Annotated in this window: 105 protein-coding genes and 3 pseudogenes (1 of these 108 running past the window's edge); 41 read left to right on the forward strand and 67 right to left on the reverse strand. The window is 70.6% G+C overall.

Annotated features, from left to right (window positions below):
• Positions 1–110: 110 nt before the first annotated feature.
• The 5 genes from BS80_RS43355 to BS80_RS00520 all read right to left on the reverse strand — a co-directional run bounded on the left by BS80_RS43355 (position 111) and on the right by BS80_RS00520 (position 5942).
• Positions 111–242, reverse strand: a complete 132-nt coding sequence (locus BS80_RS43355) for a hypothetical protein (protein WP_269676081.1) — start codon at positions 240–242, stop codon at positions 111–113.
• Positions 243–274: 32 nt separating this feature from the next.
• A complete protein-coding gene (locus BS80_RS00505; protein WP_051965541.1) occupies positions 275–2587 on the reverse strand; it encodes a DEAD/DEAH box helicase in 2313 nt (770 codons plus the stop codon).
• Positions 2588–2708: 121 nt separating this feature from the next.
• Positions 2709–3410 carry a hypothetical protein gene (locus BS80_RS00510; RefSeq protein WP_035791401.1) on the reverse strand — a complete coding sequence of 234 codons (702 nt, stop codon included), beginning with the start codon at positions 3408–3410 and terminating at the stop codon, positions 2709–2711.
• Positions 3407–5605 carry a hypothetical protein gene (locus BS80_RS00515; protein ID WP_035791403.1) on the reverse strand — a complete coding sequence of 733 codons (2199 nt, stop codon included), beginning with the start codon at positions 5603–5605 and terminating at the stop codon, positions 3407–3409. The genes BS80_RS00510 and BS80_RS00515 overlap by 4 nt, the downstream gene beginning before the upstream one ends.
• Positions 5606–5612: 7 nt before the next feature.
• Positions 5613–5942, reverse strand: a complete 330-nt coding sequence (locus tag BS80_RS00520; RefSeq protein ID WP_035791404.1) for a helix-turn-helix transcriptional regulator — start codon at positions 5940–5942, stop codon at positions 5613–5615.
• 751 nt (positions 5943–6693) lie between these two features.
• Here BS80_RS00520 and BS80_RS00525 point away from each other — a divergent pair.
• The 5 genes and pseudogenes from BS80_RS00525 to BS80_RS40200 all read left to right on the forward strand — a co-directional run bounded on the left by BS80_RS00525 (position 6694) and on the right by BS80_RS40200 (position 10583).
• Positions 6694–7947, forward strand: coding sequence for a hypothetical protein (locus BS80_RS00525; protein ID WP_198045387.1), 1254 nt, complete (start codon positions 6694–6696; stop codon positions 7945–7947).
• Positions 7948–8835: 888 nt separating this feature from the next.
• Positions 8836–9447: a cyclase gene (locus BS80_RS00530; protein ID WP_198045388.1), complete on the forward strand. Its 612-nt coding sequence runs from the start codon at positions 8836–8838 to the stop codon at positions 9445–9447.
• A 211-nt stretch (positions 9448–9658) separates the two neighbouring features.
• Positions 9659–9979: a GYD domain-containing protein gene (locus BS80_RS00535; protein ID WP_035791406.1), complete on the forward strand. Its 321-nt coding sequence runs from the start codon at positions 9659–9661 to the stop codon at positions 9977–9979.
• Positions 9980–10240: 261 nt separating this feature from the next.
• A pseudogene (locus BS80_RS38830) lies at positions 10241–10366 on the forward strand (hypothetical protein); the annotation flags it as partial.
• Between the two features lie 52 nt (positions 10367–10418).
• Positions 10419–10583 carry a DUF4158 domain-containing protein gene (locus BS80_RS40200; protein WP_157535710.1) on the forward strand — a complete coding sequence of 55 codons (165 nt, stop codon included), beginning with the start codon at positions 10419–10421 and terminating at the stop codon, positions 10581–10583.
• A gap of 882 nt (positions 10584–11465) precedes the next feature.
• Here the strand turns inward: BS80_RS40200 and BS80_RS00545 are convergent.
• The 8 genes and pseudogenes from BS80_RS00545 to BS80_RS00570 form a co-directional block, all read right to left on the reverse strand.
• On the reverse strand, positions 11466–11804 hold the full coding sequence (locus tag BS80_RS00545; protein WP_035791407.1) for a hypothetical protein: 339 nt from the start codon (positions 11802–11804) through the stop codon (positions 11466–11468).
• A gap of 42 nt (positions 11805–11846) precedes the next feature.
• Entirely contained in the window at positions 11847–13523 is a 1677-nt protein-coding gene (locus tag BS80_RS00550) for a hypothetical protein (RefSeq protein ID WP_035791409.1), read from the reverse strand.
• A gap of 902 nt (positions 13524–14425) precedes the next feature.
• Positions 14426–14980: a phosphoribosyltransferase gene (locus BS80_RS41450; protein ID WP_198045421.1), complete on the reverse strand. Its 555-nt coding sequence runs from the start codon at positions 14978–14980 to the stop codon at positions 14426–14428.
• Positions 14981–15061: 81 nt separating this feature from the next.
• Positions 15062–16927 (reverse strand): annotated as a pseudogene (locus BS80_RS00555) (MFS transporter); the annotation flags it as partial.
• Positions 16928–17218: 291 nt separating this feature from the next.
• Positions 17219–17821 (reverse strand): hypothetical protein, encoded by a 603-nt coding sequence (locus BS80_RS00560; RefSeq protein ID WP_035791410.1) that lies wholly within the window; start codon positions 17819–17821, stop codon positions 17219–17221.
• Between the two features lie 244 nt (positions 17822–18065).
• Positions 18066–18194 (reverse strand): hypothetical protein, encoded by a 129-nt coding sequence (locus BS80_RS43360; RefSeq protein ID WP_269676082.1) that lies wholly within the window; start codon positions 18192–18194, stop codon positions 18066–18068.
• An 82-nt stretch (positions 18195–18276) separates the two neighbouring features.
• Entirely contained in the window at positions 18277–18753 is a 477-nt protein-coding gene (locus BS80_RS43975) for a transposase (RefSeq protein WP_083974004.1), read from the reverse strand.
• Positions 18737–18928 (reverse strand): hypothetical protein, encoded by a 192-nt coding sequence (locus BS80_RS00570; protein WP_035791412.1) that lies wholly within the window; start codon positions 18926–18928, stop codon positions 18737–18739. Before BS80_RS00570 ends, BS80_RS43975 begins: the two co-directional genes overlap by 17 nt.
• Positions 18929–19205: 277 nt before the next feature.
• Here BS80_RS00570 and BS80_RS00575 point away from each other — a divergent pair, with 277 nt between their 5' ends.
• On the forward strand, positions 19206–19532 hold the full coding sequence (locus tag BS80_RS00575; protein WP_035791413.1) for a hypothetical protein: 327 nt from the start codon (positions 19206–19208) through the stop codon (positions 19530–19532).
• Positions 19533–19757: 225 nt separating this feature from the next.
• On the opposite strand, the gene BS80_RS00580 is transcribed toward BS80_RS00575, so the two are convergent.
• The 3 genes from BS80_RS00580 to BS80_RS00590 form a co-directional block, all read right to left on the reverse strand.
• Entirely contained in the window at positions 19758–20519 is a 762-nt protein-coding gene (locus BS80_RS00580; RefSeq protein WP_035791414.1) for an SDR family NAD(P)-dependent oxidoreductase, read from the reverse strand.
• Positions 20520–20552: 33 nt separating this feature from the next.
• Positions 20553–21365 carry a transporter substrate-binding domain-containing protein gene (locus tag BS80_RS00585; protein WP_035791416.1) on the reverse strand — a complete coding sequence of 271 codons (813 nt, stop codon included), beginning with the start codon at positions 21363–21365 and terminating at the stop codon, positions 20553–20555.
• A gap of 197 nt (positions 21366–21562) precedes the next feature.
• Positions 21563–22573 carry a hypothetical protein gene (locus tag BS80_RS00590; protein ID WP_035791418.1) on the reverse strand — a complete coding sequence of 337 codons (1011 nt, stop codon included), beginning with the start codon at positions 22571–22573 and terminating at the stop codon, positions 21563–21565.
• 942 nt (positions 22574–23515) lie between these two features.
• On the opposite strand from BS80_RS00590, the gene BS80_RS00600 reads away from it, so the two are divergent.
• On the forward strand, positions 23516–24364 hold the full coding sequence (locus tag BS80_RS00600; RefSeq protein ID WP_035791421.1) for a hypothetical protein: 849 nt from the start codon (positions 23516–23518) through the stop codon (positions 24362–24364).
• Positions 24365–24528: 164 nt separating this feature from the next.
• Here BS80_RS00600 and BS80_RS00605 read toward each other — a convergent pair whose 3' ends face one another.
• The 6 genes from BS80_RS00605 to BS80_RS00630 all read right to left on the reverse strand — a co-directional run bounded on the left by BS80_RS00605 (position 24529) and on the right by BS80_RS00630 (position 29650).
• Entirely contained in the window at positions 24529–25578 is a 1050-nt protein-coding gene (locus tag BS80_RS00605; protein WP_035791423.1) for a hypothetical protein, read from the reverse strand.
• Between the two features lie 121 nt (positions 25579–25699).
• Positions 25700–26089 carry a hypothetical protein gene (locus BS80_RS00610; protein ID WP_035791425.1) on the reverse strand — a complete coding sequence of 130 codons (390 nt, stop codon included), beginning with the start codon at positions 26087–26089 and terminating at the stop codon, positions 25700–25702.
• Positions 26090–26148: 59 nt separating this feature from the next.
• Complete coding sequence (locus BS80_RS00615) at positions 26149–26754, reverse strand: hypothetical protein (protein ID WP_035791427.1); 606 nt, start codon at positions 26752–26754, stop codon at positions 26149–26151.
• 413 nt (positions 26755–27167) lie between these two features.
• On the reverse strand, positions 27168–27740 hold the full coding sequence (locus tag BS80_RS00620; protein ID WP_157535712.1) for a hypothetical protein: 573 nt from the start codon (positions 27738–27740) through the stop codon (positions 27168–27170).
• 203 nt (positions 27741–27943) lie between these two features.
• Positions 27944–28177, reverse strand: a complete 234-nt coding sequence (locus BS80_RS00625; protein WP_157535714.1) for a hypothetical protein — start codon at positions 28175–28177, stop codon at positions 27944–27946.
• A gap of 120 nt (positions 28178–28297) precedes the next feature.
• Positions 28298–29650 carry a phosphomannomutase/phosphoglucomutase gene (locus BS80_RS00630; RefSeq protein ID WP_035791433.1) on the reverse strand — a complete coding sequence of 451 codons (1353 nt, stop codon included), beginning with the start codon at positions 29648–29650 and terminating at the stop codon, positions 28298–28300.
• A 370-nt stretch (positions 29651–30020) separates the two neighbouring features.
• On the opposite strand from BS80_RS00630, the gene BS80_RS00635 reads away from it, so the two are divergent.
• The 9 genes from BS80_RS00635 to BS80_RS00675 all read left to right on the forward strand — a co-directional run bounded on the left by BS80_RS00635 (position 30021) and on the right by BS80_RS00675 (position 39003).
• Positions 30021–31220 (forward strand): zinc-dependent alcohol dehydrogenase, encoded by a 1200-nt coding sequence (locus BS80_RS00635; protein WP_051965543.1) that lies wholly within the window; start codon positions 30021–30023, stop codon positions 31218–31220.
• A gap of 116 nt (positions 31221–31336) precedes the next feature.
• Complete coding sequence (locus BS80_RS00640) at positions 31337–32371, forward strand: glycosyltransferase family 4 protein (protein ID WP_198045389.1); 1035 nt, start codon at positions 31337–31339, stop codon at positions 32369–32371.
• Positions 32368–33324, forward strand: coding sequence for a UDP-glucose 4-epimerase GalE (gene galE, locus BS80_RS00645; protein ID WP_035791441.1), 957 nt, complete (start codon positions 32368–32370; stop codon positions 33322–33324). The genes BS80_RS00640 and galE overlap by 4 nt, the downstream gene beginning before the upstream one ends.
• 39 nt (positions 33325–33363) lie before the next feature.
• Entirely contained in the window at positions 33364–34680 is a 1317-nt protein-coding gene (locus BS80_RS00650) for an MGH1-like glycoside hydrolase domain-containing protein (protein ID WP_035791443.1), read from the forward strand.
• Positions 34681–34712: 32 nt separating this feature from the next.
• On the forward strand, positions 34713–35675 hold the full coding sequence (locus tag BS80_RS37340; RefSeq protein ID WP_051965545.1) for a Gfo/Idh/MocA family protein: 963 nt from the start codon (positions 34713–34715) through the stop codon (positions 35673–35675).
• A gap of 17 nt (positions 35676–35692) precedes the next feature.
• Positions 35693–36589, forward strand: a complete 897-nt coding sequence (locus BS80_RS00660; protein ID WP_035791445.1) for a UTP--glucose-1-phosphate uridylyltransferase — start codon at positions 35693–35695, stop codon at positions 36587–36589.
• Between the two features lie 19 nt (positions 36590–36608).
• The gene (locus BS80_RS00665) at positions 36609–36926 is read left to right on the forward strand and encodes a SemiSWEET family sugar transporter (RefSeq protein ID WP_051965548.1); all 318 of its coding nucleotides are present in this window, start codon (positions 36609–36611) and stop codon (positions 36924–36926) included.
• A complete protein-coding gene (locus tag BS80_RS00670; RefSeq protein ID WP_083974006.1) occupies positions 36919–37917 on the forward strand; it encodes an ROK family protein in 999 nt (332 codons plus the stop codon). The genes BS80_RS00665 and BS80_RS00670 overlap by 8 nt, the downstream gene beginning before the upstream one ends.
• A gap of 249 nt (positions 37918–38166) precedes the next feature.
• Positions 38167–39003, forward strand: a complete 837-nt coding sequence (locus BS80_RS00675) for a hypothetical protein (RefSeq protein ID WP_035791447.1) — start codon at positions 38167–38169, stop codon at positions 39001–39003.
• 330 nt (positions 39004–39333) lie between these two features.
• On the opposite strand, the gene BS80_RS00680 is transcribed toward BS80_RS00675, so the two are convergent.
• Positions 39334–39657: a hypothetical protein gene (locus BS80_RS00680; RefSeq protein WP_035791449.1), complete on the reverse strand. Its 324-nt coding sequence runs from the start codon at positions 39655–39657 to the stop codon at positions 39334–39336.
• Positions 39658–39720: 63 nt separating this feature from the next.
• A complete protein-coding gene (locus BS80_RS00685) occupies positions 39721–41130 on the reverse strand; it encodes an amino acid permease (protein WP_035791451.1) in 1410 nt (469 codons plus the stop codon).
• 358 nt (positions 41131–41488) lie between these two features.
• On the opposite strand from BS80_RS00685, the gene rarD reads away from it, so the two are divergent.
• The gene (gene rarD, locus BS80_RS00690; RefSeq protein ID WP_035792723.1) at positions 41489–42439 is read left to right on the forward strand and encodes an EamA family transporter RarD; all 951 of its coding nucleotides are present in this window, start codon (positions 41489–41491) and stop codon (positions 42437–42439) included.
• Positions 42440–42492: 53 nt separating this feature from the next.
• Here rarD and BS80_RS00695 read toward each other — a convergent pair whose 3' ends face one another.
• The 10 genes from BS80_RS00695 to BS80_RS00740 form a co-directional block, all read right to left on the reverse strand.
• Positions 42493–44130, reverse strand: coding sequence for a hypothetical protein (locus BS80_RS00695; RefSeq protein WP_035791453.1), 1638 nt, complete (start codon positions 44128–44130; stop codon positions 42493–42495).
• A gap of 187 nt (positions 44131–44317) precedes the next feature.
• Positions 44318–44845: a chromate transporter gene (locus BS80_RS00700; protein ID WP_035791455.1), complete on the reverse strand. Its 528-nt coding sequence runs from the start codon at positions 44843–44845 to the stop codon at positions 44318–44320.
• On the reverse strand, positions 44842–45426 hold the full coding sequence (locus BS80_RS00705) for a chromate transporter (protein ID WP_035791457.1): 585 nt from the start codon (positions 45424–45426) through the stop codon (positions 44842–44844). Before BS80_RS00705 ends, BS80_RS00700 begins: the two co-directional genes overlap by 4 nt.
• Positions 45427–45552: 126 nt before the next feature.
• Entirely contained in the window at positions 45553–46836 is a 1284-nt protein-coding gene (locus tag BS80_RS40205; protein ID WP_035791463.1) for an F-box protein, read from the reverse strand.
• Positions 46829–47809 carry an asparaginase domain-containing protein gene (locus BS80_RS00715; protein ID WP_051965550.1) on the reverse strand — a complete coding sequence of 327 codons (981 nt, stop codon included), beginning with the start codon at positions 47807–47809 and terminating at the stop codon, positions 46829–46831. The genes BS80_RS40205 and BS80_RS00715 overlap by 8 nt, the downstream gene beginning before the upstream one ends.
• Entirely contained in the window at positions 47806–48321 is a 516-nt protein-coding gene (locus BS80_RS00720) for a hypothetical protein (RefSeq protein ID WP_035791467.1), read from the reverse strand. The genes BS80_RS00715 and BS80_RS00720 overlap by 4 nt, the downstream gene beginning before the upstream one ends.
• Before the next feature lie 78 nt (positions 48322–48399).
• Positions 48400–49233 carry a hypothetical protein gene (locus BS80_RS00725; protein ID WP_035791469.1) on the reverse strand — a complete coding sequence of 278 codons (834 nt, stop codon included), beginning with the start codon at positions 49231–49233 and terminating at the stop codon, positions 48400–48402.
• A gap of 62 nt (positions 49234–49295) precedes the next feature.
• Positions 49296–49901 carry a hypothetical protein gene (locus BS80_RS00730; RefSeq protein WP_035791472.1) on the reverse strand — a complete coding sequence of 202 codons (606 nt, stop codon included), beginning with the start codon at positions 49899–49901 and terminating at the stop codon, positions 49296–49298.
• 237 nt (positions 49902–50138) lie between these two features.
• Positions 50139–50441 (reverse strand): hypothetical protein, encoded by a 303-nt coding sequence (locus BS80_RS00735; protein WP_157535716.1) that lies wholly within the window; start codon positions 50439–50441, stop codon positions 50139–50141.
• 23 nt (positions 50442–50464) lie between these two features.
• Positions 50465–51736 (reverse strand): MFS transporter, encoded by a 1272-nt coding sequence (locus BS80_RS00740; protein ID WP_157535718.1) that lies wholly within the window; start codon positions 51734–51736, stop codon positions 50465–50467.
• Positions 51737–51913: 177 nt separating this feature from the next.
• Between BS80_RS00740 and BS80_RS00745 the strand changes: the two genes are divergently transcribed.
• The gene (locus BS80_RS00745) at positions 51914–53335 is read left to right on the forward strand and encodes a putative adhesin (protein WP_035791474.1); all 1422 of its coding nucleotides are present in this window, start codon (positions 51914–51916) and stop codon (positions 53333–53335) included.
• A 4-nt stretch (positions 53336–53339) separates the two neighbouring features.
• Here BS80_RS00745 and BS80_RS00750 read toward each other — a convergent pair whose 3' ends face one another.
• From BS80_RS00750 to BS80_RS00760, 3 genes are all read right to left on the reverse strand, one after another.
• Positions 53340–53957, reverse strand: coding sequence for an isochorismatase family protein (locus BS80_RS00750; RefSeq protein WP_051965554.1), 618 nt, complete (start codon positions 53955–53957; stop codon positions 53340–53342).
• A gap of 42 nt (positions 53958–53999) precedes the next feature.
• Entirely contained in the window at positions 54000–54629 is a 630-nt protein-coding gene (locus BS80_RS00755) for a chorismate mutase (RefSeq protein ID WP_035791478.1), read from the reverse strand.
• A gap of 96 nt (positions 54630–54725) precedes the next feature.
• A complete protein-coding gene (locus tag BS80_RS00760; protein WP_035791480.1) occupies positions 54726–55475 on the reverse strand; it encodes a protein phosphatase 2C domain-containing protein in 750 nt (249 codons plus the stop codon).
• A gap of 163 nt (positions 55476–55638) precedes the next feature.
• Between BS80_RS00760 and BS80_RS00765 the strand changes: the two genes are divergently transcribed.
• The 3 genes from BS80_RS00765 to BS80_RS00775 all read left to right on the forward strand — a co-directional run bounded on the left by BS80_RS00765 (position 55639) and on the right by BS80_RS00775 (position 58048).
• Positions 55639–56778, forward strand: a complete 1140-nt coding sequence (locus tag BS80_RS00765; RefSeq protein WP_035791482.1) for an EstA family serine hydrolase — start codon at positions 55639–55641, stop codon at positions 56776–56778.
• A 42-nt stretch (positions 56779–56820) separates the two neighbouring features.
• The gene (locus BS80_RS00770; protein ID WP_035791484.1) at positions 56821–57249 is read left to right on the forward strand and encodes a hypothetical protein; all 429 of its coding nucleotides are present in this window, start codon (positions 56821–56823) and stop codon (positions 57247–57249) included.
• 562 nt (positions 57250–57811) lie between these two features.
• On the forward strand, positions 57812–58048 hold the full coding sequence (locus BS80_RS00775) for a hypothetical protein (protein WP_035791486.1): 237 nt from the start codon (positions 57812–57814) through the stop codon (positions 58046–58048).
• A gap of 217 nt (positions 58049–58265) precedes the next feature.
• Here BS80_RS00775 and BS80_RS00780 read toward each other — a convergent pair whose 3' ends face one another.
• On the reverse strand, positions 58266–58514 hold the full coding sequence (locus tag BS80_RS00780; RefSeq protein WP_035791487.1) for a cold shock domain-containing protein: 249 nt from the start codon (positions 58512–58514) through the stop codon (positions 58266–58268).
• Between the two features lie 110 nt (positions 58515–58624).
• Positions 58625–59818 (reverse strand): amidohydrolase family protein, encoded by a 1194-nt coding sequence (locus BS80_RS00785; protein ID WP_232246298.1) that lies wholly within the window; start codon positions 59816–59818, stop codon positions 58625–58627.
• A 189-nt stretch (positions 59819–60007) separates the two neighbouring features.
• Between BS80_RS00785 and BS80_RS00790 the strand changes: the two genes are divergently transcribed.
• Complete coding sequence (locus BS80_RS00790; protein WP_083974014.1) at positions 60008–60475, forward strand: YbhB/YbcL family Raf kinase inhibitor-like protein; 468 nt, start codon at positions 60008–60010, stop codon at positions 60473–60475.
• A 31-nt stretch (positions 60476–60506) separates the two neighbouring features.
• Here BS80_RS00790 and BS80_RS00795 read toward each other — a convergent pair whose 3' ends face one another.
• The 8 genes from BS80_RS00795 to BS80_RS37350 all read right to left on the reverse strand — a co-directional run bounded on the left by BS80_RS00795 (position 60507) and on the right by BS80_RS37350 (position 69047).
• Positions 60507–62144, reverse strand: a complete 1638-nt coding sequence (locus BS80_RS00795; RefSeq protein WP_035791491.1) for a hypothetical protein — start codon at positions 62142–62144, stop codon at positions 60507–60509.
• Between the two features lie 129 nt (positions 62145–62273).
• A complete protein-coding gene (locus BS80_RS00800; protein ID WP_035791493.1) occupies positions 62274–63701 on the reverse strand; it encodes an MFS transporter in 1428 nt (475 codons plus the stop codon).
• A gap of 172 nt (positions 63702–63873) precedes the next feature.
• Positions 63874–64887, reverse strand: coding sequence for an aromatic acid exporter family protein (locus BS80_RS00805; protein WP_035791496.1), 1014 nt, complete (start codon positions 64885–64887; stop codon positions 63874–63876).
• Between the two features lie 231 nt (positions 64888–65118).
• On the reverse strand, positions 65119–65340 hold the full coding sequence (locus BS80_RS00810; RefSeq protein ID WP_035791499.1) for a hypothetical protein: 222 nt from the start codon (positions 65338–65340) through the stop codon (positions 65119–65121).
• A 249-nt stretch (positions 65341–65589) separates the two neighbouring features.
• Positions 65590–66234 carry a class F sortase gene (locus tag BS80_RS00815; protein ID WP_232246299.1) on the reverse strand — a complete coding sequence of 215 codons (645 nt, stop codon included), beginning with the start codon at positions 66232–66234 and terminating at the stop codon, positions 65590–65592.
• A 12-nt stretch (positions 66235–66246) separates the two neighbouring features.
• A complete protein-coding gene (locus BS80_RS40210) occupies positions 66247–67116 on the reverse strand; it encodes a hypothetical protein (protein ID WP_157535720.1) in 870 nt (289 codons plus the stop codon).
• Between the two features lie 181 nt (positions 67117–67297).
• Positions 67298–67708 carry a hypothetical protein gene (locus BS80_RS00825; protein ID WP_035791502.1) on the reverse strand — a complete coding sequence of 137 codons (411 nt, stop codon included), beginning with the start codon at positions 67706–67708 and terminating at the stop codon, positions 67298–67300.
• 115 nt (positions 67709–67823) lie between these two features.
• Positions 67824–69047: a hypothetical protein gene (locus BS80_RS37350; protein WP_051965558.1), complete on the reverse strand. Its 1224-nt coding sequence runs from the start codon at positions 69045–69047 to the stop codon at positions 67824–67826.
• Positions 69048–69580: 533 nt separating this feature from the next.
• On the opposite strand from BS80_RS37350, the gene BS80_RS00835 reads away from it, so the two are divergent.
• The 5 genes from BS80_RS00835 (at position 69581) to BS80_RS00855 (ending at position 77707) form a co-directional block, all read left to right on the forward strand.
• Positions 69581–70693 (forward strand): alkaline phosphatase family protein, encoded by a 1113-nt coding sequence (locus BS80_RS00835; protein ID WP_035791504.1) that lies wholly within the window; start codon positions 69581–69583, stop codon positions 70691–70693.
• Positions 70694–70753: 60 nt separating this feature from the next.
• Positions 70754–73270 (forward strand): alkaline phosphatase family protein, encoded by a 2517-nt coding sequence (locus BS80_RS43365; protein ID WP_035791508.1) that lies wholly within the window; start codon positions 70754–70756, stop codon positions 73268–73270.
• 592 nt (positions 73271–73862) lie between these two features.
• The gene (locus BS80_RS37355; RefSeq protein WP_051965560.1) at positions 73863–75959 is read left to right on the forward strand and encodes an aminotransferase class I/II-fold pyridoxal phosphate-dependent enzyme; all 2097 of its coding nucleotides are present in this window, start codon (positions 73863–73865) and stop codon (positions 75957–75959) included.
• A 38-nt stretch (positions 75960–75997) separates the two neighbouring features.
• Positions 75998–76792, forward strand: coding sequence for an SDR family NAD(P)-dependent oxidoreductase (locus BS80_RS00850; RefSeq protein WP_035791511.1), 795 nt, complete (start codon positions 75998–76000; stop codon positions 76790–76792).
• A gap of 507 nt (positions 76793–77299) precedes the next feature.
• Positions 77300–77707: an aggregation-promoting factor C-terminal-like domain-containing protein gene (locus tag BS80_RS00855; protein ID WP_035791513.1), complete on the forward strand. Its 408-nt coding sequence runs from the start codon at positions 77300–77302 to the stop codon at positions 77705–77707.
• A gap of 90 nt (positions 77708–77797) precedes the next feature.
• Here BS80_RS00855 and BS80_RS00860 read toward each other — a convergent pair whose 3' ends face one another.
• From BS80_RS00860 to BS80_RS00880, 5 genes are all read right to left on the reverse strand, one after another.
• Positions 77798–79306 carry an MFS transporter gene (locus BS80_RS00860; RefSeq protein ID WP_083974017.1) on the reverse strand — a complete coding sequence of 503 codons (1509 nt, stop codon included), beginning with the start codon at positions 79304–79306 and terminating at the stop codon, positions 77798–77800.
• A gap of 28 nt (positions 79307–79334) precedes the next feature.
• Positions 79335–80024, reverse strand: coding sequence for an alpha/beta hydrolase (locus tag BS80_RS00865; protein ID WP_051965563.1), 690 nt, complete (start codon positions 80022–80024; stop codon positions 79335–79337).
• Between the two features lie 199 nt (positions 80025–80223).
• On the reverse strand, positions 80224–81435 hold the full coding sequence (locus tag BS80_RS00870; RefSeq protein ID WP_035791521.1) for a putative adhesin: 1212 nt from the start codon (positions 81433–81435) through the stop codon (positions 80224–80226).
• A 225-nt stretch (positions 81436–81660) separates the two neighbouring features.
• Positions 81661–82377, reverse strand: coding sequence for a TetR/AcrR family transcriptional regulator C-terminal domain-containing protein (locus BS80_RS00875; RefSeq protein ID WP_051965565.1), 717 nt, complete (start codon positions 82375–82377; stop codon positions 81661–81663).
• A 316-nt stretch (positions 82378–82693) separates the two neighbouring features.
• On the reverse strand, positions 82694–84133 hold the full coding sequence (locus BS80_RS00880; protein WP_198045390.1) for a sensor histidine kinase: 1440 nt from the start codon (positions 84131–84133) through the stop codon (positions 82694–82696).
• Positions 84134–84427: 294 nt separating this feature from the next.
• Here BS80_RS00880 and BS80_RS41455 point away from each other — a divergent pair, with 294 nt between their 5' ends.
• From BS80_RS41455 to BS80_RS00895, 3 genes are all read left to right on the forward strand, one after another.
• Entirely contained in the window at positions 84428–84727 is a 300-nt protein-coding gene (locus tag BS80_RS41455; RefSeq protein WP_198045391.1) for a WhiB family transcriptional regulator, read from the forward strand.
• Positions 84728–85076: 349 nt separating this feature from the next.
• On the forward strand, positions 85077–86264 hold the full coding sequence (locus tag BS80_RS00890) for an IS701 family transposase (protein WP_198045392.1): 1188 nt from the start codon (positions 85077–85079) through the stop codon (positions 86262–86264).
• 420 nt (positions 86265–86684) lie between these two features.
• A complete protein-coding gene (locus tag BS80_RS00895) occupies positions 86685–88070 on the forward strand; it encodes an amino acid permease (RefSeq protein WP_035792755.1) in 1386 nt (461 codons plus the stop codon).
• A 14-nt stretch (positions 88071–88084) separates the two neighbouring features.
• Here BS80_RS00895 and BS80_RS00900 read toward each other — a convergent pair whose 3' ends face one another.
• Positions 88085–89494 carry an MFS transporter gene (locus tag BS80_RS00900; protein ID WP_232246300.1) on the reverse strand — a complete coding sequence of 470 codons (1410 nt, stop codon included), beginning with the start codon at positions 89492–89494 and terminating at the stop codon, positions 88085–88087.
• A 146-nt stretch (positions 89495–89640) separates the two neighbouring features.
• Complete coding sequence (locus tag BS80_RS00905; protein WP_051965575.1) at positions 89641–90741, reverse strand: beta-propeller fold lactonase family protein; 1101 nt, start codon at positions 90739–90741, stop codon at positions 89641–89643.
• 484 nt (positions 90742–91225) lie between these two features.
• Here BS80_RS00905 and BS80_RS00910 point away from each other — a divergent pair, with 484 nt between their 5' ends.
• The 3 genes from BS80_RS00910 to BS80_RS43370 all read left to right on the forward strand — a co-directional run bounded on the left by BS80_RS00910 (position 91226) and on the right by BS80_RS43370 (position 96189).
• Positions 91226–92941 carry a hypothetical protein gene (locus BS80_RS00910; RefSeq protein ID WP_157535724.1) on the forward strand — a complete coding sequence of 572 codons (1716 nt, stop codon included), beginning with the start codon at positions 91226–91228 and terminating at the stop codon, positions 92939–92941.
• Positions 92942–93175: 234 nt separating this feature from the next.
• The gene (locus BS80_RS00915) at positions 93176–95950 is read left to right on the forward strand and encodes an AAA family ATPase (RefSeq protein WP_035791526.1); all 2775 of its coding nucleotides are present in this window, start codon (positions 93176–93178) and stop codon (positions 95948–95950) included.
• Between the two features lie 107 nt (positions 95951–96057).
• Positions 96058–96189, forward strand: coding sequence for a hypothetical protein (locus BS80_RS43370; protein ID WP_269676083.1), 132 nt, complete (start codon positions 96058–96060; stop codon positions 96187–96189).
• A 168-nt stretch (positions 96190–96357) separates the two neighbouring features.
• On the opposite strand, the gene BS80_RS00920 is transcribed toward BS80_RS43370, so the two are convergent.
• From BS80_RS00920 to BS80_RS00945, 6 genes are all read right to left on the reverse strand, one after another.
• The gene (locus tag BS80_RS00920; RefSeq protein WP_035791528.1) at positions 96358–96618 is read right to left on the reverse strand and encodes a hypothetical protein; all 261 of its coding nucleotides are present in this window, start codon (positions 96616–96618) and stop codon (positions 96358–96360) included.
• Between the two features lie 40 nt (positions 96619–96658).
• Complete coding sequence (locus tag BS80_RS00925) at positions 96659–97084, reverse strand: hypothetical protein (RefSeq protein ID WP_035791530.1); 426 nt, start codon at positions 97082–97084, stop codon at positions 96659–96661.
• A gap of 62 nt (positions 97085–97146) precedes the next feature.
• A complete protein-coding gene (locus BS80_RS00930) occupies positions 97147–97611 on the reverse strand; it encodes an ATP-binding protein (RefSeq protein WP_083974029.1) in 465 nt (154 codons plus the stop codon).
• Between the two features lie 160 nt (positions 97612–97771).
• Complete coding sequence (locus BS80_RS00935; protein WP_051965577.1) at positions 97772–98917, reverse strand: DUF5925 domain-containing protein; 1146 nt, start codon at positions 98915–98917, stop codon at positions 97772–97774.
• The gene (locus BS80_RS43375; protein ID WP_051965578.1) at positions 98914–99252 is read right to left on the reverse strand and encodes an acyl carrier protein; all 339 of its coding nucleotides are present in this window, start codon (positions 99250–99252) and stop codon (positions 98914–98916) included. Before BS80_RS43375 ends, BS80_RS00935 begins: the two co-directional genes overlap by 4 nt.
• Before the next feature lie 67 nt (positions 99253–99319).
• The gene (locus BS80_RS00945) at positions 99320–99715 is read right to left on the reverse strand and encodes a hypothetical protein (protein ID WP_035791532.1); all 396 of its coding nucleotides are present in this window, start codon (positions 99713–99715) and stop codon (positions 99320–99322) included.
• A 329-nt stretch (positions 99716–100044) separates the two neighbouring features.
• Here BS80_RS00945 and BS80_RS00950 point away from each other — a divergent pair.
• The 6 genes and pseudogenes from BS80_RS00950 to BS80_RS37360 all read left to right on the forward strand — a co-directional run.
• Positions 100045–100266: pseudogene (locus tag BS80_RS00950) on the forward strand (cold-shock protein); the annotation flags it as partial.
• A gap of 107 nt (positions 100267–100373) precedes the next feature.
• Positions 100374–100559, forward strand: coding sequence for a hypothetical protein (locus tag BS80_RS00955; RefSeq protein WP_035791534.1), 186 nt, complete (start codon positions 100374–100376; stop codon positions 100557–100559).
• A 48-nt stretch (positions 100560–100607) separates the two neighbouring features.
• Entirely contained in the window at positions 100608–100754 is a 147-nt protein-coding gene (locus BS80_RS40215; RefSeq protein ID WP_157535726.1) for a hypothetical protein, read from the forward strand.
• Between the two features lie 120 nt (positions 100755–100874).
• Positions 100875–103505: a CARDB domain-containing protein gene (locus BS80_RS00960; RefSeq protein WP_157535728.1), complete on the forward strand. Its 2631-nt coding sequence runs from the start codon at positions 100875–100877 to the stop codon at positions 103503–103505.
• 213 nt (positions 103506–103718) lie between these two features.
• Positions 103719–105188, forward strand: a complete 1470-nt coding sequence (locus BS80_RS00965) for a sugar porter family MFS transporter (protein ID WP_083974033.1) — start codon at positions 103719–103721, stop codon at positions 105186–105188.
• 328 nt (positions 105189–105516) lie between these two features.
• A complete protein-coding gene (locus tag BS80_RS37360; RefSeq protein ID WP_083974035.1) occupies positions 105517–106374 on the forward strand; it encodes a C40 family peptidase in 858 nt (285 codons plus the stop codon).
• 22 nt (positions 106375–106396) lie between these two features.
• On the opposite strand, the gene BS80_RS00975 is transcribed toward BS80_RS37360, so the two are convergent.
• The 6 genes from BS80_RS00975 to BS80_RS01000 form a co-directional block, all read right to left on the reverse strand.
• Positions 106397–107794 carry a sensor histidine kinase gene (locus BS80_RS00975; RefSeq protein WP_051965582.1) on the reverse strand — a complete coding sequence of 466 codons (1398 nt, stop codon included), beginning with the start codon at positions 107792–107794 and terminating at the stop codon, positions 106397–106399.
• Positions 107795–107856: 62 nt separating this feature from the next.
• Complete coding sequence (gene lepB, locus BS80_RS00980) at positions 107857–108804, reverse strand: signal peptidase I (protein ID WP_083974036.1); 948 nt, start codon at positions 108802–108804, stop codon at positions 107857–107859.
• Positions 108805–109145: 341 nt separating this feature from the next.
• On the reverse strand, positions 109146–109763 hold the full coding sequence (locus BS80_RS43380) for a LysM peptidoglycan-binding domain-containing protein (protein WP_051965585.1): 618 nt from the start codon (positions 109761–109763) through the stop codon (positions 109146–109148).
• Positions 109764–110102: 339 nt separating this feature from the next.
• The gene (locus tag BS80_RS00990) at positions 110103–111401 is read right to left on the reverse strand and encodes a HAMP domain-containing protein (RefSeq protein WP_035791540.1); all 1299 of its coding nucleotides are present in this window, start codon (positions 111399–111401) and stop codon (positions 110103–110105) included.
• Complete coding sequence (locus tag BS80_RS00995) at positions 111398–112081, reverse strand: response regulator transcription factor (RefSeq protein WP_035791542.1); 684 nt, start codon at positions 112079–112081, stop codon at positions 111398–111400. The genes BS80_RS00990 and BS80_RS00995 overlap by 4 nt, the downstream gene beginning before the upstream one ends.
• A gap of 15 nt (positions 112082–112096) precedes the next feature.
• Entirely contained in the window at positions 112097–113479 is a 1383-nt protein-coding gene (locus BS80_RS01000; RefSeq protein ID WP_035791543.1) for a COG1470 family protein, read from the reverse strand.
• A 128-nt stretch (positions 113480–113607) separates the two neighbouring features.
• Between BS80_RS01000 and BS80_RS01005 the strand changes: the two genes are divergently transcribed.
• Complete coding sequence (locus BS80_RS01005) at positions 113608–114027, forward strand: hypothetical protein (protein WP_035791546.1); 420 nt, start codon at positions 113608–113610, stop codon at positions 114025–114027.
• A gap of 54 nt (positions 114028–114081) precedes the next feature.
• On the opposite strand, the gene BS80_RS01010 is transcribed toward BS80_RS01005, so the two are convergent.
• Positions 114082–114708: a response regulator transcription factor gene (locus tag BS80_RS01010; protein WP_035791548.1), complete on the reverse strand. Its 627-nt coding sequence runs from the start codon at positions 114706–114708 to the stop codon at positions 114082–114084.
• A gap of 548 nt (positions 114709–115256) precedes the next feature.
• Here BS80_RS01010 and BS80_RS01015 point away from each other — a divergent pair.
• On the forward strand, positions 115257–115343 hold the 5' end (the start) of the coding sequence (locus BS80_RS01015; RefSeq protein ID WP_035791551.1) for a hypothetical protein. The gene runs 393 nt beyond the window's last position; the window shows 87 of its 480 coding nt (coding positions 1–87); the start codon lies at positions 115257–115259; the stop codon falls past the right edge of the window.

Consider the following 115343-nt stretch of genomic DNA (forward strand, 5'->3'; position numbering starts at 1 on the left):
CGGGACACTGCGCGTGATCGCGGGTGGCGCTCTCGCACCTGCCGCAGGCCCTGGCCGCGCCACTGCCGCGGTGGAGACCCGGAATGCGGGCCTCCCAGGAGCCGGTGGTGCTACTGGGCGATGGCGCAGTCGTGGTCGACCTCGTAGGCGTCGCAGCCGTCCCGGCAGGAGGCGCAGTGCCACTGCGCGCTCCAGGTGACCTGGGCGGTCGGCGGGCGGGGGCTGGACGTCGTCAGGGTCATGGGCTCGTTCCCTTCGGTGTGCCGGCGGGTGATCAGGCGCCCGGGGCGTGGGTGTGCAGGGCGTCCAGGAGTGCGCTCTGCTGCTCGGTGAGCTTCCCCTCGGTGCGGGCCCCCGCCTGCTTGCGCAGCCATGTCCCGGGCCGGAAGGTCGGGTCCGCGTCGCCGCCGGTGCGGTTGGCGGGGCCGGTGAGGGTGCCGCCGGCCGTGAGGTAGGCGAGCAGGCGGCGGTAGGAGCGGTTCCAGTCCGGGTCCAGGCGCCACAGCTCGTCCAGGGCGTCGAGCTTCGCCGTCTGGCCGGGGGTGAGGCCGGCGGCCTTGCGCTGGCGGCGCATCCATTGCCCCACCGCGTAGTCGTCGAGCTTCGCGGTCGCCGGGATCGCGAGGTGGCCGTGCTGGCGGTGGAACGCGGTCGCGTAGGCGGCCCCGCGCTCCCAGGCGTTGGCGTTCTTCGACCAGATCATGCCGAGCGCGTCCAGCTCCGAGACGCGGACGGCATCGAGCAGGCCCTGGCCGTTGAGGTGGCGCTGGCGGGCGAGCCAGGAGATCAGCTCCGCGTGCGTGGCCTTGTCGGTCGGGTCGAGGTGGCCGTGCTCGATGTGGAACCGGGTTGCCAGGCCGTGCATCCGCTGCCACTCCGTGGCGCGCGGGTTGAACGCCCGCAGCTTCACCGCCTGGAGGATCGCGCCCGCGTGGTGGCGGGCGTTGATCTTCAGCCAGTCGACCGCAGACTCGGGCGCGGCCGACTGCTCGCCCTCGGCGGGGCCGGCCTCGGATGCCTTCGTGGTCGTGGTGGTGTGCGCGGCGGGCTGGGAGCGGCTGCCGCGCAGCTCGGTGATCCGGCCCACCACCCGGGCGTCGTGCGCCGCGAGGGCGCGCAGGACGCGCCAGATGGTGCGGAAGGAGCTGGCCTCGATCTCGGTGTCGGCCTCCGCCTTCACGGCCTCGCCGGCGTCGTGGACCTCGGCCGGGTCAGCGGCGGCGGTGTCGTCGCCGACCTCGGGCGTCGGGAGGTAGACGGGGATGATGACCCAGGAGACCTTGCCCTGCTGGTAGGACTGGCGCAGCGCGCGGCCGACGGCCTGGACGACGTCGATGACCGAGGATTTGGGGTCCGCGAAGCAGATGGCGTCCACGGCTCGGACGTCGATTCCTTCGGACAGGAGGCGGGCGTTGCAGAGGATGCCGCACTCCTCGCCGTCGTCGCCGGTGTGGGCCTTGAACTCGGTGAAGGCCTGCTTGCGGTGCTTGAGCTTGTCGGTGCCGGCGACCGCCTTCGCCCAGATCCGCTCGGGCCGGTCCTGGTCGGGGAGCAGTCCGGCGGTTTCCTGCAGCGTGGCGGCGAACTCGCGTGCGGCGGTGACGCGGGAGTGGAAGGTGATGACCCGGCGCAGGCCGAGGTCGGCGACAGCGCGCAGCACCGCGATCTGCAGGGCCAGCCTGAGGAGGTCCTCGTTGGAGCGCTGGGAGCGGAGGTCGGCGACGGCGGGCAGGTTGAGGAGTTCGCGCAGGTCCTCGTCGGTGACGACCGGGACCAGGACGCGGTAGTCGGCGAGGTAGCCGTGCTCGATGCCCTGGCCGAGCGACCACCGAAAAACGGTCTTGCCGTAGATCTCCTCGGAGTCCATGGAGCACAGGACGGGCAGCTCCTGGCCGTCGGCGGTGAGGTCGGCCAGGCCGGCTTTCGCCGTGCGGTCGTCCGCGATCCGCGGGGTCGCGGTGAAATACAGTCGGCGCTTCGCCGGGATCTTCGCGTCGTCGTGGACGGCCGCCCACGCCTTCCCCTCGGCGCCTGCCGTGCGGTGGGCCTCGTCGATCACCACGAGGTCCCAGGCGGGAAGGCCGTGCAGCTGGTGTGCGGCGGTGATCCGCTCCATGGACGCGTAGGTGGCGTACACAGTCACCGGCTCACCGGGCGTCACCATCGCGACCAGGTCCGCGATCTGCGGGGCCTGGGTGGTGACGGCCGCCTCGACGCGGCCGCCGGCCTCCGCGCTCTCCAGCGCCTCCTGGCGCGAGCACACCGCCACCGCCATGCCCCGGCGACCGCCCAGCAGCGACCAGGACTCGGCGGTCTGCTCCAGCAGCTCGATCGTCGGCACCAGGACCAGCGTCCGGCCGCGCGCGGCAAGGCGGCGGGCGCAGTTCGCGGCGATCAGCGTCTTGCCGGAGCCGGTGGCCAGGACCAGCGTCGCCCGCCCGCCGTCCTTCACCTCCCGCACCGCCGCCGCGACCGCGTCCTTCTGGAACCAGTGCAGCGTCACAGGCGCCACCGTGGGCACGGGAAGCTCCGGGGTCGGGCGCTGCCCGGCCGGCACGTGGGCCTGGGTGGCGGTGGTGGTCTCCACGGGCTTCGGTGCTCCTTCGGATGGTGAGACGGCGGGGCCGGTGCGGGCGGTGCTGTGGGAAGGTCGGTGCGGGCGGCCTCTGGCCGGGGCCAGGTCATGGATGGGCAGAGGCCGACCGGAACTACTGCTCGGGGATCCAGCCGCGGACCTCCAGGTAGGCGATGTCGGCATCCTCGACCGCGCGGCCGGTCTCCACCAGCCACTCCCTCATCGCCTCGGTGACGTCACCGTGGTGCTCGGCGACGCGCTGGGACCACTCGGCGGCGTCGAACCCGCCGGTCGAGCTGGAGCCGTAGGTGCGCTCCTCGGTGCCGTCCGCACGCGGGATGAACCCGCGGCGCAGGCCCGGCGAGTCGTCCGCCGACCCGGCCGAGTGGGCGTACTGGTCGGCCTTCATCCGGACCGTGAACGCGAGCTTCCCGCCGGCCTGGCCGGTCTCGTGCACCACCGGGGCCAGGTGCCCGGCGCCGGACTTGATGGCCTGGCGCCCGGCGCGGCCGGCCATGCTGCCGCCCGCCTCGCCCACGGTGTCCTTGCCGCGCACTCGTGCCCTCTGCCCGGTCTTCGTCCGGCGACGGGTGGTGTTCGCCTCCGCGATCCCGGACAGTGCCTCGGCGTCGCGCTCGCCGCCGCGCACCGCCCGCACCAACTGGCGCAGCGCGCCGACCATGGAAGCGCCCTTGCCCTTGGTGAAGAACTGCGACACGAGGGAGGCGTCGCGGCCGAGAATCTTGGCGACCTGGCGCTTGGTGTAGCCCTGGTCGATGAGCTGCTGGGTCAGCCTCGCGGCCTCGTTCGGGTTGTTCGGGTCGGCCGGGCTCACTGGTCAGCTCCCTTCTCAACGGCGGCGGCGAGTTCGGCGCGGCCCAGGCCGCGCAGCTTCAGGTACTGCTCCTGACTGGCCGGGTGCTCGACCGGGCCGGTCAGGTGGCCCTTGAGGAGGTAGTCCCCCACCTCGCCCCGGTAGGGCCAGGGCTGGCGCTCGGTCAGCGCGATGCCGTCCGTGCCGAAGTACACGACCGTGCCGGGCTTGGCGTGTAGGGCCCCGGCGTGGCCGATGACCTCCTTGCCCTGGCGGTACTTCATGTCCAGCAGCGCGGCGCGGGCCCCGGACCATACGTACGCGGCCCACTCGGGGTGGGCGTACGGGTCGCGGGAGAACCCGGCCTGCCGCTGCCACGTGGTGACGGTCTCGTCCTGGCCGAGGATCTCCACCCCGGCCGGCAGCGCCTCACCGATCGGGGTGGTGCCGGAGACCAGGCGCGGACGCTGCGCGAAGCCGCCCAGCCCGAACAGCAGCACCGACCGGACCGCGCGGGAGGCAAGGTAGGCCGCCTGCCTGTGCCGCTCGTCGCCGTGCAGCTTCGAGAGGTTGGTCAGATCCGCCCACGCCGACTTCAGGCGCTTGCCCCACTCGTCCAGCGGCTTGCCGTCCTCGAAGAGGAGACCACTGATGATCTCGATCTTCCACGGCATCAGGTGGTTGGCCAGCGCCAGGTGGACCTCGGCTCCGCCCGCCCACGTCGTGAACGTGGCGCCGGGCTCGGAGGGGTAGACCCAGGCGCGGTCACCGGTCACTGGGGCGGGCAGCAAGCCGACGTGGTTCCAGCCGGCCGGGACGGTCACGCGCACGTTCCAGTGCGAGCAGGACATCAGCGCCTTGGTCTGCTCCTGCTCGGTCATCGCGGCGAACGCGGCGGCAGTGATCCGGCGCGGGGTGCCGACCGGGGACTTCCACAGGTGCTTGGCGTAGGCGAACGTGCGGTCGTACTCCACCAGCGCGGGCAGCTGCTCCGGCACGCGGGGCGGCAGGATCAGCTCGGTGCGGCCCTGGCCGCCGGTCGCGTGCAGCAGACCCCGCAGCTCCTCGGACAGCACCGGGTAGCCCCCGGCCCACTTTCCGGTGGTGGGAATGGTGCGCGACCACAGGTCCCGGCCGGTCTGCGACGGCGAGCCCATCAGCACCGCGTCCTCCCAGTGCCGGCGCAGCGCCTGCCACAGCAGCCGGAACGCGTCCCGGCAGGTGATGACGTCGGCGCCGTCCGGGTCGAACCACTCCCCCATGGACCGGATCTCGGTGGCGCCGCTGTCCGGGGCCGCGGCCGGTGCGTAGCGGCCGACCGGCTGACGCTGGTGGACGAAGTGCCCGGCCAGCTTGTCCCGACCCGAGCCGACAGCGGTGGTCCACCGCTCCGACGGGGTGTTCAGCCAGGCCGCCACGGCGTCCTTCAGCGTGGAGTAGCGCTCGGCACCGTCGTGCCACGGGGCGCCCGCAGTAACGTAGATCCGCTCCGTGCCCGGCGCGGTCGCCAGGACCGCGTCCAGGATCTCGCCCGGGGAGCGGGCGCCGAGGTCGAGCCGCACGACCTGGTCGCGCACCGCCAGCATCCCGGCCGCCGCGTCCAGGAACACCGTGGAGCGGGCCTGCTGGGTGAACCGCGGCCGGGTGGAGACCAGGCCCGTGGTGACGGCCTCGAACCGCGCACCAGCCGGACCCGCCGGGAGAGCGGGCAGCCCACGCGGCCCGACCGCGACCGGAGTTGTCGGGACGACCGGCGCAGCGGCGACGGGCGCGGCCGGGGCGGCCGGGGCGGGCTGCTCGACGACGGCCTGGTCCTCGACCTCGGCCGGCGCCGGCTGCTCGACGACGGGGGCGGGACGGGTCAGCGCCGGGGCCACCGCGGCGAAGGGCTCGGCGACCGGCGCGGCCTCGGCTACCGGAGCGGGCGCGGCGGCGACGGCCTGGTCTTGCGTCGTGGCGCCACGGACGGCTGCCGGGGTCGGGTCCAGCAGCGGGGCGATCCGCACCACGTCGGCCAGCGTCAGCCCGGAGGCCTTCGCGATGGCCGGCGCCTGGGCGCCCTCGTACCCGGCGAGCCCGGCAACCCGGCGCGAACGCCGGTCGGTGAGCTTGTCCAGCTCCTTCCGCGCGGCCGCGACCGTCTTCTCGGCCGCCGTGATCTCGGTACGCAGCTCGCGCAGAGAGGCCAGCTCGGCGGTGTACGTCTTGCGGTCCATCAGGGTGTCACTTCCCTTCCGTCGCGCCGGTGTCGGCGCCGAGGGGGCGGGCCCGGCGGGCGAGGGTGAGCCAGCCGTCCGGGCCCTGGGTGCCGTGGATGTCGGCCAGGCCCGCGAGCAGGAAGGCGTAGGCACCGCGCTTGGGGGCCCGCGGCTGTGCGGTCCCGTTCTCCCACTTGGCGAAGGTCTCCCGACGGGTCTTCAGAGCCTCGGCCACCTCGACCTGGGTCAGGCCGGCAGCCTTGCGCAACCGCTCCCGCTCGGCCGGTTCCGGCAGGTCACCGCCGTCCCGGGCCTTGGCCAGCAGCGCGTCCACCGCCGCGAAGATCTCAGACATCACATACCTCCTATTCAGGAAGGTATCACAGAGCATCGCTTTCTACGCAACATTTTTCGCCACATGTAAGCCTCATTATGACCGCAAATTCGACGGCGGCCCCACGCCCAGGCCTGCGCGGCAAGGTTTGGTCAGGGGTCGGGAAGCCGGTATGAAACGGGCCACCCGCCATGACGTCGGAAAGACCGTCAAACGCGAACCCACACTCCAAGCCCACCTCGCCGCGCGAGGTTAAAGATCAAGCCGAGCCCCCACTGGCGCCGGCCGCGCGCCCGCGATCGATCTCTGTCTCTTCCATGGAAGCAACCTCCGTCTGGGGCGGAACGGCAGCCCCCGCACACCCCGGGGCTCGACCTCCCCATCCTCCGAGCCGGGCCGACCGCCACTCCCACCCCACCGGGCTGCCCTTCGCGCACCTGTCAACCCGCCGACACACGATCCGGTGCACTGGCGTGAATCCCGACGGCGGCGGTGAAGGCCTGCTGGGTGTCGTCCGACACAGGTGCCTGACACTGAAACGCCATGGCGGCATCACCCTCGGCGTGCGCATGGGCGCGTGCCGGGAGGCTGCCGGTGGACCTTAGGTGAGTCTGTGGGCGGCGTGAGCGACTTCTTAGGCGGTCCTGGATCGCGGGGGCGGGCCGGCGCCGCGTGCCTACGATCAGTGAGTCGGCAAGAGCGTTCTGCTGGCGCCGAGTTGGCCACCTGTGCGGTGGGCCTGCTGCTCCTTTCTGATGTGAGGGATCCGTCCATGACAGTCACGTCTCGCAACGGTCGTCATCGTTCTCGTTGGCAGCGGATGCGTCGTCGTCAGCGCTTCGCCTTGGGGGTGGCGGGGGGAACGCTGCTGGCCGGTGGCGTGGTTGCTGCCTCCTTTGCCGCCGTCCCGCCCACCGCGGGGCCCGCAGCGGGCGGGACGGGCACTCCCGCTGTCCCCGACCCGAACTGCACGCTCAACGTGCCGGCCGACCCACTCGGATCGAAGGGGTTGGCGACCGCCTATGTGCTGTCCGCGACCGACCCGGCCCAGGGTCCCTGCCGGGAGGCGAACGCCGCGCAGTCGGCGTTCGTCCAGGCCACTGTGGTCGACACCGACACGGGTGCGATCTCGATCTACAACCCCCTGGTCATCGACCAGGGCAGCGCTCCGGCCATCGCGCCGGTTGTTCCCGTGCTGCCGCGACACGCGGTGGTGGGCATCTGGTTCGGCTTCAACGGCGACACCCTCACTCTCGCGGGCAACACCGCCACCGGCCGCTGCGTCAACGGCAGCCCCGGCTCGACGTTCGGTCAGTTCGCCTACTGCAACGCCCCCGCCTTCTTCACCGCGGCGAACACCGCCATCCAGCAACACCAACTCACCGTGCCGCCCCTGGGCCGAGCACGCGACGGCGCGACCTGCCCCAGCACACGCGACTTCAGCGTCGTCGACCAGGACCAGAGCGACAACGTCACCACCGACTACCTCGCCGACACCCACGGCCGCACCGCCCAGAAGACCACCGCCAACTCCGCCACTCTCACCAACTCCACCGACCTCCTCAACGGCAGCGACAACCTCCTTCTGGACGCCTTCATCGACCCAGCTCTGGGGTGCTCGCCGTGGACGGCGCCCGACCTCGCCGACCCGGGTCACGCCGCCACCTCACTCGCGCTGGACGAACTCCAGGCCGCCGCCCGCCAACCGGCCCCTGTCGCGCTCGTCCCGCTGAACGACCCGATGGTCCTGATCGACAACCAGCCCAACCAGAGCAAGACCGACCTCTACCGCGCCGGCGTCGACCAGATACCCGCGGGCGGCGCGGCGGACGGCAACCCGGCGAAGTACTGCACCAACCTGAGCACCGTCGGTGCTTCACGGATCGCCCGGGACAGGCAGTTCACCGCGACCGCCTCGTCCCCGCAGCAGGGGCAGAGCCTCTACGACTTCCTCACCCATCGCCTGACCGCCTCGCTCTCGACCCTGGGCTGCCAGCAGACATCCCCCGCCCGCCCCACGCCCTGATCGTGGCGACAGCCGCGCGGCACGTCGCGGCATCCTGGAGAACATCCGGCACACCGGACTGATCCGTCGGAGCCGAAGCGGCAGACTGGACGCCGCGCACGGCACCCCATCCGCCACCGGCCGGGACACCCAAGCCGTCGCCGCGCCAGGCCGTGTGCGAGGTGGTGGCGCCGTGGCGCCGACGCCGGAAACGCTCGGCTCAGTGGCAGGCGGGGAAGTCGGGATGGAGCCGATCGCACGGCCCAGATCCACCTCACTCGCCCCGTCGGGCAGCACCGTCCGCGTCACTCCCCTCCCCTTTCACCGCGACCGTTCCTCGCCGGGCGAGAGCCGCCGACGGGACAGTCCACCCCATCCGACACTCCCGATCGGCCGGCGTCGGGCGGTGGGTAGTTGAGCACCCTACGGAGGAGGGCCTGTCGTGGATATGGAGTTTTTCGGTTCTCCTTGCCCGGCTTGTTCGGGGCGACGGAGGAGTTCACGGTCCGCCGCGCAGGGATGGGCGGTAGTGCCGTGACGGGCGACGTTCCCACCGTCACCAGCGGCAGCGGGATCGTCGCGGCGCAGTGAGGGACAGAGACGACAACCAGCCGATTGGCATGAGCATGGGATGTCTGCTTTGCGGCGGGCGTGGCCGCGCCGGATCGAGAGGTGTGCCAGTGTTCCGATTCGCACAGTCGAGCACGATCCTGCGAAGCGCCCGGCCCCAGACGCGCGGCACGCCCGCACCCGCCACGGCGCGGCTCGGCGCTCCGCCGTCGCCCGGCTCCGCAGCACATTCCATGCCTGGTCCGCCGGGTTGCCAGACGCGCCCGACGTGACGTCTCGCAGGCACTTCGTCCGATCGAAAGGGTGATCATGCGCTCGTTGCTGTCCTCGACTCGATTCGTGAGCCTCCTCGCCACCGGGGTCCTGCTCGGCCTGCTCGCCGCGAACCCGGCGGCCGCCCAGGACGCGCCGCTCCCGCTGCAGTGCCAGGCCTCGCCGCCGATCATCGCCGCCCAGACGTTCTCCCTCGACGAGGGCGTCACCGCGAACGCTCCCTCCAGCGTGACGGCCGGCAGCACGTTCGCCGTGTCGATCGCACCGGATGCGCTGACGGTGCCCGTCTCGGTCAGCGGCTACACCGTCAACTCCATCAGCGGTCTCACGCTCACCATGCCCATCCCCACCAACGCCACCCTGAACGGCGTGACGCTCTCCGGAGGCTCCGGACTCGGCAGCGGCACGCCGAACGTGAGTGAGAACGGGACCACCATCGTCCTCAACGTGCCCGGCCCCATCGCCGGCGGCAGCTCCTTCACCCTGCCCAAGGTCACCCTCGACCTCACCGCCGGCGCGTCCGGCACCACGATCGACACCCGGCTGGCCGGCAGCAGCTACGCCGATCCCGGACTCACCTTCACCGCAAGCGTCCCGTTCTGGTTGTTCACCCTCAGCGTCCCCACCGCTTGCTACCCGTCGCCCAACCCCGTCCTCAGCTCCACGACCGTGCAATAGCCGAACGGCACGAGAAGAGTACGGGGCCCGTGACCGTGTCGCCCGACGCCGAGTCGGCGGCACGATCACGTTGAACGGCAGGGGGCGCGGCCAGGGACACCCGTCGGGTCGGTCGATCATCCGTCGGACTGCCCGGCCTGCCGATCCGTGTGACAGTAGAGCCTGTGGGCGGTTCGCCCCGGACCGCTCGACGCGGACATCGGAGTGCGAGATGCCGAAGTATCTTGTGCGTGGCAGTTATACCGCCGAGGGCCTCCAAGGTGTCCTCCGCGATGGCGGCAGTGGGCGCCTTGCCGCCGTGGAACACGTCGTGACGTCGTGCGGCGGATCGCTCGAAGCGATGTACTTCGCCTACGGAGACGACGACTTCTACTGCATTCTGGACTTCCCGGACCACCTCACCATGGCGGCCGTGGCGATGACCGTGAAGGCAACGGGAGCCGTGCGGTCGTCCGCCGTCCCCCTTCTCACCGCAGACGAAGTCGATACGGCCGCCCGACGCTCGGTCGACTTCGCGCCACCCGGTGCCTGAGCCGGCCCTGCGCTCGCACAGCTACGGCGAAGTGACAAGTAGCTCTCTGTAGCCGATGTGACGGCGTGTTGTCCTGGGTTGGGTGTTCCCGTCCCGGTACGGCCGATCGTCGGCATCTTGATCACGCCGGAGTGGTCGATGTCGAATGGAAGGGCCTGGTCGTGCAGTAGGAGTGGGAGCCGGAGGAGCTGATCTCCGTCTGGACACTGCTGGAAGAGGACATGAAGCGGCTGCGGCACAAGTCCGGGGCGAACCGGCTGGGCTTTGCTGCTGAAGTTCTTCGAGGTCCAGGCCCGGTTCCTGGAAGGCCCGGCGGAGGTGCCAGCAGCCGCAGTGGAGTACGTGGCCCAGCAGGTGAAGGTGCCGGCCCAGGAGTGGGCCTCCTAAAAGTGGGCCAGCCGATCGATCAAACGGCACCGGGGGAAGATCCGTGCCGTGTATGGGTTTCCGGGAGACCACCGAGGACGACCAGGCCAAGCTGACGCAGTGGCTGGCGGAGGCGGTGGTGGTGGCCCGGTGCCGTAACGAACGGATCGAGCCGCCGACGCCGGGCCAGGTGCGGCGGCTGGTGGCGAGCGCGGTGAGGGTGAGAGCCTGTTTCTGAACCCTGAATGCGCAGGTCAGGGGAGCAATACCCGAAAAGCGTTCGCCCAACGGTCGCAGAGACCGTTGGGCGAACGGAACCACTGGGGCGCGATAGGACGAGGACACGCGTGGCGTTCTCTGTGAGCTGACCACAGCCCCCGCCAGCGCTCACTACGCCCTGCACGCGGTCGGCCGATCAGTCACCCATGAGCGTGGCAATGCCATTGTTTCCTTTACCACGCTCTGTCTGGGAATATCGTGCAGTGGATACGAATGGTGAAGCTTCCATTGCTGTGATTCCAGCTTGTGTAGGTATTCCAGCCTGACTGCCAAATTCCTGTATGTTTTGTGCCTTGCGCGGGGGGCGGGAGCTGAGCGGTGTTGTATCCACTCCATCCGGTTTGGTCCATGGAAAAATCCATGCCATCGGAATTGGCTACTATTTCGAATCCTGGGACAACTCGCCAGCCTGTATTGGTATTGTACTTCTGGGTTTTGAGATAGGTCTGGTGGCCCTGGTATACGGGGCAGTTAACTGCGGGGATGCCACCCCCAAGATCGAACCCTATCCCGGACACCGAGGCATCGGCAGTGACGTCATCAGAGTCTTGCACTACAGCTGGCGTGGACGAGCCCGCCGTGAGCTTCACGAACCGTCCGTTCGCGGAATACCGGGCCATAGATCCGGAAGGCAACTGGTTCGACCTCTCTGCACACGGCTTCGGCGGCGGGTCAGGAGGTGGATGGAGGGGAAGAGGTGAGGGGTGAGGGGGTGAGGGCAGGTAACGGGCGGGCTTGGGGTGATCAACTGATCACCAACGCCGCTGAGGTGTCGGTGCACGTCGCGCCACCCACATGTGCCACCGCCGAGATGACCGCGGATCGCGACCACGAACAGGGCTTAGCCGGGCTGCTCGTCAACGGGATCGGCCAGCGCATCGATCGGCACACCGATGACCTTCTCGATGTCAGCAACGGTGACATGAGGAGCAGCGTCGATGGTGCTCTTCGCCCAGTCGGCCCATTTGCTGTCCTCTACGAGCCCCGCCGACGTCGCGACCATGGTCGCGACGGACTGGATCTCCTTCTTGACGTCGACGCCGACAGCGGCAAGACCGTTGAGCAGCTCAAGTGTTTCACCGTACAGGGCAGCCGCTCCACTGTAATCCGCAGCGGAATAGGCCCGGTCAGCGGCGACCGCCTTCTCCATGATCTTCCTGAACGTCTCTTCAGCGGACATGATTTCTCTTCCCTGCTAGTTTCCCGTACAGCCTGAGGCGGTTCAGAAGTTGTAGTCGACCGGAGGTTCTTCCCGAACCGGTGGCACGATTTCCAGTACGCCGGGCGGTGTCACGTCCGCCAGTTGGTTCTGCACGTCGGTCAACTGCTTGATCAGCTTGCTCTTCTTCGCCAGCCGTTCACTCTTCTCCGTGGGAGTCTCGCTTGCGGTGCCGGTATTAACCCTTTTCAGCTCGTCATAGATTTCATGCGTGGCTTCCTGCTTGATATAGAACGAATCAGGGGTGTGGAACTGGATCTCGGCGAAGACCGGCTTGGCGAACACGAGGGCCCCGAAAGCGAGCCTGTCCTTCTCAGAGAGTTCCTTGATCTCGTCCTCGGACAGCACGAACCACCACTGGGAGTTGATCCCTCGATATCCGGTCGGCGAGGGCTTTATCCACAGGTTGTCGAACTTCAGCGACTGCCAGCCGAGCCCCTGGAACTTCTCGATATATTTGGTGACAGCCGCGGCGTAGTTGTTCGCACCGATCTGGATGGTCATCCGAATGGAGTCACGGGTCTTCTGCACCGCCGCGCGCTCGTTTCCCCCCACCTCCTCCAGATCGTTCAAGGCCTTGATCATGCTGGATTCGTAGGTCTTCAGCAGGAAATCCAGGCCGACGTTGGTCGCGACCTGGGTCGTAGCCTGGCCGATGAGACCGGCCATCTGGCGAAGCAGGTCCGGCGCGGACAATGTTCCGCCGTTCTTCGCCGCTTGCGCCGCCGCCCGGAACTTGGCCGCCACCGCATCGGCCGCTCGCTCGTTCTCCTTGCGCTTCTCATCGTCCGGCAGGAAGACGGACGGAGTGGGAAATGCGAACGTCTTCCGCTCCAGCATGTCGAGCACGACTGACCTCTTCACTTCCGCAAGGTCGTGCAGGACCTTTCTCTGAAGCGCCTGCAGCTGGAGTGTCTTGACCTCGACATCCGCAGAAATTGCTTCTGTGACGGTCCTCGCTTCCGGCGAGTGTGCGGCCGGCCGCTGATACTCTACGCCCGGCTGCGGTTCCGGCAAGCCAAGAATGGCACGCTGCCGCCTTTTGGTGTCGTCCGCGTACATGATGAAGATCTGTTGCCGGAACCTGAGGTACAGGAGCTCGTACTTCTCGATCTCGTCGCACAGGAGTCCGGAATAGAGTTCCATTCCAAGATTCAGTTCCAGCGCCTTGCCGAGCAGGCCGGCCAGCTTCGGCGCGGCTGCGCTCCCGTCGACCGCAAGGTACTCGATGAGCCCGTCGATCCACTTCCTGTCCGGCTCGTGGTGAAGGTTGGCCAGAAGATTCGGAAGGTAGTAGTAGGTGGGCCAGCCATACGGGTACTCGTTGAGAAAGTAGGCGCGTTGGTTGCGACATTCCCAATCCGTCTCCTCGCCAACATCCCAGCTGGTCGATGTCAGATAGAATTCGGCGACATCCAGCACCGCCTCCCTCTGCCCGACAGTGAGCCCATCACTGATGACGAGCTCGGCAAGCTCCTTATCCTCCGTCGGAACGACGATATCGCCCCCGAGCTGGGGAGTGAGATCATGGTGATCGCCGGCGCCGACCGCCGTAACGGTGACCTCGATCTCCCTGCGGTCCTCCGTTGCCCTGGTGCGCGGGGTCGGAGCGATGTCGAAATACGTCTCGGCAGGCTGGGTCACAGTGACGTTAAAGCCGGGGTGCTTGCGTGGCTCCATAGGTGGTCACCAGTTCCTTTGAGATCTTTTGGCGAGAGGGGTGTGCGGCAGCCGTGCTGCTCATATCGCGCGCGGGCGGAGGGGTGTACGGCCTGTGGCACGAGACGCGGAGGCGCTGCACCCCGGAAATGACCGCACGACGCCGCGACGAGCCCGGCACAGAACGTTTTGAATCATGAGCCTTTTCTTCTGCCGCAGCAGACCTGCACGCAGTGGGTCACCGCGCGGGGCCGGCGGCGCTCTCCTAACTCGACGATGCCACCGGGCCGATGGCGGACCGCCGCGCCCTGGCATGCCCCCTCCAGGAGCTCCCACCACCATGCCCCGGCCCGTGCACCGTTCCACTCCTCCATGCGGCGGACTGATGCACTGGGGTGCACCTCCACCGACCGGAGGACTGCGCCGGTGGCGATGAGCTGATCGCAGCACTGTCGACGTGAGGGAGCAGCTGTGACCTGCGATGCGGGCCGGATGTGTTGATCACCCGGGTGAGCCGGGGCCGAACAGCTCGCCGGTCGCCGGCGCGGGGAGGCCGGCGGATCGGATTCGAGCTGACCGAAACCCTGCTGCCCCGCGGAATGCGCCGAAGCCTCTGCTGGAATGCCGACCGGGAGGCCGACCACCGTTCGCCGGCATTGGTGAGCAGGCAGGAGCCGAGCAGAGCAGTGATCCCGTCCGCATCCAAACCCACTGCGGTGAAGCTCAGTTGCCGCACCCGTTCGCCGTACTCCTCCACCGCGAGGTTGGCGACGGCAGCGTCGCAGGCGAGCATCCGGTCAGGGCGGCCGACGAGCCAGAAGTGTCCGCGGCCGAGCCGGTCGAGCCGCCTCGTACAGGCGACCGGGGTGCAGCGGGCGGCGGGGCGCAGGTGGCGCGGCATCGCCGGCCCGGCACGCCGTCGTTCAGTCCGGGGCGAGGACCTCACCCGGTGGCCGCAGCGCCTGGCCACCGCGCCTGACGACCGGTGGTTCCGTCGACCACGGGAAGTTGATCCAGTCGTCGGTCCGCTTCCATACGTACTCGCACTTCACCAAGGAGTGCGACTTCTCGTAGAGGACGGCGGACCGCACCTCGGCGACGTGGCTGAGGCAGAAGTTGTGCACCAGCTCCAGCGTCTTTCCCGTGTCGGCGACGTCGTCGGCGATCAGCACCTTCTTGTTGGAGAAGTCGATCGCCTGAGGCAGGGGCGCCAGCATGACGGGCATGTCGAGTGTGGCGCCCACGCCCGTATAGAACTCGACGTTGACGAGGTGGATGTTCTTGCAGTCCAGCGCGTACGCCAGACCGCCGGCCACGAAGACGCCGCCACGCGCGATGCTCAGGATGAGATCGGGCTCGTACCCGTCGTCGGCGATCGTCTGCGCGAGTTCGCGCACCGCCCGTCCGAATGCCTGGTAGTCCAGGGTCTCGCGCTCGTCAGTCACATCGTTCAGTCTCAGGGGCGGCTCGGCGCGCATCAAGTACCGGGGCACCGATCGGTCGGGACGCCAGGAACCGATCGCGGCCTTCGGCGTGCTGGTCTGTGCGGTGTGGGCGAGGTCGAGGCCGGTGGTTTCGGGGGCGAGTCGGTGGGAGACAAGCGCTCCGACGGCGAGTACGGCCGCACCGATCAGCATGGTGGGTCCCGCTCCGGCGTGTTGGAGGATGACCGGCAGGAGGAAGGTCCCAACGGCTGCGCCGATTCGGCTCATCGCGGTGGCGAAGCCCACTCCGGTCGTGCGGAGCAGGGTCGGGAAAACCTCCAGGGGGTACACCGCGGTGAGCGTCGAGGAGGCGGCGTTGAGCAGTGCGAAGGCGAGGAAGCAGGTGAGGACGACGGAGATCGGGGCGGTGGGCCACAGGCCCAGGACGGCGAGGGCGGCCGCGGTGATCCACAGGGGCGGTATGAGGAGCTTGCGGCGGCCGATGCGTTCCACCAACAGGCAGCCGATGGTGACGCCTACGACAGCGACGGCGTTGGCGGCCAGGGAGCCGGCCAGCGCTTCGGAGCGCAGTCCCAGCGAGGCGAGGACCTGCGGTGAGAAGGTGTTGATGGCGAAGTAGGGCAGCACCAGGGCGCTCCAGAAGGTGCTGACGAAGATCGTGGCTCGCCGGTACTCGGAGTTGAACAGCGCCCGGATGCCGCCGCGGGCGGCGTCGGCCGTGGCGGCGGCGTGCTCGGCGTCGGTGTCGATCTCCACTCCGTAGCGGCGGATGAGTTCCTCCGCCTCGGTGCGTCGGCCGCGACTGAGCAGCCAGCGGGCGGACTCGGGAAGGTTCTTGCGCAGAGCGACGCAGATCAGAGCGATGAAGGCACTGCTGCCCAGGGTCCAGCGCCAGCCGCCGGCGACCCCCGCGAGCAGGTAGCCGACGGTGAACGCCGCCATGTAGCCCACGTACCAGCTCACTTCGAGGCTCGCGAGCAGCCTGCCGCGGTTGCGGGCGGGGGCGTACTCCGACAACAGCGGTGCACCGACCGCGTATTCGCCGCCGATCGCGATGCCCATGAGCAGACGGACCGCGAACAACTGCCAGGCGCCGTCAACGAAGAACTGGAGGACGGAGCCGGTGAGAAAGAGCAGGATGTCCGCGAGGAAGACCGGTCGGCGGCCGAAGCGGTCGGCACACCAGCCGAACAGCGGCCCGCCGACGAAGATGCCGATCAGGGCCGAGGCGCCAACCAGCCCGGCCCACCAGGCAGGCATGGCCAGATCCCGTGAGATGGCCGGCAGGGCCGCCCCGAGGCCGCCGAGCACATAGCCGTCGATGCCCTGGCCGATCTGGGTGGTGAGTCTCAGACGGGACCGCAGCTGCCGGCCTCGGTGATCACGCTGCGCGGCGACGTCCCCGTGTGCGAGGGCTGGTGGGGCTGCCATGTCTGTCCTGCCTGTCCTGTCTTGTCCTGTCGGCGACCCGACCGCAGCGGCAGCCGGGTCTCGGGCAACCGCCGAGCGTCGCCGGTTCGCCGCTGCGCCGCCGCGTCGTGACAGGGTCCCGACGGGCCGTGCCCCACTGCCGGTCCAGCCTGCCGCGGCGGTGGGGCTGTCCGGACCACCCGATCGGTCCACCGGGCAGATGATCCTCAGTCGGGGCAGCGGCCGGGCCCGACCGGCGTATGCCACCACGATCGGCCCGGCCGCCCTGTCGACTCCCGGCGTGGGGATTACCGCCGGGAAACCACGACATCCGTGACATCGGAGCCGTTGCCGGAGCCGATACGGTTGGTGCAGCTGTAATCGGCGGCCTGAGGAGCGGAAATCCCGCACGAGGGCGCGGCCTCCGTGGACCCCCCTGGGAGACCGCAGGCTCTCGCCCCTCCCCTTCACCTCCATGTTCCGGAACTGCATCTGATCGAACAGCACGGCCGAATCGAAAAGGCGGTGGAAGGATTTACCAAGATCGGTGTCTATGCTGTAGATTTCCATGTCATCCGCAGCCGCGGATACCAGCTCCCCATACTGGCCGTACCCGGAGTAGTGTTCTTTGTAGATTTCCACGCCTATCTCCTTGGGAACGAGGACGGGTGGATCGAGAACAGTTCCGAACTTCCGACGAGCTGCACGATGGGGAAGAAGAACGGGCACCTTCGAGTAGGCCCGCCCACTGGTGGGGATCGGTGCTGCGCGGCGCCGGCGCCGATGTGACAGCACCGCGCGAAGTCCGCCGTGCCGGAAATCAGCAGGATCCGGGGTGGACTCGTGTGTGCCGCGACGGGGTCACCAGTTCTTCCCGAAGGCCTTGAGCACCAGCTCACCGAGGCCGTTCACGAGGATCCCTGCGTTTTCCATGAGACTGCTGAAGGCCCGCCTGTGGGCATCCAGGGCAGCCGATGCCGTCCGGATCAATTGATCTTCCATGCCGAACAGTTCGTCATGCCTTCGCAGATATACCGCAGAACTGTAGGCGTCCTCGAAGTCTTCGAGGCTATCCGCCATTTCCTCGTTCACAACAGTCAGTTCGGCTGCGTACCATTGCGCAAAGCCTTCGACGGACCGCCGCACCGCCTCCTCTGCACCTTCTTCACCGAGAGTCGTGACAAGGTGCATTAAATCGGCATGGTCCACGCGGATCGCCAAGGATTCCGGCGTCAGGTAGAGGTTGAGACTGCCGAGGGTGTCCCGCCATCGTGCGACGGCCTCCCTCATCCTCTCCCCCACCTCGGCGGCGTCGAACTGGTCGTCGGCCTGAACGGTCCTTGTCAGTTTTTCGAAATTGTCAACCTGCCCCAACAGTGCGTCCGCGACCGCCACAACCTCGGCCTGGTCGGTGACATCCACCGTGGCAATGGTTCGATATTCGTGTGCGGCATAGTCTTCCATGTGTCAGCTCCAGACGACTCGACAGAATCTCACAAGGCTGACCGAGCGGTTCGGCTCTCCCGGCCTGTCATGTCGCCGGTCAGAAGTTCCTACTGCAGTTCATCTTCGAGCAGGCCGAGGCGGTCGAGTGGCACCACTAGGTCAATCAGGCAGACGAGGGCATGCACGCCAGGCCTGCCTTTTCGCCCCTTGACCCGGGATGAAAACCGATGCGGCTCGGATGGCAGCACCACCTTCGCACCCGCTACCGGGTGTTGCGCAGGAGGATCTTGAGGACGTCGCGTGTGTCGCGTCGGCGTTCGAAGGTGGGGGCGGTGACAGCGGCTACGACGGTGATGGCGACCGCGTACCAGGCCGTGAAGACGCCGGCCATCCGGACGGTGTCGAAAGGGTGGCGATCGAGGCGGACACGGCGGTCCTCCTCCTCTGCTGCGGGGCGGACAGGCGGACGGTGGTCAGCGGTGGCCGGTGAAGGCGGCGAGCGTGTCCACCAGACGCTGGTCGGGGCGGGCGGCGATGCCGTCGCCGGCGCGGAAGTCGACCTGCTCGACCGCGAGGTGGAGGTCGACATCGCGGCTGTCGGGACTGCGCCCGGCGGGGGCCGTGCGCCGATCAGGGTGAGCAGGGCCGGGCAGTCGTCGAGGTCGGGAAAGCTCTTGGTCCACGTCCTCGCGCAGTCGGCGGTTCTCCCGCCGCAGCCTGGCCAGTTCCTCGCGCTCGTCGCTGGTCAGGCCGTCGCGCTCGCCGGCGTCGACCTCGGCCTGCTTCACCCAGTCGCGCACCGCGGTCTCGGTCAGGTCGAAATCCTTGGCGACCTGACCGACCGAGCGGTCACCTCGACGGCACAGCTCGACGATCTCGGCCTTGCACTCCGGCGTGAACGAGCGACGAGGGCGCGGCTTCTCTTCCCCATGATCAGAGGTGTCCGTCAAAGCGGATCAAGCCCACCGGTGACCAACTTGCCGTCGGGCAGCCGAACTTGTGCAGGTCGGCCATGACCATGTGTCCCTTGCGAGGCATCGCGACGACGGCCTGGGCGATCTGCTCCCCCGGGAAGATCCGACCGGCGATCACCATGTCCTCGGTACGGATCTTGCCGGGAATCACCTGGTGGCCGGGATGCCGAGGCGACCGCCCCCATCGACGCCGAGTCCGACAGAAGGAGGTAGAAGCATCCCGCTGTCCCGAAGGGGAGGTTTTTCGGACATCGCAGAATTCACATCCGGCTTTCCTTATACGCGTGGGACCGCGGGCAAGGATCTCGTACTCTGGGGTTGAGGACACTCCGGAATGGCTACTCGAAAGGCCTCCCCCGGCATTCTCGACTTAACTCGCGCGCCACTTTCGTGGCACCCCCGGACGCATTCTCGACAAGGAGAAACCAATGCCTGCTGACCCGAACGACGCGCAGACGTGCATGAACTACGAAAGTACGTGCGATGCGAACCTTTCTGGCCCGTTCGACAATTTCTGGTTGCTGGCAGGTGAGGTCAGTCTCGATAGCTTGATAACCGCGACGCGCTGGTACACCGCGTTCACTGAGGAGTACAACTCGGTACTCGATCAAATGGCGGTGGATCCGTTTTCTGCGGCGAATCAGCTTCCCGACCTGTACGGGGCCCGCAAGAGAATGCAGGACGAGGTGATCGTCATTCATCAAAATATCGCGCTGATTGAGAACGAAATCAAGGAGACCATTGGACTCTTCTAATGGTGAGGTGCGAACTTCAGGTCTGGCGGGGCAGGGCTGATCCAATGTCCTGGTGACCCCACGACGTTGCAGTTCACGACGGGTTCCCGGCGGTTGTGGGCAACCGTTGCGAATATATCGAGGCTCCGATTGACGGGCGACTTCAATCGTCGCTCTGGATCGGAGCCTCGATGTCGTTGCAGGCTGTCAGCTTCACCGTCGGCCGATCCGCTCGCAGGGCGCCGATCAGGTCGCGGTGTAGCCGCCGTCGATCACGAGTTCGGTGCCCGTGACGTACCGGGCCTCGTCCGATGCGAGGTAGAGCACACCGTTGGCCACGTCCCTAGGCGATCCTCGGCGCCCCATGGGCGTGGCTTCGAGCCAGCGCCGCGAACTGTCCACGGCATCACCGGAGGAACTGTCGGACAGTGCACTGCTCATCGGAGTCTCGATGGACCCCGGGTGCACCGAGTTCACGCGGATTCCGTGCCTGGCGTAGGTCACCGCGTCCGCCTTGCTCATGAGCCGCACAGCGCCCTTTGTCGCATGGTAGAGGGGGATCGTGGAGCCACCGACCATGCCGTTCACCGATGACATGTTCACGATGCTTCCGGCGCCACTGCGGAGCATGTGCGGCACGGTGTATTTGGTGCTCAGCCACACGCCTCTGACATTGACCGCGAAGAGGTGGTCGAACTCCTCTTCGGTCGTCTCGTGCGAGGGCTTCACCGGGCCGAGGACTCCAGCACTGTTGACCAGGATGTCGATCGAACCGAAATCCCGGGCGATCTCGTCGAGACCGATCTTCACCGCGCGCCCGTCGGTGATGTCGATGCGCAGGTAGCGGTGCGGGAGCTCCTTGGCGTGCTCCTCGTCCGCCTCGTTGCCGTCCACGATGTCGACTGCGGTGACCAGGGCTCCCTCTGCCAGCAGCAGCCGGCAGATCTCCCGTCCGATTCCGCCCGCTCCCCCGGTGACGACGGCGACCTTGCCGTCCACTCTCCCCATGGCTCGCTCCTGCGGTAGAAGGTGCGTGGGCTCCTAGGCTGACGGCGTGCTGATCCAGCGGTCGTAAGCCCGCTGGAACGTGCCGTTCTGCAAGGCGCGCGCCAGCCACGTGTCGGCCTTGCCGGTCAGCTTGCTGCCCTTGGGAAGCATGTAGGCCTTCTCCGCCGTGGTGAACGGCTTGTCGGGATGGACGGCAACCAGGCCGGGGTGCTGGGCGGCTTCGTACTTCGCCTCGATCGCGTCGGTGATCATGACATCGGCGTGGCCCTGGAGGATCTGGTCGAAGATCGTGTTGTTGTCCGGCCAGGTGATCACGGTGGCGTTCGGAAGGTACTGCTTGACGAAGTCGGCGTTGGTTCCGCCGGGGTTGACGATGACGCGGACGTTCTTGTTGTCGATCTGCTGGATGGTCTGGAAACGGGCGGCGTTCGCGGTGGTGGTGATCGGCGTCTTGCCGTCCATGAGGTACGGCTGAGTGAAGTCGGCCTGCTGTTGGCGCTGCGGCGTGATGGAGATCCCGCCCACCGCGATGTCGCACTTGCCGGGTGTGGCGATGTCGTTCATCAGGGTGGGCCAGGACGTCGGCACGAACTCCGGCTTCTCCTTCAGGTAGTGGGCGAAGTTGCGGGCCATGGAAACATCGATCCCGCTGTACTTCCCGCTCGAAGGGTCGCGATACGTGAGCGGCTTGTAGTCGCCGGTGGTGCACACCTTCAGCGTCTTCTCTCGCGTCGGTCGGGTCTTTTCGACCGCGGCAGCGGCCGGCGTGCTGGAGGCGACCAACGGCGCCGCAACGGCGGCGCAGGCAAGGAGACTCAGTGTGATCTTCCGCGGGGTGGTGAACATACCTTCTGGCCTTTCATGATCCGACAGTCGCTCTCCCACGCTATGGGCCCGCCGACCAGGCGGTTGTCATCCGATCGGGGGGACGGGGGGCGGCTTGCCCTTCCCGACCCGTGTGCGCGGGCTGCCGGCACGAGGGCGCGGACAATCACCCCGAGCACGGCAGCGAGCACGCGTGCGCTCACGGGAGAGAGTGGAACCTAGAAGCAGTCGTGGATGGCGGCGCCGTGGTTGTGGATGGTGATGTAGGGCGAGTAGCGGTGGATGAGCCCGTTGCTGGCGGTGATGGTGGTCTGGTCGTAGGCGTGGATGATGCCGCCGGTGACGTTTCCGATGACGGCTCGGCCGGTGGCGGTGATGGTGCCGCCAGTGACGTTGTTGACCGTGGCACTCTCGCGGACGGTGATGGTGCCGTCGTGGATGGTGTCGGCGGTGGCATGGCCGTAGATCTCGACGGTGCCGTTGTTGATGGTGGTGACAGTGGTGTTGTGCCGGATGGTGACACGGCCGTTGTGGACGGTGGTGGCCGTGGCCCGGTCGAAGAGGTCGACTTCGCCGTTGTCGACGGTGTCGGTGGTGGATTCGCCGCACAGGCTGACGGTGCCGTTGGTGACGGTGGTGATGTGAGCGTGGTTGTAAAGGGAGGCGTAGCCGTCGTGGATGGTGTCGGCGGTGGCGTGGTCGCCGAAGATGCTCCAGCCGCCCGCGATGGTCGTGACGCTTGCGTGGTCGCGGACGTTGATGTGGCCGCCGCGGATGGTGCCGGCGGAGGCGTTGTCGTGGAGGTCGACGGTGCCGTCGTGGACGAGGGCCACGGCGGCGTGGTCGTGCAGGATGACGGTGCCGCCGTTGACGGCGGCAACAGTGGAGTGATTGTGGAGGTGGGTGGTGCCGCCGTTGACGGTGGTGATGACGGCCCGGTCGAGGGCTTGGAGGTGTCCGGCGTCGACGGCGTACAGGGGGTGGGGGCCGTGGACCTGGCTCCATCCTGCTGCGGGCGTGTGGTTGATGGTGAGTTGGCTGCCGTCGGCTGGGGCGAAGATGACCACGGTGGGGCCGGCGAGAGACCAGTCGAGTTCTTCCTGCGTCGAGATGCTCCGGGCCTGGCCCGCGACCTGCTGCTGCCATCCTCGGCTGACCTGCGCGAAGGAGTTCGGCAGGTGCTTCGCGACCTGGGTCAGCTCGTCCGTGTTCAGCTGGCGGGGTTCCATGGGTGTGCCTTTCGCGCGGCCGGAGGGCGGGGCTGGGCCCCGGGGTGTCTGTCGGGGACTGCGGTGCTCAGCCTGATCCCTGGGCGTCCGCCCTGGCCTGTGTTCTACGGGTATCCGTTCGGGAAGCGGGATTGCCTGTCCGGGCCGAGTCGGCCCCGGCTCCAGTGAGCATCCGGACCCGATGACCAGTGGCGCCTCCGGCATCCGGCTGCGCTCCCGTCGGCGTCCCGGGACTCGCCGGGTTCCCCGTTGCGTTGAGTGACCGTGACTACGGATGGCCGTGACTACGGATGGCGTCCTGGGCAGCGGCCGCGGGGACCGCATGCTCGCGGACGGCGCGCCGGCCGGCGACCGCGCCTCCTTGCCCGAAGGGATGCCCCTCGGTGCAGCTGACCTACTGTCAGATTTCTGTAGATTGCTGATCGGGGCTCCACGGCCCACCCGACTGCCGGCCGAAGCGAGGGACGTCGCGAGGGACGAGCGCTGAGGACCCTGCAGCATGACGCGCTGACCCACCGGCACCGGCTTCCCGGCCGGGCACGGCTGCGAGCGTTGGCGTCGGCTGTCCCCGGTGGTCGGCCCCGACACTGAACGGGTGGCGTCATCGTGACGGTCCGACGATCGATACCTCGCTGCCCCGGGTCGGCCGACGGCTCGGCGCCCGATCGAACAGGCAGCCGCCCGGGGAAGGGCCGACGGGCAGCCGACACGACATACCGTCACCGCGAAAGGCATTTCATGGACATCCCGGCGAACGATCCCTCGCCCTCGGCGGGACCCGAGCGCGAGAACTCCTCCAGCCTCGCCAGGAGGGACCCGCGAAGCGCGCCGGACCGGCCGGTCGCGGGCTCCCCCGAGCCCGGTCCGCACAACGGTGTTCGGCGACGCACCTCCGGCGAGAGGCAGGCCCAGGACGCGCCCCACCCCAGCGGTGTTCCCCGCGTGGCGCGGGAGCACTCTGCCGAGCTCGGCCCGGAGCCCCTCGCCGTCTACACGCAGCGGGGCCTGGAGGCAGCCCTCCGTCTCCCGTCCGGCGGCGATGCCGATGCCCGGGAGATCCGCCTCTATCACCGTCAAGGTGCCGAATTCGTCGTCGACGGCCACGCAGGACGGCCGATTCGTGCGATGGGAGAGTCCGACGTCACGGTCAGGAACGGCGGCCGCATCACGGTCGACGAGTCGGCCACGGTCAGGGCCGAGAACTCGACGGTCGACTGCGTCGGCGGTTACGTCATGATGGTCGGCGGATCCGCCAGGGTCTCCGGCGGGACGGTCTCCGCGTTCAATCCCGTCAGGCCGCTGATCTGCACCGGCGGAAAGACCTACGGCTGGGGGACCTTCACCGCCGTCGTCAGCGGGGGTACGTTCCACTCCCGGGAAAACGGCACCGTCCACGCCAGCGGCCAGGCGGTCGTCGTCGCCACGGACGGGACAGTGCGGGCGAACGGCGGAACCGTCTACGCGTGGGGGCCGGCCTCGGTCTACATCGTGGCGGGAACGGTCCATGGGCATGAAGAAGCCCGAATCGACGCGACGGGCCACGGAGTGACCGGAGCGGGGGCCGGAGACAGCCGGGCCACGGTGGTGGGCCGCGGCTGCTGGATCAAGGCCGGCGGCACCGCCCATGTCACGGCTCTCGCAGGAAGCACGGTCATCGCCACGGACAGCGCCACCGTGGACGCCGACGAGACCTGCACCGTCTATACCGTCGGCGGCGATGTCCGCGTGCTGAACACGGTGCCGACCCCGGTCGCCATCGCCGGCATGGAATCGGTGAAGTTCCCCCGTTGATCGGGGGCGCCCGGTCAACGTCGAGAGCGCAAACGCGGGCGCGATCCGAGGGGCCCGCTTTGTGAGGGCTCCTGCGGGCCCGGGACAGGTCTCGCCCCTGCAGGAGCCCTCACAAGCGTCTGGCTGGCCCCGATGGTCAGATGACCACCATCCAGCGGATCAGCTCAGAGCACAGTGAAGTTCTGGTAAGGGAGGAGGCGCGACTCCTCGTCCACAACGTAGAGCTGCTCGTACTCGTCCTGCAGGCGCTGGGCCTTGCCTGCGTTCCCCGGTCGCGCACCATCGTCGTACGTTTCCATTTCGAAGGTCTGGACCGGTTGCACCAAACTCCGATCCCGCTCCGTGAGCAGCTCTGGCGCCTCATTCACCGGGTAGCCCTTTTCCTCCGAGAAGGCCTCCGCGATCTTGAGGTTCCGCTGCGCATTTGCAACAGCTTCCCCATCGGACTCGAATTGACTGACGTCGTAGTATTTGCAGGCCGACTTGAAGTTGCCGGAGTACTCGATTCTACCGTTCGCATAGACCTTGATGGTGATAGTTTCGGACATCGAGGTCTGCGTGATGTTAAACCGCTCCTCCCAGCCGATCTTGAATGCCCACCACTCGCTACCTATTTCATTGTCATCCTTACCGGTCTCAAAGTCACCAGTAATGGACAGCGTGGTTCCGGATCCCGACTTTGCTGCCACGAGTTCCATTGACGGATTTTCAAGTGCCACGAAATCAAGCGTATATTCGGCACTCGGCTCCGCCGGCTCAGCACCCTTATCCTTGCCCTTCTTGTCCCCGCCGAACTTCAGTGAGTACTTCTTGACCTCATAGCGAAGCTTGATCTGTGCAGTGCTTGAAGCGCTGAGGGTTCCGTCCCCCCAGGAGATGATCTTCCCATCTTTCGACGCAAAGAAGTATCCCTTGGGATCATACTCGCTCGCGAACCCGAATACAGCCTCCCGCGCCCTCAAGTGGACCGGGGGCAAGGAACTCTTCAGTGCATCTTCGGCACCCTTTCCGAGGTGCATCAGCGTGCTCTTGTCCTTGGCAGCCGCCATCTTGACCCCGGCACCGCTTGTTTTGTAGATGTACTGCGCCACGGCCCCGAAGGTCTTCACGCCGGTGCTGGCGAATTTGATCCCCATGAGAACGTTAGCGGCCTGGGTGAAACGGAGCATGGGGCCGTAACCATAGTCGACCGCCTTGCTGCTCGGCTCTGACATCCGATTCCTCACATTCTTGACGATGAATTATGCACATGACAGCCGCATTCTCCGCAGTCACGCAGAAGCGGCATGGAGTGTGACGTCCGTCAATCACTCCATAACAACGGACTCCAGGGCCTCAATTGGCCCAGCTGATGCTTCCGACCATCACGGTGTTGTACATCTTCGTCAGCTCGAGGTCGACCCGATCGGTCAGCATGCCATCGCCGTCCAGGAGTTCTGCGAAGGGAATCTCGGTGGCGCCCTTCGGCACCCGACCCCGGTCGGTCTCCACGAACACCAGCTCCCCCGCCGGTCCTGCGCCGGCCTGGGTCTTTGTCAGCTCTGCTGTCGCCTTGGCGGCGACTACCGAGATTTTGGAGGCCAGCCATCCCTGGACAGCGGCCTCCGACCCCAGGGATTTGCCCAGGTCTGCTATCGCTTTCTTCCCTGCGGTCGTCTGGGCCTGCTCGTGGGCCAGGAAGGCGAGGGCTCCTGGAGCCCACTTGACCAGCTCGTCGTCTGCCATGATGCAAATCCTCTCCTGCGTCGCTCTATGATTTGGACTCTAGATTTCGAAATTCTGTGTCACAATTTCGAAATCGCTTTCGCCGTCATTTCCGCCAGTTGGTCCGGAGTGAAATCCCGAGCCTGCTCCGGGTACTTGTTCTTGAAGCTCTCCACGGTGGCGACCGCCAGCGCGACCACTCCGGCGGTACTCACGTCCTGAGTGGCGGGCATACTGCCCTGCTCGGCCACCTTCTTGGCAGGGGACCCGGCGGGCAACTCGGAGGTGTTCCCGTACCCGCCCTTGTCGCCGCCGCCGTTCTCCTGCTCGCCGCCGCCGTAGTCCTCGGCACTCGGAATCAGTATCCATTCAGCCGTCGGATACGCGACCGAGTACCACTGCCCCTCGTCGTCCTGGACCTTGAAGACCTTGTCCACGTCGTCGAAGTAGGTGGTCAGCGCGAAAACAAGCGCCTGGACGACGACCTCCTCATCTTCCGGGAAAGCCTCTACGCAACGAGCCTTCAGCCGGTTGAACTCGGGCATCTGTTCGTCGGCTGTCAGCGCGCCCGTCGCAGCGGTGACGGCTGCGTCGAGCGTGGTGATGTTCGAGAAGACATAGGGTTGAACCGCGCCGATAACGGTCCCGTAGTCGATCACCCAATCGATCGTACTGAGGTCAGTCACTGGATCTCCTTCGCTGGGGAACTCTCATAGGAAATCGGAGCCTCTTCCGGCCGCCGACCGGCGCCGAGGGTCGTACTTCCGTCTGGGGATGAGATTAGAAGCATCCGTCTCGCGTCGGCAGGCCGCCCCGGGAAGCCGATGAGCCATCTGTCCCGACCCGGTTCGGGCAGATACGGGTGCATCCGGGAGGACCTCCGGTTCCACCCGCCGGGCGGCGCTCGAAAAACACAGGCGCTCGAAAAACACAACAGGGCTCCCGACCGCGCCTCGGCGCAGTCGGGAGCCCATGGCTCCAGCACGGCGTGGTCCTCTCCTTCGAGGCCGCACGCCGATAGTGCCGGCCCCCTCCTCAGGATCAACCCGCTGATGTCGTGCGGGATGTCCGCCGGAGAATGCCGACGATAAAGTCCCTCCTACTGCAGTGTCAGGAAATAGACGATTTCGGCAGCGACGCAAATCCCCGCCCAGATCTGCTCGCCGCTCCACCCGGACAAGTTCCACTGGAAGGCGGCGACGGCTTCGTTCAGGCGGGCCGTGGCTTCCTCCACGACGGCCGCATAGTCGTCCGCAACTGATTGCATGACTTCTTCGGGTTTCGCAGCGTATCCATGGCCATGCGTCGCGTTCAGCTGGGACTGCCGTTCCACGAATGCGTTGGCAAGACCGGTTTCGAGAGCAACTCCGGCCGCAGCGACCTCGGCGGCCCAGGCATCGAGAGCGGTGTTGAGGCTCTCAACACATGCGCTGACCCTCCGATGGTCGATCACGTCATGAAGGTAGGGCGTGATTCTCCGGTCGATCAGTTCCTTGACCGCGGCGACGTCCTGCCTCTCGGCCGCCTGGCGCTCCTCGAAGCTCAGGCCCGAGAAATTCTCAAAATCTGGCAGCACAGTCGATCTCCTCGTTGTCTGGTTGACCTGACGACATGGGACACCGACCCGGGCCGGCCGTCGGTAACGAGGCCGGAAGCGGTCGATGACATCCACGCGCGGTCCATCCTCGACACTGAGCCGACCAGGGCATATGCCGCAAAGGGCATCCGTTCGGGCCATTGCCCGCCAGGCGCGCGAGGGCCTTCAGCCGATGGGCTTGAGAGGTCGAATGCGGGGTCGGGGTGTGACCGGTCGTGATCGACTACCGCGGGGCGGGTGTGCGTGCCGGGGTGCGCGCCGTCCTCCGGCGGCCGCACTCACCGGGTGATGTAGGCCGTGCCATTGGCGTCGACGTTGCAGGTCGCAGGGGAGGAGACCGTGCAACTGCTCGCAGTCCCGGAGACGTTGACGCCGATGGAGTAGGTGGCGTTGCCCCCACCGACGTAGGCGACGGTGCCGGGCCCCCCGTCCCCCGTGCTGACAGTCGCGACAGCTCCGGCGGCGATGGTCTTCGGGCACTTGAAGCCGGACGTGCAGGAACTCACAGTCACGGGGGCTGCGGGCAACGGCCGGTATCCACCGATCGGGCACCGTGGAGGGCCCTGTAGCAGTGAGGCACCGGGTGGGCCCGGAGCGACCAGGTGTTCCGGGCCCGCCGTCCTGACGCAACCTCAGCGGATGAGGGCGAGGACCTCATCGCGCAGGGCCGCCATGGCGGCCTCGTCCGGGGCTTCGACGTTGAGCCGCAACAAGGGCTCGGTGTTGGAGGGGCGGAGGTTGAACCAGCGGCCGTCGCCCAGGTCGACGGTCAGGCCGTCGAGCCGGTCGGTGGTGACGCGGTCGTGGCGCCGATAGGCGGCCTCGACGGCGTCCAGGGTGCCGGGAACGTCGGCGACCTGGGAGTTGATCTCCCCGGAGGCCACGTAGCGGGAGTATGCGGCGACCAGCTCGGACAGGGTGGACTCCTCTTGCTCTCCGAGGGCGGCCAGGACGTGCAGGGCGGTGAGCATGCCGGTGTCGGCGCGCCAGAAGTCGCGGAAGTAGTAGTGGCCGGAGTGCTCGCCGCCGAAGACCGCGTTGTGCTCGGCCATCAGGGCCTTCATGAAGGAGTGGCCGACGCGGGAGCGAACGGGGGTGCCGCCGTGCTCGCGGATGACCTCCACGGCGGCGGCCGAGGTGATGACGTTGTGGATGATCGCCGAGCCGGGGTCCTTGGCGAGCTCGCGGGCGGCGACCAGGCCGACGATCGCGGAAGGGGCGACGGCCCGGCCCTTCTCGTCGATGAAGAAGCACCGGTCGGCATCGCCGTCGAAGGCCAGTCCGATGTCCGCTCCGGACTTCTTGACCAGGTCCTGAAGGTCGATCAGGTTCTTCGGGTCCAGCGGGTTGGCCTCGTGGTGCGGGAAGGTGCCGTCCAGCTCGAAGTAGAGGGGCACCAGCTCGATCGGCAGGCCGGCCAGGACGGCCGGGACGGTGTGGCCGGCCATGCCGTTGCCGGCGTCGGCGGCGACCTTCAGGCGGCGGATGCCCGACAGGTCGACCAGCGAGTTGAGGTGGGCCGCGTAGTCGGCGAGCATCTCGCGCCGGGTGACCGTGCCATGGACGGGAGCCGGTTCGGGGATGTCGCCGGTCTCCAGCCAGGTGCGGATCCGGGCCAGGCCGGTGTCCTCGCCGATCGGGGCGGCCCCGGCGCGGCAGAGCTTGATGCCGTTGTCCCGGGCGGGGTTGTGGCTGGCGGTGATCATCACACCGGGCAGATCCAGGCTGCCCGAGCAGTAGTACAGGTAGTCGGTGGAGCCGAGTCCGGCGTCGATGACATCGGCACCGGCGCTGGTTGCCCCGGCTGCGAACGCCTCGGCCAGCTCAGGAGAGGTGGAGCGCATGTCGTGGGCGATGACGATCCGCTCCGCCTGGGTGAGGCGGACGAACAGGGCGCCGACCTTGCGGGCGAGGTCGGCGTTCAGCTGCCGGGGGACCTCGCCGCGGATGTCGTAGGCCTTCACGAGGTGGGAGTAGTCGGGCATGAGCTGCCTTCCGGGGTTGCGGTTTCGGAGCGTTGGGAGATGGCAGGGCGAACGCCTGCCGGGTCCAGCGTGCCTCGTTCCGCAGCAGGTCGCGGTGGCTGCTGAGCAGACCGGGCCAAGGTAGCCGGGGCGCACAGCCGCCGGCGTCCCCCGATCGGGGGACGGCTCGGATGCTGCGGCGCCCCCCGGGCGGCTGGGCCGCCCGGAACCCCTCCACGTCCGGACGGCTGCCGTCCCGTGGGCTGGGGCTCGCCCATGCTGGAGGAGCGGACCGAAAGGGCACTTCGCGAGAAAGACCCTCGCTAGGATCCCGCGCTTATGCCGAGATCGCCCCAGCCCACCGTCAAAGCCCATGAAGGATTAGCGGCTCATGTACACATACGAAATGGCACGGCCCGGTTCACTTCGTATCAAGGAATCCGCGGTGCCCTCGTGCGGAGCGGACGAAGCCCTGCTGCAGACGGAGGCGGTCTCCATCTGTTCGACGGACGTCTCCTACCACCGCGGACACCTCTCCTCGTCGGTGTGGCCGCTGACCCCCGGACACGAATACGTGGGGCGGGTCGTCGAGGTCGGCTCCCGGCTGAACTCCCGGGTGCACGTGGGCGACCGGATGTCCTACTGGGGGCAGACGGACTTCGGGGGGATGGCGGAATACCGCGCCATCCGTCCGATTCTTCCCGGGCACACCGAGGAGACGGGCTGGTTCACCGACCGCGGTTTCATGGACGCGGACCAGGCGGCAGCCATCATCATCCCCCCGGACCTCCCTTCGGAGCTGGCCACCGCGGTGGAGCCGCTGACCTCGGTCCTGCGCTCGCTGCTCCTCAACCCCCCACGCCCCGGCGACCGCTGCGCCGTTCTGGGCGCCGGCCCGAGCGCCATTCTCGCCCTGCAGGTGCTGCGTAAGGTCATGGGCGCCGAGGTGATGGTCCTCGACCGCAACACCGACCGGCTGCTGGTCGCGGCCCGTTACGGTGCGGCCCGGGTGTTCGACCCGATCGGCCAGGCGGACGAGCTGGTGGAGATGGCCGCCCGTGAGCACGGCCAGGTCGTGGACTACGTGTTCGACGCCCTCCCCTGCATCGAGTCGGGCAACGGACCGGACGTGCGGGAGCTGGCGATGGGCCTGCTGCGGCCGGCCGGAACCTATGTGGTCTACGGCGCCAGCGCGATACCCCAGCGGATCAACACCTGGTCGATCCTCGCCAAGGGCCTGACCCTGCGCGCGACCCCCTTCGACGTCAGCTCGTTTCCGATGGCGCGCTCGGCCCGTGTCCTGGAGATCGCCCTCCACTACATGACCAGCGGACTCGTCGACGTTTCGCCGGTGTTCAGCGAGGCGATCGACCTCCAGGACGAAGCGGCCGTGATCAGGGCTTTCGAGCAGTACGGCGCGGCCTCGTCGATGAAGACGTCCATGCTCGCGGGCGATGCCCGCCGGGCGCTCGTCCCCAGCACCCCCGCCGCCGACCAGGCCGGGAGCCCGGTCCGCGAGCGTGTCCTCGCTCCACTCGGAGCGGTCGGCCACCACCGGTTGTCCGACGGCGTGCTCAACCCGGCCGGCTGATCGCCGCGCGGCGCGCGGGGACGGTCCGGCCGGGTGCCGAACTTCCTCACCATGGCAGGAACACCATGTACGAACCTCCGATTTTCCTGATCGTCCGACGATTCACGGTGGGTGGCTTGGAACGAGTCGTCCTCACCCTGGCGAACGCGATCGCCGAGCGCGGCCGCGAGGTGCACGTCGTCGTCCTTGAGCCCGTCGGCATGAGCGCGATGATCACCGAACTGCACGAGGACGTCCGGCTCCACGTCCTGACCGGTGGCCAGAGGTCCAGGCTGGCGCAGCTGCGCCGCCTCACCCGCCACGGGATCGTCCACCTGCACCTCGCCGAGGGTGTGCTCCCGGCCGTGCGCTGGGCGCTGCGTGGGAACCCCGCCGTGTTCGTCAGCTACCACAGCGACTACGGACCGGTTCGCGGACCGGCGAAGAACCTCCTGGACCGTGTCATCACCCGTCGCAGCCACGGCGTGATCGCCGTGTCGGAGGCGGTCCGGGACTTCTGCGTCGACCAGGTGCGGCTGCCCCCGGATCTGGTGACGGTCATCGAGAACGCCGTCCCCGAGCCCGCCGACGGCGGGGTCCGGGTCGACCGGACCGGGGCCCTGACGTTGGTGGCGCTGGCAACGGTCAATCCCCACAAGAACTACCCGGGCCTCATCGAGGGCTTCGCCCTGGCACGGCGTCGAGGCCACGCCGTCCGGCTGCGCATCATCGGCGACGGCCCCAGACTGGCGGAGGCCTTCGACACCGCACAGCGCCTGTCGGTGAACGGGGACATCGAATGGTACGGGTCCCTGTGGCAGGCCTCGGTGGTCAACGCCCTGCTCGGCTCGAGCGACGTCTTCGTGTCGGCCAGCCGCAACGAGGGGCTGCCGATGTCCGTCCTGGAAGGCCTGCAGCACGGGCTGCCGATGATCCTCTCCGACATCGCGCCCCATCGCGAGGCCGCGGGCGAGGCCGCCGTGTACTTCGACTCCGAGGTGCCCGAGCAGTTCGCCGCACGGGTGGAGGAGCTGATGGAGCGAGACGCCCGGCAGCGCCGCGCGGAGTCGGCCCGCGGGCGGGCCGCACGGTTCGCCGCGTCGGCCTTCGTCGACCGTCATCTGGACCTGTACGGGAGCTTCCCGTCGACTACGAGTGAGGACTCGCGATGAGACTGCTGGTCACCGGCGGTGCCGGTTATGTGGGCAGTGTGGTGACTGCCCGTCTGCTGGAGGCAGGACACTACGTCGTCGTGCTCGACGACCTCTCCACGGGTCACGCGGACGCCGTCCCGGCCGGGGCGGACCTCGTGGTCGGCTCGCTGCGCTCGACGGCCGCCGAGGTGCTGGCGAAGGGCGCGTTCGACGCGGTCCTGCACTTCGCCGCCAAGTCCGTGACAGGTGAGTCGGTCGAGAAGCCCGGATACTACTGGGATCAGAACCTCGGTGAATCCCTGGCCCTGTTCGACGCCATGCGCTGCGCCGGTGTACGGCGGATCGTCTTCTCCTCGACCGCGGCCACCTACGGGAACCCCGACCGCACACCGATCGTCGAGTCGGCGCCGACCCGCCCGGTCAGTCCGTACGGTGCCACCAAGCTGGCCATCGACACCGCGCTCGCGTCCTATGCGGACCTGCACGGATTCGGCGCGGTCAGCCTGCGCTACTTCAATGTGGCGGGCGCCTACCAGGGGCAGGGCGAGCGGCACGCGCCCGAGACCCACCTCATCGCCAACGTCCTGGCGGTGGCGCTCGGCACGGCGGACAGCGTGACCGTGTACGGGACCGACTACCCGACCCCCGACGGCACCTGCGTGCGCGACTACATCCATGTCGCCGATCTTGCCGACGCCCACGCCCTCGCCCTGCAGGCCTGCGAGGAAGGCACCCACCAGATCTTCAACCTGGGCCGCGGGAGCGGGCATTCCGTGCTCGACGTCATCGCGGCCTGCCGCGATGTCAGCGGGCATCCGATCCCCGTCACGCTGCACGAGCGCCGCCCCGGGGACCCCGCGGTCCTGGTGGCCTCCTCCGAGAAGGCCCGCCGCCAGTTGGCGTGGGAGCCGCGACAGGACCTGCACGCCATGGTGTCCGACGCATGGCGGTTCGCCAGGCGAGTCGTCTGACCCGGCCGAGCCCCGCCCGCCCTCCACGAACGGAACGACATGTCCACCACCCCGGACGCCAACGAAGCCGCCACCGATGTCGCGATCGCGACACTGACGCGCAACCGCCGCACCGGCACCGACGCCGGCTTCTCCTACGACTTCACCTGCCCGTCGCCCACCAGCTATCCGTTCCAGTGGGCCTGGGACAGCTGCTTCGAGGCGATCGCCCTGGCCCGCATCGACCTCCCCCGGGCGTGCGCCGAGATCGAGTCACTGCTGCACGGCATCGACGGTGACGGGTTCCTGCCGCACATGCTCCTGTGGCAGCAGGAACTGCGCCCGCAGGCCACCGCTGACTTCCGGATCGCCCTGTGGGAGGGCTGGAAGTCCGTCACCCTGGCGCCTCCCGTGCTGGCCCGGGCCATCGAGCACATCTTCGCGATCTCGGGGGACGAGCAGTGGCTCGCCCGCGTCCTGCCCAGGGCCTGCCGGTTCTACGACTGGCTGCACGCCACCCGGCGCACGGCCGGCGACCTGCTGGCCATCTACCAGCCCGACGAGTCGGGGCTGGACATGAGCCCGAAGTACGACCGCGCCCTGGGCGTGCAGAGCGGCCACGACCCGCGGGTCGCGCGCAGCTGGCACGCCCGGATGAGGGAACTGCTCGACGGCTACGGCACCGACCGCCGCCCTGACAGCCTGCTGGGCGCGCAGCGCCGGTTCCACTGGGCCGACGTCCTGTTCAACACCATCTACGCCGACGGTCTGACCCGGCTGGGCCGGCTGGTCGGCGAGCGCAGGGACCCGGGGTACGGCGATGCGGGACGCTTCGCGCGTCGGGCCGCACGGGTCTCGACCGCGCTGATGCGCGAGTGCTGGGACGAGCAGAGGGGCGTGTTCGACGACCTCGACCTGGTCGCCGGACGCCGGGACCACACGGTCACGATCAGCTCGCTGTTCCCGCTCATCCTCGAGTCCGTCCCCGACGCCGCCGCACGACGCGTGATCGACGAACACCTGACGAACCCGGACGAGTTCTGGCTTCCGTACCCGCTGCCGAGCGTCGCGGCGAACGAGCCCTCCTTCGACCCCGACTTCGCGACCGAGGGGATCTTCCGGGGCTCCAGCTGGGTCAATCTGAACTGGTACCTGTACTGGGGCCTGCGCGACCGCGGGGAGCACCGGACGGCCGGCGCCCTGGCCGAGCGCACGATCGCGGCCGTCGCCGCCTCCAGCACCCGAGAGTGCTACGGACCCTACGACGCGGCCGGCCACGGCGCCCTCTCCTTCGGCTGGAGCACCCTGGTCCTGGACCTGGTCGACGCCGAATCAGGCAGGGACCGCTCCCTCGCCCGCACGCCCGCGTTCTTCTAGGAACTGCGGCCTCCAGCATCAGGGATGAAGAAATGATCAACTGGGGATTCATCGGAGCCGGTTCGATCGCCCGCACCAGCCTCGCTCCCGCAGTACACCGCAGCGAGGGCTCGAAGCTCCACATCGCCGCCGCCCGCGACGCCGACCGCGCCGCCGCCCTCGAGCCGCGCAAGGCCTCCTCGCACTACGCGCAGGTCATCGAGGACCCCGACGTCGACATCGTCTACGTCTGCCTGCACAACGCCGCACACCGCACGTGGGTGCTGCGCGCCCTCGAGGCGGGCAAGCACGTGCTCTGCGAGAAGCCGCTCGGCCTGAACGCGGACGAGACCCTGGAGATGGCCGGCGCCGCGGCCCGCCACCAGCGGCTACTGGTCGAGGCGGCCTGGAACCGCTGGCACCCGCTGACCCGGGGTCTGGAGAGGATTCTCGCCCACGGCGGGATCGGCACCGTGCACAGCGCGGCGGCCTCCTTCGACTGGACCAGCCCCGGGGTGCACAACTACCGCAACTCCGCCGCACTGGGCGGCGGGGCGCTGCTCGACCTCGGTTGCTACACCGCCGCCGCGGTCCTGGGCGCCTTCGACTGGCAGGCGCCGACGGGCGTCGTCGCGAGTGCCACGTCAGCCTCCCCCCCGGAGGCCGATCTGCACACCGAGGCCGAGCTGTGGTTCCCCCAGGGCCGGGCCCAGCTGAGTGTCGGGTTCACCGGAGCCATGACGCAGAGCCTCGACATCAGGGGGTCCGCAGGGCGGATCCGGGTGGATTATGACGCCTTCACGCCGAGCGCCAACCCCGCACAGGCGTACGCCAGCACGCCGGAGGGGGTCGAAGAGCTCAGCTACCCGCCCGTCGACGCCTACCAGCTCATGGTCACGGACGTCGCGAAGGCCGTGGCCGGCGAGCCCGCCTTCACCGTGCCGCTCGACCAGTCGATCGCCGTGGCCAGCACGCTGGACCGCATCCGCAACGCCGCTCACCGCACCACGCGCTAACAGTTCCAGGAGTCACCATGCCCAACGCATTCCACACCGTCGTCGTCCCGGCAGCAGGAACGGGCACCCGCATGCTCCCCGCCACCAAAGCCGTCCCCAAGGAGCTCCTGCCGATCCTGGACACCCCGGCCATCGAGCTGACGGCCGCCGAGGCCGCCGCCGCCGGCGCCGAGCGGATGATCATCGTGTCCGCCCCCGGCAAGGACATGATCGCCCGGCACTTCCAGCCCAACGCCGTGCTGGAGCAGCGGCTCGAGGACAAGGGGAAGTCCGAGCTGCTGGCCGCCGTCCGGCATGCCGAGAGCCTGCTGCGCGTCGAGATCGCGACCCAGCAGGAGCCCCTGGGCCTGGGGCATGCCATCGCCTGCGCCGAGCCGTACTTCACCGACCGGGACGAGGCCGTCGCGGTCATGCTGCCCGACGACCTGATCCTGCCCGCGGGCATCCTCCCGCGGATGGCCGCCGTGCGGCAGCAGTACGGGGGCACCGTGCTGTGCGCCTTCGAGGCACCGCGTGAGGCCCTGTCCGCCTACGGGGTGTACGACCTGGTCGACACCGCCGACCCGCACGTCAAGCGCGTGCGGCACATGGTGGAGAAGCCGGATCCGCAGGACGCGCCGTCCACCTTTGCCAGTGCCGGGCGCTACCTGCTGGACCGCGCCGTCTTCGAGCCGCTGAAGCACGTCAAGCCCGGTGCTCGCGGCGAGATCGACCTCACGGACGCGCTCGTCGAACTCATCCGCCAGGGCCACCCGGTGCACGTGGTCGTCCACACCGGCAAGCGGCACGACATCGGGAACCCCGCGGGGATGCTGCAGGCCGCCGTCGACTTCGCCCTCGACGACCCCACCCGCGGCCCGGACCTGCGCAGCTGGCTGGAGACGCGACTGCCCGTCGGCGCCGGCAGCCGCTGACCGGGAAGGAGACAACGGCATGATCGTCATCGGACTCGTGGCGGGTTGGCTCGTCACCGCATGCTGGCTGCCCCAGCTGTACAAGTTCTGGCGCACCCGCTCGGCCAAGGACTTCTCCTGGGGCTACCTCGCCGCCTTCAGCACCGGGATCGCCCTGTGGCTGCTCTACGGCTTCCTGACCCACGACATCGCCCTCGTCGTCAGCAACAGCCTCACCCTCACCCTCACCCTGGCGGTCATCGGGCTCAAGCTGTGGCTGGAGACCGGCGGCGCGAACGGGAACACCACCGTCCAGCCCACCGCGGCAGCCTCGACCGCCGGAGCACGAGATGACTGACACGACCTGCACCAGGACAGCACCGCGCCACCGGCGGACCGCGACCCCGACGGACCACCGCACCACCACGACGGTCGCCGCACTGGACATCGGCGGGACGAAGATGGCCGGAGCCATCATCGACAGCGCCGGCCGCCGCCTGGCAAGGGCGCAGCGTGCCACCCCCGCCGACGGATCGTCGGCGCAGCTCGGCGCAGCCCTCGCCGACCTGGTCGGCGAACTGCGGGCGTCCTCCTGGTGGGACGACGTGACGGCCGTCGGGATCGGCAGCACCGGTCCCGTCGACACGGCCGGCGGGACCATCACACCCGTCAACATCCCCGGCTGGCAGGCCTATCCGATCGCCGACGAGGTCAGCCGCATGGCCGCGGGGCTGCCGGCCCGTCTCGCGGGCGACGCCATCGCCATGGCCCAGGGGGAGCAGTGGCTCGGCGCTGCCCGCGGCTGCGCCAACGCGCTGTGCATGGTGGTGTCCACCGGGGTGGGGGGCGGACTCATCCTCGACCACCGGGTCCGCACCGGGGACACCGGGAACGCGGGGCACATCGGCCACATCAGCGTCGACATGAACGGCGAGCGGTGCGTGTGCGGCGCCCGCGGCTGCGTCGAGACGATGGCCAGCGGGCCCGCGATCCTGCGGTACGCGCTGGCGCACGGCTGGTCCCCGCCGGCGGACACCGCCGCGACCACCCAGGGCGTCGCCGAGGCCGCGGGCCGGGGGGACACCGTGGCCCTGGCCGCCTTCGACCGGGCGGGTCAGGCCCTGGCCGCGGGCATCGCGGCCACGTCCCACCTGGCCGAACTGCGACTGGCGGTCATCGGCGGCGGCGTGGCCAAGGCCGGGCCCATCCTGTTCGAGCCCATCCGAGCCCACCTGGCCGACTACGCCACCCTGGCGTTCGCCTCCTCGCTGCAGATCCGCCCGGCGCTGCTGGAGGAGGACGCCGGCCTGGTGGGGGCGGCCGCTGCCGCATTCGAGCTCCACGGGTGAAGCGGCCCGGGCGGCGCCGTGGCGCCATGAGGTCCCGGGCTGGGCACGAGGGCTGACGCGGCTTCAGGAGTGTGCCAAGCGTCGGGTCCTTGTCCGCGCCACCGACGTGCCCGCGCGGATGCCCCATGACGCATAGGCCGGGACAGCCCGCAGGAGCCAGAGTGAGGGACATCAGATCCCGCCCGGTCGCACAGTGACCACTTCCGGGGGCCCTGCGGCATGCCGGCCCCCGCTGCGAAAGGCACACTCATGGAACCCGCACTCGCGCTTGCCCCGGTCACCGTCTCCAGCCAGCCGGAGCTCACGACCCTCCTCGACGGCAACGCCCCGCTGGCCTTCATCCCGGGCGTCGACGGCCTCGCCATCACGCGCGGGGAAGGCCGAATCGAACTGCACAGCGGCGGCGTCCCCCTCCACAGCATCACCTTCGGAACCCTCGAGGCGGTCGGCAACGCGGCCATCACCACCATCGGCGGCGGCACCGTCACCCTCCACGACCAGGCCACCGCCATCACCATCGACGGCGGTTTCGTCAAGCTCGAGGACCAGGCCGGCGTCGGCACCATCAACGGCGGTGACTTCGTCCTGGAGGGCCGGGCCGGCGCCGCCACCATCACCGGTGGCAACGGCACGTTGGACCACCAGGCCGGCGCCACCGCCGTTACCGGCGGCAACATCTCCTTCTACGGCAATGGCAGCGCTGCCACGGTCTTCGACGGCAACCTCTGGTTCTACGGCAGCTCCACCGTCACCACCATCGCCGGTGGCACCGTCAACCTCGAGAACCTGGCCGCCGTCGAGTCCGTCCACGGCGGCGAGGTCCACGCCTGGGACGACGCCAAGCTCGCGCAGGTCACCGGCGGAACTGTCGCGATCCACGACCGCGCCGTCATCGAGAGCGCCAGCGGCGGCCACATCACCGTGCTCGCGGACGGCGCCGTCACCGCGGCCTCGGGCGACGTCGTCGTCGACGCCAAGGACCGCGCCGTCATCAACGTCTACGGCGGCACCGTTCGGGTGCACGGCGCCGACGTCACCATCAAGGACGAGAGCCACGGCGCCGCCGAGATCACGCTTCTCTATTAGTCCACGGGACGGGTTCCCCCTTGAAGCCCCCGTCAGGTCCCCGCGGTTCGGGGCTTGGCGGGGGCTTCCGGGTGGGGAGGAGCCCGGTCAGCCGGCGACGGCGACACTGGGCGCGCCGGAGACGACGCCCTCCCGCTCCATCTGCGCGGCGATCTTCAGCGCCTCCGCGCGTCCACAAGACGATCACCGCCTCCGCCATTCCGAGGGACCGTGACCAGAGCGGGGCAAGGGGATGATATGGCCATGGCCGAGATCGACCGCGCCCACGAAATCGTCCACCAGGAGGCCGACGAGGGATAGGCGGGCCGGTTCCGCGCTCAGCACCGGGGGTCACTCGCCGCCACGGCTTGAGTACCCACCGGCCTTCCTGGCTTCCACCTGGTGGTCGGCGGTGGCCAGGACACTGCTGATCACGGCATCCACGTTCGCTGTGGCGGGAGTGATCGCCGCGACGCCGAAGACGATCCCGGTGCCGCGCCTGGTCGGGTCCTCGGGGTGTTTCAGGTGGGGGATCGCGCTGAGTCCGTGTGCCTCGACGTACTGCTGGACGGCCTTCTGAGCCGAGGTCAGTGCTGCCTCTACGGTGCCGGACGTGACGCCGCGTCCGACGATGACGAAGCTGAACTCGTCTCCGCCGCGTGAAGATTTCGACACGCCCAGAGCCTCCGAGTCCTGGGGGAAGCCGACCGCTGACCGAGCGGGTCGGCCAGGTCCCGATCAGACGCCCAGGCGTCGCTGGTGCCGCCACCCGCACAGGGCGAGCACGGCCAGGAGCACACCGGCGGCATAGAGCTGGGCGCGGTTGCCGGGGGTGGTGGTCATCAGCGCCAGGATGGCGACCACACCCGCCAGTGCGACCCAGGACAGGTAGGGGAAAGCCCACATCCGCACGGTCAGCAGCTCGGGCGCCTCGCGCTCCAGGCGTCGGCGCATCCGCAGCTGGGAGACGGCGATGAAGATCCAGACCACCAGGATGCCGACGCCGGTCGTGTTCATCAGCCAGGTGAACACGGTGTCCGGCCACCAGTAGCCGGCCAGCACGGCGACGAAGCCGAACCCGCAGGAGGCCAGCACCGCGCGCCGCGGCACTCCGCCGCTCAGCTTCCCCAGCACGCGCGGCCCCTGGCGGCGGGTGACCAGGGAGTGCGCCATCCGGGAGGCTCCGTACATGTTGGCGTTCACCGCGCTGAGCAGGGCGAGGAACACCACGAGCTTCATGATGGCCGCGGCGGCGGGCACTCCCAGCACCTGCAGGACGGTCACATACGGGCCCTGCTGGACGATCCCGGCGTCGTTCCACGGCACCAGGGTCACGACCAGGGCCATCGAGCCGATGTAGAACACGGCGATGCGCCACATGGCGGTACGCACCGCCTTGGCCACGTTGCGCCGCGGATCCGCGGACTCCGCGGCGGCAATGGTGACCATCTCCAGCCCGGCGTAGGCGAAGACCGATCCGAGCAGGGCGGTGATCAGGCCGTGCGTCCCGTTCGGCAGGAAGCCGCTGTGGCCGGTCAGGTTGCCGGCCCCCGGGGCGCCGTGGCCGAGGACTCCGCTCACCCCGAGCACACCGAGGACCAGGAAGACCACGATCGCGAGGACCTTGATCACCGCGAACCAGAACTCGAACTCCCCGAAGTTCTTCACCGACGTCATGTTGCTGGCGCAGAAGAAGGCCATGAAGACGGCCACCCAGCACCACCCCGGGACCACCGGGATCCACGAGTTCATGATCGTTCCCGCGGCGGTGGCCTCGGTGGCGACACCGCAGCAGAAGACCGCCCAGTACATCCACCCCGCCGTCACCCCGGCCCAGATGCCCAGCTCGCGTTCGGCGTAGACGGAGAACGAGCCGGAGGCCGGATGGGCCGCGGACATCTCGCCGAGCATCCGCATGACGAGCATGACCAGCAGGCCCGCGACCGCGAAGGCGACGATGACGGCCGGGCCGGCCGCGGCGATGCCCGCGCCGGAGCCGACGAAGAGCCCGGCGCCGATCACGCCGCCGAGCGCGATCATCGACAGGTGGCGCGACTTGAGGGCGTGGGTGAGACCGCTCTCCTCAGCCGGATCGCTCGTGCCGTGCGCGGGTGCGCAGGGCGTGGGGGGAGACGAGGGCTTGGTCATGGCGTTGCATCCGAACTGTCGACAGCAGGGCCGGCGGCTGCGGGGCGCGGCCTCTCGTCGAGCGCAGCGCCGCCGCACGACGTCGTCCGCCCGCGGGGAGGGGGCCGCCGTGCGTCGTGCCGGAGGATTCATCCTCACCGGTGACCGCCGCGCGCCTCCTCCACCGATCGGTGGAACGTGCGTACTTCCGGGCGGGCCGGGCCGGCGGAAGCTGCGATCGGCGGTTGCGGGCGGGCCGGCCGGCGTGCCCATCGGCGGTCCGGACCTCCGCCGGGCGTACCCCCGATCGGTGGACGGCTCGAACCCTGGCCGCCAGCAAGGCTGGAGTGGGAATGCCACGCCAGGAGAGAGGTCCACCATGCCTGCCCAGGAGAAGGGCGCACCCGGACGCCCCCGCGCGACGCGCGACGGCTTCCTCTACGGCACGGCGGCCTACGGCATGTGGGGCATGCTCGCGATGTTCTGGCCGCTCCTGGGGTCCAGCAACCCGACCGAGATCCTGGCCCACCGCATGGTCTGGTCGCTGCCCGTGGCCCTGATCATCCTCATCCTGCGGCGGCGCTGGTCCTGGCTGCGCCCGCTGCTACGCGCGCCCCGGCGGCTGGCCCTGTCCGCAGCGGCGGCCGTGACGATCTCGGTCAACTGGGGCCTGTACATCTGGGGTGTGAACTCCGACCACGTGGTCGAGGCGAGCCTGGGGTCCTTCATCACCCCGCTGGCCGTCATCGCCGCCGGCGTCGTCGTCTACAAGGAACGGCTGCGCCGCGGACAGTGGGCCGCCGTCGGGGTCGGCACGGCCGCGGTCGTCGTCCTGTCCTTCTGCTGCGGACGGCTGCCCTGGCTGGCGCTCGCGCTGGCCCTGGCCGTCACCTTCGCGGCCTACGGCGTGCTGAAGAAGAAGGCCGGACTCGACGGCATCGAGAGCTTCGCCGTGGAGAGCGCCTTCCTCTTCCCCGTCGCCCTGGGCTACCTGATCTACCTACAGTGCACCGGCCACGGCACGTTCGGCCACGGCACCGGCCACTCCGCACTCCTCGCCCTCAGCGGCCTGGTCACAGCCATACCGATGCTCTGCTTCGGTGCCGCGGCGATCCGCCTGCCGCTGTCGAGCATCGGCCTTCTCCAGTACCTGGCGCCGGTGATGGAGTTCGTGCTCGGCGTCGCCTACTTCCGCGAGCCGATGCGGCCGGCCCAGTGGGGAGGCTTCGTCCTGGTCTGGGGGGCACTGACCCTGCTGACCTGGGAGGCGCTGCGCCAGACGCGGACGCGAAGCCTGGTCCGGGTGTCCGCTGCGGAGGCGAAACCGTGAGAAGGCCCGGCCCGGCCGGCTGCCCGTAGACCTGCCGGCCGGGCCGGTCGCGGCTATCCGGCCTTCTCCGTCCCGGCGTCGTCCTCGTCCCCGTCCTCGTCGTCCGTGCCGTGTTCCGTGTCGCTGTCGTCGGCGTCGCTGTCGGTGTCCGTGTCGTCGTCCGACGGGCTCCCGAACCGGCCGAGGACACCGGTGAGGTCCGCGAGCTTCTTGAGGGAAGCCACCTCGTCCTCGACCTCGTCCTGCGGGCAGGCTCCGGCGTGGGTGACGCAGTGGTCCCTGAGGTCCTGTCGGCCTTCGTTCAGGTGCGCGTGGACCGTGAGGGGGGAGTTCTCCCCCAGGTCAGCGTGGCAGGAGGCGCATACGGCTCCCTCCCAGCCCTGGTCCAGCGTCTCGACCTTCGACACCCTGGCGGCGGCGCACGGGCACACGGCCACGCGGGAGTCCTGCTTCAGGCCGATCCTCGTCAGCCGGTTCGCGAGTGGAGGGTGCGACCACACCGTCTGCCGCTCCGCCGTGCCGAGGCGTACGTAGGACTCCCTCAGATACGCCAGGATGCCGGTCCTGCGGATCGTGACGGAGGCGTTCGCACAGACGGACACCGTGAACCCGCCGCCCCACGAGTTGCGCAGCAGCGCACCGGTCGACAGTCCGTAGGATTCCAGCGCGGCGAGCGCGGCCTCGTCGGTCATGGTTCCGGCCTGCCAGTCGCGGTGGACGCGCCCGGCGAACTCCTCGGCGGACTCCATGACTTCCAGTTCGCCGTCGCGGTCATAGGCCGGCCGGGTGGTGACCTCGGAGGGGTTGTCGCCCTCCGCCAGGCAGGCCAGGATCATGATCGTCCCGACGTGCTTCCCGAGGATCCCGTCGCAGCTGTGGCCCTCGTACTGGTGCATGCAGACCGTGGGCGTGGTGCAGAGGTTCGTTGACTGCCCGCTGAAGCTGACGTTCGGCGGGAGCTGGGCCCCAGCGGGGCGCGTCCCGAGGACAATGATCTTCTCGGCGTTCCCGTTGAGGGAGTTCAGGCACTTGACGTCGTCGTCCACCTCGCGCGCTGAGTGCGGGCCGAAGCGGTAGTTGGCGATGTCCCCCGTCGTCTCGTCGGCCTCGAAGTACGCGTCGAGGGACGCCGCCGTGAGCGCGGCAAGTCCCGCGCCACCGGCCAGACTGCGGCCCGCCTGCGACGCGAAGGCGAGCGTCGTGCCGTGCGGAACGCGGGTGAAACCGTCGGATTCCTTCAGGAACGTTCCGTGCCCGACCAGGAACGAGGCGCCGGCGAGCCCGTTGCGCGGCGCCGCGGGCTGCACGGGCCTCCGGGGCACCCAGGCGGCCCCGCCGCCCACGGCCGGCAGGTAGTCGAGATCCGTGATCACGTGGACGCTCACGACTCCTTGCCCCGCGAGGCCCGCGAGCGCGCCGACGTAGGCGAGCGCGGCGGAGAGGTCGTGCGGCGAGAAGCCGCCCGCACCGTGCTGCAGCAGGACCGAGCCCGGCTCCGTGTCCAGCATCCCTCCGATGTCGCCCGCGAAGAACTCCCACGTCTCGTAGTTCAGGAGGACGTCGTTCGCGCCGAACAGCTGCCGGGTCGGACCGCGCACCTCGACGATCTCCATACCCGCCGGAACCACCAGCTGGGCAGGCGCGTTGGCGGTCGTCAGTCGCAGACCGAGATAGAGGTAGATGTGTGTCATGCAGCTGCGCTCCGAATTCCGCGGCGGATGGCTTGTGTGCAAACTATCCACACCCCGGGGTGCGCTTCCTGCCTCAACGGGACAGCGACCGGCCGCACCTCTCGGCACCCACGGCCCGCCCGTCCCGAGCGAGAGAGGGCGGAGCGCGTTCGCGGGGAAGTCCAGCGGGGGCCGGTGCGGCGGCGGGTCAGATCACGGTGACCAGGAGGCCGCACGCCGCGCCCGTGCCGAGGAGGGCCAGCGGGTGGAACCGCCTGGTCAGGGCGAGTGCGGTGGCGGCGACCACGATCACCGTTCCCGTGGTGGTGGCAGCCGAGGTCCGTACCGCGAAGAGCGCACCGGCGGCGACCAGACCGGCGCTGACGGGGGTGAGGGCCGCCTGGACGCGCTGCTGCCAGGGCCGCTCCCGCAGGCCGTGCCACAGCCGGGTGGCGACGACGGCGAGGAGGGCGGACGGGCCGATCATGGCGAGCGTGGCGACCAGCGCGCCGAGCAGGCCGGCGACGTGCCATCCCACGAGTGTGACGATCATCAGGTTCGGCCCGGGAGCCGCCTGCGAGAGGCCGAACAGCGTGTGGAACTGGTCCGGGGTGGCCCAGGAGTTCACGCCCACGACCTGCCGCTGCAACTCGGGCAGAATCGCATTGCCCCCGCCGAACGACAGGACCGACAGCTGGGAGAACACACCCGCGAGCCGGGTGAGGAGCGAGATCATCGCGAGGCCTTCCGGTTGAGCAGCAGACTCACGGCGACCATGATCGGCAGGACCACCAGCAGCGGGCAGTGCAGCACGGCCACGGCCGCGCAGCAGACCGCCGCCACGGTGAGCGGCGCCCACCTGCGGGGCAGCGCCCGGATGATCTTGGCGGACGTGGCGGCCAGCAGGCCGGTCGCCACGGCGGCCAGACCGAGGACCGCGCCGCGCACCTCGGTGTTCCCCTCCCAGGCCTGGTAACAGACGCCGAGCGCGATCACAATGACCGCGGGGAGCGCAAGGAGGCCGGCCAACGCCGCCACGGAGCCGCGAGCCCCCCGGAACCGGGCGCCCAAGGCGGCGGCGAGATTGAGGATGTTGCCCCCGGGGAGGAACTGGCACACCGCGAGCAGGTCGGCGAACTCCGTCGCCGTCAGCCAGCGCCGCTGCTCCACGATCATGCGCCGGGCCAGCGGGAGGACCCCGCCGAAGCCGGTGAGGCCGAGCCACAGGAAGCCGCGGAACAGCTCGACGACGGTCGGATCGCGACCGTCCCGTCGACTGGTCGCCCCTGCTGCGGCCTTCGCGAGCTCGGCAGCCACGATGGACCTCCTGGTTCCGGATGGCGGACTGGACACGCCTCCCAAGATATCTTGATGTCGAGATACCTTGGGAGGCCGAACGGAGGACGTACCGGTGGACCCGCTGTCCCCCTGCCGAACACGGCCTCAGGCGGAGTACGTGACGTCGGCGCCGTCGTTGGCGACCGTGACGGCGTCGGAGTGGACGACCACGCTGCCTCCGCTGGCCACGACGACGGCCGCGTCATAGGCGTGGACGATGACACCGTCGGCGTTCGCGGCAACGCCGACCCTGGCGTTCCGCCGGACGGTGATGCGGGCGTCGCCGCTCGCCTCGGCCAGCGCGCAGTTGCCCTCCAGGGTGATGTCACCACCGGATGCGGCGTCGATCGCGACGTCGCCCGTTGCCCACAGCGTGCCACCGGTCACGACGGCGACGGTGGCCCGGTCGTAGGCCTCGACGGTTCCGCCGTGGACGGCGACGAGGGCTTGGTCGTGCGCGCTGACGTGGACCCCGTCGGCGTTCGGACAGACCGCCACCCGGGCTTCCTGGCGTGCGCTGATCCGGGCGTCGCCATAGGCGGCGACGATGGTCGCATCACCGTACGCGGAGATCTCGCCTCCGCCGGCGGAGGCGATGACGGCGTCCCCGTGCACGGTGACCTCTCCGGCGTCCACGGTGTCGATGACGGCCTGGTCCCCGGCATCGACCCGTCCCCCGGCCACGGTCGTGAGCGTGGCCTGCCCACGCATGGTGACGACGCCTCCGGTCACCGTGGTGATGGCCGCCCCTCCCCTGGCCCTGGCCCGCCCGGCGGCCACCGTGCCGATGGAGGCCCCTCCCCTGGCATCGACCTGCCCGCCGACCACCGTGCCGATGCGGGCCTGGTGGTAGGCGGAGACGTCCCCGCCGGTCACGGAGATGATCAGGGCATCGCCGACAGCGCTGACGTCCCCGCCGGTCACGGCCTTCAGGGTTCCGGGGCCGTGCACGTGGATGTACTCGTGGTTCGACCGGCCGATGCTCAGGTCACTGTCCGCGCCGGGAGTGAAGACCAGTTTCCCCGGGTCGTCCAGGGAGGCGTCGAGCTCGCTCTGGGTGTAGACGGTGCGCACGAAGTCCGGCGCACCGTAGGTGGCCGGGTCCAGCGCGCTGCGGCGGGCGCCTTTGACCACTGCGTACAGCCGACGGTCGACCTCGGCGAGACGCGCCTGGTCCTCCAGCGGCAGGCAGCCAAGGATCTCGTGCCACATGTCCTCGGGGAGGGCGCCCGAGTCGTGCGGGTCACCGTCGTCCGTGGGCCACGCCTGGAGCTGCTGGTGGAGCGCCGGCAGGAGGTCGGGGCGCAGCCGCTGGACCGCGGGCGCCATCAGCGCCCACAGCGCTGCCGCCGCCGAGCTCAACCAGCCGCCGTTCGCGGGCTCAGTCATCGTTGTCCGTCCGTCCTTCTGCGATACCGGTGTGTGCAGCGTCCGTCGCTCGCGGACCGCTGCTCTGCTGGTGACTGTCGATGAACGCGACCGGGCCGCGCCGATGCAGCTGCTCGGATCGGAAGGCCTCGGCGATGGCCGCACGCTGCGCCCCGGTGGAGAGCAACAGGCGCAGCAGGGTTCGCGCCCGGGCGGGGTGGAGGCCTCGCGCGCCGATCAGGCCAGGGCCGGGCGCGGACCACGGCTCGGGCGACAGTTCCGGATCGGTGGCGAGGACGACCGGGATCCTGTCGGCCAGTGCGTCCAGCGATGCGGCGAGGGCCGGCGGCAGCCGATTGGCGCCGGCTCCGACGAGGACCAGCCCGTCGAGGTTCTCGGCCAGGGCGAGCAGCCGGCCGGGAGCGTCGTCGTCCCCGCCGAGGGTGTGCAGGCCGACCCGGGCCGGCGCGCAGCGCGCAAGGGGCAGCGGGCCCGGGCGCGACGGCGCCGTCACCACGTGGACCTGGTCGTCGGCCACCAGGCCGACGGGCCCGCTCCGCGGCGACCCGAAGGACGCCGTGCCCGTGCCGCCCGCACTGCTCAGCGCACGCGCACCGTGGATCTCGTCGTCGAGGACCACCAGCACGCCCAGCCCCCGGGCGGCGGGCGAGGCCGCGACGAGGGAGGCGGTGCGCAGGTTCGCCGACTCGTCCGGGCCGGTGCCGGTCAGCACCAGGGGCTCCTCATGGGGCCAGACGAGGTCCAGCAGGTAGGCGGCCCCCTCCAGGGCGTCGAGTCCCTGGGTGACGATCACACCGTCCGCGCCCGTGCGGACCGCTTCGGATGCCTCCAGCGCCAGGTCCAGGGTCTGATCGAAGGTCATGGCGTGCGGGAGGTCGTGGAGATCCGCGACGTCGAGCTGGATCCCCGACTCCCGCAGGTGCGGGACGAGGGTCGAGCGGATCGTGGCGTTCATCGGTCCGGTCTGTGTCATCGGTGTGCCTCCGCGCTGGTTCGAGTCGGCCCGTCCGGGTCGAGCGGCCCAGACTCCGCACCGGGTCGGGGACGGACGGGAAGGCCGCGCGCCGTGTGCCGCAGGTCCGCCGGTGGCGGCGCCGCCGGCGGAGCGACGTGTCGCGGACCGACGGCCGCGGTCAGCAGCCTGCGCTGCCAGCGGCCGTCGGCGAACCACTGGTAGGCGCCGGTATCACGGTCGTAGCGCAGCGGGAGCCCGTGGCCGTCGGTCCCGTCGACGAAGCGCAGGGCGTCCGCGAAACCCCGCAGCCACCGCAGGCGGAGCTCCGGGTCGGCGCCGGCTGCGTCGAGCTCCGCGAGCCGCTTCGCGTCGTCCTTCAGGTACTCCCGTTCAAGGTCCTCGACCTCCCCCTCCCGGCCGTTCCATCCCGGTCCCTTCCCCAGGTAGCGACCGATCCTGTCCAGCGGTTCCGCCGTCCGCGCGTCCGCCGCGACGGCGTCCTTCAACCAGTGCACGTACTCGACTGCCACTGTGCCTCCCATGTGGACCGGCCGGCCCGCGCACGGGCGGGCCGGCCGGTCACTCGCTTCCCAGGGCCCGAACGCGGGTCACCGGTGCTTCGGCGGGTCCTGCCGGAAGTTCTTGCTCGTGTCCCCGGACGGGAAGAGGAGCGTCGGCAGGCCCTGCGGGTCGAGCGTGAGGTTCATGAAGCCGTGCTTCTCCCCCTGCATCGTGAACAACCCGCGGCCGTCGGTCTGGAAGGTCCAGGTGAACCGGATGTACGGGCGGCCGGACTCAGCCTCCAGGACCTCTGCCGCGAAGCCGAGCTTGAGACCCTGGCTCCACATGTTCCTGCTGTGCCCGTCGCCCTTGGCGATCCTGCAGCCCTTGATGCCCAGGGGGCGTGTGTCCTCGGTGCCGGGCTTGGGGGCCGGCCCGATCCGGACCACGGTGAACTCGATCTGCAGGGGGACCACGAGCTTCTCGAGCTTCTTGCCCCGCGGCCCCTTCGCATCCACGATGCCCGAATTGCTGTGGTACTGAAGGGGGATCTCGTAGACGCCGATCGTGGTCGCGGCCGTACCCACCTTGTAGGTGGATAGCGCCGGGCCCAGGGTGAGGGCGAGGTTGCCGCCCTTTCCGATCACCGCTTCGGCGACCTCGATGAGCGCCTTGATCGCCGTCTCGGCCTCTTTGGGGATGACCGCGCCGGGTATCGCCCCTTCGACCACGGTCGTCGCGTCGACCACCGCGTCGGTGAGCTGCTTGCCCAGGATGTCGGCGCCGGGTACCGGCAGCTTGCTGATCGGCAGAGTGGCGTGGGTGCCGTCGCTGGTGGCGTCCGGGTTGGCAGGCGACGTCTGCGGCGCCGTGTGCTCGGTGTCAACCGGCCCGTCGGTCACCGGAGTTGTCGACTCGTCGACCTCGGATGTGATTTCCATGACTGATCCTCAGGTTCGTGTGGGGGGTGGGTGGCTCGCGCCGAACGGGAGGCGGCAGCCGGCTAGTCGAAGGTGACGGTGATCCGGTGGAGCAGACCGTGCTCCTCGTACGCCGCATAGATGTCGTCGCCGCTGCCGGTCTCCCAGACCTCGGCGAGGTATGTCTCCACCGTTTCGTCGTCATCGCCCTGCTGCCCGGTGCGCCCCGGGGCCGTGTCCTGAGCGGGCGAGGTCTCCGCGATGGGAAGCCACCGCGCCCCCTCCTCGTCCCACCGGAAGTAGCCGTCCTCCGAGTGGAGTTCGGCGGATTCTGCACTCCCACCCGGGGCGGGGACGTGGGAGTGGTGGGTGCCGTCCGCCCAGTCGGCGCCCTGCCCGTCGTCAGCGAAGCCGTGCTCCTCGGACGCCGCCGCCGCGCTCTGGACCGCCTCCGTCTCGAAGCGGTACTCGGCGAACAGGCGGCAGACCTGCACCCTCTCGGTCCCGGGCAGGAGCTCCAGCGCGTCCGCGACGGCGCTGGACCCGTGGCCGTTGGTCCGCAGGGCCGCGATGATCACGTCCGGGGACTCCTCCCACCAGGTGCGCGCCTCGACCGCGTCGATCTCCAGCCTGTTCGCGTCCGCACAGTAGTAGGACCACGGTTCGGTTCCTGCAATGGTGAACAACACAGATGGGCCAGCCCTTTCGTGCCGATGGACCCGGCCGGTGGCGGTGTCCGCTTCCGGCCCGCCTCGATGATCGTGCCGACCGCCGAGACGGCACAGGGCACCTTCGTGCAGACGCTCGGGCAGGCCGCCGACCCCGGTGAGCAGGCCGAACCGGTCGCGGCACCCCACAGAACGCCGAAGGCCGCCCCTCCTGAGGGGCGGCCTTCGGCGTTCTTCCTAGAGGGGTGGATGTGCTGGTCAGAACGGCGACACTGAGGCCACGACCCGGGCCGCCGCATAGGCGTGCGGGTCGCCGGCGCGGACCTCGATGTGTTCGACCGAGTCCTGCGCGTAGGGGAAGAAGGTCCGGTCGAGGTCTTCAGTGCTGGTGATCGCGACATCACCGCCGAAGAGGAACGAGCCGACGGTGTCGTCGTCGGGGTAGAAGAGGAAGTAGTGCTCTCCGGCCACGTGGTGCGGGTCTTCGATCACCTTCAGACCGTCGATCGGGCCGAGCATGCCGAATTCCTGAACCCATTGCAGGTTTACGAGGTTTGCCATGCCTCAAATCGTAGGAACCGTGATCATGTGGGATCAGGACCGCTCGGGCGGACGATCGGGAACTCGCCGGGCGTCGCATTGCTCGGTCGTCCGCCCCTGCCGGCCGGTGATCCCAGGTGATTGAGCAGCGCGGCGATGACGGCGGAAACAGACGCGGCGATCAGCAGCGTCGGGTAGCCGTAGCTGTGGAGGACCGGGCCGCCGAGGAATCCGGCAAGCGAGAGGCCGATGAACAGCGCACTGTTGTTCCACGAGAGCATGGTGGTCGCGTCGGCCGGGAACCGGTCCACGAGCTGGCGCTGCTGGGCCGGGAACATCGCGTAGGCGACCAGGGCGAAGGGTGCCAGGGTCGCGATCAGGGCCGGGGTGGCGGGGAAGGCCACGGCGACCAGGACCTCGAGGACGGCCGTGCCCAGCAGGGTGGCGGTCACCACGTGTCGCGGACCCAGCCTGTCCGCGGCGCGGCCACCGGTCAGGCCGCCGATGACGGCTCCCACGCCGTAGGCGACCAGCAGGAGCGGCACAGCGCCACCGTGTCCGCGCAGGTCGCACGCCACGGCGAGGAAGGTGTAGAGGGCGTACACGGCCAGGGCCCAGCACATGGTCACCGCGACCGCGAGGAGGATGGGGCCCAGCGTGGCCGCACGGGGGGCGTGCCCGTGGTCGGGCGCCGGGCGTGCGGTGGTGTCCACCGGTCCCCACGACCGCAGGTGCGGCACCGTCAGCACGGCCGTGCAGCAGGCCAGGATCACGAACACCTGGCGCCAACCGACGTGCGTACCCAGCAGCGCGCCCAGCGGTGCCCCCACCCACAGGGCCGTGAGCAGGCCGGAGCCGACGATGGCCAACACCTGTCCGCGGTGTTCGGGACGGGCCCGCAGGCTGGTGAGGGCGTAGACGGTGGGTCCGGTGGCAGCGCCCGCGACACCGGCGATCACGCGCATCACGATCAGCGTGGCGAAATCGGGCGCCAGGGCGGTTCCGATGTTCGCCGCCGAGAACAGCACGAGGGCCGCCACCAGGACCAGCCGCCGGTCGGTGCGGTCGGCGACCCGCCCGAGCAGGGGCGCCGCGACGACGTACGCGAGCGAGAAGCCGGTGACGGTCAGGCCGATCTGCGAGAACGAGACGTGGAAACCGCGTGCGAGCTCCGGCAGCAGCGGCGAGACGACGAAGAGGTCCGTGCCGACCAGGAACTGGGTCACCCAGGCGAGGGCGATCTGACCCGCGGTGATGTCGCCGGTGCCCGACGGCAGATCGCCCGACTCCCTGGGGTTTGGGGTGGTTTGCGGCATGGTCTCCACAGTAGTTCCACCGGGCGCAGAAGCGGTTCACCTGAGCCCGGTGCCCGAAAGGACGCACGCTGGGCCGCTTCTTCGGATCCGCGCGCAGGGCGGCGGCGGCGCATGCTCGATGGGGTCGGCCACACCGTCGGCGAACTCCCCCGGCATCCAGGAAGCGGAAGGCCAGCCATGAACGGCATCTCGTACATCTCCGCCCATGGAGGCCTGGTCCCCTTCTCCGGAGAGACGTTCGTCCCCCGGGGAAAGACCGTCAGGTTCATCTGCGAGGACGGATCCGCCGCCTACACGATCAGCTCGCTGGCCGTGATCAACGGAGCCGACTTCATCACCACGGACGACTACGAGGCGGGATCCCTGATCCCCAACTACAGCCTGTACGGCCACTCCATGGAGGAAGTGCAGAGCGTCCTGGCGTCCGTGTCCTCCGTGACCGACGGAGAAGTCCGGATCCCGGGATTCGACGGGCTTCCGGACCGGATGTCCCTGTGTACCGGCGCCGGCTGGATCGGCACCTCCTGCACACCGGAGGCCGGCCACCACTGCGAGGGCGTCCTGGCGGAGAAGTGGGGGTTCGGCGACACCCTCGTGCTGCTCTGCTGCCGCACCCACGTCCTCACGCAGATCATGACCACGCTGTGCGGGACCCAGTTCGACACCGACGTCGGACAGTCGGGCGAGGAGTACACCCGGTTCCACCGGCTGACCGACGAGTGGGTGCGCTGGCTGACCCGGACGGACATCGACGACCGGAACGTCATCCTCACGTTCCTGGACTTCCCGCAGGGCACCCGTGCACTGCTCATGACCTACCCCAGAGTCGCCGAGCGCGTCGACGCGGCCTGGAACACCGTCACCGACCATCCGTTCGACATCCGGCACAGTCAACTCCCCCTGCTGGAGCAGGAGATCCGGAAGTACCGCGCGGCGGTGGCCGGCCACCTCGACCAGCGCCTCGCCTTCGCCACTCCAGGTGCCGGATACACCCGGGCGACCACGGAGCCGACTCCCGAGCTGACCAACCGGGGCGAGCCCACCGGCGGCGGCCTGCTGCGATGGCTCACCAGCCAAGCGCGGTACCAGGACATCAGGATCCACTACGCGAGGGAGCTGCTCCCGAAGGCTCCCGACGGAGGGGGATTCTCCGCCTGTCTCGAATTCCTGGGAGAGGTCATCTCCACGACGTCCCCCTCCGACTACGAGAACCTGGCGGAGCGCCAGCCGGACCTCCTGCCGGCAGGAAACGCGTATGCGGTGAACCTCAACGCGGCCTTCTCGGCGCTCTGCCGGCTCTACGGCGAGTGCTGCGAGCGGCGCCAGGACGTCGAACACCGGACCCGGCTGAAGTGGAAGGAGGGGGAGCCGGACCCGGAGAGGGCGCGCAGGAACCTGGTGGAGGACCGGAAGATCTTCTCGGCGACGGTCCGCAGGCTGTGCGACAACGACCGGGCGTGCCAGGAGTCCGCCGCGGAGATCCGCGAGGCGCTGGACGACTTCGAGACCGTGCTCAGCGGCTACCTGGACGTGCACCTCCACGCCGTCTACAGGCGCCACTACCTCGGTGCCCATCCGGACGAGTTCCAGATCGACTGACTCCTCACGGCAGGTCGTCGACGGCGAGGACCCGCCCGCTCATGGTGCTGATCAGGTCCAGCGCCGCGGCATGGCGGTACGCGGTGTAGTCGGCTGTGGCGTCGTAGAGGACGAAGGCCTGGATGTCGCGGGCGACGGCGTCCAGGCTCGTCGCCAGGATCCCATGGCCGGCGAAGACCCCGGCCATGACCAGCTGGTCACGGCCCAGGCGGCGCAGCTCCGTCTCCAGATCGCCGGCGTAGAAGGCGCTGTAGCTGCGTTTGGCGATGCGGGTGACGTCGGCGGCGGCCAGCCTGGGCAGGGCGGTCTGCGCGGCCTCTTCCGGGGACAGCCCCATCCCCCAGCAGCTGCCCAGCAGTCCGCGCTGGATCAGCCGGGACGCCGGCCGCGGTCCGCTGGCGAGGACGGGCAGCCCGAGGCCGTCGGCCCAGGCGAGCACACGTTCCACCCGGGAGAGCAGGAGCCGGCGGGAGGGCGCCGAGAGCACGTCGAGGTAGTGCGGCTGCAGGTCGTGGACCAGCAGCGCCGCCCGCGCGCCGGCGATGTCCCAGGCCGGGCCGCCGCAGTGGTCGCGCAGGCCGGTCACGTCGTAGTCCTGGGCCTGGACGGAGAAGGTCGTCATGGCTGCCTCACGGTCGTCCCCCCGCTGGACGGGCGGTGCCGGCTATCCGGCCTGACAGGTGTGGGCCAGGGCCTGGGTGAGACCGTCCGTGTGGATGGCGTCCAGGCCCATGGTGCGCGCGGTCGCCGCCTTCGCCTGCTCCAGCACCGCACCGCACCCGGGCTGCGACAGCATGGGCTGCGCCTGCTTGATGGCCGTGAGCAACAGGCCGTCCAGGCTGTCCAGCAACGGGCGCACCTCGGTGGCCAGGTCGGGGCGCACGGTGGGCCGCTTGGCGGGCTGTGCCTGCCACAGCGCGAAGAGTGCCCGCTGGACGGTCTTGTTGGCCGTGATCTGGTCCTCGAAGATCCGCTGGACGGCGTTCGGGTCGACCCCGGACTTCGCCGCCTGCGCGGCCGCGTTGTCCAGGACCGCCTTCTCCCGGACCGGGTCGTCGATGGACTGGGTGGTGTCCCACTTCGACGCCGCCACCGTGTCCGCGGTCAGCACGCGCTCCGCGGCGAGGCGTACCAGCCTTGCCAGTTCGGTCCCGGACGCGGCGCCGCCCGCCGTCACCGGGCCGGCCGGTGCCGAGCCGGTGCGCGCGCCCCGGGGAGCGGCGCACGACCCGAGGGCAATCGCTGCGATGCAGCCGAGGGCTACCAGGACGGTCCGCGTTCTGAACGTACTCATGACCTCCACTCTCCTGCTCCGCGGGCTCGGGGGCAGTACACCGATCGGCCGACGTGCGGGAGGAAGCGCAGGGTGACACGCCGTGTCGGATACGGCCTACGGCCGCGGCGTGCAGAGGACCACGGTGGCGTCGTCATGGCGTTTGCCGCGGAAGGAGCCGGTGGGCATGGCCCGCTCGGCCGCGCGGACGGCCTGGAGGATCTGGGCCGGTCCGCCGTCCTGGAGGGTGTCGAGAAGGCGGTGCCACGTCCAGCCGAACTGCTCGGCGAGTCGCGAGGCGCCGTCGCTCATGACGGCGAAGCGGCGCACTCCGCTCCACGCGACGGTACCGGTGAGGGCGTGGCTGGCCGCTTCGGGGCGGGCGCCGGCCACCCAGTAGCCGTCGGGCTGATTGCGGAACGCACTGTTGGGGACGCCCGGGCGGTCGGGCAGCTGGTGGTTGCGGCGGTCCAGGACCTCGATGATGCGCCCGTCATGGCCTTCGACGACCAGGGGTGAGTCGGCCAGGGCCAGGTAGTCCAGATGGCGGCCGCGGCGGCGTACGACGGTGACGGTGGTCGAAGGGCTGTCGGGGTTGTCCAGATCGCAGGTGCCCCCGTGCAGCGCGCACACCGCGGTGATCGCCCGGTGCAGTGCCTCGGCCGGCGGGAGGTCCGGCTCACCGACGAGCAGTGCGGCGAGCCGGGCGGCCAGGTTCCTGGTGAGCCAGCGGACGTCGTGGCTGCAGCCGGTCGGGCCCGGGCCGGCGGTCACACCGTCCATCACGACCACGAGGCCGTCCGCGGTGAACACGAAGTCCTCGTTGAGGCGCCCGGGTGCCGCCTCGGACAGGTGGGCGATCTCCATGCGCTTCCTCCTGGCCGTGCCCGGCCGACACGCCGTTCTCAGATGAACTCCGCGCTCTGCCCGGAAGGTTGCTCGATCGCGCCGGCTTCGCCTCGCACACCTTGAGTGATCATGTGACTCATCATCAGGCAGCGTTTCGAACCGAGCAGGGAGAGCCTTGACCATGCAGACTACAGCCGGACACTGTGCCAGCGCCTTCGGAGCCGTGCGGGACGTCCTCGAGGAGAACCTGTCGACCGGCGAGGAACTGGGAGCCGGCCTGGTCGTCGACATCGACGGCGAGCGCGTGATCGATCTCTGGGGCGGATTCCGGGACGTCGAACGCCGTGTCCCGTGGACGGAGGACACACTGACCAACGTGTGGTCGACGACCAAGACCGTCACCAGCCTCGCGGCACTGGTCCTGGTCGAGCGCGGCGTCCTGGACGTCAACGCCCCCGTGGCCACGTACTGGCCGGAGTTCGCCCTCAACGGCAAGGACCACGTCCTGGTCCGACACCTGCTGTCCCACACCTCGGGGGTGTCCGGGTGGGAGCAGCCGATCGTGCTGCAGGACATCTACGACCGGGCCGAGTCGACCGACCGCCTGGCACGGCAGGCCCCCTGGTGGGCGCCGGGCACCGCCTCGGGCTACCACGGACAGAACATGGGCCACCTCGTCGGCGAGTTGGTCCGCCGGACCACGGGTGTACCGCTCAGGGAGTTCGTGGCGGCCGAACTCGCGGGCCCGCTGGGAGCCGACTTCCAGATCGGTGTCAGGCAGGCCGATCTGGGGCGGGTCGCCGACATCGTCCCCCCGCCGCCGCACCCGTACGACGTCACCGCGCTCGATCCCGCCGGACCCATGTACAAGACGTTCACCGGGCCGCCGCTGGACGCCTCGGCGGCCAACTCGCCCGAGTGGCGGAACGCCGACCTGGGTGCGCTCAACGGACACGGCACCGCACGTTCGATCGCGCGCCTGCTGTCGGCGATCACCCTCGGCGGCTCGGTCGACGGGACGCGCCTGCTCTCGCCCGCCACGATCGACCTCGTCTTCCAGGAGCAGGCCGCCGGCATCGACCTGGTCATCGGCGAGCCGCTGCGCTGGGGAATCGGCTACGCGCTGCCCCAGCGGGAGACGTTCCCCTACATCCCGGACGGGCGGGTCTGCTTCTGGGGCGGCTGGGGAGGTTCGATCGTGGTCATGGACCTCGACCGCCGGATGACCGCCTGCTACGTCATGAACAAGATGGGTCCCGGCGTCCTGGGCTCGCCGCGCACCGAGTCCTATCTCCGTGCGATCTACGGCGCGGTCCGCTGATCCGGCACCAGGAGCAGCAGTCAACCGTGGGAGGGACACCCCGTGGACGACGCCACGCGCAAGGCCGTACAAGCCCTGGTCAGGCTGCACCAGACCACCGAGGCATGCCTGAGCGATCCGCAGACACCGGGAATCGAGCAGCTGCTGGCCGGCTCTGCCGCCGAGGCCCAACAGGCCCTGCATGAAGCCGGCTTACTCGATGCACCGGGTGAGACGATCACCGCCCTGGTGCGGGAGCTCTACCCGGGCCTGCGGCCTCACAGCGACGACGGCCGGCCACTGGCCGCCCACCTGGTGCCGATCGGCCCGGGTCAGCGCGAGATCGTGCTGCGCGGAGTCCTCGTCAGCCGGGTCGGGATGCTCGGCTCCTGGGACGACCGGATGGTCGCCGAGCTGGCCGCAACGCTCGACTGGGCCCAACTGGCCGCCGTCACGGCCTGGATCGAACGCGCCGGCCGGCGCGCACGGTGAGACGGAGCCGGCGCACCGGACACCGCACCCCTCGAAGCACCAGCACGGCCCGCCGGCAGAAGCCGACGGGCCGTCAGGCTGAACGGGATCAGAACCAGTGGGTGATCGCGTAGCCGACCCACTGCAGAACCTGTCCGACGATCTGCTCCCAGGACATGGCAATCTCCTTGCTGTAGCGGATGTGTTCTTGACGAACCATCAACGCCCCCACTGCTTTGTATCGTTACCGGTGAGTAGACGTCAACGTGACCCACGCCACCCGGGAACCCCCCGCCGGCCCCGGGAGCCCGGGCCGACAGGGCCCGACCGAGCGGACCACGACTGGCCCCCGCGCCGACTTGACGTTGCACGGGAATGGCGGCGAATAGCCCGGAAACAACCCGGCAGACTGTAAAGCGGTCCCGACATGGCTTCCACAGTCGATATGGCGCATCGTCAGCTCCCCGTAGCAGACTGTCCTTCGACGGCAACGCCGTCCGCTCGTCTCCGAGGGAAGAATCCCGGAGTGCGACACTTTCCCAGAAAATCCCGCCTTCGGCACCCCTAGAGAAATGACAAAACCATGCCTTTCATCGACCAGAAGTCCTACCTCACCCTCAATGACACGCACCTCGTCGACGCCCCGCACGGCACGCACCAGATCCAGGCGGTCCACGCCAATGTCTGGGTCACCGTGGACCAGGAGGACGACTCCCAGGCCTTCTACCACGTGATCGCCATCGGCACGACGGACGGCGAGGGGCACGGCACCCACACCGACGTGGACGGCTGGATCCCGGCCGCCGACCTGGACAACTGATTCCGCCACCGCGAAGCGGTGCGACCGGGGGGGGGAGCGGTGGCCAGGAGCACGCACAACGGCCCTGACCACCGCTCCCCCGGAGATGAGCATGGGTGGGCTGCCCCTCTCGGGGCAGCCCACCCATGCTCATCATGTTCCCGAATTCCCTGGAAACAGCGAGGCTCCGGTCCGGGAGCGACGGAAACGTCGCTCCCGGACCGGAGCCTCAATGGGTTCAGGCGCGCCGCGTGTCGGGGCCCATGCGGCGGACGTCGACAGCCTGCGGACCCTTGGGGCCGGCCTCGACAATGAAGTCGACCTGCTCGCCTTCGAGCAGCTCCTTGTAGCCCGTCCCCTGGACCGCGCTGTAGTGGACGAAGACGTCAGGCGGGGGGGTCTTACCGGTAACGGCGGCCCGGGCGATGAAACCGAAGCCCTTCTCTCCGTTGAACCACTTGACGACGCCTGCTTCTCGTACTGCCATACTGTTCTCCGAGCTATCCGCAAGGGTTCTTTCCCTTGGCTGCTTTCCATCGAAGCCGATACCGCCATGTAATTCACGCCCGAAGGGGAAGATAACCGGGAATCCCGTGCTCACCAGCTGAGCAGACCGACGGGGTCGATATCGCAACCGGCCCGGTAAACGGAACGGACGTCGCGCAGGGCGGCGAGGTCGTGCAGCGGGTCGCGGCCGACGACCAGGACGTCGGCGTCGGCCCCCGGCTTCAGGACGCCCTTGACGCCGGCGAGTCCGCAGGCGTCGGCGGCCACCGACGTGACGGCGGCCAGTGCCTCACCGGGAGTCATGCCGATCGGCCCGGCGAGGTCCTGGACCGCGTACGGGAGCACGTCGTGGGGCTTGGCACGGTTGATACCGGCGTCGGTGCCCGCCGTGATCGCCGCACCCGCGCCGTGCAGTCGGGCCCAGGCGGGATAGAGCCGGCCCAGCATCTGGGCGATCCGGCCGGCAGCGGGTTCGTCCGGCAGCCTGCCGACCGTGAGGCTCAGTGTCGCGCCATGGCCGGCGATCCGGTCCACGAGGGCGGGGTCGGGGTCGGGGCCGTGGTCGGTGAAGAACGTCAGGTGTTCGAGGGTGTCGAAACCGGCGTCGAGGGTCTGGACGATCGCCTCGGAGGAGTGCACGTGAGCGGCGGTCGTCATGCCCAGGCGGTGGGCCTCCTCCACGACGGCTCGCAGGTCCTGCGCCTGGTACTGGGGCAGATGCATCGAGGTGCCCGGGGTCATCGCGCCACCGCTGGCCATCACCTTGACGACCTCGCAGCCGCGTTCGTGGCGTTCGCGGACCGCGGCGATCAACGCCTCGCGCCCCCACACCTCCGTGCCCAGGAAATGGCAGTGGCCGCCCGGGCTGGTGATCGGCGGGCCCGCTGCGACGATATGGGGCTGCACGTGCGGCCAGGACGCCGCCTCCTCGCGCAGTCTCAGCGCGAGATAGCCCCGGTCGCCCAGGTCCCGGACCGTGGTGACCCCGGCTTCCAGCGCCCGACCGGCCGCCCGGCGCATCCCGGCCAGCACGTCGTCGTCGGCGGCGCCCTCGAGGCCGGCGACCGGGTCGCCACTGGCGTCGAACGCCAGGTGGACATGCGTGTCGATCAGTCCGGGCAGGATCCAGGCTTCCGCACCGTAGTCGACGACCTCGGCGCCCTCCGGTGGCTGAGCGCCGGTCGTGTCGACGTCCTTGATCCGGCCGTCCTCGACCAGCACCATGGACGGGCCGAAGGCCGTGGTGCCGTCGAACAGCCCGCCAGCGCGCAACGCCTTGATCACTGCGTGTCCTCTCGTCGCCCCCGGTCGGCGGCCGCGCCCACGCGCCGCACGCCGTCCGGGCGGTTTCATCCCCCTCACCTCCAGGGAACTGCCGCGCCCTGCGGGCCCCCCTCCACCGATCGGTCGACACCGGGTACGACAGGCAGCCCGCTGGACGCGCGCGAGCGCGGGCGCCCTGCGGGAGGGACCATGGATGCTGTGAAGATCGAGAGCCCTTCCTTCCGGGACGGCGGCTGGATCCCCGCCGAGCACACCGCCGACGGCGTCGAATCCCCCGTGCCGCTGGAATTCGACGGGGTGCCCGCCGATGCGGTGAGCCTGGCCCTGGTGGTGCACGATCCGGACGTGTCGCGCGAGAGCCGGCCGGACGGTGTCTTCGACCACTGGGTGGTGTGGAACATCCCGGCCGAACAGCGCCGGCTGTCCGCACACGACGCCCACGTGGGTGTGGTGGGCCGCAACACCAGCGGGGACAACGCCTGGACCGGGCCGGCGCCCCCGGCCGGGGACGCGCCGCACCGCTACGTCTTCGCGCTCTACGCCCTGGACGCCGTGCTCGAACTCTCCGACTCGGCCGGCCGCCACGAACTGGAGTCAGCGATGGCCGGCCACGTGCTGGAGGAAGCGGTCATGACGGGCCGCTACCAGCGCGAGTGAGCCGGAGCTGTGGCAGTCGGTCGGAGCGCGGTCAGCGGCCGGTCGTGCGGAGGCCGTTGCGCCAGCTCTTCACACGCTCCTGGAACCCGAGCCCCTCCTGTGCCAGCGGCGTCAGCGACTCCCAGATCCCCGCGGCCTCCGGGTTCTCCAGGAAGGAGTCGATCATGCTCCGCTCGGCGAACACCAGGCCGCTTCCGATGAGGTAGCCGAGGATCGCGGTGTCGGGCTCGTAGACCTCGGACTTCTGCAGACGACGCCCCAGGGCCATCGCTTCGAAGAACGGCTCGGTGTTCTGCGGCCCGTACTCGCCCCCGATGACCCCGACCAGCCGCTTCAGCTCCTCGATCACGGGCAGGGTGCGGGTCTCCCAGTCCGCGACGGCGCGGTAGTTCCTGGCCAGGACACGGTCCTCCTCGCCGAGCCTCCCCCAGGCCGTGTACCGGCCCTCCTCGCCGAACCGCACGAAGTCCGCGAAGAAGGCCCGGGCGGGCGTGCCGCTGCCCTGCCCGACGGACCCCAGGAAGGCCGACAGCTTCTCGTCGTCGAGGCAGGCGTCCCGCTCCGCGCCGGTCAACTGCGCGAAGTACGTGAGGAACCCGTCCACGGACATGGTGCCCGCGGCGACGGACTCGCTCGCCCCGGTCACGTAGTGGACGGCGAGGAAGGCGGTGAGGCCGGTGTACCCGTGCAGCAGCGCCTGCGAGGTGGGCGGGAGCGCCTCGATCTCCGCGACGACCTCGTGCGGCTTCGTACCCGCCCGGGACAGCAGGTCCGCCACGTAGGCGTTCAGCGCCTCGATGGACTCGTCGTCCTCCTCGGGCCTGGTGAGCCGCATCCTGCTGTCGACGGTGAGTTTCAGCGGTTCGCGGCAGGTGATCAGCCGGATCTGCCGGTTGGCGTAGATCTGCAGGATCCCCCCGCAGCGGTGGCGCTCGGGGCTGCACCGCGCGTTCGCGGTGCCGTAAGCGTCGTCCCGGCACAGGGCTGTCGCCTGTTGGACGAACTGGATCGGCAGCCCGTCCGCGGCCGTCCACGGGCCCGCGCCGTCTACGCCGCTCTCCTGCGCGACCTGGACGTAGGCGGCCAGCTCGCCGTCCGTGAGCGGGCCGAGCTGGATGTTCGCGAACGGTCCGCTCGACGCGTCCAGGACGGCCACCGGCCGATCCGCCGGATGGTTGATCAGCGAGGCGCCGACGAGCTGGGACAGCAGCTCCCCGGAGCCCGAGTAGAGCCAGACGGACGTGTCGTCGCCGATGCTGATCCTGGCGTCCTGCTCGCCGCCGTGCGCCACGAGGTAGGCGTTGGGGGCGTTGACCGCCAGCGCCTCGTCGTCGCCCGGCGGGGCCTCCTGCCAGGCACCGTCCAGCCACAGGAACCAGGTGCCCGCGTAGTTCTCCACCGCCGGCGCGTCCCAGGGGCTCGGTACGCCGAGCTGAAGGCTGTGGGCGTCGAGGTACCACCGCAGACGGTCGACCGTGACCGGGTCGAGGTAGTCGAGGTCCCAGTCCCGGATCAGCTCGAAGAACCCGTGCTCGTCCAGGCTGTCGGGCTGGAACGGACCAGCCTCGAGAAGTTCGGCCAGATCACCCCAGCTCCGGGTGGCCGGGAATTCGTCGGTCGCGCTCTCGACGGCCTCCAGCACCGTTGTCGCCCAGGTCCCGTAGTCCATGTCTCCTCCTTCGTGACGGTGGCTCGCATTGAAGCCCGGCCGGGCGGGTCCGGGAGAGGGCTTGCGGTCCGGCCTTTCGGCCCGGTTGCCGGGACGGTCCGGATGCCCGTCCGCCCGGGGGTGCCTGCCTCACGCCGCGCGCTGCCTGCGCCCTCGCAGCAGCGGGAGGAGGTTGAACAGCAGGCCGACGGCAGCGACCGCGACGACCAGGGCCATGCCCGGGCGGTAGGGGGTGAAGTCGGCGCTGCCGTGGCCCCCGGCGCTGAGCAGCGCGGTGAGCACGGCGAGGACCAGGGCCGCGCCAACCTGGCCGGAGGTCTGGACGAGACCGGAGGCCAGGCCCTGTTCGCTGTGGTCGATTCCCTCGGTGGCCTGGTCCATGATCGTGCCGTAGCCGCAGGCGAAACCGGCGCCCAGGAGGATCAGGCACGGGAACACCGTGCGCAGGTAGCCGGGTGAGCTGCCTGCGGTGGTGAGGAACCACGTGTAGCCGGCGGTGGTCGAGATCATCGAGGCAATGGTCAGCGGCGTGGTGCCGAACCGGCTGACGAGCCGGCCGGCGAAGGGCGAGCCCACCGCGACGACCACGCCCACCGGCACCAGGGCGAGGGCGACCCGCAGCGGAGACCAGCCGCGGCCGTCCTGCAGGAAGAGCATCATGATGAACTGGAAGCTGGTGTACGAGCCCATCAGGGCGAGGATGCCGACGTTCGCGCGCAGCGTGCTGGCGCGGCGCAGGATCGTGAAGCGCACCAGTGGGTGCCGCACACGCTTCTCGATCAGCACGAAGGCGGTGAGCAGCACGGCAGCCAGGACCAGGGCGGCGAGGGTGGTGGCGGAGGTCCAGCCGTGGACGGGGGCGGAGACCACGGCGTAGACCGTGAGGAGCATGCCGGCCGTAAGGGTGAGGGCGCCGGCCGGGTCCTGTCCGCCGGCTTTCGCCGGGCGGTCGCGGGGAAGCAGCAGGAATCCCCCGGTCAGGGCGAGCAGGGCCAGCGGGACCGGCGTCAGGAAGGTCAGGCGCCAGCCGAAGCCGGTGAGCAGTCCGCCCAGCACGAGCCCCGACGAGTAGCCGGTGGCGCCGAAGAGGCTGAAGATCGACAGGGCCCGGGTGCGCTGGGGGCCTTCGGGGAACGTCGTGGTGAGCAGGGACAGTCCGGTGGGGGCGGTGAACGCCGCAGCCACGCCCTTGGCGAAGCGGCTGGCGATCAGCAGCGGGCCGCTGGTGGTGAGGCCGCCGAGCAGTGAGGCGGCGGCGAAGACGGCGAGGGCGACCAGGAAGACCCGGCGGCGCCCCAGCAGGTCCGCGGTACGGCCGCCGAGCAGCAGCAGCCCGCCGTAGCCGAGGAGGTAGGCGTTGATGATCCACTGGAGCGAGCTGGGGCCCATGCCCAGGTCACGTCCGATCGACGGCAGGGCGATGCCGACCATCGAGGCGTCCAGCCCGTCGAGGAAGAGCACCAGGCACAGTACGGCGAGGATGCCCCACAGCCGCAGCGACCAGCGCGGGTCGGCGCTGCAGGGTGATGTCCCGGCGCGGCGTTCGGTCACGGACATGCGGGGATCTCTCCTTGACGGCCTGGCACTCGTGCACGCTCGCGGTCGACGGCGCGCTGGGCTACCGCCACCGTAGGTTCGGGCCGCGCGCGGCCGGCACGGCCGATCGGTGGAGGAGGCGGAGGAGAGGGGGCTTGCGGGCCGGGCCGGCGTGGCTGTGCCCGGCCGGTGTTCACGGTTCGGGCCGGTGCTCCAGCTCGTGCAGGATCTGGACGACCGGCCGGCGCAGGGCGACGGCGATCGGGTGGACGTCGGCGTCGCGGTACTCCTCCAGGCACTGCCGGGTTGCGGCGGCCTGCTGGGCCCACGGGTCGCCCGCGAGCACGGCGTCGAGCGTGGCCGCGGCCGCGCGGGCGGCGCGCGGCAGGTACTCCTGTGCGGCCTGGATCCGGAAACCGGGGTCGCGGCGGTCGGCGAACAGGTTGACCTCCCGGGCCAGCAGGCCGACGTGGACGCCGACCGCTTCGACCAGCGCGATCAGCCCCACCTGCTCGGCGACCGCCCCCCGGTGGCGCCGGCGCAGCGGGTTGTAGCGCATCGCCCGCGCATCGGTCCTGGCCTGTCCCAGCATGCTGGTCGTTGCCCGGACCAGGTCCTGTACCTCCCGCTCGTTGGCGGCGGTGGCCTGGGGATCGGAGCCCACCAGGGCCGCGCTGCCCACCAGGGCGAGGGTCAGCCGGCGCCCGCTGCTGCCGAGCGCCTGGGTCAGGGCGGCACGCGGGTCGGGCGGCCACAGCAGCGGTGCGAGGAAGATCGTGACCGCGGCGCCGACGCCGGTCTCCCACAACCGGTGATAGGCGTAGCTGTCCGGACCCGTGTTGGTGAAGACCAGCAGCGCGGAGACCGGCACCTGGACGCTGACGATCGCGCCCGCGGGCAGCACGGACCCGACCAGCAGCGCCAGGCCGAGCACCAGGGCCAGCGTGGCGTCCGAGGGACCGACGAGGTCGACGACCACACCGCCGATGACCACCCCGATGACCACTCCGCTGACGCGTGCCACCGAGGTGCCCACGGCCGTGATGGGATCGCTGCGCAGGGCCAGCAGCGGAACCAGGGCCGCGTAGACCGGCGGCGAGGTCGCGCCGAGCCACCAGGCGATCTGCCAGGACAGCACCGAGGCCACCAGGATCCGGGCCATCGCAGGGAGTTGGGGGCGCAGGCGCTGCACCAGGCTGTCGCCCATGGCCGGGCCCCTTTCGTCAGGCCGCTGTCCTCAGGGTCCCATCGGGGGATGGCGCAGGCCCACTGGGAAGGTGCAGCGCGCGCTGCGGTGGGCCTGCGCCGGCAGGGGGCGTCATTGCCAGGGCCTGCCAGATGATCCGTCTGTACACGGGGGGGCGTTGACGGATCGGCTCCAGCTTTTCGTGTCGGGGCCGGGCCCGGCCTTCCCCTCGGGGCAGATGTTCGGGCAGGTTCAGCCGGCCGAGGCCTGCTTCGTGCACTGGATGACCACCTGGATCGAGAAAGGCTGGGAGCCGTCGTTGCGCGGTGCGACGAGCCAGCGGGAGTCATCGGTCAGGTCGGGGTGGGATTCCAGGACGGCGGGCTTCGCCGTCGCCTGGTCCGCGCTCGTCACGCGCCAACCGCCGCTCAGCAGGCTCTCACCCTCGGGACAGGGCAGGGAGAGCTGCGTCATGGAACCGGGAAACAGCTCGAGCGGCGGACTCGTGATCGACTGCACGGGCGCGGGCCGGAGCCGGGACCGCGGCCGGGCACGGCGCTTCTTACCGCCGTGCGATGTCGGACTCATGCTCTTGTACCGCGCCCTGGCGCTTCCGGAGCCGATCGCGCAGACCTCGGGGCAGGCGCCCCTGCGGCCGGTGCGCAGCAGGACCGCCGGGCGGCCCGGCGGTCCTGCTGCTGCAACGGGGACGGTTCGGCCTCGCTACTTCTGGGTGAGAGTCGCGAAGACGACGATGTTGTCGAGGTAGCTGTGGGTCTGCCGGTTGAGGTCGCCGCCGCAGGTGATGACGCGCAGTTCCGGCGTGGCCGTGTTGCCGTAGACCTCCTGGGTGGGGAAGTTGGACTTGGGGTACTCGGCGACGCGGGTGACGGTGAACGTCGCCGTGGTGCCGTCGGCTCGGGCGACCATGACGTGCTCCCCGGGCTTGACCTTCGCGAGGTTCGCGAAGACGCCGGGCGTCGTGCCCACGTTGATGTGCCCCAGGATCACCGCCGGCCCGACCTGTCCAGGCGTGGGTGACCCGTCGTACCAGCCCGCCTTCGCGTCCTTGACGAGCGGCGGTACCTCCACCGTCCCGTCCGAGGCCAGGCCGAGCGTCATCAGGGTGCCGTGGACGCCGATGTCCGGGATGTCCAGGCTCGTGGGGACGGATCGGGACATGGCCGGGGCGGCCGTCGTCGTGGGCGACGGCGCTGGGGCGGACGCGCTGGCGACCGTCGTGGTGACCGCTCCCGGCGTCGCGCCCGAGCATCCGCTCAGGGCGACGGCGGCCGCGGCCAGACTCAGTGCCAGCCCCGCGGCGGCCCTGCCGCCGCGGGGCTGCCGGTTCCTCAGGAGCCGCTTCACTTCGTGACGTCCTCAGACCCCGGAGCCGGCCTTCGCGCGACGGCGCATGCCGTACGCGACGGCGCCGCCGCCCATCACGACCAGGCCGGCGATCGCGATGCCGGGCACGAGCGGGTTGGAGTCGGAGGCCGGGTCACCGGTGCCGGTGTGCGGCGCCCCCTTCGGAACCACCACCTGCGGGTGTGCCGCAGCGCTGGGGGCCGTCGCGGGGGCGGTCGTGGGGGCACTCGGGGGCGGCGTGGGCGAAACACCCTTGACGGTGTACACCGCGCTGGTGAAGTTGGTCAGGACGTCGTGGTCGTCGGCGCAGGTCACGTCCACCTGGAACGTCCCGTCCTTGGCGTCCTTGATGATCCTGGCCTTGGCGGAGAACGACTTCGCGGACGCATGCTTGTCCGGGGTCGCCGACTGCCCCTCGAACACCGCGGACTCGATGTTCACCAGCTTGCTGTCGGTGCTCGGGCAGGCACCCGTCACCGTCACCGGGTCACCGGCCTTGACGGTCTTCGGCGACACCGCCACATGCCCGTCGGTGGGGGTGTCCCCAACGGCGACCGTGCCCATGACGTTGACCTTCTCGGTCCCGACCTGGCAGACCGCGGTGACCGGGTAGTCCGGCTTGGGTGCGGCATTGGGCTGGATCGCCGCCGTGGCGCTGAAGTCGGCCGGGGTGCCGCTGATGGACGAGACCCCCAGGAGCACTGGCGAACTCACACTGACGACGGAGGTCGCTCCGGTCGGACAGGCACCCGTGATCGTCACCTGCTGCCCGCCCACGCCGGGCGTCACCGTCACGTGCCCGCTGTCCGGAGCGGCGAAGGCGGTTCCGCTCGCGAGTGCCACCATCGAGCCCAGGGCGGCTGCTACAACAATCCCACGCATAGCACTCTCACTTTCCCATGTGATGGGGGTGGCGCCCGCGCTGGGCGACACCCGTTGACACCACATAAGACGCCAGTGCCGGGGTCGCGGATGTCGCCGATCGGTCGAAACGGCGGAGGAAGAGCGGTGCACGAACTGCTGCCCGACAGGCCCTTTTCCTGCTCCCGGGAGTGTGCGGGGTCTAGAATTCGACGAAGTCGTCGTAACTCGCTCCGGCCATCAGCCGGGCGAGATCCTCGGCCACATGGAACCGCTCACCGGTCAGGCGGCGTCCTTCCCGGGTGAGGACGACCGTGATGCGGTACACCTGAGAGGCGTACGGCGCCTTCAACCGCAGGTCGTACTCGAGGCACGCGCTGTTCTCGTCCCAGCATTCGCCGACGGCCTCATGGGAGTCGATCAGCGGAAAGAAGGTGTCGAAGTGCTCGCGGTAGAACCGCTCGACCTTCTCCCTTCCCTCGATTCTCAAGCGGGCCGGGTGGAACTCGTAGACCGGATACTCCACCAGGGTGTCCAGGGTGGCCTGTACATCCATTCTGGTCTCGCAGAGCGCATGGGCCCGCACGAGTTCCCGCATTTCCTCTACCGACATCTGAACGGCCTTTCCGCGGCGGTCGACTGAATGCCTTTCCCCCGTGCCGACCGTACTCCGCCCGCCGCGCCGGTGGTGCGCGGCCCGACCGGCCGGGCCGGCCGGGCCGCCGCGGTCAGGAGCCGGCCTGGGTGGTGGTCGCGTCCCTGTGCACGCTCAGGCCCGGCGCGCCGGCACAGATGGACTGGCGTTCGTCCGCGGTCATCGCCCGGGACTTCCAGACCACCGCCGGCGCCTGCTCCTCCACCACCCGGGTAGAGGCGAACGACGGCCAGTAGTGGCTGCTCCCGTAGTACTGGTAGCCCAGTTGCTCCGCGAAGTGGCCGGTCACCGTCTCGGTGACGGGCGCGATCCAGAGCGTCCCGATCTCCCCGGCGGGGACGTTGATCGGCGTGGTCTGGGAGAAGGACGCGGTCTGGGCCCACGCATGGCTGTAGCTGGCCTGGACGGACACCTCGAACTTCTCCGCGATGTCGAAGCCGACGGTGACCCCGACCGTGGCCCCGACGGTGTCGGTGGTGGTGAACTGGTGGCTCCAGCTCAGCGTCTCGCTCTGCTGGAGGCCGCTGCAGTTCGCGGCGGTCGCCACCTTCGTCTGGTCCAGCGACCCGTAGGTGTCCGAGGCGGGCGTGTAGCTGCAGGTGGCGTTGCCTGCGGAGCACAGGCCCAGGGTCTCCTGGTCCGACGGCCGGTAGTACAGCTGCACCGACTCGATGTGGTTGCGCAGCGCGCCGGTTCCGGTGTAGCCCTGCGGTGCGGCGTCCCCTTGGTAGCCCGTCCAGTTGACCCCGCTGAAGGGTTTGATGTCGCACTGGTTGTAGCCGATGTACGAGTTCGCCGCATCGCCCCAGGTGCCGCCGCTCCCCTTCGCGAAGCGGCTGAGGTCGTGCCACGACCAGGTGGGGCGCTGGCTGCTGTTGGCCGTGCAGGGTCCGTCGGCCACCCAGCCGGCCGAATCACCGTCGTGGTCCTGGCCGGTGTAGAGCATCATGACCAGGATCTGGTTGCTTGCGGCCGCCTTCGCGCCCACGGCGCCGGGCACCGGCGCCGCGCCGCCGGACTTGCCCGCGGCCGCGCCCGCCGCGTCGACCTCGGCCGCGAACGACGTGCTCGCGGCTGCGCCCGCCGGGCTGTCGGGGGCGTCGCTCACCCGCCCCGCGGTGGCGTAGGCGATCGAATCGCGGAAGCTGCTGAAACACCTCTCGCTGCCGTTGGTGATGTTGAAGATGCAGTGCCGCGCCGGCGGGTCGGCGGACGCGGGGCCCGCCGACAGCGGCACTGCGGCGACCGCCGCCGCCACGACCGGGGCCGCACTGCGCAGGACCTTCTGGATTCCCATTCCCATCACGTCTCCATCGATAGTCTCGGGAAATGCCTGGGCTGATCACGCTTGAACCGGCCGGTCCGGTAGGTGCTCGACGGCCGGGAAGAACGCCGATCGCCTTGGTAGGGAGGCGTGTTGGCGTGAACCGAAGGTACGCCCGACCGGGCGCACGGACTTTCCCCTTCGCGCAGCCGAACGGGCTGTGGCCACTCCGGTCCCGCAATGCGGTGCCGATGCCTTGTGCTCCACCGGCCGAGGTGTTGTCATGTATGCGCTACACCGGTGCCGACCGCCGTGGGCGCCGGAGCACGTACGACCTCTCCACCCGCCGCCGCCATCGGCACGGGTGGGCATGCGCTCAACGCCCCTCGGCCCCGCTGCGCACGTGCGCCGCCTCCGCAGCGGCGTTGGCCCTCCCGGGCTTGGAGCGCTGGCCGGTTCTTCGTCCGGGAGCACGCCGCTCCCTGCCGGGACGCTGACCCGACGTCATGTGACACCGCCTCAGTCGACTGGGCCGCCCACCACGGCCCGCCTGAAAGGTCGTGCCAGTGCCGTCCTCCCGAACGCGGGCGCTGCTCCCCCTCGCCGCCGCCGCACTCACCGGATCCACCCTCCTGGGACCTGCCGCGCTCGCCGCACCCGACGCGGCACCGCGGTTCCCGCACGTCTTCGTGATCGACCTGGAGAACAAGGGCTACGACGAGACCTGGGGTGCGGGTTCGGCGGCCCCCTACCTGAGCGAAACCCTGCGCCCCCAGGGGCAGTTGCTGACCGACTACTACGGCATCGGGCACAACAGCCTGGTCAACTACATCGCCCAGATCAGCGGTCAGGCGCCGAACCTGGGCACCCAGTCGGACTGCCCGCTGTCCGTGCCGTTCATCGGCTGGGGCACCGCGGACCACGGCCAGGCCTACGGCCAGGGCTGCGTGTACCCGGCCTCCGTCCCCACCGTCGCCGACCAGCTGACACAGGCCGGACTGACCTGGAAGTCCTACGACGAGGGCATGGCCGCACCCTGCACGCACCCCCCGCTGTGGGCTGCCGATCCGAACACGGCGGCGAGTGCCGGCGACGAGTACGCCACCCGTCACAACCCCTTCGTCTACTTCACGTCCATCACCTCCAGCCCCGCCTGCGCGGCCGACGACGTGCCCCTCGGCGAGCTGTCCGCGGACCTCACGAGTGCGGCGAGCACGGCTGCCCTGACGTTCGTCTCCCCGGACCTCTGCGACGACGGGCACGACGCACCGTGCGCCGACGGACACCCCGGCGGCCTGGCCTCCGCGGACGCATGGCTCAGCACGTGGGTGCCGCGCATCATGGCGTCGCCGGCCTACCGGCAGGACGGGCTCGTCATCATCACCTTCGACGAGTCGGACAACCCCGCGGCGGACTCCACCGCCTGCTGCGGCGAGCAGGCCGGCCCGAACGCCGCGCTGCCGGGCATCCTGGGCCCCGGCGGCGGGCGGGTGGGCGCCCTGCTGCTGTCCCCCCGGGTCGCCCCGGGCTCCTCCGACGCGGCGGGGTACAACCACTACTCGCTCCTGCGCACGATCGAGGACGACTTCGGCCTCGCCCCCCTCGGCTTCGCGGACAGCGCCACCGGATTCGCCGCCGGCGCACCGGCAGCCCGCGCGATCCCGCCGGCCCGGCCCTGACGCTCCGGGCCGGTGGTCGGCACACCATGCCTCATTCGACCGATGAAGGGTGGGTCACCCATGACTCGCGAACCAGCCGGGCACCAGCCCGAACAGCCCGGCATCAGCCGCCGCCGCATGCTCGGCTTCGGCTCCGCCCTGGCGCTCGGCGCCCTGACCGCGGGGGCCGCGAGCGCGGCCGCAGGCCCGGCGCCCGCCACCGCGCCCGCAGGCCCGTTCGTCCCGCGGGCCCGGAACACCGCGAACCAGCAGGCGGCGCTCGACGCGCTGGGACGGACCTCGCTGCGAACACCGGGCTCGCTGCCCTTCCCCGACCTCGCGCCCGGCACGGACACGCTGCAGGGCATCGACCACATCGTGGTCCTGATCATGGAAAACCATTCCTACGACAACATCTTCGGCATGCTCGGCCGGGGTGACGGCCTGGCGGTGGACGCGGCCGGCCGGCCGACGGCCACCATGCCGTACGGCTACCCGGACGTCCGCACCCAGCGCGCCTTCCGGATGCCGACCTCGTGCCAGGGCGGCCCACTCGACCAGTCCTGGCAGGCGAGCCACCTGCAGTTCGACGGCGGGGCGATGGACGGCTTCGTCTCGGCCACCGTCAACCTGCCCGACGCGCGGGTGCCCGCACCGGTCGCCATGAGCTACTTCGACGAGGGCCACCTGCCGTTCACCTACAGCCTGGCCCGTCAGTTCCCGATCGGCGACCGCTGGTTCTGCTCCCTGCTCGGCCAGACCTCGCCGAACCGGCGCTTCGTCATCGGCGCGACCTCCGGCGGCATGACCGACGACCCTTCGACGGACGCCGGCAATCTCCAGAACATCGCACTGGCCGCGCCGATCGGCCCGACGATCTTCAATCGGCTCGACGACTACGGGATCAGCTGGGCGAACTACTACGTCGACTTCCCGCTCGGGGCCACTCCCGAGGAATTCCCCTGGGCCGACACCGTCACCGAGTTGATCCACCGCAAGCCGTGGGCCCAGTTCTTCACCGACGCGGCGGCCGGCGCCCTGCCCTCGTTCACGTTCCTCGACGAGGCGATGAACCAGAGCCAGGACGAGGACGAGGACGACCAGCACCCGCCGTTCTTCATGGGCTACGGCGACGACCTGCTCTCCCAGGTGGTCAACGCCCTTGCCGCATCCCCCCAGTGGCCGAGCACCATGCTGATCGTCGCCTACGACGAGCACGGCGGGTACTACGACCACGTGCCGCCGCCACCGGCGCTCGACCCGGACGGCATCCCGCCGCTGCTCTCCCCCGGGGTGCCGTCCTACGAGGGCTTCACCCGCTACGGCATGCGGGTGCCGTCGGTCGTGGTGTCGCCCTACGCGAAGCAGAACCATGTCAGCCATGTGCTGTACGACCACACGTCGATCCTCGCGACGATCGAGCGCAAGTGGAACCTGCCCGCGCTGACGCACCGCGACGCGAACGCCAACGACCTCACGGACTTCCTCGACCTCGACGCCCTCGCCGCCCGCAGGCCGACCTTCCCCCGGCTCCCCCCGCTGGCCGCGCCCGGCACCAGCCCCGGGGCGATGAGCTGCATGACCACCGGTCCCGGCACCATTCCCGCGCCGGGTTCGGTCAGCTACGGCACGGCCGGCCCGAGCCAGTTCTCGGCGCCGGGCGCCGACGGCACGTGGGGCGCGGCCGGGCCGGCGCCCGCCGCGTTCTACTCGGCGCACCCCGCCGCCACCGGCGTCGACCTCGACAACCTCCGCAACGCCCAGCGGATCGCCGTCTGCAGCCGCACCAACGCCTCGGCGAACTCCTACTACGTGGTGACCGGTGCGGACGGCATCGAGTATCTCCAGACCGCGGGTGCGACCGGCTCCTACCGCGGATTCCAGGCCCTGCCAGGCAACGCCGGGGCGCCCTCGTTCGCCGCGCCACGCATCGCGGCCACCGCCATGCCCGACGGCGATGCCCAGATCCTTGCCGTCGGCCTCGACGGCAAGCTCTACCACACGATCTACTTCGCGGGCAGCGACACCTTCCAGCCCTGGGGCGCACTCAACTGGGGCGCCTCCGACGCCTCCATCGCCGCCGCTCCGAACGGGGACGCGCAGATCGTCGGCATCGGACTGGACGGCAAGCTTTACCACAACATCCGCTTCGCCTCGAACTCCTGGCAGGGCTTCCTGCCCCCGGCGACCAACGGCCTGGCCCCCGGCGCCCTCCAGCGCACCTGCATCGCCGCCGACCCCGCCAACGGCGACAGCCACGTCCTCGTACTGGACGGTGCGGGGAGGCTGTCCTACCTCACCCGGCACGGCACGAGCGGCTGGTCCAGCCGTGCGGGCGCCGACACCTGGGGCCCGGTCGCCGACGGCAGCACCTACGGCGGCCGGATCACCGACCTGTGCGCCGCGGTCGCCGCCGACGGCCGGCTCCACATCGGCGTCGTCACCAGTGGCGGCTCGGCGTTCGAGCAGGTCCTCGACACCGCCGCCGGGACTGCGACCCCGCCCGCCCCGCTCCCCTCCCCCACCAAGGTGCAGAGCATCTCGCTCTGCCCCGCGGCGAGCACCGTCACCGCCGCAACAGTCCAACTCGGCGGCTGAGAACGGCTCGTGCGAGGTCCGGCAGCAGCGGCCCGATCGCCTCAGGGACGCTGCCCCGCCCTCTGCCCCCGCGGGCAGGCCTCCCCCGGCTGCCCCGCGCAGCATGGGAGCCTCGCACGATCCGCGACGGCCGACGGGTTCCGAAGGTGCTGCGCTCCCGGCGACGGGACTCCCCGGGAGCGCAGCACCGCGGCCGAGGGGCCCGATCGGGGCGCCGGGCTGCCCTCCCCTGCCCGGTCCACCGATCGGCTGGTGCCCCGCGCGAGGCCGGGTGGAACCGTTGTGTCAGGGCCCGGAGGTGGCAACCGGGCTCCCTGCAGGCACCGGCGTCCGCACGAGGACGACCGGAACGGGACGAGGATCCACAGGATCGGCGAGTGACGACTCGACCGCCCCGGCGCACGCCCGCCTGCACCACGAGCTTCGCCCCGCTCATCGGATCCGGCCGTCGGCTGCCACCGGCGACACCGGGTCCTCGGCGGAACAGCCCGGGCCCAGCCGCCCGCTGCTCCGGCCTCCGGGCGACACGTCGTCGACGGTGCCCTGCCCGGCGGCCAACAGAAACAACAGAAACAGCCGAAGGAGTCCCCCGATGCCCCTGCACGACCTGTCGACCTGTGACTGCGGTCCCAAGCGCCGGCTGATCGACCACATCGGAAACCCGTACTACCCGCAGGTGATGCAGAAGCGCAGCCAGGGGATCGTCATCGACGGCGTTCCGAAGCTGCTCGCCGGCGGGAACGACTACCTCGACCTGGCGACCGACATCCGGGTGCGCCAGGCGGCCCACCACGCGATCGACCGCTTCGGCGTCTGCGTGCCGTCCGCGTCAGGCCGGCCGAACCCCGGGGCGCACGGGGCCGAGGCCGCGGTCCTTCGCCGCGCGGCCCATGAGGCCGTCGACCGGTACGGCGTCGGCATGACGGGCTCGCCCCTGCTGAACGGCTACCTCGACATCCAGTGCCGGCTCGAGCACGAGATCGCCGCGTGGATCGGCAAGGACGCGGCCCTGGTGTTCACCGCCGACGCCCTGGCGGTCACCGGCCCGCTCGCCCAGGTGATCATGATGAACCGCGGCACCACCGTGGTCAGCGACAGTGCCATCGGCGGCCTGCTGCGCGACGGCATCCGCCTGGCACACGCGCGGCACGTCGCGGAGTTCACCCACAACGACCTGGCCGACCTGCGCCGGGTGCTGGCCGAGGCGTCGGGGCAGGGCTCCCAGCCGCTGCTCGTCCTGGAGAGCGGCACGGACTCCGAGGAGCCCCTCCTGCTGGCCGAAATCACCGAGACCGCCCAGGAGTTCGGCGCTTCGATCTTCCTCCACGAGACCTCCCTGAGCCCGCACGGTGCGGTGGGCGGCCTTGCGGCACAGCTCGGGCTGACCGACCGGATGGACGTGATCACGGGCTCGCTCGGTACGTCCTTCGGCGCGGGCGGGGCCTTCCTCGCCGCCTCCTGGGACCTCGTCAAGCACTTCGAGGCGTTCTGCTCGACCCGCATGTTCGCCGCCAGCCCGCCGCCCCTGATCACCGCCGCCGCCCTCGCCGCGCTGCGCAGCCGCCCGCTGTACCTGGTGCCGGACGACGGCCCGGCGGCGCCGACCGGTACCGGCGACTGGAATGCGTACGAGGAACTGCGCAGCGCGCTGGCCGCCGACCTGGCCGCCTGGGGCGGGAAGGCCGCCGGGATGGTCTTCTCCTCCGGTGCACTGGCCAACATCTACGGCCTGTCGGAGATCATCGCGATGAACCCGGACATGACCGTGCTCACCGACCGCGCGAACCACGCCTCGCTGGTGGACGCCATCCGCCTGGGCCGGCCGCGGCGCACCGCGAAGTTCGCCCACAACGACGTGGCCGACCTCGAGCTGAAGCTCCAGCAGGCGGCCCGGCAGAGCGACCGCCTGCTGGTCGTGGTCGAGGGCGCCCACGGGGTCGAGGCCGACCTCGCCCCGCTGCGCGAGATCGTCGCGGCCGCCGAGGCCGTCGGGGCGGAGATCTACGTGGACGACGCCCACGGCATGGGCGTCATCGGCGGCGGGCGGGGCACCGCAGCCCACTTCGACATCGCGGACCGCGTCGACTACATCGCCGGGACCTTCTCCAAGTCCTTCGGTGCCTCGGGCGGTTACCTGCTCGCCTCCGAAGCCGTCATCGACAGGCTCGCCGCCGCCCGCCCGAGCGACGACCCCTCGACCGCCCTGGCGCCGGCCGTCGTGGCCGCGGTGCGCTGCGCACTCTCGATCATGGCGGCCGAGCCCGACCGGGGCGCCGCCGCGCTCGCGGGAGCCGGCCGGCTGCGCGAGCGCCTGCGCGCCCTCGGCATCGACGCCGTCGGCACCACCCCGGTGGTGACGGTCTCGCTCAAGAACCTGCTGCGGTCGGCGCAGAGCCCGGAGGTCCTGGCGATCACCCACCAGAACCCCCGGCGGCAGGCCATCGAACAGGTCCGGGCAAGCGTGCTGCGCGACAGTGTGGGCACCATCAAGGCACAGCACTGGCTCCTGACGGAGCGACACATCTACACCAACGCCTTCATCGCACCGGGAGTCGACGAGCCCGTGCTCCGGCTGAGCGTCACCGCCGGTACCGGTGCCGAGGAGATCGACCGGATCGTGGACGCCTTCGCCGACCTGCGCGGTATCTGCCACGGGCTCGTCCAGGCCGACCACGCCATGGTCGCCTGACCAGCCGAGCCGACCCTGCCAACCCGAGAGGAACCACCATGGCAACCGCTCTGATCACGGGTGCGAGCTCCGGCATCGGCGAGGAGTTCGCCCGCCGGCTGGCACCCACCCACAACCTCGTCCTCGTCGCCCGCGACAGCGTCAAACTGGCGCAGCTCGCCCGGGAACTGACCGCCCAGCACGGCTGCACCGTGCAAGTCCTGGCCGCCGACCTGTCCACCGCCGCCGGCCGCGAGCCGGTGGCCGCCCGGCTCGCCTCGACCAGCTCCCCCGTCGACCTGCTGGTCAACAACGCGGGCATGGGCTACAGCACCGGCGCCACCCAGAACACGGTGGAGCAGGAGATGTACATGCTGGAGGTGAACGCCACCGCCAAGATCCATCTCTCCCTGGTCGCCCTGCACGCCATGCTGGCCAGGGACTCGGGGGAGATCGTCAACGTCACCAGCGTGTGCGGCATCGCTCCGGCCTGGGTCGACTCGCTCTACGGCACCAGCACCGCCGCGGTGCTGCGGCACACCGAGGAGATGGCCTACAGCAAGGCCCTGCGGCGTTCCAAGGTCCGGATCATGGCGCTCTGCCCAGGCGACGTGCTGACCGACTTCAACAACCGGGCCGGCATCCCCAACACGACCGACTGGGGCTGGGTGGACGTCGGTGTGCTGGTCCGGGAGGCTCTGAAGGACCTGCGCAAGGGCAAGGTCGTCTCGATCCCGACAGCGCGCTACAAGTTCCTGTCCACGCTCATGAAGCTGGCCCCGAACAGCCTGTCGCGGATCTACGCCTTCGACCTCGGGCAGCAGAAGCACAAGCCGGAGCAGCCCGCGGTGTGACAGGGTCCGCAGCTGCGGATCGTCGTGGTGGCCGGGTGGCGCGTATGCGCCGCCCGGCCACTGTCGCGTTCCCGGGCCCGCTCGGCCCGCCGCCGCGCCCGGGTCGGCGCTGGCGGCCGGCTGCCCTGGCCGCCCACTGATCGGGGGAGGCCTGCGGGAGGCTCCCGCTCGCCCCGGGTGCGCGCATCCGTGCAGGCCAGCTGGGGTGGCGAGGCGCCTGCCGTCCGCCGCTCGGGGGTTTCCGCCCGGCCGGCCCGCGTCGGCGGTGGTCGGGTCGGGGGATCCGCGATGGGGGCTGCCCCTCCCACGGCCGGGTGTCCTGGCGGCACCGCGAACTCCGGTTTCGTGGAGGTCGGGGACGGGAGCAGGACACCGCAAGAGCCCGCTCCGCGCCGGTCGACGACCGGCGTCACACGTCCCCGAAGCGCCCCGCGGCGCGGCGCAGGCGAAGGCCGGCCGCGCAGCAGGCGGGCCTTCGCCACCCCTATCGAAAGGCTCCGCTCCACCATGTCCCGTACCTCCTCCCGCCTCCGCCTGAGCGTCACCCTCGTGGGCCTGGCCGCGTCCGTCACCACGGGCATCGCCGTGGCGCCCGCCGCCTTCGCCGACTCGGCCCCCAGCCCCGCGCTGGTCGCCCAGGAACAGTCCCGCGCCGAGCAGATGGTCAGCCAGAAGTTCCCGGCCGACGCGGCCAATGAGGTGGCGGCCTTCGACAGCGTCATCACAGCGGAAAGCAGCTGGAACCCGTTGGCGCACAACCCGCATTCGACGGCAGCCGGCCTGGGACAGATCCTGGGCGCCAGCACCAGCGACAGCTACCCGGACCAGCTGCAAGAGGCGCTGAACTACATGGTGACGCGCTACGGCGACCCCATCGCCGCCGCGGCCCACGAGGCTTTCTACGGCTGGTACTGAGAGCTCCGCCGGTAGAGACGCCACCGCGCCCGCCCACAGCCTCGGCTGTGGGCGGGCGCGATGCGCAGCGGGGCGGGCTCGCGCTCCGGATCAGGACGCCCGCGGTGCCGCGGCAGTCTCCGGTCGGCGGGAGTCGCCGCCCTGGGCCGGCGCGCCGTGCGGCCGGTGGTGGCGCAGCAGGCCGCCGAGCGCGAGCGGCACGGTCAGCGCCATGGCAGCCATGCCGATGACGAAGGTGAGGGTGAACTGGCTCTGTTGCGGCAGCGGCGGGAGGCCCGGGGGCAGGCCGTGGATCGGCTTGGAGGCCAGCAGCGAGGTGACCACCGCCGAGGCGATGGAGCTGCCGACCGACCGGGAGATGGAGTTGATGCCGTTGGCGATGCCGGTCTGCTCCTGGGAGACGCTGGCCGCGATCAGCGCCGGCATGGCAGAGTAGCCGAGGGCGATGGCCGTGCCGGTCAGCAGACCCGCCAGGATCACCCCGGTGCTGGTGCCGTGGGCGAAGGCCAGCCACACGAAGCCGATCACGCCGATCAGCGCGCTCACCACCAGGGTTCGGCGGGCGCTGATCCTCCCCACCAGCACGCCGCCCACCGGCGCCGCGACCAGGGCGATGAGCGAGCCCGGCAGCAGGAACTCGACGGAGGCGCGCAGAACGGAGGCGGTGAAGCCGTATCCGGTCAGCTCGTGCGGGATCTGGACCAGGTAGGAGATCCCGATGAACTGCGCGAACATGGCGAAGCCGACGAGCAGGCCGATCAGGTTGGTGAAGGCGACCTGCCGGTGGGTGAACATCTTCAGGTCCACCAGCGGATCGGCGACCCGGCTCTCGACCAGCACCCACAGCAGCGCCACGACGGCGGAGCCGGCGAAGCAGCCCAGGGTCCGGTTGGAGGTCCAGCCCCATTCGTGCCCCTGGGAGATCCCGAGCAGCAGCAGGACCAGGAAGCCGCCCAGCGTGAGGGTGCCGAGGTAGTCGAGTCGGCCGCCGACCACCCGGTCGTGCTCGGGGACGAGCAGCAGGACGGCGACGAGTGCCGCCACCGACAGGGCGGTGGAGGCCCAGAAGACCGCGTGATAGTCGGGGTCCGTGCCCTGGGTGAGCAGGCCGGTCACCACCAGGGAGAGCCCGGAGCCGAAGGCCAGGGTGCTGCTGACCAGGGCCATCGCTCCCGGCAGCCGCTCGTGCGGGACCTGGTCGCGGATCACCGACAGCGCCAGCGGGAAGATCGCGGTGGCCGAGCCCTGCAGGACGCGGCCGACGAGCAGGAGGGCGAGCGAGGTCGTCGTCGCCACGAGCAGCGATCCGGCGACCATCACGGCCAGCACCGCGATCAGCGTGCGCTTCTTGCCGTACAGGTCGCCGACGCGTCCCAGCAGCGGGGTGAAGACCGCGGCGGACAGCAGCGTGGACGTGGTGACCCAGCTGACGCCGGAGCTGGTGGTGTGCAGGTCGTGCGCGAGGAGCGAGAGGATCGGGACGACCTGGGTCTGGGCCATCGACACGACCATCGCCGCAAGGCCGAGCGCCAGGATCAGGGACGTGGTGCCGCGCCGGTCGACAGGCGCCGCGGAGCTCGCGGACACAGTGGTGCTCATGGGGGAGCCTTTTCGGGAGGGGGCGGGATCAGAGGGCACAGTGCTCGGCGGCCTGCGTGATCACAGCGGCGACGGTCTGGGGCTGGGAGACCATCGCGGCGTGGGCGGCCGCGACCTCGACGACGGTGGCACCGCAGCGGTCCGCCGTGAACCGCTGTGCGTCGGGGTTGAGCGTCCGGTCCTCGGTCGCCAGGACGTACCAGGACGGCAGGGACTTCCAGGCCGGCTCGTCCTGGGGCCGTGCGGTGAACAGCGCGCCGTTGGCCGGCTTCTGGGAGGCGGCCATCACCGCCGCCCGCCCGGGGTCGGCGTCGGCCGCGAAGACCCCGGCGAACGCGGCCGGATCCAGGGTCAGGTAGCCGCTGCCGTCCTGCCGCATCGCCGCTTCGAGTCCGAGGTCCGGGAACCGCTGGAGGACCGCGCCCAGCTCCTCCTCGCGCTGGGGGGCCAGCGCCGTCACGTACACCAGGGCCGCGGCCCTGGCACTGCGGGAGCCCGCCGCCGATATGACGGCACCGCCGTAGGAGTGGCCGGCCAGGACGGTCGGACCGTCCTGGCCGTCGAGGATCCGCGCGACCTGGGTCACGTCGTCCTCGAAGGAGGACAGCCGCAGCTGGGCGGCCGTCACCTGGTGGCCCGCGCGCTGGAGGGATGCGACCACCCGGTCCCAGCAGGAGCCGTCGGCCCAGAGGCCGTGCACAAGGACGATGTTGGTCATGTTCAAAAAGCTCGCTTCCGCCTCGGCGACATCACGTCCGGTCCGCCTGGCATGCCGCAGCGCCGATGCCGGGGCACCGGCGCTGCGCTGCCCAGCAACCGAAGATCAGCCTGGGACCGACCGGCCCGCCGTGTCCTGCCTACGCGGTCAGCCGATGGGGAAGAGGCCCGGACCGCCACCCCGGACGGGGTGGCGGGTGTCAGTCGTCGTCGCTGCCGCTCGACCGCCGCCGCAGCTGGGAGGAGCCGTAGCCGTCCGAACCGTAGCCGTCCGAGCCGTAGGGATCGTCGTCGAACGGGTCCTTCTGGCGCGGGACCGTTCCGCTCGGCTTCTCCACCGCGTCGTCGACGTCGGAGCCGTCGTGCGCGTCCTCGGAGAAGTAGATCCCGCCGAAGTGGAAGGCGTCCTCGTCCGGCGCCCCGGGCTGCTCGCCCAACGCACCCGCGGCCCAGCGCTGCACGCTCTGCAGCGACTTCCTGGTGTCGGGATCGCGCACGAGGTCGATGCTCCCCTCGGCGAACGCCTGCCGGAACTCACCGGGCAGTCGGGCGCACGCGCCGTCCCTGGTGGCCTCGTCCAGGAAGGTCGTGACCCACCCCTGGACGCCGTAGTACTTCTGCCACACGTCCGGGCAGGCGCCATCGGGGGCCAGGTAGAACTCCTTCTCCGACCGGTCGAGGGACTCGATCCAGAGATAGAACTTGACCGCGTTGTGCGCCTCGAGGAACTCGCCGGCGTAGTGGGTGTAGCAGAACTTCCGGATGGCGTCGCGCTGGAGCAGGAGGACCTTGTCCTCCTCGTTCTCCTTCTCGAATGCGGCGAGAATCCGCTGGCGCTCCTCCCGGCCGGCGACGGCCGCCTTCCTCATGTCCGCGAGCCAGTCGTCCTGCCGCTGCGTGACCTTCTCGAAGAACCCCGGATCGGTGCTGCCCGGCAGGACGGAGGTCACCGCCAGGGCGTGGTCCTTCAGCCGTTCCCCGTCGATGGTCGGCTCCAGGCAGCTGATCAGCCGGATGTCCTTGTCGGCGTAGGCGGCCAGCGGACCCTTGCGGCCCAACAGCCCTTCACAGTCCTCGTGCACGTTCGAACAGGTGCTTCCGGTGCAGAGCCTGGTCGGAGCCGGGATGTCGTGGCCCACGAGCAGGAGTCCCACGGTCGGCCCGTGGATGGTGCGGTAGTCGAGCGCCTCGACGAAGGTCAGTCCCCCCAGTTGGTAGTTGGGGATCGGCGCGTTGCCCTGGACGGTGTGGGCCGCGTCGGGCTCCGCCCCGGTACGGGCGATCTGGTAGCCGACGACCTTCTCCAGGACCGATCGGTCGTCGGCGTACGTCGAGACGGTCCAGCCGTCCGGCACGACGACCTGGTCGGTCAGCAGCTCCTCGAGCCCGTGAGCGGCAATCCAGATGGCCATGGCATCACTCCAACGGTAGGACCTCCGTCCCTCGCCGACGCGAATCAGCCGGACAGCGATCGGGAGTGACGAAAGTCGCGGCATCGTGCACGACCGGCTTGGCCTCATGCTCGCCCTGACCGCGCATCGTTCGCGCGTACCTCGGGGCAGACCGGCGGGCCGGCCCGCCGACCCGCACGGCGGCCTCTCCAGCACATCGGCGCACGCGCTCGGGCAGCCGATCGGTCAGCCCCCGGGCGCGCCCGGCGTGCGCACGATCCCGTCGAGCAGACACCGCAGGCCGAAGCGGAACTCGGCGTCGCTGTCGTGCCCGCCGAGCAGGGCGGCATGGGCCCGCAGCATGGGGTGCCCGGCCGGGGACAGCTCCGAGAACAGGGTGGCCATCGCCGTGCGGCTGGCCGCCGTTCGGGCCGCCTTGCTGGTGTCCAGCAGGGCCGACCCGATGACGAAATGGGTGACGGTGAGGTAGACCTGCACGGCCGACTGCGAGGACCAGCCCGCGTCGGTGAGCAGGCGCAGGCTCTGCTCGCGCGCCCGCAGGGCGTGCGGTCCCAGGAGCTGGCTGGACGTCAGCAGCGGCACCACCGAGCGGTGGTCGAGCAGGACGCGGCGGAACTCGCCCGCCCCCAGGACGATGGCCGACCGCCACCCCAGCTCCGGATCGGGAAGCCGCACCAGGCCGAGGACCCGGTCCACGACCTCGACCAGGAGCTCCTCGCGGCCGGCCACGTGCCGGTACAGCGAGGTGGGCCGGATCCCCATGACGGCCGCCAACCGCCGCATGGTGAGCGCCTCCAGGCCCTCGCGATCGGCGATCTCCAGCGCGGCTGCGCTGATGGCCGCCATCGTCAGGCCGCCAGGACGCGGTCTGCGCCCGGCACGGTCGGCATAGCGCTGCTTCCACCAGGCGGCCGAGCCGACCGAGACATCAACCACGCCCATCAGCACCTCCGGAGCTCCGACGGCTCGGCAGTCCGTCGGGACAGCCCGCGGGCGCCGTCCGGCGCGGACACCGGCGGCTCTGCCGGACGGAACCCTAGGCACCCGCCGGACGCGTCGCAAGGCATCCGCCGGAAGCCCTCCGAAGCCCCGGTCGCGGGCGGACCGTGCGCGTTCGTCTGCGCTGCCGGGCAGGACCGGGGCGACCAGCCTGCGACAGGCTGTCAGCGATCCGCTCGAATCCCCCGTACTCGACGGATCTCCCACCGGGCAGGCCGGCACACCTGCTCGGCATGGCGTAGGCCCGCTGCCGGTGTGCTCACCGGCCCTGTGGGGGCGGGCCTGCGCCGCCCGGAGCATCAGGGCGATCGGCCAGCGGGACGGTCACGGTCACCGTGGTACCACTCGGGGAGTTCGGGCGGATCTCCATGCTTCCGCCCGCGTCGCTGATCCGGATGCGCTGCGAGGCGAGCCCGATGTGCCCCTCGGCCGCCCTGCTGTGCAGCACGTGGTCGGGAATGCCGACGCCGTCGTCCGCGATCTCCAGGCGCACCCGGTTCGGACCGGTCACCAGGTCGATGGTGACACGGCCGGCCTGTGCGTGTTTGACGATGTTGGTGATCAGTTCGCGACAGCAGTGGTACAGCAGGGCGTCGAGGGCATGCCCCAGACTCGACCGGTCGCAGCTGACCTCGACGGTGAACCCGCCGCGGAAGGCGGCCCGTTTCCCCAGTCCGCGCAGCGCCTGCTCCAGTCCGCCGTGTTCCAGCACGGCCGGGTGGAGGTCGGTGACCTGGGAGCGGAGCTGCACCGAGGCGTCCTGCAGGGCGCCGTCCGCGCGATGCAGTGCCTCGTCAAGGGTGGCGCTCCCCGGCTCACGTGCCTCGGCGATGTCCTGGCGGGCGGCGAGGACGCTCTGCAGCGGCCCGTCGTGCAGCGCCTCGGAGAGGTCGCGACGCTCGCGCTCGGCCGCGACGACGTTGTTCGCCACGAGCCAGGCCCGGTGGTGGGCCAGGCCCGCGATCATGCCCACCCGGGACTGCTGGACCCACGAGATGAGCACACTGATGAGGGTGACCACCAGGATCACCGCCGCGTGGACCAGGTTGTAGTGCAGGTCCGGGCTGGCGTGGGAGTGCCCGATCGCCGACGACAGGGTGTAGGTGACGGCCGCCGTCACGCCGGTGACCGCGGTGATCGCCGGGCGCAGCTGGAAGGCCGCGAGCAGGGCGAGCAGGACGTAGGCATCGGCCGACAGCGGTGACGTCCAGTTGGGATCGGTGAACGTGCCGGCCATGCCCAGGAGCAGTGTCACCGCGGGGAGGTCCACGAGCAGGACGCTCCAGGCCGCGCGCGGGCTGAGCCGGTCGCGCCAGGCCAGCATCAGCATGCCGAGGGCCCAGACCTCGTAGACCACCATCAGTCCGATCGAGAGGACCGGACGCTCCCGCGGCGGGAAGACCACCATGTCGACGATGATCGACACGATGATCACCACCCGCAACATCGACTGCATCCGGACCGACCTGGCCTGATGGGATGCCTGGATCCGTTCGACCGCGCCGGGGACATCGACGTCGGAGAGCTCCAGATGGATGGGCCGCAGCTTCTCACTCAGCGAACGGATGGCCGCGCCCTGGGTGAGCCACGCCCACCGGATGCCCCGCGACGGCACCCGCGGACGTCCGGGGCCCTGGGGCGGACCCTCCTCGTCCTGCGCGGCAGGGGGGACCGTCCGTTCGGCCGGAGTCGTTCTCATGCCATCGCCGCCTGCCTGTCCGCAGTGCACGCGCCGCGCTCGGTCCCGGTGCCACCGGAGGCCCGGCACGTCGACGCGTCCGACTCTGCCAGTGTGCTCCTTTCAGCACTCGCTGCCGTCGGACGGCACGGACGCAGCGAGGATCACGGAGCGAAACCCCCGAACCGGTACCGTCCGGCTTCACGAGGGTTTGGCCGTGGGGGCGAGCCCGGGGGCGTTCGCCCGTGCCACGGTGGTGGTCAGGGCGCGCACACCCCGCCCGCCGACCACCCGCGTCCGCAGAACGGCTGCCCCATGAGCACGGCCCACCCGCCGACCCGTCCGATGCCGGCCATCACGCCGGAGATGCTGCGCGACCTGGTGCTGCGCCAGCCGCCCGAACGGATACCCTGCCTCGCCCGCGACGGTGAACTCTGGTTCTCCCCGCGGATGGCCGAGCAGCGCAAGGCCGCGGCTCTGTGCGGGGCCTGCCCGGTGACCCATACCTGCCGTGCGGCCGGCCGGGCGATCCGCGCCGCCTACGGCGTGTGGGGCGGCGAAACGCCGAGCAACCGGCGCCGGTCGGAGGACGCCGGCCGGAACGCGGCTCGGTGACGGCGTCCTGGCGATCGGGGAACGGGACCGATCGAGTGGGCGCAGGCCCGGAAGCCGTCCCTGCTCCGAACCTGCGCCCGCAGGGCGGGTGACCCCTCACCGCCCTGCCGGATCCGCGGGCCGCGGCCCAGCGGATCGGTGCCAGCCTGACGCAGCTCCCGCGCTCGACGGGCACCCGATCAGGCAGGTGTTCGGGCAGGGCGGCGCGACCGCGGCGGCCTCCTCCGTGGTCGGACGCGATGGCGGCACCGGCCTCCCGCGCGCCGAAAGCTTGTCCTTTCCGTCGTGTCCCCGCACCGGAGGGCCCAGCAGGGTGGGGCCGATGCTGCCGACGGAGGAAGGAACGGTCTTGGTCCCGACGTGTCCACTGGGTGATCCAGCCGCACAAACGCCGCAGGACGGGTTCGACGCGTACTGCCGGGATCTGTTCGCGCAACTCCCCCGCGCCGACCAACGGATGTGGGGCGGGGTCTACCTCCGGGGGCTGGTGTACGGCCGGGGGCGGCGCACCCCGGCCGCCATCACGGAACAGGTCATCGGACGGCGGGCGGTCCAATCGATCCAGCAGTTCGTCAACCAGAGCAGCTGGTCCTCCACGCCGGTGCGCCGCCACCTGGCGGAGCGGGCGGGACGGGCGCGCGCCCCGCAGGGCTGGATCTTCACCGAAGTCCCCTTCCCGAAGGACGGCCGGTACTCGGCGGGCGTCGGGCGGCAGTTCGTCGGGTCCGCGGGGCGCACGGTGCACTGCCAGCTCGGCCTCGCCGCCTCCCTGGCCTACGGGGAGGACGTCCTTCCGGTGAACTGGCGGCTCATGCTGCCCCGGCACTGGGACGACGACGCCGGCCTGCGCGGACAGGCGCACGTCCCCGACCAGGAGAGATCGCGCCCCCGGTGGTGCCACGTCCTGGAGACGCTGGACGAGATGCTGGACTGGGCGGTGCCCAGAGCCCCGGTGTGGGCGGACTTCCGTCACGAGCGCGTGCTGGACCCGCTGCTGCTCGGCCTGACGGGACGCCGCCTGCCCTACCTGGTCCGAGTCGGGCCCACCACGCGGCTGCAGCTGATGGCGCCGCCCGGCGAGCAGCCGCGCTGCCGCACCCTGCCGATGGCCGAGATCGCCCGGACGGTGCTCCGGCAGGCTTCCTTCGAGGCGGTGCTCCGGAACGCCCCGACGGACGGAAGCGGCCGGACCGCTCACGTCGCCGTCGCACCGATCGCCGTCGGGCCGTACACGGCCCCGCAGTACCTGGTGCTCGAACGCCCGGACCACCCGTCCCGGCCGCGGTCCCTGTCGGTGACCAGCCTGACCCCGGACCGGCTGGGCGAGGCGCTGGCCTTGGGCGACCTCGGCCAGCGCTCCGCCGACCGCTATCGCGCCATGCGCGAGGCGTACGGACTGGGGCACCACGAGGGACGCTCGTTCCGCGGCTGGCACCACCACGTGACGCTGGTCTCCGGTGCCGCCGGCTTCCACGTCCTGCGGGGGCTGGAGGCCGTCGGGCAGCCGGAGCCGGTCGGCATGGCCGTCGGGTCCTGACCACGCCGGGGCGCCTTCCCCGAAGGCTTCCCATTCGGGCATGATCACGCCCGCCGATCGGTCCGAGACTGGTCCGGGCTTCCGAATCCCCGCGCACCGATTGCCCCGGTGGGCGGGGCCGCGGGCCGCTCGGCGGTCGTCCGCGCGCGGAGGCCCGGGACCCGGTGGTGCGGCGGCTGAGCAGTAGCAGCCGCGCCACCGGCGACTCGCCCGCCCGGACGGCCGGGCAGGCGTCCGGGCACCAACGGGTGCCCCGAGCAATTCCCCAGGGATCCAAGAAATCACGGGACCAGCCCCGACAGTGGTGCCCATGCGTCGGCGGTCAGCGCCGGCGCTCGAGCGTCCCCGAGCCGGAAGGGAACCAAGGTGTCCATAGACCGGGCCACCCAGCACCAGAACGGATCCGCCGCCACGGCGCACCTGCTCGATCCGGGCCCCGGCGAAGCGCAGGACGCCGGTTACGAGCGCGGGCTCGGCGGCCGCCAGGTCCAGATGATCGCCATCGGCGGCGCCATCGGGGTGGGGCTGTTCATGGGCGCCGGTGCCAACATCCAGAAGGCCGGCCCGAGCATCGTCCTGATGTACGCGCTGGCCGGTGCCGTCGTCTACGCCATCATGCGGGCGTTCGGCGAACTGCTGCTCTACCGGCCGGTGTCCGGCTCCTTCGCCGAGTACGCCCGTGAGTTCCTCGGCCCCTTCTTCGGGTACGCCACCGGCTGGACGTACTGGCTCAACTGGGTGGTCACCGGCATGGCCGAGCTGACCGCGGCCGCCATCTACATCCACTACTGGTGCCCCGGCATCCCGCAGTGGTGCAGCGCGCTGGGTTTCCTGCTGCTGCTGTTCGGGGCCAATCTGATCTCGGTCAAGATCTTCGGCGAGGTCGAGTTCTGGTTCTCCATGGTCAAGGTCACCGCCATCCTCGGCATGATCGTGATCGGCCTGGGCATCCTCACGTTCGGCTTCTCGACCGTGGGCGAGACGGCCAGCGTCACCCACCTGTGGGAATTCGGGGGCTTCTTCCCGCACGGCATCGGCTCCAGCCTGATGACCCTGCAGGGCGTCATGTTCGCCTACCTGGGAGTCGAGCTCGTCGGGGTTACCGCCGGAGAGAGCAAGGACCCGGCCAAGACCCTGCCGAAGGCGATCAAGACGCTGCCCTGGCGCATCGGCATCTTCTACGTCGGCTCGCTGCTGGTGGTCCTCTCCCTGGTCTCCTGGAGCGAGTTCGGCGCCGGAGAGAGCCCCTTCGTGCACGCCTTCACCCGGATCGGCCTCCCGCTGGCCGGCGGCATCGTGAACCTCGTCGTCCTCACCGCCGCCCTGTCCTCGTGCAACTCGGGCATGTACTCCACCGGCCGGATGCTGCGCGACCTCGCCGCCAACCGGCAGGCGCCGCGGGCCCTGGCACGGCTCAACAGCCGCCAGAGCCCGGCCACCGGGATCGCCGTCTCGGCGACGGTGATGGGTTTCGGGGTCGTGCTGAACTACCTGGTGCCGCAGAAGGCGTTCGGCTACGTGGTGTCGGTGGCGACCGTCGCCGGGATCTGGACCTGGAGCATGATCCTCCTCAGTCACATCCGCTACCGCCGCGCGGTCCGCGCGGGCCGGCTGCCCGTCTCCTCCTTCCCCGCGCCGGCCGGCAGCCTCTTCAGCTGGGTCGCCCTGGCCTTCCTCGGATTCGTCGTCGTCCTGATGAGCCTCGACCAGGACTCCCGGATCTCGCTCGGCGTGGGCGCCGGCTGGCTGGCCGCGCTGACCGCCGGCTGGTTCGTCCTGAAATGGCGCCGGCCCGAGCAGGCCTGACGGGACCGCGCCGCTCAGCCCTGTGCCGCCGCCGCTCCGGGCGGCACGCACAGGGCGGCGAGGACGGCGGCGGCGAGGTACGCGGCGGACCCGATGGCCATGCTCAGCCGCAGACCGGATCCGTAGTCGGTCGCGGTGGCGAGCAGCGTGCCGCCCAGTGCGACCCCGGCCGCGCTGCCGAGCTGCCGGGTGGTGTTGAAGAAGGCCGAGGCGGTTCCCGCGTAGCCCGTGGGAGCCGAGGCCATCACGGTGCTGGTGGCGCCGGTCAGCGCGAAGGAGGTACCGAAGCCGGCGGCCATCAGGGGAACGACCAGCAGGCCGTAGCCGGGATCGGTCCCGGCCGCGGCCCAGCCCGCGAGCCCGAGCGCCGCCACCAGCATGCCGACGATCACCAGCGGGCGGTGGCCGGTACGGCGGGCGAGCCGCCCGGACAGGGCCGAGGCGAACATGGTCATCGCGACGGCGGGGAAGAGCGCCAACCCGGTGCCCAGGGCGCTGTAGCCGCGCTGGTGCTGGAAATCCAGGCTCGCGGTGAAGACCATGCCGTAGAACGCGAAGTTGAACAGCAGGCCGATGGCGGCCCCACCGCTCAGCGAGGGCGAGCGCAGCAGCCGCAGCGGGAGCACCGGGGTGCGCGCCAGGCGCTCGCGCACCGCGAAGGCCGCCGCGGCGGCCACCGCCAGGGCCGCCGCGGCGAGGACGACCGGATCGGACCAGCCGCGGCGGCCGGCCTCGTTGAGTGCGGCCGTCAGCAGGGCCACCATCGCCGCGACCGCGCACTGCGCCGGCACGTCCAGCGGACGGGCCTGCTGCCTGGGTGAGGCGGCGACGTGCCGCAGGGTCAGGGCCAGACAGAGGGCGCCGACGGGCAGATTGATCAGGAACACCCAGCGCCAGCCCGCCGTGCTGACGAGCAGGCCGCCGAGAAGCGGGCCGGCCGACGCCGCGATGCCCGCCATCGATCCCCACAGCCCGAAGGCCCGTGACCTGGCCACCGGATCGGGATAGGCCTCCTGGAGCAGGGCCAGCGACCCGGGGACGATCAGCGCCGCGCCGAGACCCTCGACCAGTCGGGCCGCCACCAGGACGCCGGTGCCGGGGGCCAGGGCACAGCCGCCCGAGGCGACGGTGAACACGCCCACGCCCCAGCAGAAGACCCGCCGGTGGCCCAGCCGATCCCCCAGGGCTCCGCCGGTCAGCAGGAGGCCCGCGAACACCAGCGTGTAGCCGTCGGTGATCCACTGGATTCCGGTGAGCGAGGCGCCCAGGTCCCGGCCGACCGCCGGGACGGCGACGTTGATGATCGTCACGTCGAGGATCACCATGAAGTAGCCGGTGCAGACCGCAAGCAGGGTCCGGCGCCCGTCCGCCGCCGGGCCGCGGTGGCGGGCCTGTCCGGCTCCCCCGGCCTCCTGCCCGTCCACCGCGTCTCCGCTCTCCGGTCCGCCGCCGCCGCCCGCTGTCCACCATAGGACCGGTCGACGACCGTGGAGCGGCGGCGCGGCCCGACGGCTCCGACGCCGCCCCCACCGGCCCACCCCCGGGGCGCCGGCGCCCCTCCGGCGCAGGGTCAGCTCCGGCAGCCCGCGGCTGCCGGGATCGCGGCGAGCGCGACGGCGAAGGGCCCGCTGCCGGTGTTGACGGAGTCGGCCACCGCGCGGGCGGCCGTGTCGATCACCGAGACGCCCCGCGGATCGTCCAGCGAGCTGGTGACGTAGGCCTGGCGGCCGTCCGGGGTGAAGGCGACGGCGGTCGGGTTGCGGCCGACGGTGATCGTCCGGGGAAGGGCGGTGGCCGTGGCCGTGTCGACCACGGCGACCTGGTCGGTGGCCGCCTCGGTGACGTACAGACGACTGCCGTCGGGGGTGACGGCGATGCCGTACGGCATGCCGCCGCCGGGCAGCTGGACCGGCGGCCCGACGAGGCTCGCCGAGGACGGGTCCACGACAATCACGTCCCCGCTCAGGTTGGCCGCGACGTACACCCGCTTCCCGTCCGGCGCCACGGCGACGCCGACGGGATAGGCGCCCTGCGGGCCGAGCTCGACGGAGGCGGAGACCGTGCGGGTGGCGGTGTCGAGGACGGCCAGCGTGCCGCTCTGCTCGTTGGTGACGTAGGCGTGGGCCCCGTCGGGGGCGAAGGCGATCCCGGCCGGATTGTGCAGGCCGTCGGTGATGGTCGCGACCGCCTCGTCGTTCCCCGTGTCGATCACCGTGACGCTCCCCTCGTCCTGCAGCGTCCCGGAGTTGACCACATAGGCGTAGCGTCCGTCGGGCGACAGGGCCACCTGGACCGGGGCGCGTCCCACGGTCACCTCGTGCGCCACGTCCCCGGAGCGGTTGTCGATCACCGAGACGGTCTGCGGGGGCCCGTCGGGAGCGGCGTTGACGGCTCCGAAGTTCGCGACGTAGGCCTTCGCACCGTCTGCCGTGACCGCGACGGACGAGGGGTTCTCGCCGAGTCCCGTGGTGGTCCGCACGACCTTGTGCGAGGCGGTGTCGAGCACGGCCAGGCTGGTGTTCCTGCCCTGCGGGTTGTCCGAGTTGGCGACGAAGGCGTAGACGCCGCCGGGCAGGCAGGAGGACGCCGGTGCCGCGACGGCCGGTGCCCCGGTCACCAGGGCGGCCGTCATCGCGGCCGCGACGGCCACCAGTGCTGCGGAGTGCTTCATGGTTTCGCTGTTCCTGTTCGGTCGGTTGAGGGGCGATCGGATGACGATCGTTCGACGGGGTTCCGGCCTCTGCGGGGGGAAGGCAGCGCTGAGCGGGGCTCATCGGGCCCCTGGCCGCGGGCCGGCGGTGTCCCGGCTCGAACGGTGTCGGCTGACGCGCCAGGGCCTGCCCCGGAGAGGTGCGCGACGATCGCGGGGAGGCGGCAGAAAGGAGATGACGCATCATCATTTCTGAGACGACGTCAGCAGGCGCCGAGCGTCGCACCTTTGGATTCCACCTGTCAAGGCATCACCTCGGTTTCGTGAATGCGCCGGGATCCGGTCGCGGGCGCCAGGGACGAAGGGGCAGGCGAGAGCGAAATCCACCCTGCCCTTTCACCCCCACGAACAGGCCTGCGCGGCGAACCTCCTGAGGACGAAAGTCGGAGGCACTTTCCCCGCTCGGCGATTTCCCCCAGCAGACCCTCCAGAACGAGGTGACATCGTGGAATCCTACGAAGAGTGCAGCACTGGCGATCTCCCCCGCGAAGCCCAGCACCCATTGATCCGGAACCTCGCTGCCGATCCGGAGCGCCCCGCCGGATTCGACACCTTCGTGGTGCTGCGTTACGAGTGGTGGGACGACTTCACCCACTATCTCGAGATCAATCACCAGCAGGACCTTGCCGTCATGAGCAAACTCCTGAAGGCGTACACGGACAACGGCGGGTGGATCAAGAACCCCGATCCGGACAGCGACCTCTCCGAGCTGTTCGACACCTACGGCCCGCACGCGTCGAGGAGCCTGAGCTGGGGGTTCGAGAATGACAGCGCCATGAGGACCTACGACCAGGAATTCCTCGAGCATCCCGCCGACAGCCTCGGAAAGCTGATGGACTACGCCGGAATCCTGCTGCAGTTCGCCTACGCAGATATCCTCCAGGCCGTGGCTCCGGACCACATCCCCGGACTGGACGAGATGTTGGCGGAGTTCACCGAGCCCGAGCTGGCGCCCGATCCCGAGCCGTTCGACTACAGCGCGCTCACGGTACGCGCCCAGGTACTGCCGAACGAGTCCTTGCGGCTGCCGGAGCCGGATTGGCCCGGAATCAACGACGAAACCCTGACGTCCCTCAAAACCCTGCTCCGCGGGAAGAGCCCGTTCCCCGAAACGTTCGACCTGTTCACGCAACAGGCCGACGACGGGCTCTGGCGGCTCTTCTTCACGTTCCTGATGGACACCGGGAACCGCGACCTGGCCGGCATGAGCGAGATGATGCAGGTCAAACTCGTCAGGGACACCTCCGGCAGCAAGCTCGCCGACCTCGTCAAGCGATTCGGACCGGAGTCCCGGCGCGCGATCGACTGGGGCGATCACTACAACGCGATTCTCGGCAATCCGGCAGCGCTGACCGCAGCGTCCGGTGAGCAGATCGCTCTCGTCACCCAGCTCATGACCTACGCCGTCGACAAGCTCGGCCTGGCGTACGACGCGTTCTGCTCGGCGCTGAGCGGGAAATACCGGGACCCCTCCGCGAGCAGTACGGCGTCGAGCGTCTTCGGGGACTGGGACGGTCCCACGGACCAGCAGGCCCCGGCGCCGGAGCCCGAGCCGGTGGAGCCCGAGCCGGTGGAGCCGCCCTACCAGCCGATCGGCCTGCCGACGATCGCCCAGCACCTGGAGGCCGCCGACAAGCGCGCCTGGACGACTGCCGCGCGCCTGCGCCGGGAGCTCGAAGCGGCCCAACTCCACTGGCCGGACAGCCACCGCCGGTGGCGTCCCTCCGTCCAACTGGGGACCAACAAGCAGGGGATCTACGTCGACGCCCATGCCCTCGTCGTCGAGATCAACCAGCGCTCGCGCAATCTGCAGCAGCGGCTCGACTACCTGGCGGAGCAGCAGGCCGCCCAGGGCTACGGGTTCGTCCTGGCCGACCACGGGTGGGATCCCGACATCACCGTGGTCGGCGAGCTGTCCAACGCCGGCGATCAGCTCGACTACACCTACCACGCCCTTCGCAGGCTCCGGACCGCGCTGCGCGCGGGCCACAAAGCGGCGACCCCCGGGGCGATCGATCCCGACGGCCAGATCGTCGGCCTCCAGGAGACCATCGACAGCGACTACGCGATGATGGACGACTTCTGCACCGAACTGCTGCGCAAGTGCGAGGGCCTCCTGGAGAGGGTCGACAGGATTCCCTCGGCCCACGCCCCCGTCTGACAGCCGGTGATCCGACCCCCGCGGCTTTCCGGAGCGGAGGAACCGCCGCTCCGGGAAGCCGGTCGCCGCGTCGGCGGGGACGGGACGTAAGTCCTTCTCAAGGCGGCCGAAACGCTGTACCTAGGGGCAAGCGCCGAGTGGCCGCCGGCGGGAATCGTGGCAGTCGGCACAGAACAGGCAACGCCACGCGCGGAATCCCCGGGAGCAGGGCGGCGTGCACGGAGAGGACCGCAGGTGAGCGTCAAGGAGGCCGGCGGCCGGCCGATCGGCCGGGAGGCCGAACTAGCCGCGCTGGCGCAGGCCGCGCGGCTGGCACGCGCGGGCACACCGTCCCTGACCGTGCTGCGGGGCGCACGCGGGATCGGCAAGACGAGCCTGGTCCGCGCAGCCGTGCACGCCATGGACGGGTTCACGGTCCTGTGGGCATCGTGCGACGCCGCCGAGCAGGACTGGCGGTACGGCACCCTGCTCCAACTGCTGCACCAGGTCGACGCGAAGGTGATCTCCGGCCGGCCGGCGCTGAGCGGCGTCGAGACGTCGACGGCCGAGGAGCCGCACCGGCTCGGCGCCGAGCTGCTGCGGCTCCTCGCCGCCCTGCAGCAGGCGGCACCGGTGGTGCTCGTCGTCGACGACCTCCCGTGGGCCGATGACGCATCGCTGCAGGTGCTGGGCGTCGCCGCCCGGCGTCTGCGGACGGGCCGGGTCATGCTCGTGCTCGTCCAGCGCTCCGACGTACCGTTCGCCCCGGAGCGGCCGGACCTGACCAGGCTGGCCGGCAGCGTCGAGCACAGCCGCGTGGTGGAGCTGGACCTCCTCGGCGAGGGCGACGTGGCCCGGTTCGCCACGGCGGCCGGGTTCGGGCAGCTCACCGCGGCGGCGGCCGACCGGCTGCGCCGCCACACCGACGGCCACCCGCTGCACCTACAGGCCGTCCTCGCCGCCACCGACGCCCGCAGGCTCAACGATCCGGCATGGCCGCTCCCCGTTCCCGCGTCGGTCGCCGCGAGCGTCCAGTGCCTGCTGGACCGGCTGCCACCGGACAGCCGCTCGCTCGCCGAGGCGGCGGCGGTCCTCGACGCCCGCGCCCCGCTGGCCACCCTCGCACGCCTGGCCGGTGTCGCCGACGCCTCGGGCGCCCTGGACACCCTGCTGGAGTCCGATCTGGTGCAGTGGTGGCCGACAGACCCCACCACACCGGTCCGGATCCGGCCCACCCTCCACCGGGTCGCGGTCTACCAGACGGTCCCGCCCTCCAGGCGCCAGGCGCTGCACCGCACCGCCGCGCGCCTGACGGACCGCCATGCAGCCCTCGCCCACCGGGTGTGCGCCAGCTCCCGGCCGGATCCGGCGCTCCTCGCGGAGCTGGCGGCAACCGCCCGGTACGAGGCCGCTGCCGGGAACACCGGGCGGGCCGTCAGCTGCCTGCTATGGGCGGCCGACCTGTCGCCCAGCGCCGAGGCCCACGAGGACCACCTCCTCGCCGCGGCCCAACACTTGATCATGTTCACGGCGTACAACACCCGGTTGCTGGAACTGCGTGGCAGGATCGAACGCTGCCGCCCTCAGCCGCTGCGCACCCTCCTGCTCGGACGGATCGCCTTCCTCACCATGGACCTGGCCGCCGCCGAACAGCACTTCCTCACGGCGATCGCCGACGCCGACCCGCAGGACACCAGCGGATTCCTCGCCCGCGCACACGTGGGACTGGCGACCCTCCAAGTCGGCTGCGGACGCGGTGAACAGGCACTGCCCGTGCTCGCCAGGGTCCTGGACGACCCGCACGCCGACGCGCGGACCACGGCCGTGGCACGGTCGTTGTCCGTGTTCGCCAGCTGCTTCGCGCACGGGCCACGCGCCACGCTCACCCTCTGCCCGGACATCGGCCGACTGCCGGCCGGAGCACAGGAGGTGACGCCCCACCAGCGCCCGTTGTTGGCGGTCCGCGGCACCCTGCGCGGGGTCGCGGGCGACTTCCGCGCCGCCCTCGGCGACCTGTCCGCGCTGATCCACACCCCCGACGGCACGCTGACCACCGATCAGGACGTGACGACCTACGTCGCCCTGGCACTCGTCCAGTTCGCCACGGGCGACTGGCCCGAGGCCGCCCGCACCGCCGCGCACGCACGCACCGTGGCCGAACTGGCGGCGCAGCCGTGGGGGCTGGTCCCCGCCTACGCCCTGTCCGCGGTCCTGGCCGCCCACCAGGGCGATCTGGACGCCGCCTGCGCCCACCACCGGGCCGCGCTGCGCCACCAGCAGCGGCAGGCCAATCCCGCGAACGTGTTCCACCTCGGCTTCGCGGAGGCCGCCATCGCCCTCACCGGGTCGGGCGACCCCGCCGACGTCCTGCGCGCCCTGCGGCCACTGACCGTCAGCGAGTACGCCGGCGACCACGTCCTGTGGGAGCCCTGGTGGCTCCCGCTCCAGGCGCAGGCCCTGATCGAGGCCGGCGAGACCGCGGCGGCGCGCAGCGCGCTGGAGCGGCTGGCGCAGCAGGCGGAGCAGATGCCCGCGCTGCGGACCACCATCGCCCTGGTCACCGGGAAGCTGGCAGAGGCGGGCGGCGACCTCAAGGCGGCCAAGGCGGCCTACCGCGCCGCCCTGGTCACCCCGCCCGCCGACGAGATCCCGCTGCACCGTGCCCACCTCGAGCACGCGTACGGCCGCCTGTTGAGCCGCACGGGCGGCCACCGTCGGGCCATCGCGCACCTGGACGCGGCCGCCGAGGCGTACACCCGGCTGGGCGCGCTGCCGTTCCTGCGGCGGCTGCGCCCCGCCGCGGGGAAGGTCCGCGACGGCTGTCCCGGGGACGCGCTGACCGACCGGGAGCGCGACGTGGCCGAGCTGGCCGTGCAACGGCTCACCAACCGCGAGATCGCCGCCCGGCTGTTCCTCAGCGTCAAGACCGTGGAGTTCCACCTCGCCCGCGTCTACCACAAGCTGGGCATCTCCACGCGCCGCCAACTGCCCTCCGCGCTGGACCCGGACGGCGAGAAGGGCGCCGCGTGAGCGGACTGCCGGCGGCTCCACCGCTGCGTCCACCGATCGGCTCCTGACCGGCGGCCCGGCAGCCCGCAGGCTTGGGGGGTAAGCCCAACCCTCGAACGGAGTCCGTTATGTCCGCGCTCGTGTCCACGATGATCCGCGATCTGCGCCGCCGGCTCGCCCGCCAGGCGAAGCCGGCCCGTACCCGCAAGCCCGACCTGTGGGAGCAGGTGCTGATGCCGCAGTCGCGCTGGAGCAGCTGAACCGGCGTGTCCCGCCCGTAGTGGCGGGCGTATGAACCCCCAGCGTCGGACGGCCCTCCAGGGCCGCCCGACGCAGACGTACGAGCCCGCCGAGACGCTGACGACCACGGCCGTGCCACGCGTTCGCGATGCGAATGCTTTGGCACGGCCGTGGTCGTCAGCGTCCTCTCACGCGGTCCGGGCCTCGGGGGCGCCGGAGCCCGAGCGGGGCCGGGACGAACCGGCGCGTTCCGGCGCGCCGGAGGGAGCGTCCGGCCGGCGTCCGCCGCCCAGGCAGTGGACGCGGTCCCAGGCCTCGGCCACGTAGCGTTCGCGTTCGATGACGCCGAGCTCGGGGTAGTAGCGCTTCAGCGTGATCACCGCGACCTCCTCCGACTGCTGGCAGTCGCGGATCAGGAACTCCGCCTTCTTGAGGATCTCGTGGTCCATGGTGTCCCTCCTGGGGGATGTTCGGTGTCCGGTCGGGGAGTCAGGCCCGGGGCCGTGTGCGGCGCGGGCACGGCGGGGCCGCGTGGTCCAAGCCGGTGAGGTCGAGTCGCCCGACCTCACCGGGGCCCACCGTGTAGTAGGCCCGGACCACGCCCGCGGCGGCGAGCAGGTGTTGGCAGGTGCGGCAGGGCCGGGCGAGCATCGGGATGTGCTCGGCGTTGACCCGGGCCACGTAGATCACCGTTCCGGCCGTGTTGCGCACCCGGCGCAGAGCCGCCTCCTCCGCGTGGAAGGTGGCGTGGTGGAAGTCGATCCGCGGTGAGTTGCGGCGCAGGTTCGGACGGGCCGCGAGCACCCGGTTGCCGGAGGCGAGCACCGCGGCCATCTTGTGCCGGCACTGGGAGGCCGTGGCACGGCGGGCGGCGAGTTCCAGAAGTCCGGCGGTGGTGCCGGCAGGACGGGTCACGGGTCGGTTTCCTTCGGAGGCGGGCCGGGAGAGAGGCATCCCGGGGGCCGGCCACCGGCGGCTCAGGCCGCCAGCGGTACGTCCGCCCAGTAGGTCGTGCAATGGGCGTCCCGCTGCGACCCGCTGCTCAGGGTCAGGGCTTCGATGATCCCGTGGCCCCGGCCGTGCTCGTCCGGCGCGCAGCTGGCGGTCCAGGAACCCTCCTCGGCCGCCGCACCACCGTCGACGACGGCCAGGTGGACGGTCTCCTGGTCCTGCGGGCGCTCCAGGCGCAGCGTGATGGGCGGCAGTGCGTGCTCGACCGCGTTGGTGACCAGTTCGGAGACGACCAGCTGCGCCTGGTAGACGCAGTCCTCGCCGGCGCCCCAGGTCTCCAGCGCCGCCCGGGTGACCTGGCGCGCGGTGCTCGCGGCCTCGCCGACGTGCGGCAGCTCCCAGGGTCCCTGGGAGCACACGTCCGACTGCGCGCAGCAGATCGACTGCACCGTCGCGGTGGAGGCCGGGTCGAGGGAGGCGGGGTCGGTCATGTCGGTCACTTCCTGCCGATGAGTTCTGGCTGATCGGTGCGCTGCGGTCGGGCAGTGCTTCCATCCTCCGAAGCGGCGCGGCCCGACCCGCTCATCCGATCGGCGGCTGCCCGGGATGGCCCGCGGTCCTCTGTTCGCGATGCCCGCGCCCCGGTGGTCATCACAGGTACAGTCCGACGCCGGCGTGGTCGGCAGCCGTGCCCCGGCCCGCGCCGTCCCCGGTCCCGGCGCGCAGCGCGTACAGCTCCGCCAGCGTCGCGGGGCCCGCGGGACGCGCGGGCATGGCCGCGCCGCCCCAGCGGGCGGCTTCCTGCTCACTGAGCGGGCCGACCTCGATCCGGGCCAGGCAGCGTCCCGGCCGGATGATCGCGGGGTGCAGGCGCTGCAGGTCCTCGTTGGTGGTGATGACGAGCAGCACCCGGCTCCCCTGGCCGAGCAGTCCGTCGCTCAGGTTCAGCAGCCGGGCCAGGCTCTGGCCGGAGGCCCGCTTGGCATCGCTGCGGATCAGCTCGTCGCAGTCCTCCAGGATCAGCGCCCGCCACGGCGTCGCCTCCGAGCGCTTCGGCAGCGTCACGTCGATGAGGTAGCCGGACGAGGAGAACAGCTGCTCCGGATCGAGGACGTACTCGAAGCCGCACCAGCTGCGCCACGCCTGTGCCAGTGAGCGCAGCGCCGTGGTCTTGCCGGTTCCGGGCGGACCGTGCAGCAGGACGATCGAGCCGCAGAGCTCGGGCGGTGTCAGCGTGGTCAACCGCTCCAGGGCCGCGGCCGCCCGGCTGTCGTAGTTGCCGCGGATGGCCGGCCAGGACGGCGCGGGCACCTCGCGGGCCGTGCGGATCGCCGTGCCGCGTTGCGAGCGGTGCCAGTAGCCGACCTGGACGCTCCCCTCCTCCTCGACGGTGTGCTCCTCCCACTGCTCGGTCAGGCTGCGCGCGAGACGGCGGGCGAGTTCCGGCCGGTCGGCCAGGACGGTGAACTCGGCCTCGCAGGCCGCCGACGCCTTCAGGTGCCGGGTGGCCACGACGGTCCAGCCGGGCCCGCAGCTCAGCGTGACCTGTACCTGGTCCGTACCGCAGCTGCGCACCACCCGACCCGCCGACGGCTCCAGCGACGACACGTCGCCGCGCAGCCTGCGGACCTGCACGGTCAGCGTGTGCGACTGGCTGCCGTCCACGAAGCCGGCCAGTGCCATGGCGTTCAGGGCGTGCCGGGGAGTGTCGCTGCTCTGCAGGACGAGCGAGGGCGAGAACCCGGCGCCGTCCCACGGATCGCCCGGCGCGGGGAGCCGGCCGACCGCGGAGGTCACCGCCGCTCCGCGGACCCGGCTGCGGCGGCGAGCTTCCGCTCGATGAGCGCGGCGACGGCGTCCAGCGTGGTGAGGTTCTTGATCTCGCGGTCCTCGAAGGAGACGGAGAAGCGCTCCTCCACGGCCACGGCGAACTCCACCATGGTGAGCGAGTCGATGTCGAGCTCTTCGAAGGTCTGCGGTCCCGGCTTGCCGGTCACGGTGACCTGGAGCTCCTGGCGCAGGAGGACGGCGATGTCGGCGAGGATCTGCTCGCGCCGGGTGGTGCCGGCAGGCGTGGCGGCGGGGGCGTCGGCGGCAGGGGTGTCGGCGGACCGCTCGGGCGTGCTCTTCATGGGCTGCTCTCTCCTCGATGGGCGGACGGGCATGCTGGTGGGGGTGGGGACGACGGTGCCGGGCGACTCAGTCGGCCGAGGCGGGAATGTCGTCCGCCGGATCAGACTCGCCCTCCGGGCGGGGCCAGTAGGACAACCGGTAGCCGCGTGCGAGCTGGTGCAGCGGCAGCTCGTGCTGGATGCCGCACAACTCGCCGACGATCGCCAGGTGGCCCCGCTGGCTGTCGGCCACCAGCGCGGTGACGGTCAGCGGGCTCGGCAGGAGGCTGCAGGGCTTCGCGCGCTCCCAGACCTGCCCGGGCGCGGCCAGCACGTAGACGCAGCCGTCCGCGTAGGCCTCGCAGGCCAGCCGCAGCGCGGCGCGGTCCGGTAGGTGGTCCTGTTCGCGCAGGCGGGTCCGGTACGCGTTGACCAGCTCTGCCGCGCGGAGCGAGCCGACGATCAGGTCGATGCGCTCCGTCATCGCGGCCCCCCGTGGATCGGTCCCGGCCGTGGTCCGGCGTATTTCGGTGGCATGGGCAACTCCACTCGATCAGGCGTCAGCGGGCTTTGCCGCACCGACGTTATGCGCCGGGCACCCATCGCCGGAGGTGCCCGCATGCCGGTTTTCGGGCAACGCCCGCCGGTCGATCGATTGCCTCTTCGTTCCTACGTCCATTCCGGCACCCGGGCTACGGTGGCGGCATCACAGGGCAGTAACGGGGATGAACAGTCCCCCGGAGGATCCCGCCCGAGCGGGACCATCCGGCCCAGAAATGCGGCCTCGGCCGCTCGGTTCCAGGTGGAGTCAGAATGGTTTTCGTGCAGGGCACCGTCAAATGGTTCAACTCCGAGAAGGGCTTCGGATTCATCACGCCGGACGAAGCCCCGAAGGACGTCGGCGAGTCGCGCGACGTCTTCGTCCATTACAAGAGCATCGAGGGGACCGGCTACCGGGAGCTCTTCGAGAACCAGCGGGTGCGCTTCACGATCACGCTGAGCCCGAAGGGCCCGCAGGCCGAGCAGGTGACCCCGCTGCCTCCGGCGCAGGACGCCCCGGCCCGCGCGGTGACGCCGTCGGTGCTCGGCGACCGCATCCGGTGACCAGGCCCCACAGGAGCCGCACCGCGAGGAGAGTGCACGTGAACACCTGGATCCAGTACAAGGCCGAATTCCTGCTGCACGACTGCCAGGAACCGGCTGACGCCGTCGTCGAACACCTCGGGCACCTCTATCCCGAGCTGAACGCCGCGGAATGCCGCGCGTACGTGGAGCGCGCCGCGCGGCTCGGCGGCGGCCAGGCTCCGGAGCTGCCGGTTCCCGGCTGATCCACTGATGCCGCGACCGGCGGGGCGGCGCCCGGCCAGAAGGCCCTGGTGGCCGAACAGGAACGTTGCCTGTTCGGCCACCAGGGCCTTTTCGCGCTGTCGGCGGACGATCCGGACGGTGCCCGGAAGGGCATCGAGGAGATCACTGATTGTCTGCCCCGATCGAGCTACAAACTACAGGGAATGAATTCGTAAAATCATCTGGAATTACGTGGATCGGCGACCGTGTGAGGCCGGCCCTGACCGACAATTGCCCAACCGAACAGGAATCCGCCCGTGGGAACATCGTTCAGCCGACGCGCCTGGGGAGCCTCGGTGTGCGTTCTTTCGCTTCTGTTGGCCCTGGTCGTGGTGGGAGTGACGCAGGCCGCTCCCGCCGCCGAGCACCAAAACCACTACTCGATCAAGAACGCCACACCTGTCCCACTGAAACTCGTCAAAGCCACTCTCAGCTACGGCAGTTGGACAGCCCCGCCACCCCAGCAGCTCAATGTCGGCGCGAGGGTCGACGTCTATGTGAAGAACGGCGACAACCCGGACGATTACAGCGACGGCGGCTCCATCGAATATGCCGGCCCCGACGGTTCGACGATCGGGATGACGGCCGACTTCTCCCTCGCCACCAACAGGGACGGCTCCAACTGCCCCGCCGTGCAAGGGATCTTCACCTGCCATGTCGACCTCGCGCCAGGGCGCGGGAAGACCACCGCGTTCACCATCGGCTCCGCCATGACGGCACCCACTCCCGATGTGACGACCTCCACGACAACGGGACTGGTCGACCGGGGCACCACATTGGGGGCCACGACCAGCGTCCGGAACCTCTCCGGTGACCCCATGAAGGGCGTCACCCTGGAGCAGCCACTGCCGGTCGGGACCACCTACGTCAAGGGCACGCTCACGCTGGACGGCGATCCGGTGCCGGACGACAGGGTCGGCAGCGGCGGAATCAACCTCTGCCTCGTCCCGGGGAAGGGGACCTGCGACGGCGAGGTGCCCAGCGGTATCGAGAACCTGCACCAGGTCTCCTACCAGCTCAAGGTGGCCGACGACGCCCAACCGAACGCGACCGTCAACATCCAGCCGACGATCCGCTACACGTGGACCGGTGCGGGGGCAAAGGAATTCCGCGGAAACACCGCGACGGCGAGGGTGGCGTCGGCCGACCTCGCGATCTCGGGCGGCTTCGATCCCGCCACCCCCGTGGCCGGCCAGCACCTCGGGTACACGGCGACCGTGGTCAACCACGGGCCGGACATGGCGCAGAAGGTCACCGTCACGGGCACCGTACCGCCGAGCCTGAAGGACGTCACGTACAGCGTCGACGCCGGCGGCACCTGCACCCTGCGGGACTCGACCGTCTCCTGCAGCGTCCCCTCGCTCGCCTCGCGCACGGTGACGCTCACCGTCGGCGGAACACTCCCGCCGGACTACGCCGATGGGGAGATCGACGCGACCGTCACCACTCACGCGCTGACCGGTGACCCGACGCCGGGCAACAACACGGCGAAGCTGAGTGCGTCCCCGCATGCGCGGGCCACGCTCGGCGTCACCGTCGAAGGTCCCTCCACGGGCTTCGCCGGCCAGCAGGTCCAGTACACGGTCACCGTCACCAACCAGGGCCCCTCCACCGCCAGGAACGTCACCACCACCCTCACCGGCCCGGCCCACACCAGGACCGACCCGTGGCACGTCGGCGACCTGGCACCGAACGAGAGCAGGAAGCTGACCGTCGACGCCACCCTGCCCGCGAACCAGGACAAAGCCACCCTCGCCGCCACCAGCAGCACGGACACCGGCGCCACACCCGGCAAGCCCAACCAGGCGACCGGCAGCAGCACCACTGACATCCGGCCGCAGGCCTCACTCGGCATCTCGATGACGACCGACGCCGTTGCGCCCAAGGTGGGCGACACCGTCAGCTACACGATGCGGGTGTTCAACTCCGGCCCGTCCACCTCGAAGCAGGTCCAGGTCACCGACCAGCTGCCGGACGGGTTCCAGCTCAACGACGTCAAAGTGGCGCCCGGCCAGAGCTACGACAAGGGCACGGGCATCTGGGAACCCGGCGACCTGCCCGCCGGGGCCGCATACGAACTGACGCTCACCGGCTCGTTCACCGCGGACAGCAAGGCGACCGCCAACATCGCGACGATCACCCACACCAGCACGCACGATCCGGACGCCCCGCAGGGCAAGCCCCAGCCCGGCGACCGGTACTACGCCTCGGTCAGCACCTCGGTCACCGCCGTCGCCCACTTGGCCCTCACGAACACGGTGGACCCCGCGACGGTGACGGTCGGCCAGAACACGACCTTCACCGTCACCGTCACCAACGACGGCCCCTCGAACGTGTCCCACGCCCAGGTGAAGGACCTGCTGCCGACCGGCCTGACCCATATCTCGGACGATTCGGGCGGCTCCTACACCGCGGACACCGGGCTGTGGAAGGTCGACGCGCTCGGCACCCACGAGAGCCGCACCCTGCACATCACCGCCAAGGTCGGCATGGAAGGCCGGATCACCAACTGGATCGACTACGCGGCCTCGGAGGCGTACGACCCGCACCCGTGCAACGGCAAGTGCGCCTCGGCCGTGGTGACCGGGAAGGCCGCGCCGGCCCCGCCGCCGCCCAGTGGCTCGCCGAGCGGCTCCCCCAGCACCTCACCGAGCGGCGGCGCGAGCGCGGGACCCGCCAAGCCCACGTCGAGGACGACCGCCGGGCCCGGTGCGAAGGCTTCGGACAAGTCGACGGCACCCACCGGTGTCCTCGCCTTCACCGGTAGTACGGGCCTGCAGCTGACCGTCGCCATCGGCTTGATCGCGCTGGCCGTCGGTGCGGCCACCGTGGGCGGCGTGCAGCTGCGCAACCGGCGGCTGCGCACGGCGCGGGGCGGGTCGATCGGCGGCTCCCAGTCCCGGTCCCGCCGCCGGCGCCGCCACTGACGCACCCCGGGCCCCGGGGTGAACACCTCGGCACCGCGGCACCATCCGCTGCTCGTCCCCCGCCGTATCAACCGGTCGGGGGACGAGCAGCGGCGTTCGGGCTCCTACCGTGGCAGCACCGACAGCCAGGCCCCCGGCGCAAGCGTCTCGGACCGAGCCACGCACATCGCGGCAGCCCGTCGGCCCCCATCAGTTCACAGAAACTGGTTTCTCATGCCCATAACCTCCGGCAGCCTCCCCGCACCGTCGGGTCCGGCCGCCTCCCCGCCGTCCGACCGCCTGGCGCCCGCCCACGCCCGTCGCGCGGCCCTGATCTCCTCGGCCGCGGCCATGGCCGGTTTCCTCTTCGGCTACGACAGCGCCGTCATCAACGGCGCGGTCAGCGCCATCCAGGACCACTTCGCGGTGGGCGCCGCAGCCACCGGCCTCACCGTCTCGGCCGCCCTGCTCGGTTCGGCGGCCGGCGCCCTGGCCGGCGGCGCGATGGCCGAACGGCTCGGCCGGATCCGGGTGATGCACATCGCCGCGGTGCTGTTCATGATCAGCGCCGTCGGGTCGATGTTCCCGTTCGCGCTCTGGGACCTCGCCTGCTGGCGCGTGGTCGGCGGCGTCGCGATCGGCATCGCCTCCGTGATCGCTCCGGCCTACATCGCCGAGGTCGCACCGCCCGCCTACCGCGGGCGACTCGGGTCCTTTCAGCAACTGGCCATCGTGATCGGCATCGCGTGCTCCCAACTGGTCAACTACGCGCTCACCCAGTTCGCCGGGGGCTCGACCACCGGTCACCTGCTGGGCGTCCAGGCCTGGCAGTGGATGCTCGGGGCCGCCGCCGTACCCGCGGTGGTGTACCTCGCGGTGACCTTGCGCATCCCCGAGTCGCCGCGCTGGCTGGCAAGCCGCGGACGCACCGCGGAGGCCGCCTCGATCCTGGAACAGCTGGAGGGAGGGGCGGCCCAGCAGCGCCTCGCCGAGATCCAGGCCTCGCTCGGCCTCGCCACGCAGCGGCGCCCGTCGCTGCGGGACCTCTTCGGCGGCCGCTACGGGCTGCTGCCGATCGTCTGGCTCGGCATCGCGCTGTCGGTGCTCCAGCAGTTCGTCGGCATCAACGTGATCTTCTACTACTCCTCGGTGCTGTGGCAGTCGGTCGGGATCAACCAGACCAACTCGCTGCTGATCAGCCTGTCGACCTCCGTGATCAACATCGTCGGCACCCTGGTGGCCATCGCCCTGGTGGACCGGATCGGCCGCAAGCCGCTGGCCGTCGCCGGATCGGTCGGCATGGCCCTGTCGCTGGGCGCCGTGGCCTGGGCGTTCAGCGGCGCCTCGGGCAGCGGCACGCACCTGACGCTGCCCGCGCTCCAGGGCGTGGTGGCGCTGGTCGCCGCGCACCTGTTCGTGCTGTGCTTCGCGTTCTCCTGGGGCGTGGTGGTCTGGGTCCTGCTCGGCGAGATGTTCCCCAACCGGATCCGCGCCACCGCCCTCTCCCTGGCGGCGACCGTGCAGTGGATCGCCAACTGGGCCATCACGGTGAGCTTCCCGTCCATGGCGCAGTGGAGCCTGACCTTCTCGTACGTCATGTACGCCGCGTTCGCCGCGGTGTCCGCGGTGTTCGCCGTGAAGTTCCTGCGGGAGACCAAGGGCCGCACGCTGGAGGACATGGGCGGGGACTCCCTGCCCGCCTGACCGTTCCCCCCGGCGCCGTCCACCGACCAGCGGTGGACGGCGCCGACGCGTGCGCGGGCCGGGGCGCGGCGCGGCGCGGCGCGGCGCGGCGCGGGAAACCCTGCAACTCCCTTCGGAGCCCGTTCTCTTGGCCAGGATGAACCTGCGGACAGCCGACCGTTAGCCTCCCCCCGCCTAGCCTGGTCACATCACCGGATCTCCGCGGAACTCTCCGCGAACGGCTTTGCCCCGCAAGGCGATTGACGCACCACAGGCGTCCGCCGACCGAACCCGGCAAGCCGCGGCGCCCGCCGGACGCCGGATCACCAGGCAGGACCAGGAGGAGCCCATGCCCCGACATTCCCTCAATCGTCATCGACGCCCCCGTCAGCGCAACACCGTCCGCGTCGTCGGTGTCGCGAGCGCGGGTGCGGTTCTCCCGCTCCTCGGTGTGGCGCAGGCCTATGCCGCCACCCCGTCGAGCGCGACGTCCGCAGCCACGCTCGCGTCGCACCAGCAGTCGGGCCAGCAGGCAGCGGCCGCGGGCGGCGGCAGCGGCTCGGCCACCGCACGCACCGTCTCCGCGCCCGCCGCCGCGGCCCCGCAGGTCGACTCCTACACCGTCAAGGCGGGCGACACCCTCTCGGGCATCGCCTCGCAGCACGGTATGACCTGGCAGGACGTGTACCAGTACGCCCAGAACAAGAAGGTCATCGGCAGCAACCCGCACCGGATCTACGCGGGCCAGAAGCTGGAGCTGTGCGACCAGGGGAACGGCGCGCAGACCACGCCGTCGACCACCGCGGCGGCTACCGCCCCTGCCGCCGGACCGGCGGCAAGCGGGCCGATGGCCGCCGCGGTCGCCTTCGCCGAGTCCAAGGTCGGCCAGTCCTACCTGTTGGGCGGCACCGGCGCCAACAACAACTGGGACTGCTCCGGCCTCACCCAGGCCGCGATGGCCCACGCGGGCATCTCCATCCCGCGCGTCGCAGCCGATCAGGCCGCCGCCACGACCCGCGTGTCGCTGAACGACCTCAAGCCCGGCGACCTGCTCTTCTGGTCGAGCAACGGGAAGGCCGGCGGCGTCTACCACGTGGCTATCTTCACGGGCCCCGGTGACACCTTCGTCCAGGCCGCCAACTCGTCCGTCGGCGTGATTAAGGAAACCATCTCGAACTACCCCCCGAGCTTCGCCGGCCGGGTCTGAGACGTCCGCCCGCCCGCCCGCGTCAGGCGGGCGGGCGGGCCGGCACGACGATGGTGACGACCGTGCCGCGCGGCACGTTCTGACGTACCGTCAGTGCACCCCCGGCCTCCTCGACCCGGATGCGCTGGGAGGCGAGGCCGACGTGTCCCTGCGCGACCCGCTCGTGGAGCAGGTCCAAGGACAGCCCGATCCCGTCGTCGGCGACCGTCAGGCGCGCCAGCCCGCCCCGCACGTCGAAGCCCAGCCGGACCGTGTGCGCGTGCGCGTGTTTGACGACGTTGGTGAGCAGCTCCCGCCCGCAGTGGAAGAGCAGGCGGTCGGTCTCGTGGCCCGCGCTGGACGTCCCGAAGTCCAGGGCGACCTCGAACCGGCCGCGCTGGGCGAGTTTGCCGGCGAGGTCGCACAACGCCTGCTCCAGGCCGGCCCGTTCCAGTACCGCGGGATGCAGTTCGGTCACCGAGGAGCGCAACTGCCGGGCCACGTCGCGCAGCGCCTCGTCGGCGCGGGACAGCGCCTCGTGCGGATGGTCGGCGGCCGCCTCGTCGATGTCCTGACGGGCTGCCAGCACGCTCTGCAGCGCCCCGTCGTGCAGGACTTCGGCGAGGTAGCGCCGATCGCGCTCGGTGCTGGAGAGCGTGTGCGCCAGCAGCCAGGAGCGGTGCTGGGCCAGATCGGCGATGGTCAGGGTCCGTGACTGCTGGATCCTGGAGAGCAGGACCGCCGCGATGCTGACGGCGCCGATGGCCAGCGTGTGGCCGAGGGTGTAGTGCAGATCGGGCCCGGCGGACGCGTGTCCGATCCAGGAGGCCAGCAGGTAGCTGGCGGTACTGGCGGTGCCCGTGACCGCGGTGACCCGGGGCCGCAGTTGGAAGGCGGCCAGCACGCAGATGAGGATCAATCCGTCGGCCGTGTAGGGGTTGTTCCAGCCCGGGTCGGTGTAGGAACCCGCGAGCAGCAGGATGCCGAGGACGGCCGGCAGGTCGACCAGCGGAACGGCCCACGCCACCCTGCGCGCGGACACCCTTCCGGACCAGGCGGCGGCCGCGACCAGTGCGCTCCACAGCAGATAGCAGGACGCGAGGACCTCGGTGGCGGCCACGTTCCCCCGGGGCCGGAAGACCAGCATCTCCACGCAGGCGACGACGGCGATCACCACGCGCAGCAGCGCCTGCATGTGCAGGGCCCTGGTCTGGTGGCTCGCCAGGACCCGGTCGACCGCGTCCCCGGCTCCGGAGTCCTCCGGCGGGGGCCCCGGAGGTGCGAGGAACGCCCGCAACGAGGCGAGACGGCCGCTCCGGCGCCGATCGCCGCCGAACGCCGGGTTTCCGCCGCCCGGTTGACCGTACGCGCTCTCCTGGGTGCGGGCAGCTGCCCTGGCGGGACGGTCGTCGGCCGTCCGCGCCGTGTCGAAGGTGTCCACTCCCTCGGCCTTTCCTGTCGTCGTCCACCCGCCGGCGGCGGGTTCGTGCACTCGCAACCGGGTCAGTCCGCGCGCGTCGCTTCGGCCGCGCCGCCGGGGCGCCGGGCGCGCCGGCGCCTTCGCCTTCGCCTTCGCCGGAGTGCGAGAGTGCCGGCGGCCAGAGCGGCCGGGCCGGCTGCGGTCACAGCGAGCGCGCCCGGCGCGGCAACCGGCGCGGCAACCGCCGCGAAACCCGCCGGAATCGAGAGGATCTTCCACTGGCCCACCGGCCAGACGACGGCGAAGGCCCGGCCGACGACGTCCTTGACCGGAACGAACCCCGCTCCCGGGTCCGCAAGTTGGTGGTAGCGGGAGTCCGCGGAGTTGTCGCGGTGGTCGCCCATCACCCACAGGGCGCCCTTCGGCACGGTCACCGTCCCGACCGGGTCGTCCCCGCAGGGCGTCGCGCCCGGATAGATGTAAGGCTCCCGCAGGGCAACCCCGTTGACCCGCACCGGTCCCTGCGCGTCGCACTGGACCGTGTCGCCGCCGACCGCGATCACCCGTTTGATCAGATTGCCGCGGCTGTCCTGCGGGAGCACGCCGAGCGTTCCCAGGGCACTGCGCACCGCGCCGAGCACGCCCTTGGGGGGTGCGGGCCGCTCCTCCTGGTCCAGCCAGTGCCCCGGGTCGTGGAATACCACGACCTCACCGCGCTGCGGCTGGGCGCCGAACCAGGGCGTCAGCTTGTCGACCAGGACCCGGTCACCGATCTGCAGCGTGTTCTGCATCGATCCGGAGGGGATGGCGAACGCCTCGGCGAAGAAGGTCCGGATGCACCACGACATCAGGCACGCCAGCAGCACGGCGACCACCACACGCAGCGGCCCGGGCAGCCGGCGGCGACGCGGCCGCCTGCGGTGCCGGGTGGTGCGCCGGCCGGTGACGGCGGCCTTGGCGACCGAGCGCCGCGGCTGTTCGCGACAGTGGCGGGAGAGTGCTCCCGGCACCGCTGCCTGCGGTCTCAGCATGTCCGCTTCTCACCTTTCCCGGCTCGCGCCTGGTGGTCGTCCGGACGGCTCCGGAACGCGGTCGGGCCCTCTTCTCCCCGACAGAAGAGGGCCCGACCCTGCGCTGCGCCGCCGGATCCGTTGACGGTCCACCCTGTCGACGTGTCGTCGCTCCGAGGGCGTCCCCACCGCCCCGGCACCCCATCACCGGCACCGGTCCGTGGCGCATATCCGCGGAGGCTGTGCTCCGCGGACGACCGGTTCGTCCCTGTGCCACCAGAACCGGTCTGTCCTCCACCGTAGGATCCGCGGGCTGCGGGCCCGCTCCCCCGATCGGATGCGGTGGAGGTGGAACGGCCCCGTCACAGCACGATCTTGTCCCCGGGGTGGATGAGATCGGCGTTGGTGATCGTCGAGGCGTTCTTCGCCTGCAGGTGCTGCCAGGTCGTGCCGTGCACCGCCGCGATGCCCGACAGGGTGTCCCCGGACTTGACCACGTACTGTCCGTGCCCACCGGTCGCCTGGGTGGCGGGCTTGGCGGGCTCGGCCGGCTTGGCGGGCTTCGCCGGGGCGGCCGGCTGCGCCGCGGCGGGGGGCGTGGTGGACGGTGGCACGACCACCGTGGTCGACTTGAGCGCCCCGCCGAGGTTGACCTTCTGGGCGCACTCCCAGGGCGACCAGCCGCGCTTGTTGTAGAGCGTGGTCGCCACCGCGATCTGCTGCTCCTTGGTGGCGAGGTCGGCCCGCGGGGCGTACGCCTGGCCGCCGGCGTCATCCCAGGTGGCCTGGTCGAACTGCAGGCCGCCGTAGTAGCCGTTGCCGGTGTTGATCGACCAGTCGCCGCCGCTCTCGCAGCCGGCGAGCGTGTCCCACTGCTGCAGCGCGGCGGCCGGAATCGATATCGAGGACGCCGGCGCGGCATTGGCGGCAGACGCCGCGGCGATCGGCAGCGCGATGCCGGCCGTTGCTGTCACGGTCACGGCCGCCTTTCCTGCGGCGCGACTCGGGGCGCTCGGCCGGCGATGCCGACCAGAACCGTTGATGAACACAAGACCTCCAGATCCACGTCCGCCGGAGGGGAGTTGACGCCAGTGGGCGGTAGGGCGGCAGAGCGCGGCGCGCTCCGGCCCTCGGCCCCACTGGTCCCCCGGCTCCTGCCGTTCACGAGTTCCGCACGCCCCGGCGGCAGGAGCCGACGTACCGGAGCGCTGTCCGCTGGTGTGCGGACTACCTGCAGGCTAGGCAGGGCGTTCGATAAAGCGTTCCTAACGCGAACCCTTGGCTCGCCCTACCCGGGAACCGTTGCGGGGCAGGCGGGTTCAGGCGCGGCCGGGGCGACCGAACGCCACCGTCACCCGAGCGCCCCCGCCGACCGGCCGGTCGATGCGCAGGAACCCGCCGGTGGACTCCGCCAGGCGGGCCACGATGTCCAGGCCGAGGCCGCTGGAGCCGGAACCGCTCGCACCGCGCCGCAGGTACTCGGGCCTGATCCCGGGTCCGCTGTCCGTGACCGCCAGCGTCACCGGTCCGTTGCGCCGCTCGTCGACCTTGACCGACAGGTCGCTGCCGTCGGGCGTGTGGGTGAAGACGTTCGCCAGCAGCGCGTCCACGGCCGCCGCCACCTCATCGGCGGGCGCGTCGACCCGGTGCTGCTTCCCGTTCACCGCGAACGCGCAGCGCCTGTCCTGGTCCTGGGCCAACGGCTTCCAGAAGTCGACCTGTTCGCGTGCCACCGCGGCCAGGTCACAGGTGGCACCCCGCTCGTCGACGGCCGGCCGGCGAGCGCGCTCGATCACCTGGCTCACCTCGCTCTGGAGCCGCCTGGTGCTCTCCAGGAGCCGTGCCGACTCCTCCGGGTCGTTGAGTGATTCGGCCTGCAGCATCAGGGCGGTCACCGGTGTCCGCAGGCGGTGCGAGATGTCGGCGGCAGCCTCGCGCTCGGCCGCCACCCGGGTCGCGATCTGACTCGCCATCACGTTGAACGACTCTCCCAGGCGCCGCAGTTCGGGGCCGCCTCCGGGTTCGACGCGCGCCGACAGGTCGCCGTCCGCCATCTGCGTGGCGGCGCTCGCCAACCGGTCCACGGGCGCGACGAGGCTGCGGCCGAACCGGTGGGCGAGCACACAGGACGTCAGCGGCAGCAGCACCAGCGCACCGCCGATGGCCAGCCAGATCCGCCTGATCGTGTCCCACTGCGTGTGGTTCTCGATCACCGCAGCGACCACGACCCGCTCACCGCCCGGGGTGGCGACCGGGATCAGATAGGCCTGGTCCCTGCCGGCCGGTCCGAGCGGCGTGCGCCCCGGCTCGACCTGGCCGGTGGCCTCGTTCCTGACGGCGGACGCACCGGCGAGCCGTCTGCCCAGCAGCGTTCCATCGGGCAGGAACACCACATCGCCGAGCGAGGGAACGAGCTGGCGGCTCAGCTCGTCGGCGAGTTCCTGCCCGGTGCCCGGGAGGCCGGCGGCCACCGCCGCCAGGCTCTGCGCCCGGCCCAGGGCGGACGCGCCGGCCTCCTGCAAGTAGGCGTGCCGGACGTACCAGGCCAGCGGGACGGCGAAGAGCGCCGTGCTGACCAGGGAGGCGAGAGCGACCAGCAGGGCGATCCGGGCCCTCACGGCCCGGGGGCCATCAGCTTGACCCCGACACCCCGCACGCTGTGCAGGTACCGCGGCTCGGCCGCGCTCTCACCGAGCCGGCGCCGCAGCCAGGAGAGGTGCACGTCCACCGTCTTGTCGGTCACCCCGAATGCGTTGTTCCACACGACAGAGCGCAGCTCGTCCTTGCCCACCACCCGCCCGGCGTGCTCGGCCAGATACGCCAGGACACGGAACTCCCTTGGTCTCAGCGCGAGTTCCTCGCCGTCGAGGCTCGCGGTGTGGGCGTCGGGATCGATCTGCAGGCTGCCGACCCGTAGCGGCACGGCCGCGGCCGCCGGTGCCACCCGGCGCAGCACGGCGCCCAGCCGCGCGTTGAGGTGCTCGACCGAGAACGGCTTGATCACGTAGTCGTCGGCCCCCAGGTTGAGGGCGCGCACCGTGTCGCACTCGTCGTCCCGGGCGGTGGCGATGACCACCGGCACCGAGATCGCGGCCCGGAGCATCGTCAGCGCCTGCAGTCCGTCGACGTCCGGCAGGCCGAGGTCGAGGACGACGATGTCGGCGTTCTGCTGGACGGCGAGTCCGATGCCCTCCACCGCGGTGCCGGCACTGTCGACCTGGTGCCCGAGCCGGGTCAGCGACCTGGTGAGGCTCGTACGGATGGGTTCGTCGTCCTCGATGAGCAACACGTGGGCCATGGCGCTCCTTTCCTGTCACGGGGACTGCGGGACGATGGTGCGCCCGTTGAAGGACGCGGCGGCCGTGCAGGCCTTGTCGCCCGGGTTGGTGCAGTTCACTGCCAGCACGAGCTGTTGACCGGCCGTGAACCGCAGGGCCGTGAGCCAGTGCCACTGCCACTGCTGTTGCGTGTGCTGCAGGTCGATCGAGAGCAGCACCTGCGTGCCGCGCCGCAGTTGTACGGTCCCGCTGTCGTTCGCGGGGTTCTCCAGCGTCAGGTCGCTGATGTCGAGGATCTGGCCGCTCGGGACCGCGTCGCGCGGGTACTCCGTGAAACTGCCGGCCTTGGCCGGCTTGGTGGTGGTCTCCATCCTGAAGTCGGTCGACTGGATGGTGGCCGGCGCCTCGACGGACGGCGAGGCGCCGGGGGTCGAGCCGCCGCCGGCCGGCGGCGGCGTGGCGCCGCCCCCGCCGGGCTGGCCCGCGGGCGGTGACGTCTTGTCACCGCCGGCCGGCGCGCCGCTCGACGGGCTCGTGCTCGCGCCCGCACTCGCGCCCGCACTCGCACCCGCGCTCGTGCTGGCCGCGGCGCTCGCGGATCCGCTCGCCCCGGCGCTCGGCGCGCCGCTCGTCGTGGCGGCCGTGGTGGTGTCCCCCGATCCGGCGGTGATCTGGGAGTTCGCCTGCGGTTTGAAGAAGGTCGGCGCGATCACCAGGGTGACCACGGCGGCGGCGGCCGCGAGCATCATGGCCTTGGGAGCCCAGCGCGGCAGCATCGGCGGTTGGACGAGCGAGCCGGCCGTCTCGGTCTTCTTCCCCGCGGCGTTGACGACGACCTTGTACACGTGGGTGCGCGGCTGGCCGCGCAGGAACCGGGTCTTCGGGCGCAGCCGATAGGGCACCACCTGGGCGGTGCCGCCGTCGACCGAGACGGTGGAGGGTGTGAAGCGGAAGCGGAGCTCCCCGTCCTCGTCCATGCCGGACAACCGCACGGTCACCGGCGAGTTGCCGAGGTTGTCGATCGCGAGCTTGCCGCGCGCCGCGCGGCTGCCCCTGGTCGTGCGGGGCGTCAGTTCTGCCTCGACCTCGTGGAAGCCGCCGACCTTGACGGCTCCTTCCTCGATCGCCGAGTGCTCGGTGTCCTCCTGCGACATGGCACGCAGCGCGTAGCTGACCGCCCCTTCCTTGACCTCGGCGGACCGGGGCGGCGCAAAGGTGATCTTGGCGGTGGCGACGTCACCGGGAAAGGCACTGACTTCCTTCGGCGAGACGCTCACCCAATCCCGCGCATCACCGATGACATCCAGGACGAAGGTGTCGACGACGTTGCCGTCGTTGTACAGCTTGACCGCGCAGGTTGCCGTCTCCCCCGGCGTCACCTCGACGGTGTCCTCCTCCAGCGTGGCGATCACGCCCATGATCCGCTCCTCTCACGTGGTGATGGCGACAACTGCGTCAACGGCCTCGCCGCCCGGGCAGGTATGCAGCCCGGGCGGCTGGACATACGTCCCTGGCGGGCGTCGGGCCCGCCCCGCACAGTTGGCGCATGGACTTCCTTCGCGAGACGCCCAGCGGCGCAACCCCCGACAAGTACTTCGGCTTCGACCTCACCTCGCGGGAGATGCGGCGGGGTCTCCTGTCGTTCCCGGATGACCAACTGGTCTTCGCCTTCAAGCCCAAGGCGAACAACCGCGAGGTGGAGTGCAGGGTCCAGCTGAGCGATGAGCTCGGCGACAACCTGCTGAACGGAACGGCGACCGTGACGATCGGTCCGAACCAGGGCTGCCCAAGCTACCTGACTTTCCACCACTTCGGGTGGGAGGACGAGGAGCGTCTCGTCCCGATCGACAAATGTCGGTACTACGTCGAGTTGGTCGACAGCGACGACACCGTCGAGGTGCGGATCTTCGGCGAGAGCCTGGAGCCTGCGGAGTACGCGGTGTACTACGGCGCCCTGTCGTGGTGACCCGCCCCGGGCCGGGTGCCGGCCGGGACCGCTCCCGGCCGGCGCCCGGCCCGATCAGATGTAGCCCTCGCGGATGGCGTACGCCACCGCGTGGGAGCGGTTGCGCAGGTGGAAGCGGCTGGTGACGTCGTGCAGCGTGTTCTTGACGGTGCGCTCGGAGTAGGCGAGCTGCTGCGCGATCTCCTGGGTGCCGAAGCCGGTCGCGACCAGGCGCAGCACCTCGGTCTCCCGATCGGTGAGACCGGAGAGGCCGATGCCGCGCGGCGAGAGCACGTGGTGCTGCAGGCTCGCGACCTGCTTGAGCAGCCGTCCGAGAAGGTCCGGCGGCACCACGCCCGCACCCCGGCACACCGAGCTCAGCACCTGGACCAGGCGGTCCGGCGTCGCCTCGTTGCGCCGCAGCAGGCCCGCCACGCCCGCCTCCGCGGCCGCGATGACGCCTTCCTCGTCGAGGCTGCCGGCCACCAGCACGACCTGGTCGATCCCGAGGCCCTTCATTCCGCGGAGCAGCCGCAGGGCCTCCTCGTCGAGCCGTTCGGCAGCCAGGACACCGATCGTCGACTTGCAGACCAGGTCGCGGTCGACGACCCGGACCTCGGCGCGCTGGCGGATCGAGGCGGCGAGTCCGGCTTCGGAGAGCGGGTCGCATGCTTGGACGTAGACGGGAATCGTGTTGGACATCTGCACTCCAAGAAGGCGGGTCTGTTGACCGGCTGACAGCGACGGTGCCCCTCGGCCGCCCGGACGGCGGACGCTTCGCACCTGACGGCTCGGGCACGGATGGAGCGGCGGTCCGGCCGCCGCGTGCCCTGCTGCGTACCGACGTGCTCGGTCGGTCCGGGCCGTTTCCCGAAGGGGCTCTTTCATTATGGGAAGCCGTTCCCTAACGCCGGGTTAGCGGCCACGCTGGACTTCCCCAACGGCGGCGCCGAATCGATCGGGCACACAACCCGAAATCCCTTGCGGTTGACGACCACCACGGCAGTGCCCCGGCTGCCGCAGCCGTCGCGCCTCCCCCGATCGGCTGCCCCCGGGGCTCATCCGGCAGGTCACCCCATCGGGCCACCCGACGGGGCGTGCCCGAGCGCAGACTGACTACCAGGGCCGCCGATCGGGCGAGTTCCGCTGTCGCGGCCGCGACGGCGCGACAGCCCGCCGGTCACCGTCTCACGCCGACACCGGCGGCGGGGCCCGACCCCGCGGACCCAACCTCAGGAAGGCCGACCGCGATGCTCCACGACCAGATCGACCGACCGCAGCCGCGCAGTTCCCCCGAGATCCTCGTCCGCTCGGACGACGACCGGCGGTTCGGCTGG

Source organism: Kitasatospora mediocidica KCTC 9733 (assembly GCF_000744225.1).
In the GTDB taxonomy this organism is placed as follows: domain Bacteria; phylum Actinomycetota; class Actinomycetes; order Streptomycetales; family Streptomycetaceae; genus Kitasatospora; species Kitasatospora mediocidica.

Coding starts and splice junctions, on each gene's coding strand:
- BS80_RS43355 (WP_269676081.1), bottom strand. CDS start 242: ATGACCCTGACGACGTCCAGCCCCCGCCCGCCGACCGCCCAGGTCACC.
- BS80_RS00515 (WP_035791403.1), bottom strand. CDS start 5,605: ATGGACCGCAAGACGTACACCGCCGAGCTGGCCTCTCTGCGCGAGCTG.
- BS80_RS00520 (WP_035791404.1), bottom strand. CDS start 5,942: ATGTCTGAGATCTTCGCGGCGGTGGACGCGCTGCTGGCCAAGGCCCGG.
- BS80_RS00525 (WP_198045387.1), top strand. CDS start 6,694: ATGACAGTCACGTCTCGCAACGGTCGTCATCGTTCTCGTTGGCAGCGG.
- BS80_RS00535 (WP_035791406.1), top strand. CDS start 9,659: ATGCCGAAGTATCTTGTGCGTGGCAGTTATACCGCCGAGGGCCTCCAA.
- BS80_RS40200 (WP_157535710.1), top strand. CDS start 10,419: ATGGGTTTCCGGGAGACCACCGAGGACGACCAGGCCAAGCTGACGCAG.
- BS80_RS00545 (WP_035791407.1), bottom strand. CDS start 11,804: ATGTCCGCTGAAGAGACGTTCAGGAAGATCATGGAGAAGGCGGTCGCC.
- BS80_RS00550 (WP_035791409.1), bottom strand. CDS start 13,523: ATGGAGCCACGCAAGCACCCCGGCTTTAACGTCACTGTGACCCAGCCT.
- BS80_RS41450 (WP_198045421.1), bottom strand. CDS start 14,980: ATGCGCGCCGAGCCGCCCCTGAGACTGAACGATGTGACTGACGAGCGC.
- BS80_RS00560 (WP_035791410.1), bottom strand. CDS start 17,821: ATGGAAGACTATGCCGCACACGAATATCGAACCATTGCCACGGTGGAT.
- BS80_RS43360 (WP_269676082.1), bottom strand. CDS start 18,194: ATGGCCGGCGTCTTCACGGCCTGGTACGCGGTCGCCATCACCGTCGTA.
- BS80_RS00575 (WP_035791413.1), top strand. CDS start 19,206: ATGCCTGCTGACCCGAACGACGCGCAGACGTGCATGAACTACGAAAGT.
- BS80_RS00580 (WP_035791414.1), bottom strand. CDS start 20,519: ATGGGGAGAGTGGACGGCAAGGTCGCCGTCGTCACCGGGGGAGCGGGC.
- BS80_RS00585 (WP_035791416.1), bottom strand. CDS start 21,365: ATGTTCACCACCCCGCGGAAGATCACACTGAGTCTCCTTGCCTGCGCC.
- BS80_RS00590 (WP_035791418.1), bottom strand. CDS start 22,573: ATGGAACCCCGCCAGCTGAACACGGACGAGCTGACCCAGGTCGCGAAG.
- BS80_RS00605 (WP_035791423.1), bottom strand. CDS start 25,578: ATGTCAGAGCCGAGCAGCAAGGCGGTCGACTATGGTTACGGCCCCATG.
- BS80_RS00610 (WP_035791425.1), bottom strand. CDS start 26,089: ATGGCAGACGACGAGCTGGTCAAGTGGGCTCCAGGAGCCCTCGCCTTC.
- BS80_RS00630 (WP_035791433.1), bottom strand. CDS start 29,650: ATGCCCGACTACTCCCACCTCGTGAAGGCCTACGACATCCGCGGCGAG.
- BS80_RS00635 (WP_051965543.1), top strand. CDS start 30,021: ATGTACACATACGAAATGGCACGGCCCGGTTCACTTCGTATCAAGGAA.
- galE (WP_035791441.1), top strand. CDS start 32,368: ATGAGACTGCTGGTCACCGGCGGTGCCGGTTATGTGGGCAGTGTGGTG.
- BS80_RS00650 (WP_035791443.1), top strand. CDS start 33,364: ATGTCCACCACCCCGGACGCCAACGAAGCCGCCACCGATGTCGCGATC.
- BS80_RS37340 (WP_051965545.1), top strand. CDS start 34,713: ATGATCAACTGGGGATTCATCGGAGCCGGTTCGATCGCCCGCACCAGC.
- BS80_RS00660 (WP_035791445.1), top strand. CDS start 35,693: ATGCCCAACGCATTCCACACCGTCGTCGTCCCGGCAGCAGGAACGGGC.
- BS80_RS00665 (WP_051965548.1), top strand. CDS start 36,609: ATGATCGTCATCGGACTCGTGGCGGGTTGGCTCGTCACCGCATGCTGG.
- BS80_RS00670 (WP_083974006.1), top strand. CDS start 36,919: ATGACTGACACGACCTGCACCAGGACAGCACCGCGCCACCGGCGGACC.
- BS80_RS00675 (WP_035791447.1), top strand. CDS start 38,167: ATGGAACCCGCACTCGCGCTTGCCCCGGTCACCGTCTCCAGCCAGCCG.
- BS80_RS00685 (WP_035791451.1), bottom strand. CDS start 41,130: ATGACCAAGCCCTCGTCTCCCCCCACGCCCTGCGCACCCGCGCACGGC.
- rarD (WP_035792723.1), top strand. CDS start 41,489: ATGCCTGCCCAGGAGAAGGGCGCACCCGGACGCCCCCGCGCGACGCGC.
- BS80_RS00695 (WP_035791453.1), bottom strand. CDS start 44,130: ATGACACACATCTACCTCTATCTCGGTCTGCGACTGACGACCGCCAAC.
- BS80_RS00700 (WP_035791455.1), bottom strand. CDS start 44,845: ATGATCTCGCTCCTCACCCGGCTCGCGGGTGTGTTCTCCCAGCTGTCG.
- BS80_RS40205 (WP_035791463.1), bottom strand. CDS start 46,836: ATGACTGAGCCCGCGAACGGCGGCTGGTTGAGCTCGGCGGCGGCAGCG.
- BS80_RS00715 (WP_051965550.1), bottom strand. CDS start 47,809: ATGACACAGACCGGACCGATGAACGCCACGATCCGCTCGACCCTCGTC.
- BS80_RS00725 (WP_035791469.1), bottom strand. CDS start 49,233: ATGGAAATCACATCCGAGGTCGACGAGTCGACAACTCCGGTGACCGAC.
- BS80_RS00735 (WP_157535716.1), bottom strand. CDS start 50,441: ATGGCAAACCTCGTAAACCTGCAATGGGTTCAGGAATTCGGCATGCTC.
- BS80_RS00740 (WP_157535718.1), bottom strand. CDS start 51,736: ATGCCGCAAACCACCCCAAACCCCAGGGAGTCGGGCGATCTGCCGTCG.
- BS80_RS00745 (WP_035791474.1), top strand. CDS start 51,914: ATGAACGGCATCTCGTACATCTCCGCCCATGGAGGCCTGGTCCCCTTC.
- BS80_RS00750 (WP_051965554.1), bottom strand. CDS start 53,957: ATGACGACCTTCTCCGTCCAGGCCCAGGACTACGACGTGACCGGCCTG.
- BS80_RS00755 (WP_035791478.1), bottom strand. CDS start 54,629: ATGAGTACGTTCAGAACGCGGACCGTCCTGGTAGCCCTCGGCTGCATC.
- BS80_RS00760 (WP_035791480.1), bottom strand. CDS start 55,475: ATGGAGATCGCCCACCTGTCCGAGGCGGCACCCGGGCGCCTCAACGAG.
- BS80_RS00765 (WP_035791482.1), top strand. CDS start 55,639: ATGCAGACTACAGCCGGACACTGTGCCAGCGCCTTCGGAGCCGTGCGG.
- BS80_RS00775 (WP_035791486.1), top strand. CDS start 57,812: ATGCCTTTCATCGACCAGAAGTCCTACCTCACCCTCAATGACACGCAC.
- BS80_RS00780 (WP_035791487.1), bottom strand. CDS start 58,514: ATGGCAGTACGAGAAGCAGGCGTCGTCAAGTGGTTCAACGGAGAGAAG.
- BS80_RS00790 (WP_083974014.1), top strand. CDS start 60,008: ATGGATGCTGTGAAGATCGAGAGCCCTTCCTTCCGGGACGGCGGCTGG.
- BS80_RS00795 (WP_035791491.1), bottom strand. CDS start 62,144: ATGGACTACGGGACCTGGGCGACAACGGTGCTGGAGGCCGTCGAGAGC.
- BS80_RS00800 (WP_035791493.1), bottom strand. CDS start 63,701: ATGTCCGTGACCGAACGCCGCGCCGGGACATCACCCTGCAGCGCCGAC.
- BS80_RS00805 (WP_035791496.1), bottom strand. CDS start 64,887: ATGGGCGACAGCCTGGTGCAGCGCCTGCGCCCCCAACTCCCTGCGATG.
- BS80_RS00810 (WP_035791499.1), bottom strand. CDS start 65,340: ATGACGCAGCTCTCCCTGCCCTGTCCCGAGGGTGAGAGCCTGCTGAGC.
- BS80_RS40210 (WP_157535720.1), bottom strand. CDS start 67,116: ATGCGTGGGATTGTTGTAGCAGCCGCCCTGGGCTCGATGGTGGCACTC.
- BS80_RS00825 (WP_035791502.1), bottom strand. CDS start 67,708: ATGTCGGTAGAGGAAATGCGGGAACTCGTGCGGGCCCATGCGCTCTGC.
- BS80_RS37350 (WP_051965558.1), bottom strand. CDS start 69,047: ATGGGAATCCAGAAGGTCCTGCGCAGTGCGGCCCCGGTCGTGGCGGCG.
- BS80_RS43365 (WP_035791508.1), top strand. CDS start 70,754: ATGACTCGCGAACCAGCCGGGCACCAGCCCGAACAGCCCGGCATCAGC.
- BS80_RS37355 (WP_051965560.1), top strand. CDS start 73,863: ATGCCCCTGCACGACCTGTCGACCTGTGACTGCGGTCCCAAGCGCCGG.
- BS80_RS00850 (WP_035791511.1), top strand. CDS start 75,998: ATGGCAACCGCTCTGATCACGGGTGCGAGCTCCGGCATCGGCGAGGAG.
- BS80_RS00855 (WP_035791513.1), top strand. CDS start 77,300: ATGTCCCGTACCTCCTCCCGCCTCCGCCTGAGCGTCACCCTCGTGGGC.
- BS80_RS00860 (WP_083974017.1), bottom strand. CDS start 79,306: ATGAGCACCACTGTGTCCGCGAGCTCCGCGGCGCCTGTCGACCGGCGC.
- BS80_RS00865 (WP_051965563.1), bottom strand. CDS start 80,024: ATGACCAACATCGTCCTTGTGCACGGCCTCTGGGCCGACGGCTCCTGC.
- BS80_RS00870 (WP_035791521.1), bottom strand. CDS start 81,435: ATGGCCATCTGGATTGCCGCTCACGGGCTCGAGGAGCTGCTGACCGAC.
- BS80_RS00875 (WP_051965565.1), bottom strand. CDS start 82,377: ATGGGCGTGGTTGATGTCTCGGTCGGCTCGGCCGCCTGGTGGAAGCAG.
- BS80_RS00880 (WP_198045390.1), bottom strand. CDS start 84,133: ATGAGAACGACTCCGGCCGAACGGACGGTCCCCCCTGCCGCGCAGGAC.
- BS80_RS41455 (WP_198045391.1), top strand. CDS start 84,428: ATGAGCACGGCCCACCCGCCGACCCGTCCGATGCCGGCCATCACGCCG.
- BS80_RS00905 (WP_051965575.1), bottom strand. CDS start 90,741: ATGAAGCACTCCGCAGCACTGGTGGCCGTCGCGGCCGCGATGACGGCC.
- BS80_RS43370 (WP_269676083.1), top strand. CDS start 96,058: ATGTCCGCGCTCGTGTCCACGATGATCCGCGATCTGCGCCGCCGGCTC.
- BS80_RS00920 (WP_035791528.1), bottom strand. CDS start 96,618: ATGGACCACGAGATCCTCAAGAAGGCGGAGTTCCTGATCCGCGACTGC.
- BS80_RS00930 (WP_083974029.1), bottom strand. CDS start 97,611: ATGACCGACCCCGCCTCCCTCGACCCGGCCTCCACCGCGACGGTGCAG.
- BS80_RS43375 (WP_051965578.1), bottom strand. CDS start 99,252: ATGAAGAGCACGCCCGAGCGGTCCGCCGACACCCCTGCCGCCGACGCC.
- BS80_RS00945 (WP_035791532.1), bottom strand. CDS start 99,715: ATGACGGAGCGCATCGACCTGATCGTCGGCTCGCTCCGCGCGGCAGAG.
- BS80_RS00965 (WP_083974033.1), top strand. CDS start 103,719: ATGCCCATAACCTCCGGCAGCCTCCCCGCACCGTCGGGTCCGGCCGCC.
- BS80_RS37360 (WP_083974035.1), top strand. CDS start 105,517: ATGCCCCGACATTCCCTCAATCGTCATCGACGCCCCCGTCAGCGCAAC.
- lepB (WP_083974036.1), bottom strand. CDS start 108,804: ATGCTGAGACCGCAGGCAGCGGTGCCGGGAGCACTCTCCCGCCACTGT.
- BS80_RS00995 (WP_035791542.1), bottom strand. CDS start 112,081: ATGGCCCACGTGTTGCTCATCGAGGACGACGAACCCATCCGTACGAGC.
- BS80_RS01000 (WP_035791543.1), bottom strand. CDS start 113,479: ATGGGCGTGATCGCCACGCTGGAGGAGGACACCGTCGAGGTGACGCCG.
- BS80_RS01005 (WP_035791546.1), top strand. CDS start 113,608: ATGGACTTCCTTCGCGAGACGCCCAGCGGCGCAACCCCCGACAAGTAC.
- BS80_RS01010 (WP_035791548.1), bottom strand. CDS start 114,708: ATGTCCAACACGATTCCCGTCTACGTCCAAGCATGCGACCCGCTCTCC.